Source organism: Enterobacter sp. CP102 (assembly GCF_025152625.1).
In the GTDB taxonomy this organism is placed as follows: domain Bacteria; phylum Pseudomonadota; class Gammaproteobacteria; order Enterobacterales; family Enterobacteriaceae; genus Enterobacter; species Enterobacter soli.
The window spans coordinates 630047-745389 of record NZ_CP104014.1; the positions used below are offsets into that span (position 1 = coordinate 630047).

Consider the following 115343-nt stretch of genomic DNA (forward strand, 5'->3'; position numbering starts at 1 on the left):
TAAGCTCGTTGGCGGCGCTGGTCAGTGAATCTTGCCATGATGCTGCCTGCGCAACGCCGGATACCAGCAGCGCGCCTAATACTGTGCTGAGAAGAATGTGTTTTTTCATAATTGCTTACCCGAACAAAGCCCGTTTTGGGCCGAAAGTGGAGTCAGTATATACCTCTTGTCGCGCCGGTATTTCTGGGAAATTTCCTAATACTCTTTGCCGGTAACGCGGCTGCGATAACTATCCCAGTCAAAGATGACATACAGGCTGTTACCGAGCTTCATACGATCCATCACGCGTTCACCCAGCAGACGGGTCATTTCGTCGATATTGTGGTTAGTCAGCATCCCGGTCGGGCGTTTTGACGAAGAGCGGCGGTCGACAATCTGGTTGATGATCACCTTTTCGTAGCGGGATTCAGTCTGAACGCCAATCTCATCAATGACCAGTAAATCGACGTTACTCAGGTCGTTAAGCAGCTGTTCTTCGCTGGTTTCACGGTTGCTGAAGGTGTCTTTCATGGCGGACATGATATCGGCCACGGTGATAATCAGCACCGATTTACCGCGCAGCAGCAGCTCGTTACAGATGGCGGCGGCAAGATGATTTTTCCCGGTGCCGGGCTTACCGCTGAAAATGAAGCTGGCGATATTACCGTCGAATTCGTCCACATATTGACGTGCGGCGGCCAGGGCATTCATCTGCCCCTGTGATTCCACTTTGTAGTTATCAAACGAGCAGTTCTGGTGCAGCGGGCGGATGCCGGAGCGGTTGAACGTGCGCTGCATTTTCATGGCCCGGTTTTCACGGGCGAGGGCAGCGGCGCGGATCTCACCTTGCTCTTTCTGCCAGGCCAGCAGCTCTTCGCCGGTCGTAAACGCGGGTTTGACGTTGGCAGGCATCATTTTTTGCAGACGTTTCATCAGGTCGCCGACGTTTTTCATTTAGCACCTCGGAATCCATTGGGGATCTGTTTGTCTGGCTCTGAAAAGGCGTTGATATCGCGTTTTGGCTGGCCACCGTTGCTGGCGCGGTTCATCTGAATGCTGCGCGCAAGTTTTTGCTGCCACTGGACATGGTGGAACACTTTGCCTTCAGCCTGCCAGTAAGCGGTGAATGCCGCCAGCTCTTCGGGGGTAACGGTTTGCGCGAGCGCAATTCCCCATAACGCGGCCTGGCGCTGGAAATCCGCATCTGGTTGCCATCCGGCGTACATGGCAAATTTCCCCATCGGTACGGCGACCGGGGCGCTGCCTGGCTCTTCAAAGAACTGGTTATCCAGAGCCACATCGCTCACCGGACGCGACAGACGCGCTTCGAGATCCAACAGGTGCGCCAGACGTTCAGGCGTGATCGCATAAAACGCGGGAGCGTTATCAGCGAATACCGCGAGCGTGCCGTTTTCGGCGTTGGTCAGTACACCACGGGGATCGTGCATAAACGCATCGATACCCGCAATGCTGGTGGTCAGGATTCTGGAAGACATAACACTTTCTCTACTGATTACTACGGGCGTGATATGGGCTTATGGTAGCACAGAGAGGAATAGGGGATGGAGGGGGAAAGTAGAGGTAACCCTCTCCCACCGGGGAGGGGGTTCCAATCGGTCGTGATTACGCGATGATATTCAGCGTCACGTCGATATTGCCGCGAGTGGCGTTAGAGTACGGGCAAACAATGTGTGCAGCATCAACCAGTTTTTTCGCTTCGGCTGCATCCATACCTTCAACGTGAATGTTAAGTTTTGCTTCGATACCAAAACCGGTTGGCAGCGGGCCAATACCTACTTCGCCTTCGATAAATGCATCTTTCGGCAGGGAGAATTTATCGCGGGCTGCAACAAACTTCATCGCACCCAGGAAGCAGGCTGAATAGCCGGCTGCGAAAAGCTGTTCCGGGTTAGTCACTTCACCACCCATGCCGCCCATCTCTTTTGGCACACCCAGTTTCACATCCAGTACGCCGTCGGAAGAGGTTGCACGGCCATCGCGGCCTCCGGTTGCTTTTGCTTTGGCAGTGTAGACAACTTTTTCTAAAGACATGGCAGGTTCCTCATCTTGCATTTATATGTGCTATTAAATAGCGTGCGATATATATGTGTAAATAAATACGCGTAAAGTATAGCCTTACGCGCGCTGTAGCTGTTGTCGCAAAACTTCAAGCTGTTGCTTAAGCTCTCCGAGGGTGGCGGTATCACATTGCACCGCACAACCAACCGCCTGCGGAATACCCACAGCGTGCTGTTGCAGGTTGCTTCCCGCATCGCTCAGAGTGACCACAACCTGACGTTCGTCTTTACGGGAGCGATGGCGGTTGATAAGCCCAGCGCTCTCAAGGCGTTTCAGCAAAGGGGTGAGCGTGGCGGAATCAAGAAACAGACGTTCGCCAATCTCCGACACCGTAATATCATCCTGCTCCCACAGCACCAGCATCACCAGGTATTGCGGGTAGGTCAGGTTAAGCGGTGCCAGCAGTTGCCGGTACAGCTTGTTAAGCGCCAGGTTTGCCGAGTACAGGGCAAAACAGAGCTGGTTATCCAGCAGCAGCGCGGGGGTGGTGTCGTTCGTTTTTGCGTTCATGAGATGAATATAGATAGTGCACGATATAATTGCAAGCTATTTTATGGGCAGGTATAGCGGAGCGCCACCTGAACTGCCATTTTACGATAATGCTGGCGTTGCGCCTGTTCGTCTGCGCCATCCTCAAACAGCAGCGTAAAGGTGTAGCTGTTGGCAACGTAGTGGAAGCTAAAACTGCTGATAAGACGGTGAAGATCGCGCGCGTCTACCGTCTGATTAAACAGCTGCTTTTCTTTTCCGCGTTGCAGGATCCCGGCGAGAAGTTCCAGCGCGCTGCGGTTGACCTGACGCAGGTAGCTCGACTGCTGCATAAAGCGGCCGCGCTGCATGTTTTCCATGCAGATAATACGGATGTAATCCGGGTGGTCCGCGTGATAATCAAAGGTGGACTCAACCAGGTGCACCAGCGCTTCAACAGGCGGCATTCCGGCCAGGCTCAGCGCTTTTTCACTGGCGCGGATTTGCGTATAAACGTGCTCCAGCGCCAGTAGATAGAGGTTTTCTTTGTTTTTGAAGTGGTACACCACCATGCGTTTGGTGGTGCCTGCTTTTTCCGCAATCTGCTCCATGCGGGCGCCGTTTAACCCATACTCGGCAAAGAGCTCGATGGCGCTGTGAAAAATTTTATCCTTCAGGCTGCCTTCATTGTGGTCGGGGAATTCGCTGCCAGGGTTAGCCACTTCATTTCCTTATCGTCACCAAACGGAATGCAGGGATTATCACCACGGCAGCGCGAGAACACAAATCAAACGCGCGGGCGCTTGCGATACAGCCATAATCCGGGGATAGACAGCCCGATGGAGAGCGCGCCGACAATGGATGAGGCTTTGAGGAAATTACTGAGCAGCAGGATCATTTGCGGCTCGCTGTAGCCGAAGTGGCTGATCTTTACCGCCGAAATCATCGCTGTGTAGGCTGAAATGCCCGGGAACATAGGGATAACCGCTGCCACGGTGAAGACCTTTGGATGCGCCAGATACCAGCGCGACCACTGAATGCCAATGCAGCCGACCAGCATCGAGGCCATAAAGGTCGACCATTCGATGTTAAAGCCTGTCGTCATCATGACCATACGCGAACCGTGACCGATAGCACCCAGCAGCGCACACCAGGGCAGCGCGCGGCGCGGCACGTTGAACACCATGGCAAAGCCAACGGCAGGAATGGCGGCCAGAAGCATGTCCTGGGCCAGTGCTAACAGAAAATCAATCACGCCCATCCCCGTAACCCCCACAGTGTCATTGCCATCACCACGCCGATACACGTTGCCAGGGTCAGCAAGCTGGCGATTGCCCAGCGTGCAAGGCCTGTATTGATGTGCCCTTTAAACATATCGGCAACGGAATTTATCAACGGGAACCCCGGAACCAGCAGCAATACGCTGGCTGCCATCGCAATGGTGGGTGTGCTGGCGAAAGTGGGCAGGCGCAGCAGTAAACCAGACACGGTTGTCGCGACAAAGGCCGTGATGCAGAAGTTAATTTGCGGGTGCAACTGCCGTTGTGTCAGAAGCTGACGAACATACATGGCAATGCTGCTGGCGAAAAAGGTAATGACCGCCCCGTCCCAGCCGCCATTGTTGAGTTTACAAAAACAGGCGCAGGAGAGCCCGACCATCAGCACTACCACCCAGCGAGGGTAACGTAACGGTTTGATTTGGTTAAAGCGTTTCTCTATCTCGTGCAAATCCAGCAGCTTGTGTTCAGCGAGGATAACAATGTGCTGCACTTCGGTGACGACGTGCATATTAATGCCGCGATCGTGGTTTTTGCGGGTTGAGGTTAAACATTGACCATCTTTAATGGTCGTCAGCACAATAGCGTTTGATGAGATGGAGCTTTCAACGCTGTCCATCCCTAACGCCAGCCCAAGACGAGTAGAGAGTTCTTCCACGAGGGCGCTTTCCGCCCCGTGTTGTAATAGAAAAAGCCCACACTGAATACATAGCCGCGTTACGGCACGTTGCGTTGACTGATCTGCCTGCATGTTTACCCTGAAGAGAAGAAGGATTGCTTGCCTGATGGCCCGGAATGTTTACTTTTAGCACAAAGTGCGGGATAGCTGGCTCTGGGTCAGATCAAGATTTGTGCAAAGAGTTGCAGAGGTCATGCGTCGGGACGTTGGGTGAGTAATCATTCGTGATTTAAATATTTAACTCTGGAATATAAAGAATATATATTTAGTTTTGCTAATTTTATATTTTCAATATTATAACGGCAGTGTAATTAAAATTTATTTCTAGTTGTGAGATATTATACCTGTTTGGGGCAATTCTTATACCATCAAGCTTTATCTTAATTTCTGCCAGTAAAAATCGTCTTTCATTCAGGAATGAATCAACATTTATCTGAATGCGTGTAACACTATTTAGTAAAAGAAAGGATTCGGAGGACCTATGTTGCCATTGAATGGTAAACACGGAGTAGTCATCAGCAAGATACCCGTAATGCAGTCTGGCCTTGGCGGGGTAATGGCACGTAATTTTCCTGATTATGAACTGACTTATTGTTGTTCGTTACAAGAACTCACGCTACTTCAGTTGCGCAGGGCTGACGTTATTATTGCGGATATTTCTGGCGATTACAGGAACCCGCGCGGCACCCTTGAGCAATATTATGGGTTGTTAAATCATTCCCGGGGGATCCACTGGATATTCCTGGTTTCTCGCCCGCTTTATGCGACCGCAGTGGAGCTGCTCATGCGGCCTGAAACAACGTTATTGTCCGACATGGAACCGATAGAAGGCGTGGTTAACGCGATTCGCGCCGGTAGAGAACGTGCCGAACGAATAAGCCAGACCTTACTCACGCCGGATTCGCAGGAGTTCGGTGAAAAGAGCGAATCGTTTATCGCGCTAACCCATTCTGAACGTAAGGTCCTGCGCCTGCTGGGTAAAGGTTGGGGAATTAATCAAATTGCTACATTGCTCAAGAAGAGCAACAAAACAATCAGCGCTCAAAAAAACAGTGCCATGCGGCGGCTGTCATTGCGCAGTAATGCGGATATGTACGCATGGATCAGCAGTGTACAGGGAATGAGAGAGCTGAGTCTGATGTCAGCCTATGGGGAGTTTGAGGAATGGAAAAGACCACTGCAACAAGACATATTGCCCTCATCGAAAATTGCACAATGAGTGCAATTGGGCTGATGCATCTCTTCGCTACACCGCCACTCAGTGATTATAAGCTGCACCTGTTTAAATGTGCCGACAGTTTAAAAGCTGCATTTTCCCATACTTCCTTTTTTTCGGTTATTTATTCACTCTCAGATGCACGCGAAGAACGCCGGAATTGTCTTTCCTGTATGCGGGAGCTTGCCCTGACTCATAACGGTGTACAGCGGATTGTATTGGCATCTGATGAGATGGAGGCGAAGCTGGTTAGCCATCTTTTTCCATCCCGTCTTCACGGCATCATCAACAAAGCGGTTCCGCTGATTGAGCTACTGGATGAACTGTCGGCATTGCTGAGTGAAACCCGACATGTGAATGACAATATGCTCAATCACTGGTACGTGAGCCATAACCGGCTGTTGAGTCCTACCGAGCGGGCGATTTTGCGTTTTATGTCTTTTGGGTACTCCATCCCGGAAATTGCGACCCAGCTTGAACGCAATATTAAAACGATCCGGGCACATAAGTTTAATGCCATGGTGAAGCTGGGGGTGAATTCTGATGTGGGGTTGCTGGATGCAGCCGATCTTCTTACACATCTTCCTGTTGGGGAAGGTCGCCGAACCGCATTAACTGTCCCGGCGTTTTCGTAATGCTATCCCGCGCCAGATGTGCTCTGGCGCTGCGATTAAATGCAGACATCTACCCATTTTGCCGAGGTTAGCTCAGCCATTCTTTCCGGTGAAATGCGCACTGCGCTGTGAATGGCTCCCGCAGCAGGCAGCACTTCCGGGTATTGCTTTAAGGAGATATCGCAATACACCGAGAGAGGGTTTTCCAGCCCAAATGGGCAGACGCCACCTACAGGATGGCCAGTGACGGTGACCACTTCATCACTGCTGAGCATCCGCGCTTTTGCGCCAAATGTGTCCTTCAGTTTTTTGTTGTCCAGGCGCGCATCACCCTTCGCGACAACCAGGATCACCTCGTTTTTCACTTTTAACGATAGCGTTTTGGCAATTTGCCCCGGTTCAACGTGATGAGCGGCAGCAGCCAGCGCGACGGTCGCAGTGCTTTGGCTAAGCTCAATGACTTCTATCTCGGGTGCGTTGTCGGCAAAAAACTGCTGTACAGACTGCAAACTCATTGTTTCCTCCTGACAAATATCCTGCGTAATCTGTCATAAGAAATTATGCTCTGTAAATATCTCTTAAGTAACAAATATCCCATATGGCCGATTTCTGGATCGCCTTCACATTCACGGAAACCGGTTACAGTAACCGGTTGCAGAGCGTGAGTGAGAGATTAATACTGATTACGTAACGTCCCCTGTATCCAATAATAAGAGCAAATTATGAAACCATTCCGTTTGAGCAGTACTGCTGGTAAACGACCCGGCAAGGTTGTGAAGCTGATGTATGGAACAACGTGTGGCGTGAATGCGCCCGAAACGAACGTCTGACAGGAGATCTGCTATGTCTGCCAACCATGCTGCGTTTAATCTGATTTTCCGTTTCGTTGAGAACTATGTCAGCCCGATTGCCGGGCGGATCTCCTCCCAGCGTCATGTGATGGCTATCCGTGACGGCTTTATCTCCGCCATGCCATTCATGATCGTGGGTTCATTCTTGTTAGTGTTTGCTTATCCACCATTCTCGCCAGATACCACCTGGGGCTTTGCCCGCGCCTGGCTGGATATGGCGAAGCAATTTGAAGGCCAGATCCTGACGCCGTTTGATATGACGATGGGCATTATGTCCATTTATATCTGTGCGGCCATCGCCTATAACCTGGGCAAACATTACGTTAAGTCGCATCAGCTTGACCCGTTCATGTGCGCCATGTTGTCGCTGATGGCATTTCTGCTGGTGGCTGCGCCGAAAACCAAAGGCACGTTGCCGGTAGACAGCCTGGGTGGAACGGGGATCTTTACCGCCATTCTGGTTGCTGTTTACTGTGTGGAATTGATGCGTTTCCTGAAAGCGCACAACATCGGTATCCGCCTGCCGGATCAGGTGCCGCCGATGATCAAAAACTCGTTCGACCTGCTGATCCCGGTCCTGGTTGTGGTGCTGACGCTGTACCCTCTGAGCCTGTTGATCCAGTCTCAGTTTGGGATGCTGATCCCACAGGCCATTATGTCTGTCTTTAAACCACTGGTCTCTGCGGCGGACTCGTTACCGGCGATCCTGCTGGCGGTACTGATTGGCCACCTGCTGTGGTTTGCGGGTATCCACGGGGCGGCAATTGTTTCCGGGATGCTGCAAATGTTCTGGCTGACCAACCTCGGTGCAAACCAGACGGCACTGGCAGCCAGCCAGCCGCTGCCACATATCTTTATGGAAGCATTCTGGACGTTCTTTATCGTGATCGGTGGTTCGGGCGCCACGATGGGGCTGGTTATCTGCTACCTGCGTAGCCGCTCTGCACACCTGCGTTCGATTGGCCGTCTGAGCGTGGTGCCAAGCTTCTTTAACATCAACGAACCCGTTATTTTCGGTACCCCAATTGTCATGAACCCGGTGTTCTTTATTCCGTTCCTGCTGGCACCGATGGTTAACGCCGTGCTGGCGTGGGCGGCAATGAAGCTGGATCTGATTGGACGCGTAATTTCAGTTGTTCCCTGGACGGCGCCTGCACCTGTCGGCGCGGCCTGGGCACTCGGCTGGGATTTCCGTGCTGCGGTGCTGGTGATTTTGCTGGCGCTGGTTTCCGCCATCATCTACTTCCCGTTCTTCAAAGTGTACGAGAAGCAGCTGCTGGAGCAGGAAGCAGAAGAAGCGCAGCGTAATGCAGAAGAGGACAATCAGCAGGTTGCCTGAGTCGTTTGTGCCGGGTAGCGGCTGCGCCTTACCCGGCCTACGTTTTGAGGATCTGTAGGCCCGGTAAGCGAAGCGCCACCGGGCAATAAACGGCACTACTTCAGCGTACAATCCCCACATTGCTGAACATCCGGCAAGCGATAGCGCTGACAGCAGGTACGACGAACCAGAAGCCCGTCTCGTGGTACAACGGTGCGGAACAGCGGGTTATCGCGGCCATCGGAAAGTTGTCTGGCAAAGAAGCAGGACTGGCGCAGGGCTTCGACTTTCTCATCGCCGAGCAGCGGTTTCATCTCCGTCAGATACCAGTGAATTAAATAACCGGTATTACTCCAGATAAGCTTCCCGTTAATTTCACCCGTCTCTTCCAGTGCATCAATCACCGGGATCAACGCACGAGTAACAAGGCTCTCCATGCGCTCCTGGGCAGAAAGATGTCCCGCGAGCTTATCTTCATGGAGATCAATCCAGAAGCAGGCCGCTCGCCCGGTTTCGTGGAACTCTACGTGGAAGAAGTCCGGGGAGAGATCCAGCATCGCGTCCTGGGTTAACAGGGCCAGCATCATCGGAGGAACCATCAACCCGACATACCACTGCGCCCAGAGGGAGAGCAGCGGTTTGTTTTCCCGCGCCATGGTGGGCTGGTTACGATAGATATGGTCTGAATAGGCGGCAAACAAGGATTGCCGCTCTACCGGATTACGCCACTGAGCAAGCGTCATGGCGTGGTGTGGGTGCGGTTCATCCAGCTTAATGAAATCCAGCAGATGCGCGCGCGTTTCGGCGATTTTCTCCCGAATGGCGTCCGCAAGCGTCACATTCCCCGTGGAGAGACTGGCTCGCCAGAGTAGAGGTTCAACGGCTTGTGCAGTACGAGTGGCCATAGTTTCGGATAGAAATCTAAATGATAATGATTGCCAATCCTAACTATAGATAATACCGATCGCAAGACTTTTGTCCGGGATGTGTGAGAGCGCGGTTAAGTCGTTTGCAGTTCTTCGCTGTACAGGATGTTGTTACGCCCCATATGCTTGGCTTCATACAGCGCTTTATCCGCTTTTTCCAGCGCCCCTTCGACGTCTTCCCCTTCAAAAATGGCAATACCAATACTGATGGTGACATTGGTTGCCACGCTTTCATTGAACATATGCGGGATTTTTAAATCGTACACTTTCTGGCGGATGCGCTCAGCCGTCAGGCGCGCATTCTCAAGTGAGATGTTGGTCAGCAGAACCATAAACTCTTCGCCACCAAAGCGGGCAACGATATCGCGCGAACGAACAGCGTCACGGATCGCTGCAGAGACGCGGATCAGCGCCTGATCGCCCATCATATGGCCGTAGTGGTCGTTGTAAGCTTTGAAGTGGTCGATATCCAGCAGCAGAACAAAATGCTCGCCGTTTTCCACTGTTGGCAGGTTATCGAGCCTGGTTTGCAGGCCACGCCGGTTATACAGGCCGGTGAGCGGGTCCACCATGGTGAGGTCGGTAAGGGTTTCTCGCTCTTCCAGTAAGCGGGTAAGCAACTCCTGGGCGAAGTTGTCATTACGTCGTTGTAAAACGTGATGAATGCCAATAGCCACCATCGGCAGGGCAAAGGAGTAGGCCATACGCAGCCAGCTGTCATGACTGCTTAACCACAGGCAGACGACAAAAGTGGGCAACGAGTGCAACGTAAATGCTTTGATATTACTGACAAATGCCAGCGAACCAATAAAAAGCACCGTTAATAATGCCATGACCAGATAGGTGGCCTGATCGTGCGTAAGCAGCGAAAATTTAGCGGTGATTTGCCAGGCCCATAAAAGTCCAAATATCGCTGAAACAACAGGAATATTTATTTTTCGTTTTTTGTTTTTCCAGTGCCAGATGAGCAAACCGATGCTGAGCGTAAAAATAGCGAACAAGGGGATGGATAACAGGCGGACAGAATAGAGCGGGTTTGTTACCGAGAACAGTGCAGATGCAGCATTCAGGGATAAAAACAAACGTAAAGATAATTGATATTTCTTGTTGACCAAAGAACGCCAGGATTGTGATGTCATATTAGTGCGTTTATTAATATTATTTAATTAAAACAAACAAATAGGTGTTGGTTTGGAATTGTGAGTGCAAAAAATTCGAATTGTAATTATCAGAAAACGGTAACGGCAGTTAACAGGTGAGCAATTTATCACCTTAGGCATTTCCTGTCATTATGGGAAAGGTAAAGGTCGATGAATTCTTGTTCCGTGTACTGACAAATGATAATTGTTATCATATGATATTGGTTATCATTATTGGTGCGAGAGAGCTAACCATGTTGAGTAAAGCGCTGGGAAGTGCCTGGGGTGTGTTGTTGCCTGGGGTGATCATTGGCGGTCTGATGTTTGCCGATCTCTCTGTCGACATCTGGAAACTGATTATTGTGTCAGGGTTACTGATGACATCGGCGATGATCTGGCATAAGCAATTGCGGCACTTTGTATTGTTGCCATCATGCGTTGCACTGGTCAGTGGAATACTGGTGATACTGATGAGTTTGAAATAAAGAAAAAACGGAGGGAACATCAGAGGGATAATAAGATAATTGGTGCGAGGGGGGGGACTCGAACCCCCACATCCTAAGGACACTAACACCTGAAGCTAGCGCGTCTACCAATTCCGCCACCTTCGCACAGTCATCTTACTTTTTTTGATATCGCCTCGTTGGTGCGAGGGGGGGGACTCGAACCCCCACATCCTAAGGACACTAACACCTGAAGCTAGCGCGTCTACCAATTCCGCCACCTTCGCCCAGTGCGAGCAATATCAACGTGATTTATGGTGCGAGGGGGGGGACTCGAACCCCCACATCCGTAAGGACACTAACACCTGAAGCTAGCGCGTCTACCAATTCCGCCACCTTCGCATACCATCGATACTGTAAAAGTATCGTAACCACGGAGGCGCATTCTAGATGTTTTCAGCTTTTCGTCAACTGAAAAGTGCTCACCTTTTATTGATTGCTGCAAAAATGGCCGGAACTGAGACACCTGTTTGCCGGAGGGCGCTGGCGCTTATCCGGCCTACATTGCATGGCGAATTATTTCTTTGCCTGACGCGTCATCACGGTGCGGTACACCTTAAAGCGACCGGTCTGGGCGATCACTTCATGGAAGCCAAAGGTTTCGTCCAGCACTTTCGGGTACGCCAGGAAGGCGTTCGCAACGATACGCAGCTCGCCGCCGCTGTTAAGGTGACGGGTTGCACCACGGATCAGCGTTTGTGCCGCTTCAAGGCTGGTTTCCATACCGTCGTGGAACGGCGGGTTAGAGATAATCATGTCGAAGCGACCGGTGATGTCGGAGAAGACGTTGCTGGCGATCACTTCACCTTCAAAACCGTTTGCGGCAAGCGTTGCGCGGCTGGCTTCAACCGCTGGCGCGCTAACATCACACAGCGTTAAACGTACTTTTGGCGAATGGCTGGCCAGCACCGTTGCCAGCACACCTGCGCCGCAGCCCACGTCCAGCACTTTGCCTTTGGTATGCGGCGTCAGGGTGGAGAGCAGCAGTTTGCTGCCTACGTCCAGATAGTCGCGGCTGAAAACGCCCGGCAGGGTTTTGATGGTCAAATCATCAAGCTGATATTCGCCCCAGAATTTTTCTGCATCAAACGACGGCTGTTTTTCCAGGCGACCGTGGTACAGGCCACAGCGGCGGGCGCTGTCGACTTTAGTCAGCGGCGCGTACTCTTCCAGCATCTGTTCGGCACTGCGCACGCCGCTGCGGTTTTCACCCACCACGAAGATGTCGCAACCCACTGGCAGCAGGGAAAGCAGGTTCATCAGCTGGAATTGCGCTTCAGGTTTGTTCTTCGGCCAGTAGTAGATCAGCGTGTCGCAATCGGCAACGTCGCTTTGTTCTGCCACCAGGCTAAAGCGCGCGCGCTCGCCCATCTGGCGGCTAAGCACCTGCCAGTGGTGATAATATTGGGTATGGGCACGGCTTTCAGCACAGTCGAAACGCGCAGGCAGGTCATCCTGCATATCTCCGGCAAACAGAATACGGCTTTCTTCGAAATCATCACTGTGACGCAGCAAGACTTCACTTGCCGGGGTAAATGCAGACATGAATTGTTCCTCAATAAACTCAGGCGGGGATTATAGTAGGTAGATGGCGCACTTTCGACACATTTGCTATATTTGCGCGCCTGAGAGACAGGAGCTTTCCCTATGACATCCCGACGAGACTGGCAGTTGCAGCAGCTGGGCATTACCCAGTGGGCCTTGCGTCGCCCGACGGCGTTGCAGGGTGAAATTGCCATCGCTATTCCTGCGCATGTTCGCCTGGTGATGGTGGCGGAGGCGCTGCCTGCCCTGAATGAAGCCCTTATTGGCGATGTCCTTCTTAGCCTGAAGCTCACGCCCGATCAGGTTTTACAGCTGACGCCAGAACGGGTTGCGATGCTGCCTCCTGACAGCCGCTGTAACAGCTGGCGGATGGGAGAGGTGGACGAACTCGCCCTTGAGGGAAGCCAGATTAGCTCTCCCGTGCTGGAAGAGCTAAAAGCAAACCCAAAAGCGCGCAGCGCGCTGTGGCAACAAATCTGCAAATATGAACACGATTTCTTCCCTCACGACGCCTGATCTGACGACAGCGTTCGCGATTGAAACACGCGCCCACGCGTTTCCGTGGAGTGAAAAAACATTCGCCAGTAATCAGGGCGACCGCTATCTGAACTACCGTCTGGATGTCGATGGCACGATGGCAGCATTTGCCATCACTCAGGTCGTACTGGATGAAGCAACGCTGTTTAACATCGCGGTCGACCCAGCGTTTCAGCGCCGTGGGCTGGGAAGGGAGCTGCTGGAGTATTTAATTCGCGAGCTTGAAACCCGTGACGTTTTCACCCTGTGGCTGGAAGTACGCGCATCGAATGTCGCCGCCATCGCACTCTATGAAAGCTTAGGCTTTAACGAGGCGACAATCCGCCGTAACTACTACCCCACCGCAGAGGGACGTGAAGACGCCATCATCATGGCTCTGCCGCTTGGATAACTAAAATAAGGTTGTAACGATGAAATGGGACTGGATTTTCTTTGATGCCGACGAAACGCTGTTTACGTTTGACTCGTTCGGTGGCCTACAGCGGATGTTTCTGGATTATAGCGTTACCTTCACCGCTGAAGATTTTCAGGACTATCAGGCGGTTAATAAACCGCTGTGGGTTGATTACCAGAACGGTACTATCACCGCGTTACAGCTGCAACATCAGCGCTTTGATGTGTGGGCAGAGCGCCTGAAGGTGAGCCCAGGTTCACTGAATGATGCCTTCCTGAATGCGATGGCCGATATCTGCGCGCCGCTGCCGGGTGCGGTTTCGCTGCTGGATTCCCTGAAAGGCAAGGCGAAACTGGGCATCATTACCAACGGGTTTACGGCATTACAGCAGATCCGCCTTGAACGTACTGGCCTGCGCGATCATTTCGATGCGCTGGTGATTTCCGAAGAAGTGGGCGTACCAAAACCCGATCCGCGTATTTTCGATTACGCGCTGGCGCTGGCAGGCAATCCTGACCGCGAACGCGTGCTGATGGTAGGGGACACCGCTGAGTCGGATATTCTGGGTGGCATGAACTCGGGCTTGTCGACCGTCTGGCTAAATGCGCACGGTCGCGTGCAGCCTGAAGGTATCCAGCCGACCTGGACCGTCTCGTCATTGAACGAACTGGAGCAACTCCTGTGTAAACAATGATTGCCTGCCCCCTATTGATGGGTAAAATAGCCGCAATTTTGTATTCCATGATGCGTGGCGTGCTGCCGCGCTTATAAAAGAAGATTTGATTATGACGTTGTCTCCTTATCTGCAAGAGGTGGCCAAGCGCCGCACTTTTGCCATTATCTCTCACCCGGATGCCGGTAAAACGACCATCACCGAAAAGGTACTGCTGTTCGGACAGGCTATTCAGACTGCCGGTACGGTTAAAGGCCGTGGCTCCAGCCAGCACGCTAAATCCGACTGGATGGAGATGGAAAAGCAGCGTGGTATTTCGATTACCACCTCCGTGATGCAGTTCCCGTATCATGACTGCCTGGTGAACCTGCTGGACACCCCGGGCCACGAAGACTTCTCTGAAGATACCTACCGTACGCTGACGGCAGTTGACTGCTGTCTGATGGTTATTGATGCCGCAAAAGGTGTAGAAGACCGTACCCGTAAGCTGATGGAAGTTACCCGTCTGCGCGATACGCCGATCCTCACCTTTATGAACAAACTCGACCGTGACATCCGCGATCCGATGGAAGTGATGGATGAAGTGGAAAGCGAGCTGAAGATCGCCTGTGCGCCAATTACCTGGCCAATCGGCTGCGGTAAGCTGTTTAAAGGTGTTTACCACCTTTATAAAGACGAGACTTACCTGTATCAGACCGGTAAAGGTCACACCATTCAGGAAGTGCGCGTGGTGAAAGGTCTGGACAACCCGGAGCTGGACGTAGCGGTAGGCGAAGAGCTGGCCGCGCAGCTGCGTGACGAGCTGGAGCTGGTGAAAGGTGCGTCTCACGAGTTTGACAAAGAGCTGTTCCTGAGCGGCGAAATCACTCCGGTCTTCTTCGGTACCGCGCTGGGTAACTTTGGCGTTGACCATATGCTGGACGGCCTGGTGGAGTGGGCACCGCGCCCGATGCCACGCAAAACGGACACCCGTGAAGTGGTCGCGCAGGAAGAGAAGTTCACCGGTTTCGTGTTTAAAATTCAGGCCAACATGGACCCGAAACACCGCGACCGCGTGGCCTTTATGCGCGTCGTGTCCGGTAAATATGAGAAAGGCATGAAGCTTCGCCAGGTGCGTATCGGTAAAGACGTGGTGATCTCCGACGCGCTGACCTTTATGGCGGGCGATCGTTCTCACGTTGAAGAAGCCTATCCGGGTGACATCATCGGCCTGCATAACCACGGCACGATCCAGATTGGTGATACCTTCACCCAGGGCGAAATGATGAAGTTCACCGGCATCCCGAACTTTGCGCCGGAGCTGTTCCGTCGTATTCGTCTGCGCGATCCGCTGAAGCAGAAACAGCTGCTGAAAGGCCTGGTACAGCTTTCCGAAGAGGGCGCGGTACAGGTGTTCCGCCCAATCGCGAACAACGATCTGATCGTGGGTGCGGTCGGTGTGCTGCAGTTTGACGTGGTGGTTGCGCGTCTTAAGAGCGAATACAACGTTGAAGCGATTTACGAATCCGTAAACGTGGCGACCGCGCGCTGGGTTGAGTGTTCTGACGTGAAGAAATTCGAAGAATTCAAGCGTAAAAACGAGATCCAGCTGGCGCTCGATGGCGGCGATAACCTGACGTACATCGCCCCAACCATGGTTAACCTGAACCTGACGCAGGAACGCTATCCTGACGTTCAGTTCCGCAAAACGCGCGAGCACTAATCCCTTCTACGAGCACGGTTTTCACCGTGCTCTTCTTAATTCCCTGCCTTATTAAACCCTTGCGGAATGTTCTTAAATCATCCCGTTCTTCGTTGTTTTGCCTGTTTTTTGACCGATTCTGAATGCGACACCACGAGACTGTTCTATATTTAACTCAGTGTTTAACCTTGTCGGTGGGTGAATTGACTGTTTTGTCACATGAAATTAGTTCTCCTTTCTGACTGTTGGTTTATTCACAGCATTTACAACTAACGAAAAGGAACGTTAGCCGCTCAAATAGCGAGCAAACTACAGGAACACATCGATGAATATGACAAGACCTAAGATTTCAAAATCTCTGCTGGCCATAGCCCTGGGGTGCATCGTGACAAGCGGTTCTGCTTTTGCAGAAAACACCACGATGGATAAAGCTCAGTCCGCGGCGACAAGCACGGGGGAAAAAATCGATAGCTCGATGAATAAAGTCGGTAACTTCATGGATGACAGCGCCATCACTGCCAAAGTGAAAGCCGCGCTGGTGGATGATAAAAATATCAAGAGTACCGATATCTCCGTCAAAACAGAGGGCAGCGTCGTTACGCTGAGTGGCTTTGTAGAAAGCCAGACCCAGGCTGAACAGGCTGTTGCGGTTACGAAAGGGGTAGAAGGTGTGACCTCTGTCAGCGACAAATTGCATGTCCGCGACAGTAAAAATAGCTCTATGCAGGGCTATGCCGGTGATGCTGCAACCACCAGTGAAATCAAAGCCAAACTGCTGGCTGATGACGTCGTACCGTCTCGCAAAGTGAAAGTAGAGACAACCGACGGTGTGGTTCAGTTATCCGGTACTGTTGATTCCCCGGCGCAAGTTGAGCGTGCCGAAGCCATCGCGAAAGCGGTTGATGGCGTCAAAAGCGTCAAAAACGACCTGAAATCGAAGTAACACATCGCAATTCGTTCTTCTGACTGAGGCCGGAAGACGGAATAAGAATTACACCTGGAATCATTAGCAGTGAATGCTCGCGACTTGCGGTCGACATTAACTATGGTAAAGGAGAGTCTTATGTTTCGATGGGGCATTATATTTCTGGTTATCGCGTTAATTGCCGCCGCGCTGGGCTTTGGTGGTCTGGCGGGTACAGCGGCAGGTGCAGCGAAAATTGTCTTCGTTGTCGGTATTATTCTGTTCCTGGTCAGCCTGTTTACCGGACGACGCCGTCCGTAGCGACACACACTCTGACAGCAACATTAAAGCCAGTCTCCTGACTGGCTTTTTCTGGTTTGAGCCTGGCGTAAGGTGTAGGTTACTGTCTATTCACAAAACAAATAACACAGGAAAGCAGAGGTGGGGCAACGAATTCCCGTTACGCTCGGCAATATTACGCCGCTGGCGCTTAAGCCGTTTCATCCCGGCCAGCTTGCACTGGTGTGCGAGGGCGGTGGGCAGCGCGGCATCTTCACGTCCGGCGTGCTGGACGAGTTTATGCGTGCGCAATTCAACCCATTCGACCTGTTTTTAGGCACCTCCGCGGGGGCGCAAAACCTCTCTGCCTATGTCTGTAACCAGCCGGGCTACGCCCGCAAAGTGATCATGCGTTACACCACCTCGCGGGATTTCTTTAACCCGGTGCGCTTCGTTCGCGGGGGGAATCTTATCGATCTCGACTGGTTGTTAGATTCCACCGCCAGCCAGATGCCGCTGGCGATGGACACGGCATCTCGGCTGTTCGACACCGGCAAAGAGTTCTGGATGTGCGCCAGCAGGGGTGATGACTACACACCAGGCTATTTTTCACCGCAGAAAGAGAACTGGCTCGATATCATTCGTGCCTCCAGCGCCATTCCGGGGTTCTATCGCACTGGCGCAATGCTTGATGGTGTGAGCTATCTTGACGGCGGTATCAGCGATGCGGTACCGGTGCAGGAAGCCGCGCGCAGAGGGGCAAAAACCATTGTGGTGATCCGCACGGTGCCTTCACAAATGTACTACACCCCGCAGTGGTTCAAGCGCATGGAGCGCTGGCTGGGGGAAAGCAGCCTGCAACCGCTGGTGAATATCGCCCAGCGACATGAAGCGAGCTACGGCGCAATGCAACGCTTTATCGAAAAACCGCCGGGTAAGCTGCGGATCTTTGAGATCTATCCACCGAAACCGTTGCTGAGCATGGCGCTGGGCAGCCGTTTACCTGCGCTGCGTGATGACTATAAAACGGGTCGGCTCTGCGGGCGCTATTTCCTGGCAACGGTAGGTAAACTGCTGGCCGAACACCCGCCTTTCCGTCGGCATAAACGGATCATAACGCCACCTGCCATTGTGGCCAATGACGCACTGGCTATGCCGCGAGTCGACATTCCACAGGCGAATGACACCACATTTGATAACGAGGATCTGGCGTGACGCACCGCTTTGTCGATACCCATTGCCACTTTGATTTTCCGCCCTTTACCGGTAATGAAGAACAGAGCATCGAACGCGCCGCACTGGCGGGCGTACAGGCGATCATCGTGCCTGCTATTGAAGCGGCTTACTTCGACCGTGTGCAGGATCTCGCCCGGCAGCATGATGCGCTGTACGCCGCGCTCGGCCTGCATCCGATAGTCATTGAGCACCATCTGGACGAGCACATCGACAGGCTGGACGAGATATTACGCGCGCCGGAGAAGAAACGGGTGGCCATTGGTGAGATCGGCCTGGATCTCTATCGCGAAGATCCGCATTTTGAACGCCAGCAGACGATCCTCGACGCGCAGCTCCGGCTGGCAAAGCAGCACGATCTGCCGGTGATCCTCCACTCGCGTCGTACCCACGACAAACTGGCTCTGCACCTGAAACGCATGAATTTGCCCCGAACCGGCGTGGTGCACGGGTTTTCCGGCAGTTTGCAGCAGGCGGAACGTTTTATCGGGCTGGGCTATCGCATTGGTGTTGGCGGGACGATTACCTACCCGCGAGCAAGTAAGACCCGGGATGTGATGGCACAGCTACCGCTGACGGCGTTATTGCTGGAAACCGACGCTCCCGATATGCCGCTGAACGGTTTCCAGGGGCAACCTAATCGTCCGGAACAGGCGGCGCGCGTGTTCGACACGCTGTGTGAACTGCGCAGCGAGCCTGCGGATGTGATTGCGGATGCCTTGCTGAACAACACCCGCTCGCTGTTTGGCATTGCGCTATAGATAGAGCGCCGGGCGGATCACAGCGATCTGTTCGTTTTCCAGCGCCAGTGCCAGTGGCTCAATATCGGCGGGCGTTGCGCTACGCCAGCTGGTCGCCTCGCCGTAAACCCCCTGGGCATGAAACGCGTTGATCCTCACCGGGACATTGCCCAGCGAGCGAATAAACACGATCAGCGGCTTCACATGTTCCAGATAATCGCACTTGTCAGGGATAACCAGTAACCGTAGTTCGGTCAGCCGGTTATGCTGTGCCAGCAAGCGGATGCTGTGCTTAATTTGCGGGTTTTCACGCCCGGTCAGGTAGCGGTGATGTTCGTTTCCCCAGGCTTTGAGATCCAGCATGGCGCCATCAAGAACCGGCAATAACTTCTGCCAGCCGGTTTCCCCGAGCAGGCCGTTACTGTCAACCAGACGGGTCAGATGATGAAGGGCTGGCTCTGCTTTCATTGCCGTGAACAGTGCCACCAGGAACGGTAGCTGCGTTGTGGCCTCACCGCCGCTCACAGTGATGCCATCAATAAACGGCGCGACTTTGCGAATGTGCGCGAGGATATCGTCCACGCTGAAGCGTTGCGCCATCGGTGTGGCCTGCTGCTGGCAAAGATGCAGGCAGGTATCACACTGTTTGCAGTCGCTTTCCTGCCACCAGACTCGCCCGGCCTGAATATTCAGCGCATCGTGCGGACAATGGGGAACGCAATCGCCGCAGTCGTTGCAGCGGCCGATGGTCCATGGGTTATGGCAGGTTTTACAACGCAGGTTACAGCCCTGGAGGAACAACGCCAGGCGGCTGCCTGGCCCGTCCACGCAGGAGAAGGGGATAATCTGACTAACTAAAGCGCATCTGTTGTTCATGGCTTACCACCCGTGGCTGGCGATCCAGGATACGTGTATTGCGTGCGGCTTCTTCTCCAAGCCAGGTGGTCTGGGTGCGCGACCCTTCTTCGCGGTATTTTTGCAGGTCTGATAATCGCACCATGTATCCGGTCACGCGGACCAGATCGTTGCCCGCCACGTTGGCCGTAAACTCGCGCATTCCGGCGTTAAAGGCCCCCAGACACAGTTGTACCACTGCCTGCGGGTTACGTTTTACCGTCTCCTCCAGGGTCAAAATATCGCTGATACCGGAAGGATAATGCTGGTGGTGTGGCGCAACCGCCAGCAGATGGCTAATCGGGTCGGGTTCATCGCCGTACGGCAGACGTGCGCCAGGTGTTGTCCCGATGTCTGAACTTATCCCGGACTGCGCGTGCAGCAGGGCGTGGTGATTCCAGCCATGCTTCACCGGCGTGTTTTCAACAAAGGCGGCGAGCTGCGCGCTGATGCGATAGCCCAGCGCGTTGGCCTGTTCATCTTTACCGTAACGCCCGTCGATCCCGGCTTTTTCACACAGCGTATTTACCGCCTCAGCAAGGCCATACATGCCAAACATCGGTACAAAACGATCGGCCTCTATCAGCCCCTCTTTCACCAGGAAGCTATTCTCAAAGAAGCCCGATTGTTCGTACAGGAAGTCGCAGCGCGCATTGATGATGGCGATTTGCTGCTGACAGTAGTGTGGAAGCGTGCGGGTGAAGAAATCATCAGGCGAGTCGCTCTGTTCAGCAATGGCTTTCAGATTGAGGCGTACCAGCGTGCTGCCACCACCTGCCAGCGGCAGAGAGTTGTAACAACTGACCACCCCATAACGGCCTTTTGTGAAAATTTTATCATTCATCGGACCGTTAGAAATATGAGGTTTGCTGCACTCGCAAATATTTTTCGCCACTTCAAGCAGCAGGTCATCTGATGTAATTTCAGGATCATAAATAAAGGTTAAATTCGGCGCGACCTGCTTCAGCTCAGCATCCGCGCGCAAAATTGCCCGTGTGACAGGCGTATCCACCGGGCCGATATTGGCGTGCATAAAGGCATCCGGCAGCGTTCTGTCGAGATAGCGCCAGAAACGTTTTATTCGGCTATCGATTTCTTCTTGTGTTAGAATTCTAACATAAGGTTGCAGCAACGCATCGAGCTGGCCCAGATACACGGGCATTGATGTGACTGACGGAACATGGTGGTAAAGGATGGTTAACAATGAGAGGGCATCATCAAGGTCTTTCGCGCCTTCCAGCTCCAGCCATTCTGAACCGTTCGCCAGAAATTTTGCGTAATCCGGCAGAACATAACGGGGTTTGTAAGGGGCGTGGCCTTCAAACATGTCGCAGATAAACCCCGCGTCCAGCGCCGCTCTGGCGGCCTGCGGTAACGCAGGATAGGGAAGGGCGTTTTCCGCCTCCAGCGCCAGAAAATGACGTTTTTGCTCAGGTGTGAGTACCGGGCTTGTCACAATGTGCTGGCAACGTTGTTGCAGGGCGTCATGGCTGGAGTGGGACATATTCACTTCCTTTATTGTTCTGCGATTGATGAGCGGATTGTAGGAAGTCACCCCACGGAGGCTTTTGATCCGACAGGGGTAATCGCTGCTTTAGTCAGCAGTTTGAGCAGTAAAGTTTGAAGTTGATCTCATTGCAGCAATGCAAATTTGTACGAAGTTTTCATTAACTGTGATGAATGTCGAAGTGTGAATGCGAGTGGATGTTAGAATACTAACAGAGCCGCAAGGTGAAATTTTATACGGCGATGCCGTTGGAGAATGTTATGACCGATTTAACTGCAAGCAGCCTGCGTGCGTTGAAACTGATGGACCTGACCACCCTGAACGATGACGACACCAATGAGAAAGTCATCGCTCTGTGCCATCAGGCGAAAACGCCTGTCGGTAACACCGCAGCTATCTGTATCTACCCACGCTTTATCCCGATTGCACGTAAGACTCTGAACGAGCAGGGCACCCCGGATGTGCGTATTGCAACCGTGACTAACTTCCCGCACGGCAATGACGATATCGAAATCGCCCTGGCAGAAACCCTCGCGGCGATTGCTTACGGTGCTGACGAAGTTGACGTGGTGTTCCCATACCGCGCGCTGATCGCGGGCAACGAACAGGTTGGTTTTGACCTGGTGAAAGCCTGTAAAGACGCCTGTGCGGCGGCAAACGTACTGCTTAAAGTGATCATCGAAACCGGTGAGCTGAAAGAAGAATCCCTGATCCGTAAGGCCTCTGAAATCTCCATCAAAGCCGGTGCCGATTTCATCAAAACCTCTACCGGTAAAGTGCCGGTTAACGCCACCCCGGAAAGCGCACGCATCATGATGGAAGTGATCCGCGATATGGGCGTGTCCAAAACCGTTGGTTTCAAACCAGCAGGCGGCGTGCGTACCGCAGAAGACGCGCAGACATTCCTGGCGATTGCCGACGAGTTGTTTGGCGCCGACTGGGCCGATTCCCGTCACTACCGTTTCGGTGCATCCAGCCTGCTGGCGAGCCTGCTCAAAGCTCTGGGTCACGGCGACGGTAAGAGCGCAAGCAGCTACTGATTGCCAGACAATGCCGGATGACGCTTCGCTTATCCGGCCTACAGGATCGTAGGGCGGGTAAGCATCGCGCCACCCGCCACAACTCCCCCGATTCCGCATGGAGGTTACCGTGTTTCTCGCACAAGAAATTATTCGTAAAAAACGTGATGGTCATGCATTAAGCGACGAAGAGATCCGCTTCTTTATCAACGGCATTCGCGATAACACCGTCTCTGAAGGGCAAATTGCTGCTCTGGCGATGACCATCTTCTTCCATGATATGTCGATGCCTGAGCGTGTCTCGTTGACCATGGCGATGCGAGATTCAGGGACCGTTCTGGACTGGAAAAGCCTCAACCTTAACGGCCCGATTGTTGATAAACACTCTACCGGTGGTGTGGGTGACGTTACCTCACTGATGCTTGGCCCAATGGTTGCGGCCTGCGGTGGTTATATCCCGATGATCTCCGGGCGTGGCCTGGGTCACACCGGCGGCACGCTCGACAAACTGGAAGCCATTCCGGGCTTCGACATCTTCCCGGATGACAATCGCTTCCGCGAAATTATTAAAGACGTTGGTGTGGCAATTATCGGCCAGACCAGCTCTCTTGCACCGGCAGACAAGCGTTTCTACGCCACCCGCGATATTACCGCGACCGTTGACTCCATCCCGCTGATCACCGCCTCGATCCTCGCCAAAAAACTGGCAGAAGGCCTGGATGCGCTGGTGATGGACGTGAAAGTGGGCAGCGGGGCGTTTATGCCAACCTATGAACTTTCTGCCCAGCTTGCCGAAGCGATCGTTGGCGTCTCCAACGGTGCTGGCGTGCGCACCACTGCGCTGCTGACGGACATGAATCAGGTGCTGGCATCCAGCGCAGGTAATGCCGTTGAAGTGCGTGAAGCCGTGCAGTTCCTGACAGGTGAGTACCGTAACCCACGTCTGTTCGACGTCACTATGGCGCTGTGCGTTGAGATGCTTATCTCCGGCAAGCTTGCCAAAGACGATGCCGAAGCGCGGGCGAAATTGCAGGCCGTGCTGGATAACGGCAAAGCGGCGGAGATCTTCGGTCGCATGGTGGCCGCGCAGAAAGGCCCAACTGATTTCGTGGAAAACTACGCGAAATACCTGCCGACTGCGACGCTCAGCAAAGCGGTTTATGCCGATACCGAAGGTTTTATTTCCACCATGGACACCCGTGCGCTCGGCATGGCCGTGGTGTCGATGGGCGGCGGTCGCCGTCAGGCTTCGGACACGATTGATTACAGCGTTGGCTTTACCGATATGGTTCGCCTGGGCGACAGCGTTGACGGCCAACGTCCGCTGGCGGTAATCCACGCGAAAGATGAAAACAGCTGGCAGGAAGCGGCGAAGGCGGTGAAAGCGGCCATTGTGCTTGACGATAAAGCACCAGAAAGCTCACCTTCGGTCTATCGTCGCATCACCGAATAACTGTATACTGATCTGATCGCTATTTTTTGAAGCACTACGTACGGAGAACAATTATGAAACGTGCATTTATTATGGTGCTGGACTCATTCGGCATCGGCGCAACCGAAGATGCAGAACGTTTTGGTGACGTGGGTTCCGATACCATGGGTCACATCGCTGAAGCCTGTGCCAAAGGCGAAGCGGACAACGGTCGTAAAGGCCCTCTGACTCTGCCAAACCTGACCAGCCTCGGCCTGGTGAAAGCGCATGAAGGCTCTACCGGTAAAATCGCAGCCGGTATGGACGCGAACGCGGAAGTGGTGGGCGCATACGCCTGGGCGCACGAGCTCTCTTCCGGTAAAGATACGCCGTCTGGCCACTGGGAAATCGCTGGTGTTCCGGTTCTGTTCGACTGGGGCTACTTCTCCGATCACCAGAACAGCTTCCCGCAGGAGCTGCTGGATAAACTGGTGAAACGCGCAAACCTGCCGGGTTACCTCGGTAACTGCCACTCCTCCGGTACCGTGATTCTGGATGAGCTCGGTGAAGAGCATATGAAAACCGGCAAACCGATTTTCTATACCTCTGCTGACTCCGTGTTCCAGATTGCCTGCCACGAAGAGACCTACGGCCTGGATAAGCTGTACGAGCTGTGCGAAATCGCCCGTGAAGAGCTGACCGAAGGCGGCTACAACATTGGCCGTGTTATCGCGCGTCCGTTTATCGGCGACAAAGCGGGTAACTTCCAGCGTACCGGCAACCGTCATGACCTGGCCGTTGAGCCGCCGGCACCGACGGTGCTGCAAAAACTGGTTGAAGAGAAAGACGGCCACGTGGTTTCCGTGGGTAAAATCGCGGATATCTATGCCAACTGCGGTATCACCAAAAAAGTGAAAGCCACTGGTCTGGATGCGCTGTTCGATGCCACCATCAAAGAGATGAAAGAAGCGGGCGACAAGACCATTGTCTTCACCAACTTCGTGGATTTCGACTCCTCCTGGGGACACCGTCGTGATATCGCTGGTTATGCTGCGGGTCTGGAGCTGTTCGACCGCCGTCTGCCAGAGCTGATGGAGCTGGTGGGTGAAGATGACATTCTGATCCTGACCGCTGACCACGGCTGTGACCCAAGCTGGACCGGTACTGACCACACCCGTGAGCACATTCCGGTGCTGGTGTATGGTCCAAAAGTGAAACCGGGTTCTCTGGGCCACCGTGAAACCTTCGCGGATATTGGCCAGACAATTGCAAAATACTTTGGTACGTCCGACATGGAATATGGCAAGGCCATGTTCTGATGTCATTGCCCGGTGGCGCTTCGCTTACCGGGCCTACGGTTTTGTAAGCCGGGTAAGGCGCAGCCGCCACCCGGCAAAACAACAATATAAAAGGAACTGAAGATGGCAACTCCACACATTAACGCAGAAATGGGCGATTTCGCTGACGTTGTTCTGATGCCAGGCGACCCGCTGCGTGCGAAGCACATTGCTGAAACCTTCCTGGAAGACGTGCGTGAAGTGAACAACGTGCGTGGCATGTTGGGCTTCACCGGGACTTACAAAGGCCGCAAAATCTCTGTCATGGGTCACGGTATGGGTATCCCATCCTGCTCCATCTACACTAAAGAGCTGATCACCGATTTCGGCGTGAAGAAAATCATCCGTGTAGGCTCCTGCGGCGCGGTTCGTATGGACGTTAAGCTGCGTGACGTGGTTATCGGCATGGGTGCGTGCACCGATTCTAAAGTAAACCGTATGCGTTTCAAAGATCATGACTTTGCTGCGATTGCAGACTTTGGCATGGTGCGTAACGCGGTTGACGCAGCCAAAGCGCTGGGCGTTGATGCTCGCGTGGGCAACATCTTCTCTGCCGATCTGTTCTATGCACCAGATGGCGGTGAAATGTTCGACGTGATGGAAAAATACGGCATCCTGGGCGTGGAAATGGAAGCGGCAGGTATCTACGGCGTAGCGGCTGAGTTTGGTGCAAAAGCGCTGACCATCTGCACCGTGTCTGACCACATCCGTACGCACGAGCAGACCACTGCGGCTGAGCGTCAGACCACCTTCAACGACATGATCAAAATCGCGCTGGAATCCGTTCTGCTGGGCGATAAAGAGTAATTCTGTCTCTTCCCTCCCTCTCCCTGTGGGAGAGGGCCGGGGTGAGGGCACCAGGCCGCACCTAGCGAACAGCCCGCGCAATCCACGCCGACAATTCACGCAGCTCTTTTTCCTGTTCCGGGAAATCCACCAACAACGCATCACACTCCTGTTGAAGTACGTCCGGGTGATAAAGACAGCCCTGCAAACGTGCCGCCAGCGCTTCTAACGGGGCCGGGTTCAGGCTATCGGTAAAGACCTGTGTCCGGGTGATATGACCTTTCTCAACGTCAAAATGCAGCTCCACGCCGCCCCAGGTAAAGCGCTCATCCAGCAGGTGAGAGAACGCCGGTGCCTGACCAAAGTTCCACTCCCAGCTGCTCTGACGGGCGAAAGTTTCCGCGAAGTTCGGCAGATCGGGCGTTTTGTCGGGTGAAATCACCTCTGCTTCGACGCGTTCGCCGTAATAGGCAAAGAACGCCTCGCGGATAGCATCGCAAATCTGTTCGTGCGTGACGCCAGGCAGCAGTTCAACCAGATTCGCGACGCGGCCGCGCACGGAGGTGATGCCTTTGGCCTGAAGCTTTTTCTTGTCCGGGTTGAGATAGTTGGCCAGACGGCTGAGATCGGCGTTGAGCAGCAGCGTGCCGTGATGGAAACCGCGGTCTTTGGTTTCGCGATACGCCGAGCCGGAAACCTTACGATCGCCTTCCTCAGTGCTGACCACCAGATCGTTACGCCCGGACGCTTCAGCCTGAACGCCAAGCGCATTCAGGGCGTTGAGCACAATGGCCGTGGAGATGGTTTTGTCGTACTCCGGTTTACCCGCCATAAAGGTAAAGCAGGTATTACCCAGGTCGTGAAATACCGCGCCACCCCCGCTGCTTCGGCGTGCCAGACGGACGTTATCCTCTTCCATACGCCGCGTGTTGCACTCTTTCCATGGGTTTTGCGCCCGGCCAATGACCACGGTATCGGCGTTACGCCACAGGAAAAGCACGCGTTGGGTAGCGGGCATCTGGCGGAAGATGCACTCTTCCACCGCGAGGTTAAACCAGGGATCGTACGAGTCAGAGATAAGCAGGCGTAATGTCGTCATGGCAAAGTTCCTTTTCCGAATCATTCGCCTACTTTATCACTAATCTTTCTTCTCGCTCTCTTCCTCTTCGGGAATCGATTTGCTGGCGGTCAGCAGGAAGGGCGATTGCTGCCAGCGTGTGCGTTTCCCCTGCAACAGGGTACGCGCCAGCACCACGCCAATGGCCAGCGAAAGCAGCAACATCAGGCGCAGAATATTGGTGGTGTTATCCACCTGTTTGGCTTCGGTAGGCAGCGTGTGGGTGTCGAGCGTCAGGCGCAAATAGCCCAGCGGGCCATTTTTCCCCTGAATCGGTTCGACGATTTGCTGGTTGAAGTAGCCCCCGGCTTTTTTACCGTCCAGCGCCAGCCTGTCGCGCACGTCGACGTGCTCACCGGCGCGGGCGATCAGGTCGCCCTGTTCGTCATAGACCCCGGCGTCCAGAATACGGCTATTCTCCGTCAGCAGGCGTAATACCTGGCCTATCCGCTTGTCGTCCGGCGTTTCCGTACGCATAGACGGCGCAACGTTAAGGGTCACCTGGCGCGCCAGCGTGCGGGCAAGTTCTTCAAGTTGCGGATTGCGTTGCCGTTGATGATTCTGGCTAAACCATGATGCCCCTTGCATCAGCGCCACCAGGAGCGCCAGACAGATAAGAACAATCACGGCGCGATGAAGCCGGAATTTCAGTTTTGCGCGAGCCATATTCCACCTGCTGAAAATTTACGGCTTAATGTTGCCAGAAGTGATGGTTACAGGGTAGCCTCATGCGTTATTTTCCCTCTGGAACCTTCCGGCGCGAACGAAATTACAGGAGCTTCAATGCCGAACATTACCTGGTGCGACCTGCCAACGGATGTCTCTTTATGGCCAGGATTGCCGCTCTCTTTAAGTGGTGATGAGGTGATGCCTCTGGATTACCACGCCGGTCGTAGCGGCTGGCTGCTGTACGGACGTGGCCTGGACAAGCAACGCCTGACGCAATATCAAACCAGGCTGGGTGCGGCGATGGTGATTGTCGCGGCCTGGTGCGTGGAAGATTACCAGGTTATTCGCCTGGCCGGCTCCCTGACGCAGCGCGCCACGCGCCTGGCGCACGATGCCGGGCTGGACGTCGCCCCGCTGGGCAAAATCCCGCATCTGAAAACACCTGGTTTACTGGTCATGGACATGGACTCTACCGCCATCCAGATCGAGTGCATCGACGAAATCGCCAAACTGGCCGGCAGCGGCGAGCTGGTAGCGGAAGTTACAGAACGTGCGATGCGCGGTGAACTGGACTTCACTGCAAGTCTCAGACAACGCGTGGCGACCCTGAAAGGGGCTGATGCCAACATTCTGCGTCAGGTGCGTGATGAGCTGCCGCTGATGCCAGGGCTGACGCAGCTGGTGCTGAAGCTGGAAACGCTGGGCTGGAAAGTCGCAATCGCGTCTGGAGGTTTCACCTTCTTTGCCGATTACCTGCGTGACAAGCTGCGTCTGACCACCGTGGTGGCGAACGAGCTGGAAATCATGGATGGCAAACTCACCGGTCAGGTGATTGGCGATATCGTGGACGCCCAGTACAAAGCCAATACGCTGAACCGTCTGGCAGAGAAATATGAAATTCCGGTCGTGCAGACCGTGGCGATTGGCGATGGTGCCAACGATCTGCCGATGATCAAAGCAGCGGGTCTTGGCATTGCTTACCATGCCAAGCCAAAAGTGAATGAAAAGACGGAAGTCACTATCCGTCATGCTGACCTGATGGGGGTGTTCTGCATTCTCTCTGGCAGCATCAATCAGAAATAGTTTTGCGTTTGTAGGCCGGGTCAGCGTGAGCGTCACCCGGCTCACAGGCGGCACTGAAATAACGAGGTAAACCGTGGCGAAAGCTCCAAAACGCGCATTTGTCTGTAATGAATGTGGTGCGGATTATCCACGCTGGCAGGGGCAATGCAGTGCCTGTCATGCCTGGAACACCATTACCGAAGTGCGTGGTGTGGCGGCTTCGCCGAGCGTTGCCCGCAATGAACGCCTGAGCGGCTATGCGGGAAATGCCGGTGTGGCGAAAGTTCAGAAGCTCTCGGACATCAGCCTGGAAGAGTTGCCACGTTTCTCTACCGGATTCAAAGAGTTCGACCGTGTGCTTGGCGGTGGTGTGGTGCCGGGGAGCGCCATTCTCATCGGTGGTAACCCGGGGGCGGGCAAATCGACCCTGTTGCTGCAAACCCTGTGCAAACTCGCCGAGCAGATGAAAACCCTGTACGTCACGGGGGAAGAGTCATTGCAGCAGGTGGCGATGCGTGCGCACCGTCTGGGTCTGCCGACCGGTAACCTGAACATGCTCTCGGAAACCAGCATCGAACAGATCTGTATGATCGCTGAAGAAGAGCAGCCGAAGCTGATGGTGATCGACTCCATCCAGGTGATGCACATGGCGGATATCCAGTCTTCGCCGGGCAGCGTGGCTCAGGTGCGCGAAACCGCAGCTTATCTGACGCGTTTTGCCAAAACGCGCGGCGTGGCGATTGTGATGGTCGGCCACGTGACCAAAGATGGGTCGCTTGCCGGGCCAAAAGTGCTCGAACACTGTATCGACTGTTCGGTGATGCTCGACGGCGATGCGGACTCCCGTTTCCGTACGCTGCGTAGCCATAAAAACCGCTTTGGCGCGGTAAATGAGCTGGGCGTCTTTGCCATGACCGAACAGGGGCTGCGTGAAGTCAGTAACCCGTCAGCCATCTTCCTCAGCCGTGGTGATGAAGTCACCTCCGGCAGTTCGGTGATGGTGCTCTGGGAAGGGACGCGCCCGCTGCTCGTTGAAATTCAGGCGCTGGTGGACGTGTCGATGATGGGCAACCCGCGGCGCGTGGCGGTTGGCCTGGAGCAGAACCGGTTAGCTATCCTGCTGGCCGTGTTGCACCGTCACGGTGGCCTGCAAATGGCGGATCAGGATGTCTTTGTTAACGTGGTGGGCGGTGTGAAAGTCACCGAAACCAGCGCTGACCTCGCCTTGCTGCTGGCGATGGTGTCCAGCCTGCGCGACAGGCCACTTCCTCAGGATCTGGTGGTCTTTGGCGAAGTAGGCCTTGCCGGGGAAATTCGCCCGGTGCCAAGCGGCCAGGAGCGTATCTCTGAGGCGGCCAAACATGGGTTCCGTCGGGCCATTGTGCCAGCGGCGAACGTGCCGAAAAAAATTCCGGAAGGGATGCAGGTCTTTGGCGTGAAGAAACTCGCAGATGCATTAAGTGTCTTTGACGACTTATAATTATACCCGTCACGATGTTGCAGGAGGCACCGTAATTAATGTCAGCATTTGACTATCTCAAGACCGCAATCCGCCAGAAAGGCTGCACCTTGCAGCAGGTGGCGGATGCCAGCGGTATGACCAAAGGCTATCTGAGCCAGCTGCTGAATGCCAAAATCAAAAGCCCCAGTGCGCAAAAGCTGGAAGCATTGCATCGCTTCCTGGGGCTTGAATTCCCGCGTATGCAAAAGAACATCGGCGTGGTTTTCGGCAAGTTTTACCCGCTGCATACCGGGCATATCTACCTGATCCAGCGTGCCTGTAGCCAGGTTGATGAGCTGCACATCATCATGGGTTACGACGAAAAACGTGACCGCGAATTGTTCGAAGACAGCGCCATGTCGCAACAGCCGACGGTGCCGGATCGCCTGCGCTGGCTGCTCCAGACCTTTAAATATCAGAAAAATATTCGTATTCATGCGTTCAATGAAGAAGGGATGGAGCCGTACCCGCACGGCTGGGACGTGTGGAGCAATGGCGTGAAAGCCTTTATGGAAGAGAAGGGGATCGCACCTGACTGGATCTACACCTCTGAAGAGCTTGATGCCCCGCAGTTCCGCGAGCATCTGGGTACCGAAACGGTGCTTATCGATCCAAAACGCACCTTTATGAGCATCAGCGGGGCGCAGATCCGTGAAAACCCGTTCCGCTACTGGGATTACATTCCAACCGAAGTGAAACCGTTTTTTGTGCGTACGGTAGCCATTCTGGGCGGGGAGTCGAGCGGTAAGTCGACGCTGGTCAACAAGCTGGCGAACATCTTTAACACCACCAGTGCCTGGGAGTACGGACGTGATTATGTCTTCTCCCATCTGGGTGGGGATGAGATGGCACTCCAGTATTCCGACTACGATAAGATTGCCCTTGGACACGCGCAGTACATTGATTTTGCCGTGAAATACGCCAATAAGGTGGCGTTTATCGATACCGATTTCGTCACCACGCAGGCGTTCTGTAAAAAGTACGAAGGGCGCGAGCACCCGTTCGTCCAGGCGCTGATTGATGAATACCGCTTCGACCTGGTGATCCTGCTGGAAAACAACACGCCGTGGGTGGCCGATGGGATGCGCAGCCTTGGCAGCTCGGTAGACCGAAAAGAGTTCCAGACCATGCTGGTGGAGATGCTGCGTGAGAACAACGTGGAGTTTGTCCATGTCGAAGAGTCCGACTATGACAATCGCTTCCTGCGCTGTGTGGAGCTGGTGAAGGAAATGATGGGCGAGCAGGGGTAACTTCCCCCTTACCCTAACCCTCTCCCCATTGGGGAGAGGGGACCCGGCAACTCAGTACTCAACCACCACTTTCCCGCGCATATGCCCGTCCAGCACTTTACGATGTGCCTCACTGATGCTTTCCACGCTCAACCCGTGCAGTGTTTCGCTGAGCGAGCTTTCCACCACGCCGTTATCTACCAGCTTCGCCACCTCGTTTAAGATCTCGCCCTGGCGTGCCATATCGGCGGTCTGGTACATGCTGCGGGTGTACATAAACTCCCAGTGCAGCGCGGCGGATTTGGATTTGAGTTTGCTCTGATCCAGCGGGCCTTCGTTCTCGACGATGGTGCAGATGTGCCCCTGGGGCGCGATCAGGTCGCTCACCGCATCCCAGTGGCCGTCGGTATCATTGAGGATGAAAATATAATCCACAAAGGTGATGCCCTGTTTGGCCAGTTCGCCCTTCAGATCGCGGTAGTTCACTACCATGTCTGCACCGCGATCGAGGCACCACTGAGCCGAATCTTCCCGCGAGGCGGTAGCGATCAATTTTACCTTGCTGTTGTGCTTCGCAAAGGGGATCGCAAGCGATCCCACGCCGCCCGCACCACCGATGATCAACAGCGTTTTATCCTGCCCGCCATCCTGAATGTTCAGCCGCTCAAACAGCCCTTCCCATGCCGTCAGGGCGGTCAGTGGTAATGCAGCCGCAGCGGCCCAGCCCAGATTTGCGGGCTTATGCCCGACGATACGCGCGTCAATCAGCTGATGCGTGGTGTTGCTGCCCGGGCGGGTGATGTCACCTGCGTACCACACTTCATCTCCCGGCCTGAATCCGGTCACGTTTGCGCCCACTGATTTAACGATGCCGCTGGCATCCCAGCCAAGAATACGTGGGTCTTTCAGGCCATTTCTGGCAATGCCCGCGTGCACTTTGGTATCGACCGGGTTGATAGACACGGCTTTCACCTCGACCAGCAGGTCGTGTTCGCCGGGCTGTGGCATTGGCCGGGAAATTTCGATAAAAACAGCGGGGTTTTCTGGGTTAACGGCAATGGCTTTAACTGACATGGTGAGCTCCTCAATGGAATGCGTTTTGTTGAGGCTAGTCTATTAAGTGGTCAGTTGCGTGATAAGATGGACAATCAAGAACGAAGTGTTCGTACAGGGTGAACAATCATGTTTAAGCAGCTTCAGGATATGGCGCTGTTTGCGCTGGTGGCAGAAATGGGCAGCTTTACTGCGGCAGCGCAAAAGGCCGGGCTGCCAAAATCCAGCGTGAGCCAGCGTATCAGCCAGCTTGAACAGCAGGTGGGGATCAGGCTGTTGAACCGCACTACGCGCAAGCTCAACCTGACCTTTGCGGGCGAGCATTATCTGGTGCATTGCCGCGAGATGCTGGCGGCGAGTGAAAGGGCCGAGTACGCCATTCAGCGGCTGCGGGAAAACCCCAGCGGGCGGCTGCGGATCACAAGCCCGGCAGGGATTGGCGCGACGCTGCTGGCGCATATGAATGCTGAGTTCCAGTTACGCTACCCGGATGTCTCGCTGGATGTTTCTATCTCTGACGATGTGCTCGACCTGGTGGAGTCCGGGTTCGACGTGGCGCTGCGTACCGGCAAGCCGCAGGATTCCTCGCTGATTGGCCGCATGATTGGGCACTGCCCGCGCTATATGCTGGCCTCGCCCGGCTATCTGGCACAGAGGGAGCTGCTTAGCCATCCCCGTCAGCTGGTAGAGCATCGCTGTATTACCCATAAGTCGTGGTCAGAATGGCTGTTACAAAGCGAGAGCGAGGATTACCGCTATCTGCCGGATAACGCCCATATGACGGATAACCTGGTGTACGCCCGCGAATGTGCCATTGCCGGTGCCGGCATTACGCTGCTGCCTGCTTTTTTGCTTGAAGATAAGGTGGAAAAGGGGGCGTTGGTTAAGGTGCTGCCAGAGTGGAATGTTGAGGGGAATGACCTGTGGCTGGCCTATCCGAGCCGCAAGCTGAATTCGCCTGCGCTAATGAGCTATATCGACTTTGCGATGCAGTTTGATGAGGTGAAGCGGTTTTACGTGGGGAAATAAAAAAGCCGGGTGGCGCTAACGCTTACCCGGCCTACATACTGCACAATACCGTAGGCCGGGTAAGGCGAAGCCGCCACCCGGCAGTCGGGCACTTACTTAGCAATACGCTTGTACTTAATACGCTTCGGCTCCAGCGCGTCTGCGCCCAGCGTGCGTTTCTTGTACTCTTCGTATTCGGTGAAGTTACCTTCGAAGAACTCCACTTTACCTTCATCCTGGTAATCCAGAATGTGGGTCGCGATACGGTCAAGGAACCAACGGTCGTGCGAGATAACCATTGCACAGCCCGGGAACTCCAGCAGGGCGTTTTCCAGCGCGCGCAGGGTTTCGATGTCCAGGTCGTTGGTTGGTTCATCGAGCAGCAGAACGTTGCCGCCAACCTGCAACAGTTTTGCCAGATGCAGACGACCACGCTCACCACCGGACAGCTCGCCTACGCGTTTACCCTGGTCGGTGCCTTTGAAGTTAAAGCGGCCAACATAGGCGCGGCTTGGCATCTCGGTGTTACCGATACGCATGATATCCAGACCGCCGGACACTTCTTCCCACACGGTTTTGCTGTTATCCATCGCGTCACGGAACTGGTCAACGGAGGCCAGCTTCACGGTATCACCCAGGGTGATAGAACCGCTGTCAGGCTGTTCCTGGCCAGACATCATGCGGAACAGGGTGGATTTACCCGCGCCGTTCGGACCGATAATGCCCACGATGGCGCCTTTCGGTACGGAGAAGGTCAGGTCGTCGATCAGCAGACGGTCGCCGTAGGACTTACGCAGGCTGGTAACTTCAACCACTTTATCCCCCAGACGTGCTCCAGGCGGAATAAACAGTTCGTTGGTTTCGTTACGTTTCTGGTATTCGGTGTTGTTCAGCTCTTCGAAGCGTGCCAGACGGGCTTTGCCCTTAGACTGACGGCCTTTCGCGCCCTGACGAACCCACTCCAGCTCTTTCTCGATAGACTTGCGACGCGCCGCTTCAGCCGAAGCTTCCTGCGCCAGACGCTGATCTTTCTGCTCCAGCCAGGAGGAGTAGTTACCTTCCCACGGAATACCTTCACCACGGTCCAGCTCCAGGATCCAGCCTGCTACGTTGTCGAGGAAGTAACGGTCGTGGGTAATCGCCACAACGGTGCCTTCGAAGTCGTGCAGGAAGCGTTCCAGCCATGCCACGGATTCTGCATCCAGGTGGTTGGTTGGTTCGTCGAGCAGCAGCATGTCTGGTTTTTCCAGCAGCAGGCGGCACAGCGCTACGCGGCGGCGTTCACCACCGGACAGGTTCGCGATTTTCGCATCCCAGTCTGGCAGACGCAGTGCATCCGCAGCACGTTCCAGCTGCACGTTCAGGTTGTGGCCGTCGTGCGCCTGGATAATCTCTTCAAACTTACCTTGCTGTGCGGCCAGCTTATCGAAATCTGCATCCGGTTCAGCGTATTTAGCATACACCTCGTCCAGACCTTTCAGCGCGTTAACCACTTCGGATACCGCTTCTTCAACGGATTCACGGACAGTGTGTTCCGTGTTCAGCTGAGGCTCCTGCGGCAGGTAGCCGATTTTGATGCCAGGCTGCGGACGGGCTTCACCTTCGATGTCTGTATCGATGCCGGCCATGATGCGCAGCAGGGTGGACTTACCGGCACCGTTGAGACCCAGAACACCGATTTTTGCGCCCGGGAAGAAGCTCAGCGAGATATTTTTAAGAATATGACGTTTCGGCGGGACAACTTTGCCGACACGATGCATGGTATAAACGAATTGAGCCACGTTGGACTTCGCCTCTTTTATCGTAATGAAAATAGGTTTCAGCTGCGAAGTGTAGCCTTTTTCCCGGCCTAATCACAGCCAGGAACGTCAGGAGTGTTAAAACGCGCAAGAAAGGTAAAAAAGTGTCCATGACGTGGCGCGTTGCCGGATGCCTGGTTAGCATAAGTTGATTAGACTTTGACGTGGCAAGACGCTGCAATTGATGAAAAAACAATGAGGAAGAGCTTGTGGAAAAAGCCAAACAGGTGGTCTGGCGTCTGCTGGCTGCCAGCGTATGCGTGATGGCGGTAAGCCAGGCGGTACATGCCGATTCACTGGATGAACAACGTAACCGCTACGCGCAAATCAAGCAGGCGTGGGACAACAAGCAGATGGATACCGTGCAGGCCCTGATGCCAACACTCAAAGATTATCCGCTGTATCCGTATCTGGAGTATCGCCAGATTACGGACGATCTCATGAATCAACCGACGGTTACCGTGAATAACTTTATTCAGGCGAACCCAACCTTACCCCCGGCGCGCACCTTGCAGTCTCGTTTTGTGAACGAACTGGCGCGACGTGAAGACTGGCGCGGGCTGTTAGCGTTCAGCCCGGAAAAACCGACTACTACAGAAGCGCAGTGTAATTTCTACTACGCAAAATGGGCCACCGGGCAGCAGGAAGAGGCCTGGGCAGGGGCAAAAGATCTGTGGCTGACCGGGAAAAACCAGCCTAATGCCTGTGATTCCCTCTTTGGCGCCTGGCGCGCATCCGGCAAACAAGATCCCCTGGCCTATCTTGAGCGTATTCGTCTGGCGATGAAGGCCGGTAACACACGTCTGGTCACGACGCTTGCCGGGCAAATGCCGTCGGACTACCAGACCATTTCAACCGCGGTTATCGGTCTTGCGAACGATCCTAATTCGGTCATGACCTTTGCCCGTACTACCGGTGCCACCGATTTCACCCGCGAGATGGCGGCAGAGGCCTTTACCAGCGTAGCGCGTGACGATGTGGAAAACGCGCGGCTGATGATCCCGCAGCTGGTGCAGGCACAGCAGCTTAACGAAGAGCAAACCCAGGCGCTGCGCGATATTGTGGCGTGGCGATTGATGGGGACGGATGTTACTGACGAGCAGGCACGCTGGCGCGATGACGCGGTGATGCGTTCGAACTCAACCTCGCTGGTGGAGCGCCGCGTGCGGATGGCGCTGGGCAACGGCGATCGCCGCGGGCTAAATACCTGGCTGGCGCGTCTGCCAATGGATGCGAAAGAGAAAGATGAATGGCGCTACTGGCAGGCCGACCTGCTGCTGGAGCGGGGTCGTGATGATGAAGCAAAAGAGATCCTCCACTCTCTGATGCAGCAGCGCGGCTTCTACCCGATGGTTGCGGCGCAGCGTCTGGGCGAAGAGTACACCTTCCGCATCGACAAAGCGCCAGGCAACCCCAGTGCACAGCTGATTCAGGGGCCAGAAATGGCGCGCGTTCGTGAGCTGATGTACTGGAATATGGATAACACCGCGCGCAGTGAGTGGGCGAACCTGGTCACCAGCCGCACGACGGACGAAAAAGCGCAGCTGGCCCGCTATGCCTTTGATAATCACTGGTGGGATCTGAGCGTGCAGGCGACGATCGCCGGTAAGCTGTGGGATCATCTCGAGGAGCGTTTCCCGCTGGCGTATAAAGATCTGTTCGATCGCTATACCAGCGGCAAAGATATCCCGCAAAGCTATGCCATGGCGATCGCCCGTCAGGAGAGCGCCTGGAACCCGAAAGTGCGTTCACCGGTTGGGGCCAGCGGGCTGATGCAAATTATGCCGGGCACCGCCACGCACACCGTGAAGATGTTCAATATTCCAGGTTACAGCAATCCTGTCCAGCTGCTTGACCCGGATACCAACATCAACATCGGTACCAGCTATTTGCAGTATGTTTATCAGCAGTTTGGTAACAACCGCATCTTCTCTTCGGCGGCGTATAACGCCGGGCCGGGGCGTGTTCGAACCTGGCTTGGTAATAGTGCTGGTCGTATTGATGCCGTGGCGTTTGTCGAGAGTATTCCGTTCTCTGAAACCCGCGGATATGTGAAGAACGTTCTGGCTTATGATGCCTACTATCGCTACTTCATGGGGCAGAAAGATACCCTGATGAGCGATGCCGAGTGGCAGAGACGTTACTGATCGGCATGGGTTGTGTTATGCTGTACTCGCTAATGAGTACAACAGGCGGCATAACATGACCCAGCATTCCCCTTATTCATCGGCGATGGCCGAACAACGCAACCAGGAGTGGCTTCGTTTTGTGGAGTTGCTCCGTCAGTCTTATGCAGAAGATCTGCACTTACCGCTATTACAGTTGATGCTGACGCCCGACGAGCGTGAAGCTCTGGGCACGCGCGTGCGCATTATCGAAGAGTTACTGCGGGGCGAAATGAGCCAGCGCGAGCTGAAAAACGAGCTGGGCGCAGGTATCGCGACGATCACCCGTGGATCAAACAGCCTGAAGTCTGCGCCGGTTGAACTGCGCCACTGGCTTGAAGAGATATTGCTGAAAAACGCCGGATGACGGCTTCGCATTATCCGGCCGACACATTCAACGATAAATCGCGTTATGGAACGGGCTTAACGCCAGGATCACCGCCTGGTGGTACACGCCTGAACGCGTCAATGCGCCGGCGGTGAATACGCCAATTGCCCCTTCCTTACGACCAATCTCATCGATACCGGTGTACTGCGACATCACCGGCCCGAGCGCTTCGCCCGCACGCACTTTTTCCAGAATAATGGCCGGTAAGGGCAGCGTAGCCGAGCGTGCTTCGCCACTCAGTTCCCGGTTTTCGATAACCACCCAGCTGAATGTCGCGCCTTCGTCGATACCCGCTTCAATCGCGACCCAAAAGTCAGCATCAGGGCAAGCAGCCTTTGCATTGGCAACGCGATTTCGTGCGCCAGCGCGCGTTTCCTCGCTTCCAAACGGTTGTTCAGGGACACCGCTCTCGACGGATACGGCGTCAATATGGCAGGATCCTTCGCCGAAGATCTCTTCAAATGCCCTTAGAATTGCCTGAATTTTGGCAGGATTAGTGGTAGCAGAGACAACATGGTGCATAATTAAGCTCGATTCAAAAAAACTCATCGCAGTATAACGGAAAAAAAGCATGTTACAGGTATACCTTGTTCGCCACGGTGAAACGCAGTGGAACGCCGAGCGACGTATTCAAGGCCAGTCAGACAGTCCTCTCACCGACAAGGGTGTGCAACAAGCGTGGCAGGTGGCGGAACGCGCCAAAACGCTGGGCATTACTCACGTTATCGCAAGCGACTTAGGTCGCACACAACAGACAGCGCGTATTATCGCTGATGCCTGCGGCTGTGACGTTACTCTGGAGCCGCGCCTGCGCGAGCTGGATATGGGCGTGCTGGAAAAGCGCCATATCGATTCTCTGACTGAACAAGAAGAAGGCTGGCGTCGTACGCTTGTTAACGGTACCGAAGACGGTCGAATTCCTGAAGGTGAATCGATGCAGGAGCTGAGCGTGCGTATTCATGCTGCGCTGGCGGAGTGCCTGAAGCTCCCGGCCGGAAGCCGCCCGTTGCTGGTGAGCCACGGTATCGCGCTGGGCTGCCTGGTGAGTACGATTCTGGGTTTGCCTGCTTATGCGGAGCGCCGTTTGCGCCTGCGTAATTGCTCTATTTCCCGAATCGACTATCAGGAAAGTCAGTGGCTGGCGTCTGGCTGGATTGTGGAGATGGCAGGGGACATTTCGCATCTCGATGCCCCTGCACTGGATGAATTACAGCGTTAGTGCCTGATAGGGATTAAAAATTCCATCCGCAGATTGATTGGGCGTTCTTCCGGTTTTACATCGCTTGCCGGGTAGTAACGCTCAATATCCTGGCCTTTACGACGATTCAGATTCAGCATCGGCATACAGGTGCCGTAAACGGTCAGGATAAACTCCTGAACGCCCGTCCCCAGACCTTCATATGTGAACATGACGTACTCACCACCTTCCAGCACCACGGATTTAGAGCCCTGGATGTAGCCATTGGCCATATCCGGCGTTAACGCCGTGGTGTAGAACACTTCCTGCTCGTCGTCTTTTTCAAGACTAGGGTGCGTTTCGTTCAGGCCATAAAGCAGCGGAGGAATGGCGGGCGCATGGCTCAGGAAATCGCGCCAGAACTGTACGCGCATCTGGTGACGGAATTCGGAAATCTGCTCCAGAGAACAGGAGTAGCTTTGCGTTGTCCCAATCAGATGGGTTTCTGGCAGCGTAATGATTTCATATTTCGGCATAGCGAACTCGCCCAGACGCAGCGGCGGACGCATACCAAAAGAGCTCCAGTCAGGCGAGCGGCGATAGAGCGCTGGCGTCAACGAGAACTGTTTTTTAAAGGCGCGGGTGAAGGTTTGCTGTGAATCAAAACGGTATTGCAGTGCAATATCCAGAATCGGCCGCGCGGTAAGACGCAGCGCGACAGCAGACTTTGACAGACGACGTGCGCGAATATAAGCACCGATAGCATGACCGGTGACATCCTTGAACATCCTTTGCAGATGCCACTTGGAATAGCCTGCTTTTGCCGCCACATTATCCAGTGACAAAGGCTGGTCCAGATGACCTTCCAGCCAGGTAAGCAGATCGCGAATAATTCCAGCCTGATCCATATACTATCCTCATCCTTAAAACAGCAGGTGCCTGATAACAGGTTAGCGGATAATAGCATTTTTTGATGTTTTAGCATTCAGTGTTTTTTTTGCTCATTAATGCTTTTTGCCGCACATTATGGGTGAATATATTCTAATCCTGTGATCTTGCTACATTTTTATCTAACCTGTTGAATAATCGCTCAGCGTAATTTTAAAGAATGGTAACAATATGAAATACAAGACATTGATCTTAACCGCCGCCTTGCTGATGGTTGGCCGTGTGGCCCAGGCAGAACAGATTGGTTCTGTTGATACGGTGTTCAAAATGTTCGGCCCTGACCACAAAATCGTGGTGGAAGCCTTCGATGATCCTGACGTGAAAAACGTCACCTGCTATATCAGCCGGGCGAAAACGGGCGGTATTAAAGGCGGCCTGGGGCTGGCGGAAGATACTTCTGATGCGGCTATCTCGTGCCAGCAGGTCGGCCCGGTAGAGCTGAGTGATAAAATCAAAAACGGCAAAGCGCAGGGGGATGTGGTGTTCCAGAAACGCACGTCTCTGGTGTTCAAAAAGCTGCAAGTGGTGCGTTTTTATGATGCCAAACGCAACACCCTGGCGTACCTGGCGTACTCCGACAAAGTGGTGGAAGGGTCGCCGAAAAATGCGCTGAGCGCAGTGCCGATTATGCCGTGGCATTAATTCAGGGATGAATCATGCAACTACCTGTGGTCTGGCTGGTTGAAGACGAAATCAGCATCGCCGATACGCTTATCTACATGCTCCAGCAGGAAGGATTCACGGTGAAGGCGTTTGAGCGCGGTTTGCCGGTGCTGGAAGAGGCGCGGCGGCAGGTTCCCGCGCTGGCTATACTGGACGTCGGCCTGCCGGATATCAGCGGCTTTGAACTGTGTCGCCAGCTACTGGCGCTGCATCCGTCGCTGCCGGTGCTGTTTCTGACGGCACGCAGTGATGAAGTGGACAAGCTGCTCGGCCTGGAAATGGGTGCGGATGACTACGTGGCCAAACCCTTCTCGCCGCGTGAAGTGTGCGCCCGGGTAAGGACTATCCTGCGACGGATGCAAAAATCCGCCGCGCCCTCTGAAATCGTCCGAATCGGGCAGTTCGAGCTGAACGAGCCTGCGGCCCGAATCAGCTGGTGCGGAGAGCCTCTGCTGCTGACCCGCTACGAGTTCCTGCTGCTCAAAACCCTGTTGCAGGCACCGGGGCGCGTGTTTTCGCGCCAACAGCTCATGGATAAAGTCTGGGGTGACGACGGCGACAGTTTTGATCGTACCGTAGACACCCACATCAAAACCCTGCGTGCCAAGCTGCGGGCGGTAAATGACGCGCTTTCGCCCATCAGCACCCATCGCGGAATGGGTTACAGTCTGGGACTTTATTAATGCGCATTGGAATGCGGCTGCTGCTTGGATATTTCCTGATTGTCGCCATCGCCGCGTGGTTCGTGCTGTCGATCTTCGTCCAGGAAGTGAAGCCCGGCGTGCGCAGGGCAACGGAAGGCACCTTGATCGATACCGCAACGTTGCTGGCCGAAGTCGGGCGGGATGATTTGCTTTCGGGTGATGCACAGCGGGGCAAACTGGCGCAGGCGTTTTCACAGCTTCATCAGCAGCCTTTTCGCGCCAACATCGGCGGCATTCACAAAGTCCGCAACGAATATCATGTCTACATGACCGACGCGCAGGGCAGGGTGGTGTTTGATTCCGCCGGTCTGGCCGTAGGGAAAGATTACTCCCGCTGGAACGACGTCTGGCTGACGCTTCGTGGTGAATACGGTGCGCGCAGTACCCTGAGCAACCCTGACGACCCGGAGAGTACGGTGATGTACGTTGCCGCGCCGGTCAGGGATCAGGGCAAGATTATCGGCGTGCTCTCGGTCGGGAAGCCGAATATGGCAATGGCTCCCGTGATCCACCGTAGTGAACGGCGAATACTGTGGGCTGGTGGCGCGCTGCTCGGCATTGCGTTGCTGATTGGTCTGGTGGTGGCAGGGTGGATTAACCGTTCTATCGGCACCCTGTCACGCTATGCTGACTCGGTGACCACCGATGCGCCGCTGCCGTTACCCAACCCGGGCAGCAGTGAACTGCGCAAGCTGGCGCAGGCTCTGGAAAATATGCGCATCCGTCTGGAGGGGAAAAACTACATTGAACACTATGTCCATGCGCTCACCCACGAGCTGAAAAGCCCGATTGCCGCCATTCGTGGGGCGGCAGAAATTCTCACGGAGCAACCGCCGCCGCAGGTGGCCGCGCGGTTTATTGACAATATCCTGGTGCAAAACGCGCGTATGCAGTCGCTGGTTGAAAAGCTGCTCACGCAGGCGCGGCTTGAAAACCGGGTGGAGATTGTGCCGGTAAGCGTCAGTGTCGATATGCTGTTTACGCGCCTCGCTGACACGCGCACCGCACTGCTGGCGGCGAAAAATATAACGCTTATCTGTGACAACACTTCCCTCAGTGTCGCGGGCGATCCGGACCTGCTCGAACAGGCGCTGGGCAATTTACTGGATAACGCTATCGATTTTACACCGCCGGGTGGCGTCATTAGCCTGATTGCGCGCGAAGTACAAAAGCAGGTGCAGCTTATCGTGACCGATAGCGGAAACGGGATCCCGGACTATGCGCTGGCGCGCGTTTTTGAACGCTTCTATTCACTGCCGCGGGATAACGGGCTGAAAAGTAGCGGACTGGGGCTGGCATTTGTTCAGGAGGTGGCGCGTCTGCATCAGGGCGAGATAACGTTGCACAACCGGGAAGAGGGCGGCGCTATTGCGACGCTGACACTTCACCCTCACTTCACATAACTTCAAACTGGCCGCACATAGCCTCGTTACGCTCTCTTCATCACAAAGGAGACGTAATGATGAAATCCCCCCTGTTCTGGAAAGTAAGCACCCTGCTGGGGTGCATCCTGCTGCTGTTAGTTCCATTGTTTATGGTCAGCAACCTGATTTCGGAGCGCGAGAACTACCGCAATGACGTTGAAAATACCCTTCGCCAAAGCACCAGCGGACCGCAAAAACTGGTCGGCCCGCTGATTGCCATTCCGGTCACGGAGATTTTTTTCAAGCCAGAAGATGAGAAGCAGGTTGAATACAAGAAAAGTTATCTGCATTTCATTTTGCCGGAGTCCCTGCTTATTGATGGCAATCAGCACGTTGAGTCCAGGAGCATCGGCATTTATGACGGGCAGATCTGGAATACGGACCTGAAAATTAAAGCGCAATTCTCAACAGAAAAAATGGCGCAGCTGAAAGGGGAAACCATGACCCTCGGACAGCCATTTATCATGGTCGGTGTTGGGGATTCTCGCGGAATTGGTACAGTGAACGTGTCAAAAATTAACGGAGAGACGCTGAACGTAGAGCCGGGGTCGGGCGCTTACGGGGCACTTTCCGGTATCCATATCCCGCTGACGGATAAAGCGCTGGAAGCGAAAACCTTTACGCTGGAGATGTCGCTGAATCTGGCCGGGACCGGCAGTTTTGCCGTGGTGCCGGTAGGTCGTAACAGTGAATTGACGCTCACCAGCAACTGGCCGCATCCGGGATTTATGGGTGATTACCTGCCGGTTAAGCACACGATTAGCGAAACGGGTTTCCAGGCGAACTGGCAGAGCAGCTGGTTTGCAAACAATATGGAGAACTGGTTTAGCGAACAACCGTCACCCGAATGGCGCGGCATTCCGGCTTTCAGCGTCACGGTGGCTACGCCTGCGGATCAATACCAGTTGACCGACCGCGCCGTGAAGTACGCGATTTTACTGATTGCACTGACGTTTATGGCCTTCTTTGTCTTCGAAACCTTAACCGGTCTGCGTCTGCATCCGATGCAGTACCTGCTGGTGGGGCTCTCACTGGTGCTGTTCTATCTGGTGTTGCTGGCGTTGTCTGAGCATGTCGGGTTTGGCCCCGCATGGATTATTGCAAGCCTGGTGGGTGCGGCGATGAACGGGATGTATTTGCAGGCGGTACTGAAAAGCTGGCAGAGAAGTGGGGTGTTTGTCCTGGCATTGCTGGGGCTGGATATGGTGATGTGGGTCCTGCTGCGTTCAGAAGACAGCGCGCTGCTGCTGGGGTCTGCGGTTCTGGCGCTTGCACTGTTCGCGGTGATGTATCTGACGCGCCACTTCGACTGGTACTCGCTTTCTCAACCTAAGCATCTGAAGCCGCCTGTTGAGCCGGATGATGAAGCGATGCGGATCTGGAAATAAAAAAAAACGGCGCGTTAAGCGCCGTTTTTTAATGCGTTATATACAGGATCACTCCTGTAAGTCACCGCAGAAACGATAGCCTTCACCATGGATGGTGGCGATGATTTCCGGTGTATCTGGCGTTGATTCGAAGTGTTTACGAATACGACGGATAGTCACATCGACGGTACGGTCATGAGGCTTCAGCTCGCGACCGGTCATTTTCTTCAGCAGCTCAGCACGGGACTGGATCTTGCCTGGGTTTTCGCAGAAGTGCAGCATGGCGCGGAATTCACTGCGCGGCAGCTTGTACTGCTCACCGTTCGGGCTGATCAGGGAACGGCTGTTGATATCGAGTTCCCAGCCATTAAATTTGTAGCTGTCTACGCTACGACGCTCTTCGCTGACCGTACCCAGGTTCATGGTGCGGGACAGCAGGTTGCGTGCACGAATGGTTAACTCGCGAGGATTAAACGGTTTGGTGATATAGTCATCCGCACCGATTTCCAGGCCAAGAATTTTATCAACTTCGTTGTCACGGCCTGTCAGGAACATTAACGCAACGTTCGCCTGTTCACGCAGTTCGCGCGCCAGAAGAAGGCCGTTTTTGCCCGGCAGGTTGATATCCATAATGACCAGGTTGATATCATTTTCAGAAAGGATCTGATGCATCTCTGCGCCATCGGTCGCTTCAAAGACATCGTAGCCTTCTGCTTCGAAAATGCTCTTTAACGTGTTGCGTGTTACCAACTCGTCTTCAACGATAAGAATGTGCGGGGTCTGCATGTTTGCTACCTAAATTGCCAACTAAATCGAAACAGGAAGTACAAAAGTCCCTGACCTGCCTGATGCATGTCGCAAATTAACATGACCGGCCTAACGTGACTAAAGTACGTAATTGCGTTCTTGATGCACTTTCCATCAACGTCAACAACATCATTAGCTTGGTCGTGGGTGCTTTCCCTTTGGACCCGACAGTGTCAAAAACGGCTGTCATCCTAACCATTTTAACAGCAACATAACAGGCTAAGTGACACCGGACACCCAATAAAACTACGCTTCGTTGACATATATCAAGTTCAATTGTAGCACGTTAACAGTTTGATGAAATCATCGTATCTGAATGCTAGCCTTTGTCACAATTTTTCAATAAACCAACTAGTTGCGGACATTGATTGATAAACAACACGAATCCAATCATTAAAGGGTATTCACACGGCCATTATCATTACAAAACATAAGGATAAGTGGGTTCTGTTAACATTCTAACTGATTGTTCAGTCACAAAATAGTTTAGCGATTTTAATTTGTTAAGAAACGCTATTTCGGTGATTTGTGTTGCAAATTTGTAAATTCGTGCTGCGTAATATGTTGAAGTGCATCACATTTTTACCCGCTAACTGATTAAAAAGAGAGCATAAATGCATCTGTCGATTGTGCTGGTCGCCCCAGCAAGAGCAGAAAATATAGGCGCTGCGGCGCGTGCCATGAAGACCATGGGTTTTACCGATTTGCGTATTGTGGACAGCACGGCGCACCTGGAACCCGCAACCCGTTGGGTTGCACATGGATCAGGCGATATTATCGATAATATAACGACTTACGACACGCTGGCGGATGCGCTGCACGACATTTCCTTCACCGTTGCGACCACCGCGCGCAGTCGGGCGAAGTTCCATTACTACGCGACACCTGCCGAACTGGTGCCATTGCTGGCTGAAAAAAGCGAATGGCTGACGAAAGCGGCACTGGTGTTTGGCCGCGAGGATTCGGGTTTAACCAACGAAGAGCTGGAGCTGGCCGATGTACTGACCGGGGTGCCGATGGTTGCTGATTATCCGTCGCTGAATTTAGGGCAGGCGGTGATGGTCTACTGCTATCAATTAGCATCCTTAATGCAAACCATTCCGGCTCAGATAACGGGCACCGATGAAAATCAGCTGGTGGCGTTACGCGCCCGTTTGCAGAATTTGTTAACGGCGCTGGACGTGGCCGACGATCAAAAAATGGCTGACTGGTTACACCAGCGTCTGGGGCGTCTTGAGCAGCGAGACACGGCAATGTTGCACCGTTTACTGCACGACATTGAAAAAAAATTGACCGAGTAAAATGCTGTCATACGTTTTTAGTATGGCTAAACTGACTGATATCATGGGTTGTGTCTGGGTGATTCGGATGAAAATAAATCTGCAAGCAGCGGGAGATGAGAGTGTCCCGAATTGTGATCAAATTAAAAATTCATTGACTTAAGGGGCCCGATCCTTTAACCCTAAAAGAATACAGCACAGACAGATAATAATTACAGAGTACACAACATCCATGAAACGCATCAGCATCACTACCATTACCACAACCATCATCATTACCACAGGTAACGATGCGGGCTGACGCGTACAGGAAAAACAAAAAAAAGCCCGCACCTGAACAGTGCGGGCTTTTTTTTCGGCTATAGGAAACGAGGTAATCCCATGCGAGTGTTGAAGTTCGGCGGTACATCAGTGGCAAATGCAGAACGTTTTCTGCGTGTTGCCGATATCCTGGAAAGCAACGCCAGGCAGGGGCAGGTTGCAACCGTGCTCTCTGCCCCGGCGAAAATCACGAATCACCTGGTGGCGATGATTGAAAAAACCATCGGTGGCCAGGATGCACTCCCGAACATTAGTGACGCAGAGCGGATCTTCGCCGAGCTGCTTCAGGGGCTGGCCGATGCACAGCCTGGCTTCCCGCTCGCGCAGCTGAAAGCCTTCGTCGAACATGAATTTGCCCAGATCAAACACGTCCTGCACGGTATCAGCCTGCTGGGCCAGTGCCCGGATGGCATCAATGCGGCATTGATCTGCCGCGGCGAGAAGCTCTCCATCGCCATCATGGCGGGCCTGCTGGAAGCGCGCGGTCATAACGTAACGGTTATCGACCCGGTCGAAAAACTGCTGGCAGTAGGTCATTACCTCGAATCTACTGTTGATATTGCCGAATCTACCCGCCGTATTGCCGCGAGCAAAATTCCGTCCGACCACATGATCCTGATGGCCGGTTTCACCGCCGGGAACGAGAAGGGCGAGCTGGTGGTATTGGGGCGTAACGGCTCTGACTACTCTGCTGCCGTGCTGGCGGCCTGTTTACGCGCCGACTGTTGCGAAATCTGGACTGACGTCGACGGCGTTTATACCTGCGACCCGCGCCAGGTTCCCGATGCCAGACTGCTTAAATCGATGTCGTATCAGGAAGCCATGGAGCTGTCCTACTTCGGCGCCAAAGTGCTTCACCCGCGTACCATCTCTCCGATTGCCCAGTTCCAGATCCCTTGCCTGATTAAAAATACCGGTAACCCGCAAGCGCCAGGTACGCTGATTGGTGCCAGCACCGATGAAGACGGCCTGCCGGTGAAAGGCATTTCTAATCTGAACAACATGGCGATGTTCAGCGTGTCCGGCCCGGGCATGAAAGGCATGGTTGGCATGGCGGCCCGTGTGTTCGCTGCTATGTCGCGCAATGGCATTTCCGTTGTGCTAATTACCCAATCCTCTTCCGAGTACAGCATCAGCTTCTGTGTGCCTCAGGGCGACTGCCTGCGCGCTCGTCGTGCGCTGGAAGACGAATTCTATCTGGAGCTGAAAGAAGAGTTGCTGGAGCCGCTGTCCATTCAGGAGCGTCTGGCGATCATCTCCGTGGTGGGTGATGGGATGCGAACCCTGCGCGGTATTTCTGCCAAATTCTTTGCGGCGCTGGCGCGCGCCAATATCAACATCGTGGCGATTGCTCAGGGCTCGTCTGAGCGCTCCATCTCCGTGGTGGTTGATAATGATGATGCCACCACCGGCGTTCGCGTTGTCCACCAGATGCTGTTCAACACCGACCAGGTGATTGAGCTGTTCCTGATTGGCGTGGGCGGTGTTGGCGGCGCGCTGCTGGAGCAGGTAAAGCGTCAGCAGGCCTGGCTAAAGAAGAAACATATTGATTTGCGCGTGTGCGGTATCGCGAACTCGAAAGCTCTGCTGACCAACGTCCACGGCCTGAATCTGGAAAACTGGCAGGGTGAGCTGAGTGATGCAAAAGAGCCTTTCAACCTGGGGCGTCTGATCCGCCTGGTGAAAGAGTATCACCTGCTAAACCCGGTGATTGTTGACTGTACCTCGAACCAGGCCGTAGCGGACCAATACGCTGACTTCCTGCGTGAAGGGTTCCATGTGGTCACGCCGAACAAAAAGGCCAACACCTCGTCGATGAATTACTACCATCAGCTGCGTCTGGCGGCGAGCAAGTCACGCCGTAAGTTCCTCTACGACACCAACGTGGGCGCAGGGCTGCCGGTTATCGAGAACCTGCAAAACCTGCTGAACGCCGGTGATGAGCTGCAACGTTTCTCTGGCATTCTCTCTGGCTCGTTGTCGTTTATCTTCGGTAAGCTGGATGAAGGCATGAGCCTGTCGGAAGCGACGCGTGCGGCGCGTGAGCTGGGCTACACCGAGCCGGATCCGCGCGATGATCTTTCCGGGATGGACGTGGCGCGTAAGCTGCTGATACTGGTGCGTGAAACCGGACGCGAGCTGGAACTTTCAGATATCGTGATTGAACCGGTGTTGCCGGCAGAGTTTGATGACAGCGGCGATGTCAGCACCTTTATGGCCCGTCTGCCGCAGCTTGATGACGCATTTGCTGCGCGTGTTGCGAAAGCCCGTGATGAAGGTAAGGTATTGCGCTATGTTGGCAACATCGAAGATGACGGCGTTTGCCGCGTGAAGATTGCTGAAGTGGATGGCAACGATCCGCTATTCAAAGTCAAAAACGGCGAGAACGCCCTGGCGTTTTACAGCCACTATTATCAGCCATTACCGTTGGTGCTTCGCGGTTATGGCGCGGGGAACGATGTTACAGCTGCGGGCGTGTTTGCCGACCTGCTTCGTACCCTGTCATGGAAGTTAGGAGTTTAACATGGTGAAAGTTTATGCCCCGGCTTCCAGCGCCAATATGAGCGTCGGATTTGATGTGCTGGGTGCGGCGGTAACGCCAGTTGATGGCTCGCTGCTGGGCGATACGGTGACGGTTGAGACGGCTGGCAGTTTCAGTCTGAATAACGTGGGCCGCTTTGCCAGCAAGCTTCCGGCCGACCCGCGCGAAAACATCGTTTATCAGTGCTGGGAAAGATTCTGTCAGGAGATCGGCAAAAACGTGCCGGTCACCATGACGCTGGAAAAAAGTATGCCGATTGGCTCCGGGCTGGGCTCGAGCGCGTGTTCGGTGGTGGCTGCGCTGGTGGCCATGAATGAACACTGCGGCAAACCGCTGAACAATAACCGCCTGCTGGGGTTAATGGGCGAGCTGGAAGGGCGTATTTCCGGCAGCATCCATTATGACAACGTCGCGCCGTGTTTCCTTGGCGGAATGCAGCTGATGATTGAAGAAAATGGCATCATCAGCCAGCAGGTGCCAGGGTTTGATGAATGGCTGTGGGTGCTGGCGTATCCTGGCATTAAAGTCTCGACGGCTGAAGCGCGCGCGATCCTGCCGGCACAGTATCGCCGCCAGGACTGTATCGCTCACGGGCGTCATCTGGCGGGCTTTATTCATGCCTGCTACACCCGTCAGCCGCAGCTTGCAGCAAAACTGATGAAAGATGTGATCGCCGAACCGTATCGCACCAAACTGCTGCCTGGCTTTAACGAAGCGCGCCAGGCATCGCTGGATATCGGCGCACAGGCGTGCGGGATCTCCGGCTCTGGCCCGACGCTGTTCGCATTATGCGATAACCCGGACACCGCGCAGCGCGTGGCGGACTGGCTCTCTAAACACTACCTGCAAAATCAGGAAGGCTTTGTTCATATTTGCCGTCTGGACACGGCTGGCGCACGAGTACTGGGATAAATAATGAAACTCTACAACCTTAAAGATCATAACGAGCAGGTCAGCTTCGCGCAGGCGGTAACGCAGGGCCTGGGCAAAAACCAGGGGCTGTTTTTCCCCCACGACCTGCCGGAATTCCCGCTGACCGATATCGATGAACTGCTGAAACAAGATTTTGTTACGCGCAGCGCTAAAATTCTGTCTGCGTTTATCGGCGATGAAATCCCGCAAGAATTGCTGGAAGAGCGCGTGCGTGCGGCGTTCGCCTTCCCGGCGCCGGTCAATCACGTCGAGCCTGACGTGGGCTGCCTTGAGCTGTTCCACGGCCCGACCCTGGCCTTTAAAGACTTCGGCGGCCGCTTTATGGCGCAGATGCTGACTCACATCAGCGGCGACAAACCGGTGACCATTCTGACCGCAACCTCTGGCGATACGGGCGCCGCCGTGGCCCATGCGTTTTATGGTCTGAAAAATGTCCGCGTCGTTATCCTGTATCCGAAGGGCAAAATCAGCCCGCTTCAGGAAAAACTGTTCTGTACCCTTGGCGGTAACATTGAAACGGTAGCGATTGACGGCGATTTTGATGCCTGTCAGGCGCTGGTTAAACAAGCATTTGATGATGAAGAGCTGAAAGTGGCGCTGGGTCTGAACTCGGCGAACTCCATCAACATCAGCCGCCTGCTGGCGCAGATTTGCTACTACTTTGAAGCCGTCGCGCAACTGCCGCAGGAAGCCCGTAACCAGCTGGTGATCTCTGTCCCAAGCGGTAACTTCGGCGACCTGACGGCTGGCCTGCTGGCGAAATCTCTGGGCCTGCCGGTGAAGCGCTTCATCGCTGCAACCAACGCGAACGACACCGTGCCGCGCTTCCTGAAAGACGGCAAATGGGCGCCAAACGCGACCCAGGCAACGCTTTCTAACGCCATGGACGTTAGCCAGCCAAACAACTGGCCGCGTGTGGAAGAGCTGTTCCGCCGTAAAGTGTGGCGTCTTGGCGATCTCGGTTATGCCGCGGTGACGGATGAAACCACCAAAGCCACCATGCGTGAGCTGAAAGCGTTGGGGTATACCTCTGAGCCGCACGCCGCTATCGCTTACCGCGCGCTGCGCGACCAGCTGAACCCGGGCGAATATGGTTTGTTCCTGGGGACCGCGCATCCGGCGAAGTTCAAAGAGAGCGTGGAAGAGATTCTGGGTGAAACCCTGCCGCTGCCAAAAGAGCTGGCGGATCGCGCCGACCTGCCGCTGCTGTCTCACGAGCTGCCAGCGGACTTTGCCGCGCTGCGTAAGCTAATGATGACCCGCGCGTGATTGTGTTGCCCGGTGGCGGCTACGCCTTGCCGGGCCTACAACCGCTCTGAACGTAGGCCGGGTAAGCGCAGTGCCACCCGGCTTTTTTGTGAAGAAATTAAGGAGAAAATAAGCAGTAAAAATGCAGGAATTCCCACTAAATGCGGTCGCTCAGAGATTAGGATTGCAGAGAATAACAACCCCGGTTCCCCTCACGTAATCTCCTTACATCGGCCCACGTTGGGCAAGAATAATAAGGAGTCACCTATGTCTAAACTGAAACCTGCACTCATCGCGCTTTCACTGATGCTGGTCGCTCCCATGGCGGTACAGGCAGCTGAAATCACACTCGTGCCTGCAGTAAAACTGCAAATTGGCGACCAGGATAATAACGGACACTACTGGGATGGCGGCCGCTGGCGTGACCATGACTGGTGGAAGGCTCACTACGACTGGCGTGATAACCACTGGCGCCCGCATGATGAGCATCGCGATCATGATGATCACCGCGACCGTCACGATGATCGTCATGATGACCGCCACGATGACCGTGGCCCAGGGCCAGAGTGGAAGCACCACTAATTAAAAACCCCCGCCATCTGGCGGGGGTTTGCTTTACTGCTCGTGGCGTTTAAACACCATCTCGCCTTTCCCCGACGCTTCTTCGTCAAAGAAATAACCTTCGCTGTTAAACCCGGTGAGCTGCTCAGGTTTCGTCAGACGGTTTTGAATGATAAAGCGGCTCATCAGCCCGCGCGCTTTTTTGGCGTAGAAGCTGATCACTTTAAACTTACCGTTTTTCTCATCCAGGAAGACAGGCTTGATGATTTGGGCATCCAGCTTTTTCGGCTTCACCGATTTGTAGTACTCATCGGAGGCCAGGTTGATCACGATGTTATCGCCCTGTGCGTGTAACGCCGCATTCAGTTTGTCGGTAATGATATCGCCCCAGAAATGGTACAGGTCTTTACCTTTGGCATTTTCCAGGCGGATACCCATCTCCAGGCGATACGGCTGCATCAGATCCAGCGGGCGCAGTACGCCATACAGGCCAGAGAGCATACGCAGGTGCTGCTGGGCAAAATCGAAATCGGCTTCGCTAAACTCTTCCGCCTGTAAACCGGTATAGACATCACCTTTGAAGGCCAGAAGCGCCTGGCGCGCATTGGTCGGGGTGAAATCCGGGTGCCATTCGTGAAAACGCGTGGCGTTCAGATCGGCGAGCTTGTCACTGATGCTCATCAGCGTGGCAATTTGTGGCGCAGAGAGCTTACGCGCCTCATGAATCAGCTGTTGCGAATAGTCCAGCAGTTCAGGCTGGGTATAACGCTCAGTGGCAAGAGGGCTCTGGTAATCGAGCGTTTTTGCAGGTGAAATCAGAATCAGCATATCCAGTCCTTGCAGGAAATTTAGAGCGACTTTAGCAAAAAATCGCCCTGAATTGATCGATAGCTGTTATCGCCGGGGCAAATCATCCCAGCTGCCCGGGGCGATCTGCGCTTCAATTTCGGGGTAGCGCGAAGCATCAAATACCGGCTGAATGCCAAGCTTGCGCTGGCGAAGGTAATCGCGGGCGATAAGCGTAACCACCGGAGAGAGCAGTAAGATAGCCGTCAGGTTAGTGATCGCCATCAGCGCCATAATGACATCGGCCAGCTGCCAGACCAGCGGCAGGCTGAGTAAAGAACCTGCAATCACCATCAGCACCACCCCGATACGCAACAGCCACAGAGTCCCTCGCGAGTCACGCCTGAGGAAAATGAGGTTGTTCTCGGCATAGAGGTAATTGACGACTATCGAGCTGAAGGCAAACAGGATAACAATCACCGAGACAAAACTCGCTCCCCAACTGCCAGAAAGATTCACCAGCGCCTGCTGAACCAGCTGAATGCCTGCCGTCTCAGGCGTGTGCGATATTGGGCCTGCCAGCAGCACAATCATGGCGCTGGCAGAACAAATCATAATGGTATCCGTGAACACGCCAATCATCTGCACGATGCCTTGCGCCGCGGGGTGAGGGGGCCAGGACGCGGCGGTGGCAGCGGCATTTGGCGTTGACCCCATACCGGCTTCGTTCGAGAACATTCCCCGCTGAAAGCCTGCCGTCAGCGCCTGACTAATGGTGTAACCCAGGGCGCCAGAGGCCGCTTCCCGCCAGCCGAAGGCACTCTGGAAAATGGTCGTGATCACTTTTGGCATCATGCTGAGGTGCGTAACCATCACGAACAGGCTCGCTGCGATCCACAGTAGCGCCATTATCGGCACCAGCCATTGCATCAGACGTGCAACCCCCTTCAGACCGGTGACGATGGCCAGCAAAGTGAAAATCGCCAGCGTCGCGCCGGTTAGCCACTCCGGGCACTGGAAGGCGTAACGCAGCGCATGGGCCACGGAGTTGGCCTGCACGGTGTTGAAAATCAGCCCGTAAGCGATGAGCAAAAAAACAGAAAACAGCACGCCCATCCAGCGCATTCCCAGCCCCCGGGCCATATACCATGCCGGGCCGCCGCGAAACTGGCCGCTTTTGTCTTTCTCTTTGTAGAGCTGGGCGAGGGAGCATTCGGCAAAAGAGGTCGCCATTCCGATAATCGCCGTGACCCACATCCAGAACACCGCGCCGGGGCCGCCGGCGCTAATCGCCAGCGCCACGCCCGCCAGGTTGCCACTGCCAACCCGAGCCGCAAGGCTGGTACACAGCGCCTGGAACGAGGTTAATCCTCCCGGTTGCGGGGTAATACTGTTTTTCAGACTTTTGCCAAACTTGCGAATATAGCGAAACTGGATAAAACCGCTGCGCAGCGTGAACCATATACCTGCTCCCAGTAGCAGATATATCATTATCGAACCCCAGAGGACTTCGTTGATAAATGAGAGGAAATCAGGCATTAACGTCCCTCTTGTTGATGCCAATGTGAATATGTAAGCGCTACCACTGATTGACCATGCTGTTACTTAGCACGCTGTTAATATTCAGAGTTTATCATACTATGGCTAAGCGCACTGTCTGCGGTTGCGCTACCTTTCCACCGTGTTATCATCAGAGGCAGACCGGTTACATCCCCCTAACAAGTAAACCTGTCATTTTTCCGCTGCTGGCAAGCTGTCGGTAGCGTGAATTATCCAGGGCACGTTAAAAGAGAAACACTATCATGACGGATAAATTAACCTCCCTTCGTCAGTTCACCACTGTAGTAGCTGACACCGGAGATATCGCGGCAATGAAGTTGTACCAGCCGCAGGATGCCACAACTAACCCTTCTCTGATCCTTAACGCCGCGCAGATCCCTGAGTATCGCAAACTGATCGACGACGCTGTGACCTGGGCGAAAGGCCAGAGCAACGATCGTGCGCAGCAGGTTGTGGATGCAACTGACAAACTGGCTGTAAACATCGGTCTGGAAATCCTGAAACTGGTTCCGGGTCGTATCTCTACTGAAGTTGATGCGCGTCTGTCCTACGACACCGAAGCGTCAATCGCGAAAGCAAAACGCCTGATCAAAATGTACAACGATGCTGGCATCAGCAACGACCGTATCCTGATCAAACTGGCTTCTACCTGGCAGGGCATCCGTGCTGCTGAGCAGCTGGAAAAAGACGGCATCAACTGTAACCTGACGCTGCTGTTCTCCTTCGCGCAGGCACGTGCATGTGCGGAAGCAGGCGTATATCTGATTTCTCCGTTCGTGGGCCGTATTCTGGACTGGTACAAAGCCAACACCGACAAGAAAGAGTACGCACCTGCTGAAGATCCAGGCGTGATTTCTGTGACTGAAATCTACGAATACTACAAACAGCACGGCTACGAGACTGTGGTTATGGGCGCAAGCTTCCGTAACGTCGGTGAAATCATCGAGCTGGCTGGCTGTGACCGCCTGACTATCGCACCTGCTCTGCTGAAAGAGCTGGCAGAAAGCGAAGGCGCGCTGGAGCGTAAACTGTCCTACACCGGTGAAGTGAAAGCACGCCCGGAGCGCATCACTGAGTCCGAGTTCCTGTGGCAGCACAACCAGGATCCAATGGCTGTAGACAAACTGGCGGACGGTATCCGTAAGTTTGCTGTTGACCAGGGTAAACTGGAAAAAATGATCGGCGACCTGCTGTAATCATTGCGCGTGGCCGGGCTCCCGGTCACGCTACTTCTTTTGTACCCTGTCTGAATCCCCCCTCTGCGTGTATCATTCCCTTTAATCAGTACTTTTTGAATGGAATGGATATGAATACCTTACGCATCGGCTTAGTGTCGATTTCTGACCGCGCCTCCAGCGGTGTTTATCAGGACAAAGGCATCCCTGCTCTGGAAGAGTGGCTGGGCAGTGTGCTGACCACCCCGTTTGAAATCCAGACCCGTTTAATCCCGGACGAGCAGGGGATCATTGAGCAGACGTTGTGCGAGCTGGTGGATGAAATGAGCTGCCACCTGGTGCTGACCACGGGCGGTACTGGCCCTGCGCGCCGCGACGTTACCCCGGATGCTACTCTGGCGATTGCCGACCGTGAAATGCCGGGCTTCGGTGAACAGATGCGCCAGATAAGCCTGCACTATGTGCCAACGGCGATCCTTTCGCGCCAGGTGGGCGTGATCCGCAAGCAGGCGTTGATCCTGAACCTGCCGGGCCAGCCGAAGTCGATCAAAGAGACGCTGGAAGGGGTAAAAGCAGAAGATGGCAGCGTGGTCGTGCATGGGATCTTCGCAAGTGTACCGTATTGTATACAGCTGCTGGATGGCCCTTATGTGGAAACGGATGCCAAAGTTGTAGCAGCATTTCGCCCTAAAAGTGCACGCCGCGAAACAATCTCCTGAAATTAACAAATATGTGACATTAGCTACAGCCAGGATAGCGTGCAAATAGATTTACGGTATAGTAATTTTTTCTTTACGATCGCCGTAAATCTAATTCCACTACTCTGAACACATGGCGCGCTATGTCACATAACACCCGACCTCTGAATCGACAGGATTATAAAACGCTCACCCTTGCTGCTCTTGGCGGGGCGCTGGAGTTTTATGATTTCATCATCTTTGTCTTCTTCGCCGCCGTGGTGGGGGAGCTGTTCTTCCCGGCTGATATCCCTGAGTGGCTGCGCCAGGTGCAAACCTTTGGCATTTTTGCGGCCGGGTATCTTGCGCGCCCGCTGGGCGGCATTGTGATGGCGCACTTTGGCGATCTGGTCGGGCGTAAGAAGATGTTTACGCTCAGCATTCTGCTGATGGCCGTACCGACGCTTGCCATTGGCCTGCTGCCAACCTATGCCTCGATGGGCCTCGTTGCTCCTCTGCTGCTGTTGTTGATGCGAATTCTTCAGGGAGCAGCAATTGGCGGCGAAGTGCCTGGCGCATGGGTGTTTGTGGCAGAACATGTTCCGGCGCGTCGTATCGGTATTGCCTGCGGGACCTTAACCGCAGGCCTGACCGTAGGGATACTGCTGGGTTCGGTTGTTGCGACGATTATCAACACCAGCATGACGCAGCAGGCCGTTCACGAATGGGGCTGGCGTATTCCGTTCCTGCTGGGCGGGGCCTTTGGTCTGGTGGCGATGTATCTGCGCCGCTGGTTACAGGAAACACCTATCTTCCTCGAAATGCAGCAGCGTAAAGCGCTGGCGCAGGAGCTGCCGGTGAAAGCGGTAGTGGTGCGTCATAAGAAAGCGGTTGTGGTGTCGATGCTGCTGACCTGGCTGCTGTCGGCGGGCATTGTGGTGGTGATTTTGATGTCCCCGGTCTGGCTGCAAAAACAGTACGGCTTTGCACCTGCGGTAACGCTTCAGGCGAACAGTATCGCCACTATTATGCTCTGCTTTGGCTGTCTCGCAGCCGGGCTTGCCGTTGACCGGATTGGCGCCAGCCTGACCTTTATCGTTGGCAGCCTGCTGCTGGCCGCCTCGAGCTGGGCGTTCTACCATCTTGCGGGAAGCCACCCTGAGCAGCTGTTCCTGCTGTACGGTGTGGTGGGCTTATGCGTTGGCGTCGTGGGTGCCGTGCCCTATGTGATGGTGCGTGCCTTCCCGCCGGAAGTGCGCTTCACCGGCATTTCATTCTCGTATAACGTTTCGTATGCCATCTTCGGCGGGTTAACGCCCATTGCCGTGACGGTGCTGATGGGCGTCTCGCCGATGGCACCTGCCTGGTATGTGCTGGCGCTCTCGGTGATGGGGCTGGTGTTAGGTTTCTGGCTGCGTCAGAAACCGGTTGAAGCACCGGTTCTGGCTCGCTAAGCCTGCTTTCGCTCCCTTGCCGCCCGTTTGCCCAGCACAAAGCAGACCATCGGCAGGGGAAGCGTCACGATAAGCAGCATCCACAGCAGGGTATACACGGCGTCCACACCGTCGTTTTGCAGGTTGGTGTAGAGTTTCACCGGTATTCCCTGCGGGAAGTACGCAAAAATCATCACGATGCCAAACTCGCCCACCGCACGTACCCAGGCAAGCGTGGTTGCTGACGCAAGGCCGGGCCTAAGCCCTGAACCATAACTTTGTCCATTGACCGACGTAGGTCACGCGGATGTCTTTCGCCAGCGCCACGGACGACATTTGCAGCAGCGCAACCGCTGCCAGGGCGTACTGGCGGATGCCCGGCTTTTGGTTAGTGCGAAGGGGTATAGCTCAGGACGATATTGTCATCCGGGATGTGGGTGAAGCTTGTGATGATCGCGTGGTAATCCGCCAGCGGATCAACATCCTTAAACAGCGTTGGATAGAAGATTTTGCTCAGCGTCTCAATCGCCACGATGTTGTACGGATTGTTATAGAAATGATGGTACAGCGCTCCGGTATGGCCTGCTGCTACCGCCGGAATGCTGGCAACACCCTGGCGCCCCACTAAGGCATTAAACGCCGTTGCTACGTCGCCTGCCGGTACGTTATAGCCAAACGGGATAATCGCCGTGCCTTTACCCGGGCGTTTAGAGCCGGTCATCAGGTAGTAATCCGGGTTCAGGGAGATAATTTTTTCCACGGAGATATTACCGGTAGCCCCTGGCAGCAGCTGCGAACCAATGTTCGTGCCGCCTGCGGCTTCAACAAGGCCACCCCAGCCGTTGCGTGCATGAGTGAAGCAGCAGCCGTTATCCAGCCCACCGACACCCGCGATAGGTTCGATAAAGACCAGCGGCTTTTTGCTGACGGTTGCCAGACGCTGGTGGATCTTATCCAGGCGCTGTTGATAGAAATCGATATACGCCTGCGCGCGGTCGGTCTGGCCCATGACCTTGCCCAGTAAGGCAATGCTCGGCAGGGTGTTCTGCACCGGATGCAGTTCATAGTCGACGAAGACCACCGGAATATGCAGCGCCTCAAGCTTCGCCAGAACGCCGGTCTGCACCAGCGACGGTTTAGCACGAAGCTGGGCGATCATCAGGTCAGGCTGACGGGAGATCACAGTTTCCAGATCCACATTTCCCTGGTCGGAAAACTTCATGTCGAGGATCTTTTCTGCTTCCGGCCATTTACGCTTCAGTACGTTCCAGGTTTCGGTGTCCTGTTTTTTCGGCAGGTTGTTCCACGCCACCACTTTGGCGAACGGGTTGTCGCGCTCCAGCAGGGCAAGGGTGAAGATATCGCGGCCATCCTGCAAAATGATGCGCTGCGGCTCGTGCTCAATGGTGACTGAGCGGTTATCAAGATCCTTTACCGTCACCGGCCAGTTCTGCGCCTGGGCGAGCAGTGGCGACAGCAGCAGTGCCAGACCACCTGCGGCAGCGATGATTTTTTTTAGCGTCATGTTTTCCCCGTCTTCTTTTTTCTTATGGTGTTAATCCGTCGACCACCACATGCGGTAGCCCACGGGAACAGTATTCAACCCGGCCATCCACGCCATACACGCGTGCCAGGCTGGCAGGCGTGACCACTTCGCCAGGCACGCCACTGGCAATCAGCTCGCCGCTTTTGAGCATCAGGGCGTATTCGGCGTGGCGCAGCGCAATATTGATGTCGTGGATCACCACAACGGTGACGATATTGCGTTGCCGCGTTTCCCGGGCAACGATATCCATCACATGAAACTGGTAGTTAAGATCCAGCGCGCTTAAGGGTTCATCCAGCAACAGTAAGTCCGGTTCGCGGATCAGCGACTGAGCCAGGCCTATCAGCTGTTTCTGCCCGCCAGAAAGCTGATCAAGAAAGCTCATTGCCAGATGCGCAACGCCCAGCTTGTCGAGAATGGAATAGGCTTCCTGCTCAACGTTATGGCCAGCGCTATTACTGCTCGCCCGTTTCGCCACTATCACCGACTCCAGAGCGTGAAGATGCACGCCCTGAGGTAAAGACTGCGGCAGGTAAACCACCTTTTGCGCCCGCTTTGCCGATGACTGCGTCATCAGATCTTCGCCGTTAAGCAGCAGTTTTCCCTCGGCGGGGTTTAAGTCAGCCAGTGCACGCAGCAGCGTTGATTTACCTGAGCCGTTTGGCCCCAGTAGCGCGGTGATTTTTCCGCGAGGCAGTAGTGGCGTCGTTAACCCATCAATGATTTTTTTCTTGCGATAACCCGTGTGCAGGTCGAATACGCGAAGGCCGTCGGTCATACGTTCCCCCGGTTACGAATAATGATGCTAAGGAAGAACGGCACGCCAACCAGTGAGGTCACAATGCCTACGGGGATGATGACGCCGGGAACGATGTTCTTGGAAAATACTGACGCCAGAGAGAGTACCAGCGCGCCAATCAGCATACTGCCGGGCAGGTAAAACCGGTGATCTTCACCGAACATCATGCGCGAGATATGCGGCGCGACCAGGCCAATAAAACCGACCGGCCCCACGAAGGCCACCGTTAAGGCAGAGATAATGCTGATGCGTAACAACGTCGTCATGCGCAGCTTTTTCACGTTGATACCAAAGCTGACGGCGCGATCTTCACCCAGACGCAGGGCGGTAAGCTTCCAGGCGTTTTTTAGCGACAACGGCACAATAATCACCAGCGCCACGCCCAGAATTGCGAGCTTATCCCAGGAGGCGCGGGCCAGACTGCCCATCGTCCAGAAGACCAGCCCTTGCAGGGTATCTTCGCTGGCCACAAATTGCAGGATCGAAATCAGGGCGTTAAACGTAAACACCAGCGCGATGCCAAATAACACCACGCCGGAGGTTGCCACCCGCGTCCAGCGGCTGATGCCATCGAGAATAAAACAGGCAAGCAGCGCAAAGACAAAGGCATTGGCGGGAATAAACCACTTATCGGCAATACCGGGAATACCCAGACCCAGCACAATCGCCAGCGCGGCACCAAACGACGCGGCAGACGAGACGCCAAGCGTAAACGGGCTGGCGAGCGGGTTATTCAGGATGGTTTGCATTTCTGCCCCCGCAAGCCCGAGCGCCATGCCCACCGCGATAGCCATCAGGGCAAACGGCAGGCGAATGTCCCAGACGATGACGCGTGTGCCGGCATCGGCGGCGGCGGAATTGACCAGCGTGTGCCAGAGCGTAGAAACGGAAATACCAGACGGCCCGATGGTGAAATCAAGGAGCAGTGAGCAAACAATGAGAGCGGACAGAACACCTGCCAGCGCGAAGCGTCTGACGAGAATTTTACGGTAATGTAACGCGACAGTAGTTTCGCCAGATTGATTGCTGGCGGCAAGGCTGGAATTCATCAGATAACCTTATGCAACACAACAGAATCGTTTTATCCCTCTAACGTTCCTTTACGGGTGCTGCCTGATATCCAATATCCGGGATCTGCCAGGCAACACTAATCGCAATGATAATGCTTATCAATTAAATTGGGTGATTATTCGAATTCCGTTTAATAATCGTTTCTTTTGTGATTAAGAAATCAACTTTTTTGCCAGCGTTCAAGCTGCCTGCTGGTCATGTACGCACCCGTGACAGACAGCGCGAGCGGGACTAAAAAACTATGATCCATCCTGGTAAACTCCATCATCAGCGTAATGGCCGTCACGGGCATTTGCATGGAGGCAGACAGGAACCCTGCTGCGCCGGTGAGCGCAAAACCGGCCATATCACTGCCCGGAAACAGCCTGCCCGCCACAATAAATAACAGCGAACCGAGTAGGGCGCCAATCGTCAGGCCAGGCGTCAGTAACCCCCCTTCGGCACCGCCACGTAATACCGCCCAGATAACAAAGATTTTGATGCACACAATCGCCAGCGCCAGTTGCAGCGTCACACTCCCGTCGAGGGTTAACTGCGTCGGGCCTTTGCCGTTACCGGGCAACTGTGGGAACCACATTGATAATGCGCCCAGTGCGGCAAAGGCGACCAGGCTGAAAACGGGCATTTGCCAGTTGCTGCGCACTTTACTGCGCGCCCGCTGCGTGAGGCGGCGGAAAAGAAAGGCCGCAGCCCCCATGACCGGGCCGGACAGTGCGCCCCAGAAAACCAGTGAGGTCGCGGCAAGTTCAGTGGTAAAGCGATACTGGTGTTCATCGCCAAGCCCGAGGGTGGCAATCCAGGCCGCCAGGGCTGATGTGACTAGTGCCGCAATCGCGGTGTCCCAGCTAAAGCTCACCAGCAGGACTTCAAGGGTAAATACGGCGCCCGCCAGCGGAACATTATACACCGCTGCAAGCCCGGCTCCGGCACCGCAGGCAATCATCAGCTGAATATCGGTAGGGGTAAGTCGCAGATAACGTGCCACACCGCCCGCAAAGAGTGACCCTACTTCCCGTGGCGCAACTTCTCGTCCGAGCGGGGAGCCCATCGCCACGGTGATGATTTGCAGCAGGGCGTGAATTAAGGTGGTGATGCCAGGCATGGGGTTGCCGGGATCTTTTACTGCGGCACTGATGCTCACGCGTTTTTTGCCATAGCGGCCGAGCAACCACCACCCGCACCCGGCAACGATACCCGCGCTCAGAATCACAAAAAACCGGCGCCGGGCGCTGGCATCGGTCACGCCCTGTAAAAAGGTCTGTGGGCCAGTCAGGCTGTCACGGCTGTAGCCGTAGGCCAGGTGTTGAATTTCGTGAAGCAGCAGAGCGAGGAGCATCCCGCCAAGACCTGCCAGAACTCCAGTAAGAAGAAGGGCAGCCCAGCGTTGCAGCCAGTAAGTTCGGGTTGGAAGGGTTGTCATGATGCGTTGTCTTTATGAAAGGCGGTAAGCCCATCATTTCACAACGTACTTTAACGGAAAATCAATCGGAGCGGGGATTTCGTGCCCGCGAGCGGGCACGAAAGGGGATCAGTGTTTTTCACCAATCGGCAGAACGGTACGACCAAACTGTTCGTTCAGTACTTCGCCCATTGCCAGGTAGATAGCGCTTGCGCCACACACCAGGCCAATCCAGCCCGCAACGTGAACGATGCCTTCGTTATCCACCAGGTGACCAATCGCCAGCAGGGCGAACAGCACGGTCAGGCTCAGGAAGACGAACTGGAGTGCGCGGTTAGCCTTCAGGGTGCCGAAGAACATGAACAGGGTGAATACGCCCCACAGGCCCAGATAGACGCCCAGGAAGTGCGCGTTAGCGGCATCTGCCAGGCCCATTTTAGGCATCAGCAGAATGGCGACCAGGGTCAGCCAGAAAGAACCGTAAGAGGTAAAGGCGGTTAAACCGAAGGTATTGCCTTTTTTATATTCCAGCAGGCCCGCGAAGATTTGTGCGATACCGCCGTAAAAAATGCCCATCGCCAGGATAATGCCATCCATCGGGAACATCCCGATGTTGTGCAGGTTCAGCAGGATGGTGGTCATGCCAAAACCCATCAGGCCCAGCGGAGCCGGATTAGCCAACTTAGTGTTGCCCATAAGTCCTCAAAAAAATCATCATTAATATGGTGAAATGGTTAAACCCGCGTCAATTCTCCCTGACGGGGCGCGGCATCATAATGGGCGCAATCGATGCCGTCTATGATCTAATCAGGGTGAAATTAAAAATTTTTTTATCCTTCCCCCTTGATGGATGCCGTTGCGACCCCATCTTGTAAGCAACCGCAGTGTGTGGACCTGAAAAAAATCAAATCTGGGCAGTTGAAAAAGCACGTTCTGCCCTTATTACAGGTACACAACCACATGTTGACTGAATTTTTAGTGGAGACGTTTAGATGGGTAAAATTATTGGTATCGACCTGGGTACTACCAACTCTTGTGTAGCGATTATGGATGGCACTACTGCACGCGTGCTGGAGAACGCCGAGGGCGATCGCACCACGCCTTCTATTATTGCTTATACCCAGGATGGTGAAACTCTGGTTGGTCAGCCGGCTAAACGTCAGGCAGTGACAAACCCGCAAAACACCCTGTTTGCGATTAAACGCCTGATTGGCCGCCGCTTCCAGGACGAAGAAGTACAGCGTGATGAAGCCATCATGCCGTACAAAATCATCGGTGCTGACAACGGTGATGCATGGATTGATGTTAAAGGTCAGAAAATGGCACCGCCGCAGATCTCTGCTGAAGTGCTGAAAAAAATGAAGAAAACTGCGGAAGATTACCTGGGTGAGCCAGTAACTGAAGCGGTTATCACCGTTCCTGCATACTTCAACGATGCTCAGCGTCAGGCAACCAAAGATGCTGGCCGTATCGCAGGTCTGGAAGTAAAACGTATTATCAACGAACCAACCGCAGCGGCACTGGCCTACGGTCTGGATAAAGAAGTTGGCAACCGTACTATCGCGGTTTACGACCTGGGTGGTGGTACCTTCGATATCTCTATTATCGAAATCGACGAAGTTGACGGCGAAAAAACCTTTGAAGTTCTGGCAACCAATGGTGATACCCACCTGGGTGGTGAAGACTTCGATAGCCGTATGATCAACTACCTCGTTGACGAGTTTAAGAAAGATCAGGGCATTGACCTGCGTAACGACCCGCTGGCAATGCAGCGCCTGAAAGAAGCCGCTGAGAAAGCGAAGATCGAACTGTCTTCCGCTCAGCAGACCGACGTGAACCTGCCGTACATCACCGCAGACGCGACCGGTCCAAAACACATGAACATCAAAGTGACTCGTGCGAAACTGGAAAGCCTGGTAGAAGACCTGGTGAACCGTTCTATCGATCCACTGAAAGTTGCACTGCAAGATGCTGGCCTGTCTGTGTCCGACATCCAGGACGTTATCCTGGTCGGTGGCCAGACGCGTATGCCAATGGTTCAGAAGAAAGTGGCTGAGTTCTTTGGTAAAGAGCCACGTAAAGACGTTAACCCGGACGAAGCTGTTGCTATCGGTGCAGCGGTTCAGGGCGGCGTGCTGACCGGTGAAGTTAAAGACGTACTGCTGCTGGACGTTACCCCGCTGTCTCTGGGTATCGAAACCATGGGCGGTGTGATGACTGCGCTCATCAACAAAAACACCACCATCCCAACGAAACACAGCCAGGTGTTCTCTACCGCTGAAGACAACCAGTCTGCGGTAACCATCCATGTGATTCAGGGTGAGCGTAAGCGTGCGTCTGATAACAAGTCTCTGGGTCAGTTCAACCTGGACGGTATCAGCCCGGCACCACGCGGAATGCCGCAGATCGAAGTGACCTTCGATATCGATGCTGACGGTATCCTGCACGTGTCTGCCAAAGACAAAAACAGCGGTAAAGAGCAGAAGATCACCATCAAGGCATCTTCTGGCCTGAACGAAGCAGAAATCGAAAAAATGGTTCGCGATGCTGAAGCTAACGCTGAATCCGACCGTAAGTTCGAAGAGCTGGTTCAGACCCGTAACCAGGGTGACCATCTGCTGCACAGCACCCGTAAGCAGGTTGAAGAAGCAGGCGATAAACTGCCAGCGGAAGACAAAACTGCTATCGACGCTGCACTGAGCGCGCTGGAAACTTCCCTGAAAGGTGAAGACAAAGCGGACATCGAAGCGAAGATGCAGGAGCTGGCACAGGCTTCTCAGAAGCTGATGGAAATCGCACAGCAGCAGCACGCGCAACAGCAGGCAGGTGCTGATGCTTCTGCGAACAACGCGAAAGACGACGACGTTGTCGATGCTGAGTTCGAAGAAGTGAAAGACAAAAAATAATCGCCCTTTGAACGGGTAATTACTGGCACGGGCGAAGAGGTTTCCTCTCCGCCCGTGCACGCATGTTAGGGGCAGATAAATAAAGATGGCAAAGCAAGACTATTACGAGATTTTAGGCGTTTCCAAAACAGCGGAAGAGCGTGAAATCAAAAAGGCGTATAAGCGTCTGGCCATGAAATATCACCCGGATCGCAATCAGGGTGATAAAGAGGCTGAAGCCAAATTTAAAGAGATCAAAGAAGCCTACGAAATCCTGACCGATGCACAAAAACGTGCGGCCTACGATCAGTACGGTCACGCAGCCTTTGAACAGGGCGGCATGGGCGGCGGTGGATTCGGTGGCGGCGGCTTTGGCGGCGGCGCTGATTTCAGCGATATCTTCGGCGACGTATTCGGCGACATCTTTGGTGGCGGTCGTGGTCGTCAACGCGCGGCCCGCGGTGCGGATCTGCGCTACAACATGGATCTGACGCTGGAAGAAGCGGTCCGTGGTGTCACCAAAGAGATCCGTATCCCGACGCTGGAAGAGTGTGACATTTGCCACGGTAGCGGCGCGAAGGCGGGAACTCAGCCACAGACCTGTCCAACCTGTCACGGCTCCGGCCAGGTACAGATGCGTCAGGGCTTCTTCGCGGTACAGCAGGCCTGTCCACACTGTCATGGTCGCGGTACGCTGATTAAAGATCCGTGCAACAAGTGTCATGGCCACGGTCGCGTAGAGAAAACCAAAACCCTGTCCGTTAAAATCCCTGCCGGTGTTGATACGGGCGACCGTATTCGTCTGACCGGTGAAGGTGAAGCGGGCGAGCACGGTGCACCAGCAGGCGATCTGTACGTTCAGGTCCAGGTGAAACAGCACGCCATCTTTGAGCGTGAAGGGAACAACCTGTACTGTGAAGTGCCGATCAACTTTGCGATGGCAGCACTCGGTGGTGAAATCGAAGTGCCTACGCTTGATGGTCGTGTGAACCTGAAAGTGCCTGGTGAGACGCAGACCGGCAAATTGTTCCGGATGCGCGGCAAAGGTGTGAAATCGGTTCGCGGTGGGGCTCAGGGCGACCTGCTGTGCCGCGTGGTGGTAGAAACACCGGTCGGGCTGAACGACAAGCAGAAACAGTTGCTGAAAGAGTTGCAGGAAAGCTTTGGCGGCCCAACGGGTGAGAAAAACAGCCCACGCTCCAAAAGCTTCTTCGATGGCGTCAAAAAGTTCTTCGATGATTTGACCCGCTAACACTCGACAGTAGCGCGACATTCTAAAAAGCCCGGAAGCGATTCCGGGCTTTTTTTATTTGTGGGTATATTTCGGTAAAAGCGAATATATACTCAATATTAATCTGTTTTTGCCGAGTTGTTGGGCTTGGTATTATGGTTTTATCGAGGTATTGTTGTAAAAGAGAGAACTTAAGTGAAATTACTGCACCGTTTCTTTAGCAATGAGGCGTCTGGCGGCATCATTTTGATTATTGCCGCTGTGGCGGCCATGGTGTTGGCCAACCTGGGGGCAACACGCGAGCTCTATCATGCATTTCTGGAGACGCCGGTCGAGTTACGGGTCGGCGTTCTGGAAATTAATAAAAACATGCTGCTGTGGATCAACGATGCACTGATGGCGGTGTTTTTCCTGCTGGTTGGGTTAGAGGTTAAACGTGAGCTGGTACTCGGCTCGCTGGCCAGCCGTCAGCGCGCGGCGTTCCCGGTGATTGCAGCGCTGGGCGGGATGGTTATTCCTGCGCTGCTGTTCCTGGCGTTTACCTGGCAAGATCCAGTGGCGCGCCACGGATGGGCGATCCCGGCCGCAACGGATATCGCCTTTGCGCTTGGCGTGCTGGCGCTACTGGGCAGCCGCGTTCCCGTGGCACTGAAAATATTCCTGATGGCGCTGGCGATTATAGATGATCTCGGTGCCATCGTGATTATCGCGCTGTTCTATACCAGCGAACTGTCGATTCTGTCGCTGAGTGTGGCCGCAGGGGCCATTGCGGTACTGGCGTTGCTGAATATCTGCAACGTGCGCCGTATCGGCATCTATGTGCTGGTGGGAATGGTGCTATGGACGGCGGTTCTGAAATCCGGCGTGCACGCCACACTGGCGGGGGTGATTGTCGGCTTCCTGGTGCCGCTGAAGGCGCAGGATGGCAAGTCACCGGCAAAGCAGCTGGAGCATGTGCTTCACCCGTGGGTCGCCTTTATGATCCTGCCGCTGTTTGCGTTTGCTAACGCCGGCGTTTCTCTGGAAGGGGTCACGCTGGATGGATTGACCTCTATGCTTCCACTCGGGGTGATTGCCGGGCTGTTTATCGGTAAGCCGCTGGGGATCAGCCTGTTCTGCTGGCTGGCACTGAAGCTGAAGCTGGCGTCATTGCCGCAAGGTACGACGTTTAAGCAGATCATGGCGGTGGGCGTCTTGTGTGGGATTGGCTTTACGATGTCTATCTTTATCTCGACGCTGGCCTTCGGGGCACATGCGCCTGAGCTCATCATCTGGGCAAAACTGGGCATCCTGATTGGATCATTACTGGCTGCGGTTATCGGTTATACCTTGTTGAAGGTGAAATTGCCCGGACAGGTTGTTCAGGCATAACAGGAAACCGGGAGAAGGGGAGCCTTCTCCCGATACACTATCAGGGAGAGAAGACGCGATGTCTCATATCAACTACAACCATCTTTACTATTTCTGGCACGTCTACAAAGAGGGCTCGGTGGTCGGCGCGGCAGAGGCGCTGTATCTGACGCCACAGACCATTACCGGGCAGATCAAAGCGCTGGAAGAGCGTTTACAGGGCAAGCTGTTTAAGCGGAAAGGTCGCGGTATCGAGCCAAGTGAACTGGGCGAGCTGGTTTTTCGCTACGCCGACAAGATGTTCACCTTAAGCCAGGAGATGCTGGATATCGTCAACTACCGCAAAGAGTCGAATCTGCTCTTTGATGTCGGTGTGGCGGATGCCCTGTCAAAACGGCTGGTGAGCGGCGTGCTGGATGCCGTGGTGGTGGAAGATGAACAGATCCACCTGCGCTGCTTTGAGTCCACCCACGAGATGCTGCTGGAGCAGTTGAGCCAGCATAAGCTGGATATGATTATTTCGGATTGCCCGATCGATTCAACCCAGCAGGAAGGGTTGTTCTCGGTGAAGATTGGCGAATGCGGCGTGAGCTTCTGGTGCATCAACCCACCACCGGAAAAGCCGTTCCCGGCCTGTCTGGAAGAGCGTCGTTTGCTGGTGCCAGGCAGACGTTCCATGCTCGGACGTAAGCTGCAAAACTGGTTTAACTCCCAGGGTCTGAACGTGGAGATCCTCGGTGAGTTCGATGATGCCGCACTGATGAAAGCCTTTGGCGAAGCGCATAACGCCATCTTCGTTGCGCCAACGCTTTATGCGCACGATCTCTATTCGGATAACAAGATTACGGAGATTGGCAGGGTGGATAACGTGATGGAAGAGTATCACGCAATCTTTGCTGAAAGGATGATCCAGCACCCGGCGGTGCAGCGTATCTGTAACCGGGACTACTCGGCGCTGTTTACGCCACCGGCAATCTGAAGATATAAAAAAACCCGCGTTAAGCGGGTTCTTTAAACAAGCAACAACAAGCGGCGATTAAGCCAGTTTGTTGATCTGCGCGGTCAGGTTTGCTTTATGACGCGCTGCTTTGTTTTTGTGGATCAGACCTTTAGCAGCCTGACGATCCACGATTGGTTGCATTTCGTTAAATGCGTTCTGCGCTGCAGCTTTGTCGCCAGCTTCGATTGCTGCGTATACTTTCTTGATGAAAGTACGCATCATAGAGCGACGGCTTGCGTTGTGCTTACGAGCCTTTTCAGACTGTACAGCACGTTTCTTAGCTGATTTGATATTAGCCAAGTCCAACTCCCAAATATGATCTATGTGGACAATTCAAAGGCCGAGGAATATGCCCTCTTTGCCTTCTTTTGTCAATGGATTTGTGCAAATAAGCGCCGTTAATGAGCGACGCTACGTTACGTAGTGATGGCGCAGGATTCTACCAGCTTGTCTGTCGTGAATACAGCTTTTCGGCACAAAAATCGCAGTTCGCGGGCAGATTTTTTCACTCCGAAAGGTCAGCCTGATGAAATCATTACGGCTTTCTGTTTTGTGTGAACAATCGTCGGTTAACCTTAACCGCTGTACAAGGTATACTTTGGCGATTTTCACTGTTTTGAGCCAGTCATGAAGCTGATACGCGGCATACATAATCTCAGTAAAGCCCCGCACGGGTGCGTTCTGACCATTGGTAATTTCGACGGCGTGCATCGTGGGCATCAGGCGCTGTTACAAGGATTGCGTAAAGAGGGGGAGGCGCGTGGCCTGCCCGTTGTGGTGATGATTTTTGAGCCACAACCGCTGGAGCTGTTTGCGGGCGAGAAGTCGCCTGCGCGCCTGACCCGGCTACGCGAGAAATTGCGCTACCTTGCCGAGTGCGGCGTGGACTACGTGCTGTGTGTACGATTCGATCGTCGCTTTGCAGCGCTGACAGCACAAAATTTTGTCGGCGAGCTGTTAGTCAAGCGTCTTGGCGTGCAGTTTCTCGCAGTCGGTGATGATTTCCGCTTTGGCGCTGGCCGTCAGGGCGATTTCTTGTTATTACAGAAGGCTGGCCTGGAGTACGGTTTTGACGTCACCAGCGCCATGACCTTCTGCGAAGGTGGGGTTCGCGTCAGCAGCACGGCGGTGCGCCAGGCGCTGGCGGATGATGAACTGGAGACGGCAGAAAACCTGCTTGGGCACCCCTTCACCATTTCCGGGCGCGTGGTACATGGCGATGCTCTGGGCCGCACTATTGGTTTCCCGACGGCGAATATCCCGCTACGTCGTCAGGTTTCCCCGGTAAAAGGGGTCTATGCGGTGGAAGTGACCGGACTGGGCGAAAAGCCTTATTTCGGTGTGGCCAACATTGGCACACGTCCAACGGTTGCCGGCGTGCGACAGCAGCTTGAAGTGCACCTGCTGGACGTTGTAATGGACCTCTACGGTCGCCATATAGATGTAATACTGCGTAAAAAGATACGCAACGAGCAGCGATTTGGTTCGCTGGATGAACTTAAGGCGCAAATCGCGCGAGATGAATTAACGGCCCGCGAGTTTTTTGGGCTTTGAACCCGGCTTAAATGCCTACGTGATAAATACGGAACCGAGAATCTGATGAGTGACTATAAATCAACCCTGAATTTGCCGGAAACAGGGTTCCCGATGCGCGGCGATCTCGCCAAGCGTGAACCGGGAATGCTGGCGCGTTGGACCGATGATGACCTGTACGGCATCATTCGTGCAGCCAAAAAAGGCAAAAAAACCTTCATTCTGCATGATGGCCCTCCATATGCGAATGGCAGCATTCATATTGGTCACTCTGTAAACAAGATTCTGAAAGACATTATCGTGAAGTCCAAAGGACTCGCGGGATATGACTCGCCTTACGTTCCGGGCTGGGACTGCCACGGTCTGCCAATCGAGCTGAAAGTGGAGCAGGAATTCGGTAAGCCGGGCGAGAAGTTTACCGCCGCAGAATTCCGCGCGAAATGCCGCGAATACGCCGCCACTCAGGTTGACGGTCAGCGTGCTGACTTCATCCGTCTGGGCGTGCTGGGCGACTGGTCGCATCCGTATCTGACTATGGACTTCAAAACTGAAGCCAACATCATCCGTGCGCTGGGTAAAATCATCGGCAACGGTCACCTGCACAAAGGCGCGAAGCCGGTGCACTGGTGCGTTGACTGCCGCTCTGCGCTGGCAGAAGCGGAAGTTGAGTATTACGACAAAACGTCTCCGTCTATCGACGTGGCGTTCCATGCGGTCGATCAGGATGCGGTGAAAGCCAAATTTGGCGTGACCTCCGTTAACGGCCCTGTATCACTGGTTATCTGGACCACCACGCCGTGGACCCTGCCAGCCAACCGTGCGATCTCCCTGTCTGGCGAGTTTGAATACGCGCTGGTGCAGGTTGAAGGTCAGGCGCTTATCCTGGCGAAAGATCTGGTTGAAAGCGTGCTGAAACGCGCGCACATCACCGACTACACCGTGCTGGGCACCGTGAAAGGCGATGCGCTTGAACTGATGCGTTTCAAACACCCGTTCCTGGACTTCGACGTTCCGGCGATCCTGGGCGACCACGTGACGCTGGAAGCCGGTACCGGTGCGGTACATACCGCCGGTGGCCACGGCCCGGACGACTACAACATCAGCCTGAAATACGGTCTGGAAATTGCTAACCCGGTTGGCCCGGACGGCTCATACCTGCCTGGCACTTACCCGTCGCTGGACGGTATCAACGTCTTTAAAGCGAACGACATCATCGTCGACATGCTGCGCACCAGCGGCGCGCTGCTGCACGTTGAAAAAATGCAGCACAGCTATCCGTGCTGCTGGCGTCACAAGTCACCAATCATCTTCCGTGCGACCCCGCAGTGGTTCGTCAGCATGGATCAGAAAGGCCTGCGTGCGCAGTCTCTGAAAGAGATCAAAGGCGTGCAGTGGATCCCGGACTGGGGCCAGGCGCGTATCGAATCCATGGTGGCTAACCGTCCTGACTGGTGTATCTCCCGTCAGCGTACCTGGGGCGTGCCAATGTCTCTGTTCGTGCATAAAGAGACGCAAGAGCTGCACCCGAACACCCTGGAACTGATGGAAGAAGTGGCGAAGCGTGTTGAAGCTGACGGCATTCAGGCGTGGTGGGATCTCGACTCCCGCGACATCCTGGGCGCAGATGCAGACAACTACGAGAAAGTGCCAGATACCCTGGACGTGTGGTTCGACTCTGGTTCAACCCACTCTTCCGTCGTTGACGTGCGCCCGGAATTTGCCGGTCACGCTGCCGATATGTATCTGGAAGGTTCTGACCAACACCGTGGCTGGTTCATGTCATCCCTGATGATCTCCACCGCCATGAAGGGTAAAGCACCTTACCGCCAGGTACTGACTCACGGCTTCACCGTTGATGGTCAGGGCCGTAAGATGTCCAAATCCATCGGTAACACCGTTTCTCCGCAGGATGTGATGAATAAACTGGGCGCAGACATTCTGCGTCTGTGGGTGGCATCCACCGATTACACCGGCGAAATGGCGGTGTCTGACGAGATCCTGAAACGTGCTGCCGACAGCTATCGTCGTATCCGTAACACCGCGCGCTTCCTGCTGGCGAACCTGAACGGTTTTGATCCTGTGAAAGACATGGTGAAACCGGAAGAGATGGTGGTTCTGGATCGCTGGGCGGTAGGCTGTGCGAAAGCAGCACAGGAAGATATCGTCAAAGCGTACGAATCTTACGACTTCCATGAAGTGGTACAGCGCCTGATGCGTTTCTGCTCCATCGAAATGGGCTCGTTCTACCTCGACATCATCAAAGACCGCCAGTACACCGCGAAAGCGGACAGCGTGGCGCGTCGTAGCTGCCAGACTGCGCTGTATCACATCGCAGAAGCGCTGGTGCGCTGGATGGCGCCGATCATGTCCTTCACCGCAGATGAAATCTGGGGCTACCTGCCAGGCGACCGCGAGAAGTATGTCTTCACCGGCGAGTGGTACGAAGGTCTGTTCGATCTTTCTGCCACCGAAGCGATGAACGATGCCTTCTGGGACGAGCTGCTGAAAGTGCGTGGCGAAGTGAACAAGGTTATCGAGCAGGCGCGTGCTGACAAGAAAGTCGGTGGCTCTCTGGAAGCGGCAGTGACCCTGTACGCAGAACCTGAGCTGGCGGCGAAACTGACGGCACTGGGCGATGAATTGCGATTTGTCCTGTTGACCTCGGGTGCGAAAGTTGCGGATTATGCCGGGGCGTCTGCTGATGCTCAGCAGAGCGAACTGCTCAAAGGGCTTAAAGTCGCACTGAGCAAAGCCGAAGGTGATAAATGCCCGCGTTGCTGGCATTACACCACTGATGTCGGCCAGGTGGCGGAACACGCAGACATCTGCGGACGCTGTGTAAGCAACGTCGCCGGTGACGGCGAGAAACGTAAGTTTGCCTGATGAGTAAATCTCTCTGTTCAACAGGACTGCGCTGGCTGTGGCTGGTTGTGGTCGTGCTGATTATCGATCTGGGCAGCAAGTACCTGATCCTCCAGAACTTTGCTCTGGGGGATACGGTGTCGCTGTTCCCGTCCCTTAATCTGCATTACGCACGTAACTACGGCGCGGCGTTTAGTTTCCTTGCTGACAGCGGTGGCTGGCAGCGCTGGTTCTTCGCGGGTATCGCTATCGGTATCTGCGTGATTCTGGCGGTGCTGATGTACCGTTCGAAGGCAACGCAAAAACTGAATAACATCGCCTACGCGCTGATCATTGGCGGTGCGTTAGGTAACCTGTTTGATCGCCTGTGGCACGGCTTTGTGGTCGATATGATCGACTTCTACGTCGGCGACTGGCACTTCGCAACCTTTAACCTGGCCGATAGCGCAATTTGTATCGGTGCGGCGTTAATCGTGCTGGAAGGCTTCCTGCCTAAACCCGCCGCGAAAGAGCAGGCGTAACAAAACCAGCCGGGTGACGCGTAGCGATCCCGGCCTACGGTTAATGTAGGCCCGGTAAGCGCAGCGCCACCGGGCAAAACAAGCGAGCAATTTGCATGTCTAAATCCGTACAGAGCAACAGCGCAGTCCTCGTTCACTTCACGCTGAAACTGGATGATGGCTCCACGGCTGAATCCACCCGCAACAATGGTAAACCTGCCCTGTTCCGTCTGGGTGATACCACTCTCTCCGAAGGTCTTGAACAACAGCTTCTGGGTCTGAAAGAGGGCGAGAAAAAGGCGTTTGCGCTGGAACCCGATGCGGCGTTTGGTGTGCCAAGCCCGGACCTGATTCAGTATTTCTCGCGCCGTGAATTCATGGATGCGGGTGAGCCTGAAATCGGGGCGATTATGCTCTTTACCGCTATGGACGGCAGCGAAATGCCTGGCGTGATCCGCGAAATCAACGGCGACTCCATCACCGTAGATTTCAACCATCCGCTTGCCGGGCGTACCGTCCATTTTGATATTGAAGTGCTGGAGATTGATCCGGCACTGGAGGCCTGAAATGCAGATCCTGTTGGCTAACCCGCGCGGCTTTTGCGCCGGTGTAGACCGCGCTATCAGCATTGTTGAAAACGCGCTGGAAATCTACGGCGCGCCAATTTATGTGCGTCATGAAGTGGTGCACAACCGTTACGTGGTTGATAGCCTGCGCGAGCGTGGCGCTATCTTTATTGAGCAGATCAGTGAAGTGCCGGACGGCGCGATCCTGATTTTCTCTGCGCACGGGGTTTCTCAGGCGGTACGTAACGAAGCGAAAAGCCGTGATTTGACCGTGTTCGACGCCACCTGTCCGTTAGTGACCAAAGTGCATATGGAAGTGGCGCGCGCCAGCCGTCGCGGTGAAGAGTCGATTCTGATTGGCCATGCGGGCCACCCGGAAGTCGAAGGCACCATGGGGCAGTACAGCAACCCGGAAGGGGGCATGTACCTGGTCGAATCACCGGAAGATGTGTTTACCCTGGACGTGAAAAACGAAGCCCGTCTGTCGTTTATGACCCAGACCACGCTCTCTGTGGATGACACCTCTGACGTGATTGATGCGCTTCGCCAGCGTTTCCCGAAAATCGTTGGGCCGCGTAAAGACGACATCTGCTACGCCACCACCAACCGTCAGGAAGCAGTACGCGCCCTGGCAGAACAGGCTGATGTGGTGCTGGTTGTTGGTTCGAAGAACTCCTCTAACTCCAACCGCCTGGCCGAGCTTGCGCAGCGTATGGGGAAAGCGGCATTCCTGATTGATGATGCAACAGACATTCAGGAAGCGTGGGTTAAAAACGCCACCTGCGTCGGCGTCACCGCCGGGGCATCTGCACCGGATATCCTGGTTCAGAACGTGATTGCCCGCTTGCAGGAGCTGGGTGGTAGTGAAGCGATACCGCTGGAAGGACGCGAAGAGAACATCGTTTTCGAAGTCCCGAAAGAACTGCGTATCGATGCTCGCGAAGTGGAATAATCCCTTTTCAGATAAAAGGCCAGCACCTCCTGTGCTGGCCTTTTTTTTTGCCAATCTTTTATCGTGATGACTAAATCATGTCTTTTACTGATATTTAAGTCGGTTTCACGTTAAATTCTAATTATCGGTGTTTTCAGTTGGCAGCCTTCACTCAGGCTGGTTAATCTGAAAACGGTTTACATCATTTTAACGTAAGAGAATAACTATGCATGATGCACAGATCCGTGTCGCTATTGCGGGCGCGGGTGGACGTATGGGTCGCCAGCTGATTCAGGCGGCACTACAGATGGATGGCGTGGCACTTGGCGCGGCGCTGGAGCGTGAAGGTTCATCGCTTCTGGGAACCGATGCCGGTGAACTGGCAGGCGCAGGCAAGACCGGCGTTAGCGTACAGAGCAGCCTGGATGCCGTAAAAGATGACTTTGATGTGTTCATCGATTTCACGCGACCGGAAGGGACGCTGAACCACCTGGCGTTTTGCCGAAAGCACGGTAAAGGCATGGTGATCGGCACCACCGGTTTTGATGATGCCGGTAAACAGGCCATCCAGGATGCGTCAAACGAGATTGCGATTGTCTTCGCCGCTAACTTCAGCGTGGGCGTAAACGTCATGCTGAAGCTGCTGGAGAAGGCAGCGAAAGTGATGGGTGACTACACCGACATTGAGATTGTCGAAGCTCACCACCGCTATAAAGTCGATGCGCCATCGGGCACGGCACTGGCGATGGGTGAAGCGATTGCTCATGCACTGGATAAAGATTTGAAAGACTGCGCGGTGTATACCCGCGAAGGGCACACCGGCGAACGTGTTCCGGGCACGATTGGTTTTGCAACCGTTCGTGCAGGTGACATCGTCGGTGAACATACAGCGATGTTCGCCGATATTGGCGAACGTGTGGAGATCACGCATAAAGCCTCCAGCCGTATGACCTTTGCAAATGGTGCTGTACGTTCGGCCTTGTGGCTGAAAGGTAAAAATAATGGTCTTTTTGATATGCGAGATGTGCTGGATCTCAACAATTTGTAAGATTTATTACCCATCGTGATGTGGTTATTGCAGTCGTAATGTGTTGATTGCATAGGGCAATAATTTATTGCCCTTTTATTTTATCTGTTTTTCCTTATTTTCTTGTTAAAGCGTTCAAATTTTACAGTCTTCGTCTTGTTTTGTGTTGCGGTAATGTAAATTTTGACCATCTGGTCTACTTTTTGTTGTGTCAGGACTCAGGTTTCCATTAAACTTGCCGCGCAAGCGTTTTCTGATGTGATTTACTTGATCTTTTTGTCGCTTAAACCGCATTCCCGCCACCAGGCTTGCAAAAGAATAAACAAAATATCCGTTTTAAGTTGACTTTTACCCTCTGAATACCCAGAATGCCGCCGTTTGCCAAAAATCCGCTGGCAACACATTTGCATTGCTTCATGACGTGGTTATGAATTAATATGCAAATAAAGTGAGTGAATATTCTCTGGAGGGTGTTTTGATTAAGTCAGCGCTATTGGTTCTGGAAGACGGAACCCAGTTTATCGGTCGGGCCATAGGGGCAACGGGTTCGGCGGTTGGGGAAGTCGTTTTCAATACTTCAATGACCGGTTATCAAGAAATCCTCACTGATCCTTCCTATTCTCGCCAAATCGTTACTCTTACTTATCCTCATATCGGCAATGTCGGCACCAATGCTGCTGACGAAGAATCCTCTCAGGTACATGCGCAAGGTCTGGTCATTCGCGACCTGCCGCTGATTGCCAGCAACTTCCGCAATACCGAAGACCTCTCTTCTTACCTGAAACGCCATAACATCGTGGCGATTGCCGATATCGATACCCGTAAGTTAACGCGTCTGCTGCGCGAGAAGGGTGCACAGAATGGCTGCATCATCGCGGGTGATAACCTGGACGCGGCACTGGCGCTTGAAAAAGCGAAAGCCTTCCCGGGCCTGAACGGTATGGACCTGGCGAAAGAAGTGACGACAGCTGAAGCCTACAGCTGGACGCAGGGGAGCTGGACGCTGGAAGGCGACCTGCCGGAAGCGAAACCAGAAAGCGAGCTGCCGTTCCATGTTGTTGCCTACGATTTCGGTGCTAAGCGCAACATCCTGCGCATGTTGGTTGACCGTGGCTGCCGCCTGACCGTGGTTCCGGCGAAAACCTCTGCCGAAGACGTGCTGAAGATGAACCCGGACGGCATCTTCCTCTCAAACGGCCCAGGTGACCCGGCGCCGTGCGACTACGCTATCGACGCGATTAAGTCCTTCCTGGAAACCGATATCCCGGTCTTCGGTATCTGCCTCGGCCATCAGCTGCTGGCGCTGGCGAGCGGTGCGAACACCGTGAAGATGAAGTTCGGTCACCACGGTGGTAACCACCCGGTGAAAGATATCGACAACAACACCGTAATGATTACGGCGCAGAACCACGGCTTTGCGGTGGATGAGGCTTCCATGCCTGCCAACCTTCGCGTAACGCACAAATCGCTGTTCGATGGCACCCTGCAAGGTATCCACCGTACCGATAAGCCTGCGTTTAGCTTCCAGGGTCACCCTGAAGCCAGCCCTGGCCCGCACGATGCTGCGCCGCTGTTCGATCACTTCATCGAACTTATTGAGCTTTACCGTAAGACCGCTAAATAATCAGGAGCCGAGAAGACAATGCCAAAACGTACAGACATAAAAAGCATCCTGATCCTTGGCGCTGGCCCGATCGTTATCGGCCAGGCCTGTGAATTTGACTACTCCGGTGCGCAGGCGTGTAAAGCGCTGCGTGAAGAGGGCTACCGCGTCATTCTGGTGAACTCTAACCCGGCAACCATCATGACCGACCCGGAAATGGCTGATGCAACTTACATCGAGCCGATTCACTGGGAAGTGGTTCGCAAAATCATCGAAAAAGAGCGCCCGGATGCGGTGCTGCCAACGATGGGCGGCCAGACTGCACTGAACTGTGCGCTGGAGCTTGAGCGTCAGGGCGTGCTGGCAGAGTTTGGTGTGACCATGATTGGTGCCACCGCCGATGCGATTGATAAAGCAGAAGACCGTCGTCGCTTCGACGTGGCGATGAAAAAAATCGGCCTCGACACCGCGCGTTCCGGTATCGCGCACAACATGGAAGAAGCGCTGGCTGTTGCGGCTGACGTGGGTTATCCGTGTATCATCCGTCCTTCCTTCACCATGGGCGGCACCGGCGGCGGTATCGCTTACAACCGCGAAGAGTTCGAAGAGATTTGCGAACGCGGTCTGGACCTTTCCCCAACCAAAGAGCTGCTGATTGATGAATCGCTGATTGGCTGGAAAGAGTATGAGATGGAAGTGGTGCGTGATAAAAACGACAACTGCATCATCGTCTGCTCCATCGAAAACTTCGATGCGATGGGTATCCATACCGGTGACTCCATCACCGTTGCGCCAGCCCAGACCCTGACCGACAAAGAGTATCAAATCATGCGTAACGCCTCGATGGCGGTACTGCGTGAAATCGGCGTTGAAACCGGCGGTTCTAACGTGCAGTTCTCGGTGAACCCGAAAACCGGTCGTCTGATTGTTATCGAAATGAACCCGCGTGTATCCCGTTCCTCTGCGCTGGCCTCGAAAGCAACCGGCTTCCCGATAGCTAAAGTCGCCGCGAAACTGGCGGTGGGTTACACCCTCGACGAGCTGATGAACGACATCACCGGCGGCCGTACCCCTGCGTCCTTCGAACCGTCTATCGACTACGTTGTGACAAAAATTCCTCGCTTCAACTTCGAAAAATTCGCGGGTGCGAACGACCGTCTGACCACCCAGATGAAATCTGTTGGTGAAGTGATGGCAATTGGCCGCACCCAGCAGGAATCCCTGCAGAAAGCGCTGCGTGGCCTGGAAGTAGGCGCGACCGGCTTTGACCCGAAAGTGAGCCTGGATGACCCGGAAGCGCTGACCAAAATTCGCCGCGAGCTGAAAGACGCAGGCGCAGAGCGTATCTGGTACATCGCCGATGCCTTCCGTGCTGGCCTGTCTGTCGACGGCGTGTTCAACCTGACCAACATCGACCGCTGGTTCCTGGTGCAGATTGAAGAGCTGGTTCGTCTGGAAGAGCAAGTGGCGGAGCTGGGCATCACCGGCCTTGACGCTGATTTCCTGCGCGTACTGAAGCGTAAAGGCTTTGCCGATGCGCGTCTGGCAAAACTGGCGGGCGTCCGCGAAGCGGAAATCCGCAAGCTGCGTGACCAGTACAACCTGCACCCGGTTTACAAACGCGTAGATACCTGTGCGGCAGAATTTGCGACCGACACCGCGTACATGTACTCCACGTATGAAGATGAGTGCGAGGCGAACCCGTCAGTCGACCGCGACAAGATTATGGTACTGGGCGGCGGGCCAAACCGTATCGGCCAGGGCATTGAGTTCGATTACTGCTGCGTACATGCCTCTCTGGCGCTGCGTGAAGACGGTTACGAAACCATCATGGTTAACTGTAACCCGGAAACCGTATCGACAGACTACGACACCTCTGACCGTCTGTACTTCGAGCCGGTAACGCTGGAAGACGTGCTGGAAATCGTGCGCATCGAGAAGCCAAAAGGCGTTATCGTGCAGTACGGCGGCCAGACCCCGCTGAAACTGGCACGCGCGCTGGAAGCCGCCGGTGTACCGGTTATCGGCACCAGCCCGGATGCGATTGACCGTGCAGAAGACCGTGAGCGTTTCCAGCAGGCGGTTGACCGTCTGAAGCTGAAACAGCCTGCAAACGCCACCGTGACCGCGATTGAGATGGCTGTAGAGAAGGCAAAAGACATTGGCTACCCGCTGGTGGTGCGTCCTTCTTACGTGCTGGGCGGCCGCGCAATGGAAATCGTCTACGACGAAGCCGACCTGCGTCGCTACTTCCAGACTGCGGTAAGCGTCTCTAACGATGCGCCAGTGCTGCTCGACCGCTTCCTGGACGATGCGGTAGAAGTGGACGTTGACGCCATCTGCGACGGCGAAATGGTGCTGATTGGCGGCATCATGGAGCACATTGAGCAGGCGGGCGTGCACTCCGGTGACTCTGCATGTTCTCTGCCAGCGTATACGCTGAGCCAGGAAATTCAGGACGTGATGCGCCAGCAGGTGCAGAAACTGGCCTTCGAGTTGCAGGTTCGTGGTCTGATGAACGTCCAGTTCGCCGTAAAAGACAACGAAGTCTACCTGATTGAAGTGAACCCGCGTGCTGCACGTACCGTACCGTTCGTCTCCAAAGCGACCGGCGTTCCGCTGGCGAAAGTGGCGGCGCGCGTGATGGCTGGCCAGACGCTGGCTCAGCAGGGCGTGACGAAAGAAATCATCCCACCGTACTACTCGGTGAAGGAGGTTGTACTGCCGTTCAACAAATTCCCGGGCGTTGACCCGCTGTTAGGGCCAGAAATGCGCTCTACCGGGGAAGTGATGGGCGTGGGCCGCACCTTCGCTGAAGCGTTCGCAAAAGCACAGTTGGGCAGTAGCTCCACCATGAGAAAATCAGGCCGTGCGCTGCTCTCTGTTCGTGAAGGCGATAAAGAGCGCGTGGTTGACCTGGCTGCCAAGCTGCTGAAACAGGGCTTCGAGCTGGATGCAACCCACGGTACAGCGATTGTGCTGGGTGAAGCCGGTATCAACCCGCGTCTGGTGAACAAGGTGCATGAAGGTCGTCCGCACATTCAGGACCGTATCAAGAATGGCGAATATACCTACATCATCAACACCACGGCGGGCCGTCAGGCGATTGAAGATTCCAAGCTGATTCGCCGCAGCGCACTGCAGTACAAAGTGCACTACGACACCACCCTGAACGGCGGTTTCGCAACAGCCATGGCGCTGAACGCGGACGCGACCGAGAAGGTGATTTCAGTGCAGGAAATGCACGCGCAGATTAACAAGTAAGTAAAAATGCCCGGCGGTCTTCCGTCGCCGGGCATTATCCCCACCTTCAGAACCTTCTGGTTTTCCATCCTCTTTCAGTCAGTTAGCCTAAAATGGTTAGGTCGATAACGAAATCCAACTGAATGCAGGGGAAAACACCATGCAAAATAAATTACTTATCACTTCTGTCTTTGCTGCCGCAGCGCTGTTCACCGTCGCGGGCTGCTCCTCTAACCAGGCAGTAAAAACCACCGATGGCAAAACCATCGTCACCGACGGGAAACCGCAGGTTGATGAAGATACCGGCCTGGTGTCTTACAAAAATGCTGAAACCGGTAAAACGGAGCAGATTAATCGTGACCAGGTGAAATCGATGGGTGAGCTGGATAACTGATTAATGACGCTGGCCCGTGCGGGCCAGCGTTGTGCTCTAGAGCAGGTCGTTATTGATTTTGACGACAATCTTGCGCAGCGGAGCGCCGGCATCAAGCGCACTCATCGGACGGTGTAATTCACCCGGGAACAGGATAGCCAGCTCAAAGGGATGAAGATGGATCAGCGATTCACTGCTGATATGTTCGCAAAAACCAATGTCGTGAGCCGCATTAAACGGGCCATCAGGTGTGATGGTCAGCCCCTTATTGCCTGCGCCAATAATCTCTTTCCCCGCCAGAACGATATGAATATCTATGTACTGACGATGGTACTCCGGGCGCTGTTCGGCCAGCGGGCGCGTTTCGCCTTCGGCGACGGTAAAAAAGAGATTATCGCCATCAACGGTATATTTACCCGCAGGCAGGCTGAGCGGATCCTGGGCGATAACCGCCTGTAACGCGTTGCGGATAACCGGCGGATAGAGTGCATTTTTAGCCGCTGCGGCTAAGGTATCGATAATCATGCCAGCACCTCCCTGGAGTGCGTTTGTTCGAGTAACGTTAAGGCGTTCGCCACGATCTGCGCCACCGTCGGGGCAATATCAATGGCGACAATATCGGTTTCGCTGCTGTCGGGGGCTTCCAGCGCCGCAAACTGGCTGCGCAGTAATGCTTCCGGCATAAAATGGCCTTTGCGTTGCTGCATTCGGGCCAGAATGCAGTCGTAATCGCCCGTCAACCAGAGGAAGCGGACCTTGTTGCTGCCTTTGCGCAGCTGGTCGCGATAGCGTTTTTTGAGCGCCGAACAGACCAGCACGCCGGATTCATTCTTCTGCTCAAGGCTAAAAATAACGTCGGCGATGCGCTCCAGCCATGGCTGGCGATCGTTATCATCAAGCGGCTGGCTGGCCGCCATTTTGACAATATTCTGCCGGGGGTGAAGGTCATCGCCATCGATGAATTTAGCCCCCATCTGCTGCGCGATAGCGTGTCCGACCGTTGTTTTCCCGGTGCCTGATACGCCCATCAGGATGATACATTGCCCTGTCATAGCGCCTCCGGATTCACACTGCCACCAACATGCCGCCATCCACGAACAACAGATGCCCGTTGACGAAGTTAGAGGCGCTGGAAGAGAGAAACACCGCCGCGCCAACCAGCTCCTGTGGATTGCCCCAGCGCGCTGCCGGAGTGCGTTTGCACAGCCAGTCGGTAAAGGCTTTATCATCGACCAGCGTCTGCGTCATCGCCGTTTTGAAGTAGCCTGGCGCGATGCCATTAACCTGAATGTTATGGCGCGCCAGCTCAACGCACATACCGCGCGTCAGCATTTTGACCGCCCCTTTCGCGGCGGCGTAAGGGGTGATGGTGTCGCGGCCCAGTTCACTTTGCATAGAGCAGATGTTGACGATTTTGCCCTGCTGGCGGGTGATCATCCGTTTGGCAACGGCCTGCGATACTAAAAATACCGCCGTCTGATTCACGGAAATAACGTCATTCCATTCCTGAACCGGGAATTCAGTAAAAGGATGGCGGCGCTGAATACCGGCGTTATTAAATAATACGTCGATGGTGCCTATTTCTTTTTCAATCTGGCTAATCGCATTTTCTACGCAATCCGCATCCGTGACATTAAATACGGCAGGATATGCCGTCGCACCTTCATCGCGTAATTTCATGACCGCATCGTTCGCCCGGGTTTCAGAAATATCATTAATGATAATTTCCGCGCCATATTGCGCCAGGCCCTGAGCCATGACAAAACCAATTCCCTGACCTGCGCCTGTAATTAAAATGCGTTTACCTTGTAAGCTGAAAAGATCTTTCATCTTGATATCCTGATTAACGGCTGAAAACGGAAAACGTTGTGGGTTCTATCTCACGGATTTTCGGCCAGTGAAACTGTGATGAGGATCACTTCAAATCGTGTTACGAAAAGGGGTTACATTAAACGTGAGGCGGGGCGGTAAATCCCGCGCCAGGAGAGGGTGTTAGCGGCCTCGCGCGATTCTCTTTTCCTGCGCTGGCAGGCATAATGGCCTGATGTGGTAGCGGTTATTGACGGGTTAACTGATGAAGGCACAACGAATTACGCTTAATGATATCGCTGAGCTGGCTGGCGTAACGAAGATGACCGTTAGCCGCTATTTACGCACGCCGGATAAAGTGAAACCCGAAACCGCCGGGCGTATTGCCAGCGTAATTGCGGAAATTGGTTACGAGCCTGACCCGGATAACCCCGCCATGAGCAGTACCGTGGTGCCGCGTATTGGCGTACTCATCCCTTCTTTTCATAATCAAATATTTGCCGATCTGTTAGCCGGTATTGAGTCGGTCACGGCGGCGCACGGCTATCAGACGCTGGTGGTGAACTACGATTACGACCGCCAGCGGGAAGAGGAGCAGATTGCAGCAGTACTGGCATTTAATGTCAAAGGCCTGTTATTGACCGAGTCAGTGCATACCTTACGGGCAGAAAAGTACCTCAACGCCGCGAAAATCCCGGTTGCGGAAGTGATGGGGCTGTCGGATAACCCTGGGCGCATTAACGTGGGTTTTGACAATTTTAAAGCGGGTATGGATATGACTAACATGCTGCTGGCAAGCGGAAAGCGGCATATCGTCTATTTTGGCTCGATGTCGGACGTTCGTGATGAGCAGCGTTACGCGGGGTATTGTCAGGCGATGGAGGCGGCAGGCCTGAAGGTAGGGCGCATTGCGCCCAACAAAGTTTCGTCCGTTTCCATCGGGACGGGCATGATGACGCTGGCGCGCCAGATGTACGCGGATATGGACGGAATTCTGTGTACCAACGACGACCTTGCCGTTGGCGTGTTACAGGAGTGCCTGGCATCGGGTATTCGTGTCCCGCAGACGCTGGCAATCGCCGGTTTTCACGGGCTGGAGATAGGCCAGGTGGTCTCCCCGCGTCTGGCAAGCGTACTGACGCCGCGCGCGGAAATGGGCAAAGTCGCCACGGAAATCCTGATCAAGAAAATTAAAGGGCTACCGACTATTGAGAAGGTCGACCTGCACTACCGCCTGTCGATGGGCGAAACCATCTAATTTGTCTTACCGATCACGGAGGCTGTAACAGCGCTTTTTAACACGATTCAGCGTGACGAAGATCGCAAAAAACCCTACAAAAAACCCGTTTGATAGTGACCACAGTCGTTATGAACTTCAAACAGGTGATCCCATGAATACTCTTTCTCGCGCCGTCCTTCTGGTGGCTCCCGTTATTGATACCCTGCAAGCCCAGCTTGCCGCTGAGTTCCCGCTGTTTCGCCTGTATGAACAAGATGATCCCATCACGTTTCTGCGTGAACAGGGGGAGAACATTGCCGCCGTGGTCACGCGGGGTGATGTCGGTGTGCAAAACAGCGTGCTGGAGCTGCTGCCGCACGTGGGGCTGGTGGCTATCTTTGGCGTGGGGACCGATGCGGTGGATCTGGACTATGTGCGCTCCCGCCAGATTGCCGTCTCGATAACGTCTGGCGTGTTAACCAATGATGTCGCCGATCTGGCAATGGGGCTGTTGCTCAGTGGCGCACGCCAGCTGTGTCAGGGCGACCGTTTTGTCCGGGAAGGACGCTGGCTTAACGGTGGTCTGCCGCTGGCAACCCAGGTAAGTGGCAAACGGATTGGCCTGCTGGGGATGGGAAATATCGGCCAGGCCATTGCCCGCCGTGCCGCGGGTTTTGATATGCAGGTGCTGTACCACGACCGTAAACCTGTTGAGGGGCTTGGGTATCAGTGGTGCGCGGACCTGCACACCCTTGCGCACGAGAGCGATTTTCTGGTGATTGCCGCATCCGGTGGCGAGGCCAACCGGGGGATCATCGATGCTTCGGTACTGAATGTGATGCCGACACACGCATGGTTGATCAACATCGCCCGTGGTTCGCTGGTGGATGAGCAGGCGCTGATTAAGGCGTTACAAAACGGTGTTATCGCCGGAGCCGCCCTGGATGTTTTTGAAGATGAGCCACATGTTCCGGCCGAACTGATCGCACTGGAGAATGTGGTTTTGCAGCCGCACGTCGCCAGTGCCACCCATGAAACCCGCAAAAGAATGAGTGACGTGGTATATGCCAACGTGGCGGCTTATTTTGCGGGTGCAAAATTACCTAACGCGATTAATTAATACTTCACGTTTTATCTCTGTATCTGGTTCTCATGTAATGACAACAATAACCTCTGCATAGAGAGTATGAAATATGAACGATAACATTCCCAGCACCCGTTGGTTGCGTATTATTACGCCGGTATTAATTGCCTGCATTATTTCGTTTATGGATCGGGTTAATATTAGTTTCGCCCTGCCCGGAGGAATGGAAGCTGATTTAGGTATTACCAGCCAGATGGCGGGTATTGCCAGCGGTATATTTTTTATTGGTTATTTATTCCTGCAAATACCGGGGGGGCGGATTGCCGTAAATGGCAGCGGTAAACGCTTTATTGCCTGGTCGCTGGTGGCATGGGCGATAGTGTCGGTCGCAACGGGGTTTGTCACCCATGAATATCAGCTGCTGGTACTGCGCTTTATTCTGGGGGTGTCGGAGGGTGGGATGCTGCCCGTGGTGCTGACGATGGTCAGTAACTGGTTCCCTGAGAAAGAGCTTGGGCGCGCCAATGCGTTTGTGATGATGTTTGCCCCGCTGGGCGGGATGCTGACCGCCCCCGTTTCGGGTGCGATCATTGCCGCGCTCGACTGGCGCTGGCTGTTTATCATCGAAGGCCTGCTGTCGTTGGTGGTACTGGCAGTGTGGTGGTTTATGATTAGCGATCGCCCGGAAGAAGCGCGCTGGTTGCCGCAGGCTGAACGGGAGTATCTGGTGAAAACCCTCGCGGCGGAGCGGGCGGCAAAACTGGCCGAAGCACCTGTGAGCAAGGCGCCGGTGAAGGATGTCTTCCGTAACCCGGGTTTAATGAAACTGGTGATCCTTAACTTCTTCTACCAGACCGGTGATTACGGCTACACCCTCTGGCTACCGACCATCCTTAAAGGGCTGACGGGCGGCAATATGGCGAGCGTGGGGTTCCTGGCGGTTCTGCCGTTCGTGGCAACGCTTGCCGGGATCTATGTGATTTCACTCTTCAGCGATCGCAGCGGAAAACGCCGCCTGTGGGTACGCTTCTCACTGTACTGTTTCGCCGCTGCGCTGATTGCGTCGGTGGTGTTGCGTGAGCATGTGGTGGCCGCCTATATCGCGCTGGTTATCTGCGGATTCTTCCTGAAAGCGGCGACCAGCCCGTTCTGGTCAATGCCGGGTCGGATTGCCGCACCTGAAGTGGCAGGTAGTGCCCGTGGGGTCATCAACGGCCTGGGGAATCTCGGGGGATTCTGTGGTCCGTATCTGGTTGGGGTGATGATTTATCTTTATGGCCAAAACGTTGCCGTGTGCGCGCTGGCAGGATCGCTGCTGATTGCCGGAACCATGACCTTCCTGCTGCCGAAAAAATGCGATCTTGTCACAGAGGTAGCGGATGACGCCGTTGGCAAAGAGCCGCGCAGTGCCTGAGCGCTGGATACATAAATAACAGTTATCATTGTAACCCGATCAATTAACTGTCTACACTCTTGCTGAAAGGCAATATGCGTAAAGACAGGCAAAACAATGATTCTGATAATTTATGCGCATCCTTATCCGCAGCACTCTCATGCGAATAAACGGATGCTTGAACAGGCAGGGACGCTCGACGGAGTGGAAATCCGCTCTCTTTATCAACTTTACCCCGACTTCAATATCGACATCGCCGCCGAACAGGCGGCGCTCTCTCGTGCTGACCTGATTATCTGGCAGCACCCGATGCAGTGGTACAGCACCCCTCCGCTACTTAAGCTGTGGATCGACAAGGTCTTTTCACACGGCTGGGCGTATGGTCACAACGGCAAGGCACTGAAGGGCAAAAGCCTGATGTGGGCTGTGACCACCGGCGGCGGTGAAAGCCACTTTGATATCGGCTCCTTCCCGGGATTTGACGTGCTGGCCCAGCCCTTACAGGCAACCGCGCTCTATTGTGGGCTCAACTGGGTACCTCCTTTTGCGATGCACTGCACCTTTGTATGTGACGATGAAACATTGCAGGCGCAGGCGCGTCACTATAAACAACGCTTAATTGAGTGGCAGGAGACGCACAATGGATAGTCATACGCTCATACAGGCGCTAATTTACCTTGGCGCGGCGGCGCTGATTGTGCCGGTTGCGGTGCGTCTGGGGCTGGGCTCCGTGCTCGGTTATCTGATTGCCGGGTGTGTCATCGGGCCGTGGGGCTTCCGCCTGGTGACGGACGCCGAATCCATTCTGCATTTCGCGGAAATTGGCGTGGTGCTGATGCTGTTTGTGATTGGCCTTGAGCTTGATCCGCAGCGGCTATGGAAGCTTCGCGCCTCGGTCTTTGGCGGCGGTGCGTTACAGATGGTGGCCTGCGGGGTGCTGCTGGGCGGCTTCTGTATTTTGCTGGGCATGGACTGGAAAGTGGCGGAGCTTATCGGCATGACGCTGGCGCTTTCTTCGACCGCGATTGCCATGCAGGCGATGAACGAACGTAACCTGACCGTCTCGCAGATGGGGCGCAGCGCCTTCTCGGTGCTGCTGTTTCAGGATATCGCCGCCATTCCACTGGTCGCGATGATCCCGCTGCTGGCGGCAAGCGGCTCTTCAACAACGATCGGCGCTTTTGCGCTGTCGGCGTTAAAAGTAGCCGGTGCGCTGGCGCTGGTGATTTTGTTAGGCCGTTATGTTACGCGTCCACTGCTGCGGTTTGTTGCCCGTTCAGGCCTGCGTGAAGTTTTCAGTGCCGTGGCGTTGTTCCTGGTGTTTGGTTTCGGTTTACTGCTGGAAGAGGCCGGGCTGTCGATGGCGATGGGGGCATTCCTGGCAGGCGTACTGCTGGCGAGCTCTGAATACCGTCATGCGCTGGAAAGCGATATCGAGCCGTTTAAGGGGCTGCTGCTGGGGCTCTTTTTCATCGGCGTGGGGATGTCTATCGACTTTGGCACGTTGGCCACGCACCCGCTGCGGATCATCATTCTGCTGGTAGGCTTCCTTGTTATCAAAATGGGGATGCTGTGGCTGATTGCCCGCCCGCTGAAGGTGCCGAATAAACAGCGTCGCTGGTTTGCCGTGCTGCTGGGGCAGGGAAGTGAATTCGCCTTCGTGGTCTTTGGCGCCGCGCAGATGGCAAATGTGCTCGACCCGGAGTGGGCGAAAGCGTTAACCCTTGCGGTGGCACTGTCGATGGCGGCGACGCCGGTTCTGCTGGTCGTGCTGACGCGTCTGGAAAAATCGGGCAGTGAGCAAGAGCGCGAAGCCGATGAAATAGATGAAGAACAGCCGCGCGTCATCATCGCCGGATTCGGGCGTTTCGGGCAGATCACCGGTCGTTTGCTGCTTTCCAGCGGGGTGAAAATGGTGATCCTCGACCACGATCCTGATCACGTGGATACCCTGCGTAAATTCGACATGAAAGTGTTCTACGGCGATGCGACCCGTGTCGATCTGCTGGAATCCGCAGGTGCGGCAAAAGCCGAAGTGCTGATTAACGCCATTGACGATCCGCAGGCCAGCATGGAAATGGTCGAGCTGGTGAAAGAACACTTCCCGAACCTGACTATTATCGCGCGCGCGCGCGATGTGGATCATTACATCCAGCTGCGCCAGGCAGGGGTTGAAGCGCCGGAGCGTGAAACATTCGAAGGGGCGCTTAAGTCTGGCCGCATGGCGCTGGAAAGCCTGGGGCTGGGGGCGTATGAGGCCCGCGAGCGTGCTGACCTGTTCCGCCGTTTTAACACCGACATGGTGGAAGAGATGGTGGAAATGGCGGGCAGCACGGCATCCGAGCGGGCGGCAGTCTTTAAACGCACCAGTGCGATGCTGACGGAAATCATCAATGAAGACCGTAATCATCTGTCACTGGTGCAGCGCCACGGCTGGCAGGGGACGGAAGAGGGTAAGCATACCGGTAACCCGGAAGACGAACCGGAGAGTAAACCTTCAGCGTGAAGTGGTGTTGCCAGCAATATTAAAAAATTTCTGTTTCTTTACCATGCCGCCAGTCGACGAAAGATTAAGCTTTCCGTATAGTGGCGGCAATTTTTTGCATCCGGGAAATTTTCAATGATCAGTCTGATTGCAGCGCTGGCGGTAGACCGCGTTATCGGTATGGAAAACGCCATGCCGTGGAACCTGCCTGCCGATCTCGCATGGTTTAAACGTACTACGTTAAACAAGCCGGTAGTGATGGGCCGCCTGACCTGGGAGTCGATTGGTCGTCCATTACCTGGCCGTAAGAATATCGTTATCAGTAGCCAGCCGGGCACTGATGATCGTGTTGAATGGGTGAAATCCGTAGACGAGGCCATTACTGCCTGCGGTAACGCCGAAGAGATCATGGTTATCGGTGGCGGTCGTGTGTATGAGCAGTTCCTGCCAAAAGCACAGAAACTGTATCTGACGCACATTGATGCGGAAGTGGAAGGGGATACGCATTTCCCGGATTACGATCCTGACGAGTGGGAATCTGTGTTCAGTGAATTCCACGACGCGGATGCGCAGAATTCACACAGCTACTGCTTCGAAATTCTGGAACGTCGTTAAGTGTTTTTCCCTCTCCCGCCGGGAGAGGGAATTATCCTCAGGAGGCGACGGCCTCGTCTGCCCCTAAGTCACGCTGTCGGTTAGATGGCTGCACAAAGTAAGCTTTATCTTCCCAGCGCAAGCAGGTCAACACCCCGCCCCAGCAACATCCCGTGTCCAGACCGTAGATGCCTTCAGGCGTGCCTTTACCCTCAAGTGAAGCCCAATGCCCGAATACCACGCTGTACTCGTTGGTTACCGGCCCGGGAATGGCAAACCAGGGTTTGAGCGGCGCAGGTGCACTCTCCGGTGTCTCTTTCGAGTACATATCCAGCTGCCCGTTCGGGAAGCAGAAGCGCATCCGCGTGAAAGCGTTAGTAATAAAGCGCAAGCGCGCCAGTCCGCTGAGATCTTCACTCCAGTGGTTCGGCATATCGCCGTACATGGCATCGAGGAAGAACGGATACGAGTCGCTTGCCAGCACTGCTTCAACGTCCCGCGCACAGGCTTTCGCCGTTTCGAGATCCCATTGCGGGGTGATCCCGGCGTGCGCCATGAGCAGTTTTTTCTCTTCATCGATTTGCAACAGCGGCTGGCGGCGAAGCCAGTTGATCAGGTCATCGGCATCCGGTGCCTCGAGCAGAGGGGAAATCCTGTCTTTCGGCTTATTACGGCTGATCCCGGCATAGACTGCCAGAAGATGCAGATCGTGGTTGCCCAGCACCATCCGTACATTGTCGCCCAGCGATTTTACAAAGCGCAGAACGTCCAGTGAGCCAGGACCGCGAGCCACTAAGTCACCCGTCAGCCATAGCGTGTCCTGGCCAGGTGTAAAGTCGACCTGTTTTAACAATGCGATCAGTTCATCGTAGCAACCGTGAACGTCGCCAATCAGATATGTAGACATTGGATTAGTGAATGAGTGTTGTAACGGCAAGACGGAACACAGGAATAGCAATGCGGAAGGCATTGCCGTCGGCGTCGACCATTTCGTAATGGCCTTGCATGGTACCCAGCGGTGTTTCAATAACCGCACCGCTGGTGTACTGATACTCTTCGCCAGGATCAATGTGTGGCTGTTCACCCACCACACCTTCACCCTGAACTTCTATTTCGCGGCCATTGCCGTTAGTGATAAGCCAGTAGCGCCCAAGCAGTTGCACAGGCATCCGCCCCAGATTGCGAATGGTTACAGTGTAGGCAAAGACAAAACGCTCTTCATCCGGTGTGGACTGGGACTCGATATAGACGCTTTGTACATGAACACAGACGCGGGGCGAATCAATCATGGCTTAGCTCTCCTTCGGCGGGGCATTTTCGCTGATGTAATTAGCCAGCTTGCAATACTGCTCTACGGAGATGTTCTCCGCACGCATTGCCGGGTCGATCCCTAATTCAGCTAACACCTCAACGCTAAACGAGTTGCTCAGGCTGTTACGGATCGTTTTACGGCGCTGGTTAAAAGCTTCAGTGGTAATACGGCTCAGCACGCGCAACTCTTTGACCGGATACGGTTTCACTTTATGTGGGACAAGGCGCACAACGGCTGAATCCACTTTTGGCGGTGGCGTAAAGGCGGATGGCGGTACTTCAAGTACCGGGATCACGTTGCAGAAATATTGTGCCATTACGCTTAAACGACCATACGCTTTACTGTTAGGCCCTGCAACCAGACGATTCACCACCTCTTTTTGCAGCATGAAGTGCATGTCGGCAATGGCATCAGTATAGCTAAACAGGTGGAACATCAACGGCGTGGAGATGTTGTACGGCAGGTTACCAAACACGCGCAGCGGCTGACCCATTTTTTCTGACAGCTCGCCAAAGTTCATGGTCATGGCATCTTGCTGATAAATGGTCAGCTTTGGCCCCAGGAATGGGTGCGTTTGCAGACGTGCCGCCAGGTCGCGGTCAAGTTCGATAACGGTCAGTTCGTCAAGGCGCTCGCCTACTGGCTCTGTCAGCGCGGCAAGGCCGGGGCCGATTTCGACCATAGCCTGGCCTTTCTGCGGATTAATGGCAGAAACGATACTGTCGATCACAAACTGATCGTTGAGAAAGTTTTGCCCGAAGCGTTTACGGGCTAAGTGGCCCTGATGGACTCGATTAGTCATTGAGTATTAACAATCATTTTGATGGCGAGATTAAGCGCCGTAATAAAACTGCCGACATCCGCTTTTCCCTGGCCTGCCAGATCCAGCGCAGTACCGTGGTCAACGGAAGTTCGAATAAAGGGTAAACCGAGGGTGATATTCACGCCACGGCCAAAGCCCTGGTATTTTAGCACGGGCAAGCCCTGATCGTGGTACATCGCGAGCACGGCATCGGCATTATCCAGGTATTTGGGCTGGAAAAGGGTATCCGCAGGCAACGGCCCGCTAAGATTCATCCCTTTCGCACGCATTTCATCGAGCACCGGAATGATCGTATCTATCTCTTCCGTACCCATATGCCCACCTTCTCCGGCATGGGGATTTAATCCGCATACCAGCACGTGTGGCTGTTTGATGCCAAATTTCGTTTGCAGGTCATGATGCAAAATCCCGATGATCTCGCGCAGGAGCTCAGGGGTAATGGCATCAGGGATCGCCTTGATGGGCAGATGCGTTGTCACCAGTGCAACCCGCATCTCTTCGGTGGCCAGCATCATCACCACTTTCGGGCTGTGCGAGCGCTCTTCGAAGAACTCGGTATGCCCGGTAAAGGGAATACCGGCTTCGTTGATCACACCCTTGTGCACCGGGCCGGTGATTAATGCGGCAAATTCGCCCTTCATGCAGCCATCGCAGGCACGTGCCAGCGTCTCGACAACGTAGTGGCCGTTTTCAGTGCTGAGCTGACCTGGGGTAACCGGTGTACGAAGGGGAACAGAAAGAAGGGTTAATGTACCGGCTTGTTGCGGTGCTGGCTGTTGGCCTTCAACGTAGGGGATCAGAGTTAAAGGCAGACCGAGCAATGCTGCCCGGTCTTGTAACAGTGTTGCATCAGCACAGACGACCAGTTCCACCGGCCAGCTGTGTTGAGCCAGCTGGACGACAAGGTCGGGACCAATCCCGGCAGGTTCGCCGGGAGTGATAACAACACGATGTTGTTTCATTAGTTGCTCAGTATTTTCACGTAAGCGCTGGCGCGTTGTTCCTGCATCCAGGTTGCCGCTTCTTCAGAGAATTTACGGTTAAACAGCATACGGTAGGCTCTGTCTTTCTGCGCCGCATCGGTTTTATCGACGTTGCGGGAATCCAGCAGTTCAATCAGGTGCCAGCCAAAGGATGAATGCACAGGGGTGCTCATCTGGCCTTTGCTGAGCTTCATCAGCGCATCACGGAACGCAGGATCGTAGATATCCGCAGCCGCCCAGCCAAGATCGCCGCCCTGGTTAGCAGAGCCTGGATCCTGGGAGAACTCTTTCGCCGCGTTAGCAAACGAGGTTTTACCGCTCTTAATATCTGCTGCAATTTGTTCCAGTTTTGCACGAGCCTGATCGTCAGTCATGATTGGTGACGGTTTCAGGAGAATGTGACGCGCGTGCACTTCCGTGACGGAAAGGCTCTGGCTCTGGCCACGCAGATCGTTCACCTTAAGGATGTGGAAACCCACACCAGAACGGATTGGACCGATGATATCGCCTTTCTTCGCCGTGCTCAGCGCCTGAGCAAAGATGGATGGCAGTTCCTGAATACGCCCCCAACCCATCTGGCCGCCTTTCAGCGCCTGCTGGTCGGCAGAGTATGTGATCGCCAGTTTACCGAAGTCACCACCGTTACGCGCCTGTTCAACGATTGAACGCGCCTGGCTTTCCGCTTCAGCTGCCTGATCGGAGGTCGGGTTTTCTGGCAGTGGGATCAGGATGTGGCTCAGGTTCAGCTCGGTGCTGGCGTCGTTCTGATTGCCAACCTGCTTCGCCAGGGCATCCACTTCCTGAGGCAGGATGGTGACGCGACGACGAACTTCGTTGTTACGCACTTCCGAAATCAGCATCTCTTTACGGATCTGGTTACGGTAAGTCGGGTAGTTGATTCCATCGTAGGCCAGACGGCTGCGCATCTGATCCATGGACATGTTGTTCTGCTTAGCAATGTTCGCAATCGCCTGATCGAGCTGCTCGTCAGTGATCTTCACGCCCATTTTCTGACCCATCTGCACGATAATCTGATCCATGATCAGACGTTCGAGGATCTGGTGGCGCAGCGTGGTGTCATCAGGAAGCTGCTGACCTGCTTCACCCGAGTTGAGCTTCACAGATTTCATCAAACCGTCAACGTCACTTTCAAGCACGACGCCGTTGTTAACCACAGCAGCGACTTTATCAACAACCTGGGGGGCTGCGAAGCTGGTATTCGCAACCATAGCGATACCGAGCAGCAGCGTTTTCCAGTTCTTCATACTTTTTCCATTTCAATTAACCGCAAAGCGGATTACGTGGTAAATCAAGCACATTACAAAGAAGTACGGTATGGCAGAATGTTCGAGCGCAGCATCTGCTGTGTGCCCAGACCATAGTTGGAGCTCAGGCCGCGCAACTCGATATTGAAGCCAATCACGTTATCGTATTTGCTCTGATTGTTGTCAGTATCCCAGCCGTTAAGTTTACGTTCGTAACCGACACGCAGCGCGTAACAGCAGGAGTTGTATTGCAGACCTAACATCTGGTCAGCAGGTTTACTGGTATTAGTGTCAAAGTAATACGCACCTACAATTGACCAGCGGTCGGCGATTGGCCAACTTGCAGCGCCCCCTACCTGCGAGATGCCGTCTTTATACTGTTCCGCAGTGGAATAGTTAGGCAGTGTAGCCTGGATATATTCCGGGCTGGCATAACGATACGTCAACTGAACCATACGATCTTCATCACGACGATACTCAATAGCAGCACTGCTTGTTGCAATATTGTCGAGACGGGTATCGTATTGCAGACCACCGCGTAAGCCCCAACGGTCAGTCATACGCCAGTAAGTATCACCCGCCCACACCAGTGAACCTGTTTTGTTGTCTTTCTCCCAGTTAATGTCATCATCGCCGGTACGAGACTCGGTGAAATAGTAGATTTGACCAACAGAAACATTAAAACGTTCAACGGCAGCGTCATCATAAACACGCGTTGTGACGCCTGTTGTTAACTGGTTAGCGGAAGCAATACGGTCGAGACCGCCATAGGTACGGTCACGGAACAGGCCGCTGTAGTCAGACTGCAGGAAAGAGGAGTCGTAGTTCTGAATTTTGCTCTGATCGCGATAAGGCACGTAAAGATACTGCATACGTGGCTCAAGGGTCTGGGTATATCCATCCGCAAGAAGACCCATATCACGTTCGAAAATCAGTTTGCCGTCCATTTTGAATTGTGGCAGGACGCGGTTTACTGACTCTTCAAGATCGGTGCCATAACGGTTGTTGTACCAGTCCAGATTTTTCTGCTGGTAGTGAGTGGCCATCATTTTGGCTTCAGTATTCAGGCTTGCCCAGGAATTAGAGACTGGCAAGCTGATTGTTGGCTCAAGATGAACACGCGTTGCTTCTGGCATATCGGAACTGGTATTCACGAAATGCACTGCCTGGGCGTAAACGCGGGTATCGAAAGGCCCAACATCGTTCTGGTACCAGTTAACATCAAGCTGCGGCTCTGCGCCGTAGGTGCTTTTTGTCTGGTTCGAGAAGACCTGGAACTGTTTGGTCGATACGGTGGCGTTGAAGTTCTGAATGGCATAACCCACACTGAATTTCTGTGTTGCGTAGCCATCGGTACTTGAACCGTACTTGGAATCGAAGTCGTTGAAATAATAAGAGTCGCTGACCTTGGTATAGTCGACGTTGAAACGCCAGACCTGGTCCATCACCCCGGCATGACGCCAGTAGAACAACCAGCGGTGGCGATCGTCACCCGACGGGTTCTTGACGCTGTCGTCTTTGTAGACGTTATCTGACGGCAGGTAATCAAACTCCATCAGGCCTGTGCCTGCCTGGGTCAGATAGCGGAACTCGTTTTCCCACATGACGTTGCCGCGCTTGTGGATATAGTGCGGGGTGATCGTGGCGTCCATGTTGGGCGCAATGTTCCAGTAATACGGCAGGTAGAACTCAAAGTAGTTCGTGGTGCTGTATTTGGCATTCGGGATCAGGAAGCCTGAACGGCGTTTGTCGCCAACCGGTAATTGCAGATACGGGCTATAGAAAACGGGAACCGGGCCGAGTTTGAAACGTGCGTTCCAGATCTCTGCAACCTGCTCTTCGCGGTCGTGGATAACTTCACTGCCCACCACGCTCCAGGTGTTTGAACCAGGCAGACACGAGGTAAACGACCCGTTTTCCAGAATGGTATAGCGGTTTTCGCCGCGCTGTTTCATCAGGTCTGCATCACCACGTCCCTGACGTCCTACCATCTGGTAGTCACCTTCCCAGACGTTGGTATCTTTGGTGTTCAGATTTGACCAGGCTTTCGGACCTTTCAGGATGACCTGATTATCGTCGTAGTGCACATTACCCAGTGCATCCACCGTACGTACGGGCTCGGCCGCACCTTCTGGCTGCTTCTGATGCAATTGCACTTCATCTGCCTGCAAACGGCTGTTACCCTGGTTAATATCCACATTGCCCGTAAACGTGGCATTGTCGGGGTAAGTACCTTTTGAGCTGTCGGCAGTAATGGTTACCGGCAAGCTATTTGTATCGCCCTTCACCAGTGGGCGATTATAACTTGGGACGCCAAGCATACACTGCGAGGCGAGATCGGCGGCCAGCCCCTGGTGGCTATACAGGGCGGTGCCAATCATTGTGGCCAGGAGGGTGGGGATACGTTTTTTCATACGTTGTATTTATTGTTCCGTCATCAGTGGCTACGGCTTACAAACGCTCAGAGACTATCTTACTCATCAGCGCAGTACCAGCGTTAATCCTGCCCGTTTGCGTGCCAGAGTGTTAGGCTCGCTATCGAATGACGAGTATGATAATGCAAATTATAGGCGATGTCCCTCAATTGACCGTGGCTCGACCACTGTAATGATGGAGTTACGTCGAACCAGGAACATGACTATTCGGGGAGTATATGCAGTATTGGGGTAAAATAATCGGCGTTGCGTTCGCAATAATGATGGGAGCAGGGTTCTGGGGAATCGTTCTCGGCCTCATTATTGGCCATATGTTTGATAAGGCGCGCAGCCGCAAAATGGCCTGGTTTGCTAACCAGCGCGAGCGCCAGTCACTCTTTTTCTCCACCACGTTTGAGGTTATGGGGCACTTAACCAAATCAAAAGGGCGTGTGACAGAAGCGGATATTCAGATTGCCAGCGTGTTTATGGATCGCATGAATCTGCACGGTGAGTCTCGCCTGGCGGCGCAAAACGCGTTTCGCATCGGCAAGGCGGACAACTATCCGCTGCGCGAAAAAATGCGTCAGTTCCGCAGCATCTGCTTCGGGCGTTTTGATTTAATTCGGATGTTTCTGGAGATTCAAATCCAGGCGGCGTTTGCTGACGGCTCCCTGCACCCTAACGAACGCGATGTTCTTTATGTCATTGCAGAAGAGTTGGGGATTTCCCGCATTCAGTTTGACCAGTTCCTGCGCATGATGCAGGGTGGCGCGCAGTTTGGCGGTGGATATCAGCAGCAACAGTCCGCGGGTGGCGGTGGCTGGCAACAGGCCCAGCGTGGCCCAACGCTTGAAGATGCCTGCAACGTGCTGGGCGTGAAGCCTACGGATGACGCGACGACCATTAAACGCGCGTATCGCAAGCTGATGAGTGAGCACCACCCGGATAAACTGGTCGCCAAAGGCCTGCCGCCAGAGATGATGGAGATGGCCAAGCAAAAAGCACAGGAAATCCAGAAGGCGTACGAGCTCATTAAAGAGCAGAAAGGATTTAAATAAAAAATGGCCCGACACTGTCGGGCCATTTTTTTAGAAGTCTACCGGAGCCTTAAACGTCATGGCATTACCGAAAACCGGATGGGTAATGGTCAGCGTCTGGGCATGGAGTTGCAGACGCGGAGCCATCGCCAGCGCTTCTGGCGGTGCGTAGAAACGGTCACCCAGAATCGGATGCCCCATGGCGAGCATATGCACGCGCAGCTGGTGAGAGCGCCCGGTAATCGGCTTTAACAAGACGCGCGCGGTGTTATCCGGCGCGTATTCCAGCACTTCATACTCGGTTTGCGCGGCTTTGCCGGTTTCATAACACACTTTCTGTTTTGGCCGGTTCGGCCAGTCGCAGATCAGCGGTAAATCAACCAGACCTTCTTCCTGCGCCGGGTGACCCCAGACGCGCGCCACGTATTGCTTTTTCGGCTCGCGCTCGCGGAACTGCCGTTTTAACTCACGCTCCGCTTCTTTGTTAAGCGCCACCACAATCACGCCGCTGGTTGCCATGTCCAGACGATGCACGGACTCCGCCTGCGGATAATCACGCTGTATACGCGTCATCACGCTGTCTTTGTGCTCATCAAGGCGTCCCGGCACGGACAACAAGCCGCTTGGCTTGTTGACCACCATAATGTGTTCATCCTGATACAGAATGACCAGCCAGGGCTCCGTCGGTGGATTGTAGGGCTCCATTACCATTTTGCGCTCCGTTTACTGATGCGTCACAACGATGAGACGCAGGGCATCCAGTCGCCAGCTTGCCTGATCCAGGCTTTCCATGACCTGCTGGCGGTTGCTTTCAATCGCTGCAAGTTCATCGTCACGGATGTTTGGGTTCACCGCTTTCAGTGCTTCCAGACGGGAAAGTTCAGCAGACAGTTTTTCGTCAGCTTCGCTGCGCGCCGCATCAATCAGCGCTCTGGCCGCTTTTTCTATCTGGCTTTCACCCAGTTGCAGAATGCTGTGCACGTCCTGCTGCACTGCATTCACCAGCTTGCTACCGGTATGGCGGTTCACCGCGCTCAGCTGGCGGTTAAAGCTCTCGAACTCGACCTGGGCTGCCAGATTGGTGCCGTTTTTGTCCAGCAGCAGACGCACAGGCGTTGGCGGCAGGAAGCGGGTGAGCTGAAGCTGTTTTGGCGCCTGCGCTTCAACAACGTAAATCAGCTCTACCAGCAGCGTACCCACTGGCAGCGCCTTGTTTTTCAGCAAGGAAATGGTGCTGCTGCCCGTATCGCCAGAGAGGATCAGATCCAGGCCGTTGCGAATAAGCGGGTGTTCCCAGGTAATGAACTGCGCATCTTCGCGGGACAGTGCAATATCACGCTCAAAGGTAATGGTGCAGCCATCTTCCGGCAGACCCGGGAAATCCGGGACCAGCATATGATCGGACGGCGTCAGGACGATCATGTTCTCGCCGCGATCGTCCTGGTTGATCCCAACGATGTCGAACAGGTTCATGGAGAAGCTGATCAGGCTGGTGTCGTCATCCTGCTCTTCGATGCTCTCAGCGAGCGCCTGTGCTTTCTCGCCGCCGTTGGAGTGGATCTCCAGCAGACGGTCGCGGCCCTGTTCCAGCTGGGCTTTCAGCGCGTCATGTTTTTCGCGGCAGGATTTGATCAGGTCGTCAAAACCTTCCGTCTCTTCCGGCGCGGCCAGATAACCGATCAAATCGCTGTGAACCTGATCGTAAATGGTACGACCCGTCGGGCAGGTATGTTCGAAAGCATCCAGACCTTCGTGGAACCACTGCACCAGTACGGACTGGGCGGTTTTTTCCAGGTAAGGCACGTGGATCTGAATGTCGTGCGCCTGGCCGATACGATCCAGACGGCCGATACGCTGTTCCAGCAGATCCGGGTTAAACGGCAGATCGAACATCACCAGGTTGCTGGCGAACTGGAAGTTACGGCCTTCAGAACCGATTTCGGAACACAGCAGAACCTGCGCGCCGCTGTCCTCTTCGCCAAACCATGCTGCTGCACGGTCACGCTCAACGATGGACATGCCTTCGTGGAATACCGCTGCGCGGATCCCTTCACGCTCGCGCAGCACTTGCTCCAGCTGGAGCGCGGTTGCCGCTTTGGCGCAAATAACCAGAACCTTCTGGGAACGGTGCGCAGTCAGATACCCCATCAGCCACTCAACGCGCGGATCGAAGTTCCACCATGTGCCGGTATCGCCTTCGAATTCCTGGTAGATCTGTTCCGGGTAGAGCATGTCGCGTGCGCGCTCTTCCGCAGTTTTGCGCGCGCCCATAATCCCGGATACTTTGATCGCCGTCTGGTACTGGGTTGGCAGCGGCAGCTTGATGGTGTGCAGTTCGCGTTTCGGGAAGCCTTTCACACCGTTACGGGTGTTACGGAACAGTACGCGGCTGGTGCCGTGGCGGTCCATCAGCATGTCGATCAATTCCTGACGCGCTGACCCGGCATTGTCGCTGTCGCTATTCGCAGCCTGCAACAGCGGCTCGATATCCTGCTCGCCAATCAGATCGCTCAGCGTATTAAGCTCGTCGTTAGAAAGGTGTTTACCAGCCAGCAGCAGCGCAACGGCATCGGCAACCGGGCGGTAGTTTTTCTGTTCTTCAACGAACTGCTCAAAATCATGGAAGCGGTTTGGATCGAGCAGACGCAGACGGGCAAAGTGGCTTTCCAGGCCCAGCTGTTCCGGCGTTGCGGTCAGCAGCAGCACGCCAGGCACGCGCTCGGCGAGCTGTTCAATAGCCATGTACTCACGGCTTGGCGCATTTTCGCTCCAGACCAGGTGGTGCGCTTCATCGACCACCATCAGATCCCATTCGGCATCACACAGGTGTTCAAGGCGCTGTTTGCTGCGACGCACGAAGTCCAGCGAGCAAATCACCAGCTGTTCCGTTTCGAACGGGTTATCCGCATCATGCTGGGCTTCGGCATAGCGCTCGTCGTCGAACAGCGAGAAACGCAGGTTAAAGCGGCGCAGCATCTCAACCAGCCACTGATGCTGCAGTGTTTCAGGAACGACGATCAGCACACGTTCGGCAGCGCCGGAAAGCAGCTGTTGATGCAGGATCATGCCCGCTTCAATAGTTTTTCCGAGGCCCACTTCATCAGCCAGCAGCACGCGCGGGGCGTGACGACGGCCCACGTCGTGGGCGATGTTCAGCTGGTGCGGGATAAGGCTGGTACGCTGGCCGCGCAGGCCGCTCCACGGCATCCGGTACTGTTCACTCTGGAACTTGCGTGCGCGATAGCGCAGGGAGAAGCGATCCATACGGTCGATTTGCCCGGCGAACAGGCGGTCTTGCGGTTTGCTGAAGACCAGTTTGCTGTCGAGCAGCACTTCGCGCAGGATGACATTGGCTTCGTCAGTGTCCAGACGAGTCCCAATGTAGGCGAGCAGTCCATTCTCTTCTTTTACGTCTTCAACCTTCAGCTGCCAGCCATCGTGGCTGGTAACGGTGTCGCCCGGGTTAAACATCACACGGGTAACAGGGGAGTCATTGCGAGCGTACAGGCGGTTTTCACCGGTTGCAGGGAAGAGGAGGGTGACCATGCGCGGATCTATCGCAACCACGGTTCCCAATCCAAGTTCGCTTTCTGTATCGCTGATCCAGCGTTGACCAAGTGTAAAAGGCATAGTTGTTCGGCTCTAATCTTTAATTGCAGGCAATAGTTCGACCACCGTCAAAAAGACAGTCATCGAAAAATGGGTCCGGGAATGGAAAGGGCGCTATGGTACTGGATGGCAGCGATTTCGTCACGCGTCAAAATAGGCCAAGTTGCCCTGTCACTAGTGTAGCAAAATCGTCGTCGATGAAGGGCAAAATTCCTTCCGCCACGGGTTGAAGCTGGCGGGTCAGGTAATGCTCGTAGTCAAGCGGCGATTGCTGATAATCCACAGGTTCCGGGCCGCTGGTGGTCCAGACGTATTTGATGGTTCCCCGGTTTTGATACTGCTGAGCGCGCCCGCGGCGGACGTTCTCTTCGTCGGCCAGACGCGCGGCACGCACGTGTGGCGGCACGTTACGCTGGTACTCCGCCAGCGGGCGGCGCAGGCGCTTGCGATACACCAGCTGGTCATCCAGCTCGCCAGCCATCAGGCGGGCTATTGTGTCCCGTATGTAGTCCTGATAAGGCTCGTTGCGAAACACCCGCAGATAGAGCGTTTGCTGGAACTGCTGCGCCAGCGGTGTCCAGTCGGTGCGGACTGTCTCCAGCCCTTTAAACACCATGCGCTGTTTTTCGCCCTCCTGGATTAACCCTGCATAACGTTTCTTACTGCCCTGTTCGGTACCGCGAATGGTCGGCATTAAAAAACGGCTGAAATGGGTTTCAAACTCCAGTTCTAAGGCGCTGGTTAACCGCTCTTTTTGCAAATGGGTTTGCCACCAGTCGTTCACGAAAGCGACCAGTGCGTTGCCAATCTGCGCGGCGTCGTCCTCTGAGTGTGCTCCTTTTAGCCACACAAAGGTGGAGTCTGTATCACCATAGATGACGTCATACCCCCGGGATTCAATCAGCGCTTTGGTCTGGCGCATAATTTCGTGTCCGCGCATGGTGATAGACGATGCCAGGCGTGGATCGAAGAAGCGGCAGGCGCTGGTGCCCAGCACCCCGTAAAAGGCGTTCATGATGATTTTCAGCGCCTGGGAAAGCGGTTTGTTGCCGTGGCGTTTGGCCTCGTCGCGCCCGTGCCAGATTTGCCCCACAATTTCCGGCAGGCAGTGTTTCTCGCGTGAGAAATGCGCCCCGAGGAAGCCTTCGGTGCTGTGCGCATCATCCGGTTGCGCCATACCCTCGACCAGCCCTACCGGATCGATAAGAAAGGTGCGGATAATCGACGGGTACAGGCTTTTATAGTCCAGCACCAGCACCGAGTCGTACAGCCCCGGCCGGGAATCCATCACATAGCCACCAGGACTTGCCTGTGGGGGGATCTCGCCGAGGTTTGGCGCAACATAGCCCGCCCGGTGCATCCGGGGAAAATAGAGGTGACCAAACGCCGCAACCGAACCGCCGTGCCGGTCGACGGCCAGACCGTTCACTGTGGCGCGCTCCAGCAGGAAAGGCATGATCTCCGTTTTGTGGAAAATCTGCGTCACCAGCTCGCAATCTTTCAGGTTGTAGGTGGCGAGCGCCGGTTTGTTTTCGTTAAAGCGCCGGTCAATTTCGTCCATCCTGTCCCACGGGTTGTCGATGGATTTACCTTCCCCGAGCAGTTCCTGCGCCACCGCTTCCAGTGAGAAAGAGGAGAAATTCCAGAACGCGGATTTCAGGGCTTCGATGCCGTCGATAATCAGGCGGCCGTTAGCCTGGGCGAAGAATACGCCGTTCTTAAAACCATGTTCGCGCCATTCGATTTCCGTGTTGCCACGCCCCAGCATCAGCGGAATTCGGTAACGTTCGGCGTGTTTTTGCAGTACCCGCAGGTCGAACTGCACCACGTTCCAGCCGATCAGCACATCGGGGTCGTGCTCAGCGAACCACTGATTCAGTTTTTCCAGCAACTGGGGGCGGCTATTGACGTACTCAAGCTGAAAATCCAGCCCGGAGGCATCGCCATTTGGCGGCCCGAGCATATAGACAACCCGCTGCCCGCAGCCTTCAAGACCAATGCAGTACAACTCGCCGTGGCGGGTGGTTTCGATATCCAGCGATACCCATTTGAGCGGTGGGCGATAGTGCGGGTTCGGTTTCAGGCGCGCATTCGTAAGCCTGGCGCCTTGTTCAGTGCCATCGACCCAGACGGGCGCGGTAATAAAGCGTTCCATCAGAAAACGTTCGGGCGGGCGTACATCGGCTTCGTACAGCGTAACGCCGGCCTCGCGCAGCAATTTTTCATAGCGCATCAGTTGACGGTGGGCACGACAGTAAAGGCCGTAAACCGGCTGACGGTGGAAATCTTTCAGTTCAAGCGGGGTGATACGCCAGCCGTTTTCGCCTCGCAGCAGCTGCCTGGCTTTTTCAACCTGAGGTTCGGGGATAAAGGCCACGGACTCTTGCGGCGGCAGCGTAACGTTCAGCGGGCCGTTATCCGTCGCCAGCCAGAACTCAACTTCCGTACCCTGAGGTGTATCCCGCCAGTGTCGGGTCAGTAAAAAGCCTTCTTGCGCCTGCGCCACGCCGATATCCCAGAAAACAAAACCAGGCCTGATTATAGCCTGGTTGAGGTGGGCTTGCTGGGGTTTTATACAGTATCTGTTTCGCCGGATGACGCTGCGCTTATCCGGCCTACAAGCTACTGCCCGTAATACGCTTTCGCGCCGTGTTTGCGCAGATAATGCTTATCGAGCAGGGTCTGCTGCATATCCGGTAACTGCGGTGCCAGCTGGCGGCAGAAGATCCCCATATACGCCACCTCTTCGAGCACGATAGCGTTATGCACGGCATCTTCGGCGTTTTTGCCCCAGGCAAACGGGCCGTGGGAGTGCACCAGCACGCCGGGCATCTGTGCTGCATCGATTCCCTGTTTTTCAAAGGTTTCAACGATAACGTTGCCGGTTTCCCATTCGTACTCACCGTTAATTTCTGCATCGGTCATTAACCGGGTGCAGGGAATCGTGCCGTAAAAGTAATCTGCGTGGGTGGTGCCGGTTGCCGGAATGGACTGACCCGCCTGCGCCCAGATAGTGGCGTGGCGTGAATGGGTGTGAACAATGCCGCCAATAGTCGGGAATGACTGGTACAGCAGGCGGTGGGTTGGCGTGTCGGAAGAGGGCTTTTTCTTCCCTTCAACCACTTCACCAGTGGCGATACTGACCACCACCATATCTTCTGCGGTCATTACTGCGTAATCCACGCCGGAAGGCTTGATCACGAACACGCCTTTTTCCCGGTCAACGGCGCTGACGTTGCCCCAGGTCAGGGTCACCAGGTTATGTTTCGGCAGCGCCAGGTTAGCTTCGAGCACCTGACGTTTGAGATCGTCTAACATTTATTGTCTCCTGCCGGATGGCGCTTCGCTTATCCGGCCTACGGAACCGTAGGCCCGGTAAACGCAGTGCCACCGGGCATTCAGGGCTTAGCGTTTTGAACCGTAATAGACTTCGTTCCAGCGCAGCGCGTCTTTGAACGCTGGCAGACGGGTGTCGTTATCAATAACGGTCAGTTCGATGTCGTGCAGTTCGGCGAACTGGCGCATGTCATTCAGATCCAGCGCGTGGCTGAACACGGTATGGTGCGCACCACCGGCAACGATCCAGGCTTCAGACGCCGTTGGCAGATCCGGCTGAGCTTTCCACAGCGCGTTGGCGACCGGGAGTTTTGGCAGTGAGTGCGGTGTTTCGACGGCATCCACGCAGTTCACCAGCAGGCGGAAACGATCGCCCAGATCGATCAGGCTGGCGTTAATGGCCGGGCCGGTACGGGTGTTGAAGATCAGGCGCGCCGGATCGGCTTTGCCGCCGATACCGAGATACTGAACATCGAGGATCGGTTTCTCGTCGACAGCGATCGAAGGACACACTTCCAGCATGTGAGAGCCGAGCACCAGATCGTTGCCGTTCTCGAAGTGGTAGGTGTAGTCCTCCATAAAGGAGGTGCCGCCCTGTAGACCGGTTGACATCACTTTCATGATGCGAAGCAGGGCGGCGGTTTTCCAGTCGCCTTCACCCGCAAAACCGTAGCCCTGCTGCATCAGACGTTGTACGGCCAGGCCCGGGAGTTGTTTCAGGCCGTGAAGATCTTCAAAGGTAGTGGTGAAAGCATGGAAGCCACCCTGCTCCAGGAAGCGTTTCATCCCCAGTTCAATACGCGCCGCATCCAGCACATTCTGGCGTTTGTCACCGTGGATTTGCGCTGCTGCCGTCAGGCGATAGCTGCTTTCGTATTCATCAACCAGCGCGCTCACGTCACCATCGCTGATGTCGTTCACAACCTGCACCAGGTCGCCCACCGCCCAGGTATTCACGGAGAAGCCAAATTTGATCTGCGCGGCGACTTTATCGCCATCAGTGACGGCCACTTCACGCATGTTGTCGCCAAAACGCACCACTTTCAGGTGACGGGTATCTTGTTTAGAGACCGCCTGGCGCATCCAGGAGCCGATACGTTTTTGTGCGTGCTGATCCTGCCAGTGGCCGGTGACCACCGCGTGTTGCTGGCGCATACGCGCGCCGATGAAGCCGAACTCGCGGCCGCCGTGCGCGGTCTGGTTCAGGTTCATAAAGTCCATATCAATGCTGTCCCACGGCAGGGAGGCGTTGTACTGGGTATGGAACTGCAACAGCGGTTTGTTGAGGATAGCCAGACCGTTGATCCACATTTTGGCTGGCGAGAAAGTATGCAGCCACACCACCATACCGGCACATTTGTCGTCGTAGTTCGCGTCGCGGCAGATGTTGGTAATTTCATCTGGCGTGGTGCCCAGCGGTTTCAGCACCAGTTTACAGGGCAGTTTGGCCTCTGCGTTCATCGCGTTAACCACGTGTTCTGCGTGTTTCGTTACCTGTTGCAGCGCTTCCGGCCCATACAGATGCTGGCTGCCAATGACAAACCACACTTCATAATTATTAAAAATGGTCATTATCGTGTCCTTAATGTGTCAGGGTTGCCGTAGTGTCCGCGGTGTGTTTGGCCGAGGCGGCGACAGGGAGATAGTGGAGTTCGGCGCTTTTCGACCATTGCTGGTAGCGCTGATAAAGTTGCTCAAAGCGTTGGGCCTGCTGGGTGCGCGGCTGAAGGGTGTTTTCGACGGCGCTGGCCATGTGTTGCTGCGCAGTCGGGATATCGGTGTGAACCCCTGCGGCCACGGCGGCGAAAATCGCCGCGCCCAGGGCGCAGCACTGATCGGAGGCCACAATTTGCAGCGGACGGTTTAACACATCGCAGCAGGCCTGCATGATCACCGGGTTTTTACGGGCAATACCGCCCAGTGCCATCACGTTGTTAACGTCGATACCTTGTTCGGTGAAGCACTCCATAATGGCGCGCGCACCAAATGCGGTTGCCGCAATCAGGCCGCCGAACAGCGCAGGAGCATCAGTGGCCAGGTTGAGGTCGGTAATCACCCCTTTCAGGCGCTGGTTGGCAAACGGCGTACGGCGGCCGTTAAACCAGTCGAGCACGACCGGCAGGTGATCAAGGGACGGATTTTTTGCCCAGGCCTCGGTGAGCTGTGGCAGCAGTTGTTTTTTGCTTTCGGCAATCTGCGCTTTCAGTTCCGGGTGTGCCGCAGCCAGCTGATCCAGCGGCCAGCCGAGCACGCGGCCAAACCAGGCGTAGATATCACCAAACGCAGACTGACCGGCCTCCAGGCCGATGAAATCAGGCACTACACTGCCGTCAACCTGGCCGCAGATGCCTTTCACTGCGCGCTCGCCGACGCTGGTTTTATCCGCCGTCAGGATGTCGCAGGTCGATGTGCCGATGACTTTCACCAGCGTGTTCGGCTGCGCACCTGCACCCACGGCGCCCATATGACAGTCAAATGCGCCGCCGGAAATCGCCACGTTTTGCGGCAGACCCAGGCGCTTCGCCCACTCTTCACAGAGCGTGCCCACCGGGATATCGGCGGTAAAGGTGTCGGTAAACAGCGGGTATTTCAGGTTCTGGTTGATGACCGGGTCGAGCTCATCGAAGAACGCCGCCGGCGGCAGGCCACCCCAGCTTTCGTGCCACAGTGATTTATGCCCGGCGCTACAGCGGCCGCGGCGAATATCCTGCGGGCGCGTTGTACCGGAAAGCAGCGCCGGAACCCAGTCGCAGAGTTCAATCCATGACACGGCAGCCTGTGCGACAGCGCGGTCAGCACGCGTCACGTGCAAAATCTTCGCCCAGAACCATTCGCTCGAATAAATGCCGCCGATATAGCGCGAATAGTCGGTTTTACCTGACTGATGGCACAGACGAGTGATGGCTTCGGCTTCTTCAACGGCGGTATGGTCTTTCCACAGCACAAACATGGCGTTCGGGTTGTCGGCAAATTCAGGACGCAGTGCCAGCACGCGGCCTTCAGCATCCACTGGTGCAGGCGTTGAGCCGGTGCTGTCGACGCCAATACCGACGATTTGCTCCCGCTGGGCGTCGTTCAGTTCGGCCAGCACGGTTTTGATCGCCGCTTCCATTGATTCGATGTAGTCACGGGGATGGTGACGGAACTGGTTGTTTGGCGCATCGCAGTAGCGCCCCTCTTGCCAGCGCGGGTACCACTCAACGCTGGTTGCTATTTCCTGGCCGGTCGTACAGTCCACTGCCAGTGCGCGAACCGAGTCGCTGCCAAAATCGAGGCCAATCGCAATTGCCATGGTGTTGCTCCATCAAAAAACAGGTATGAAAGAACATTAGAGATTGAGGGGAAAAATCGTCAGGCAGGATCCGCTAATCTTATGGATTAAATTGCTGTTGCGATTGAAAGTGTGACGCCGTGCAAATATTCAATGTGGACATTTCTGCCGCACTTATAGACACTTTTGTTACTGCTTATCCGCACGTGTCGACGGAGAAATCAGGGGCAAAAGCTGAAATTGGGCGGACGTAAAAGAAGCGTGATGCTTTTTGGATCTTTTCACGGGCCGTTTTTATACTGCTTTTATCGATATGGACAATTGGTTTCCTTAAAGACCGTTGGGAGTACTGAATCTATGGCCGAAACGCAAAGCGATCCCTTACTGCCGGGCTACTCGTTTAACGCCCATCTGGTAGCAGGACTGACCCCTATCGAGGCCGAGGGCTATCTCGATTTTTACGTTGACCGACCGCTGGGGATGAAAGGATTTATTTTGAATCTCACCGTGCGGGGTGAGGGGGTGATTAAAAATAACGATCAGCAGTTTATCTGCCGCCCTGGCGATATGCTGTTGTTCCCACCGGGAGAGATCCACCACTACGGGCGTCACCCCGATGCGAAAGAGTGGTATCACCAGTGGGTTTACTTCCGCCCGCGCGCCTACTGGCAGGAGTGGCTCTCATGGCCTGCCATTTTTGCCCATACCGGTTTCTATCGCCCGGATGATGTTCATCAGTCCTTATTTCGGGAGCTGTTTGCGCAGATTATTGAAGCGGGGCAGGCAGGTGGGCGCTACGCCGAACACCTGGCCATTAACCTGCTGGAACAGCTGTTGTTACGACGCATGGAAGCGATTAATGAATCGCTTAACCCACCGCTTGATAACCGCGTGCGCGATGCCTGCCAGTACATCAGCGACCACCTGGCGGACAGCCAGTTTGATATTGCCAGCGTCGCGCAACACGTGTGCCTGTCGCCGTCCCGGTTATCGCACCTGTTCCGCCAGCAGCTGGGAGTGAGCGTTCTGAGCTGGCGCGAGGATCAACGTATCAGTCAGGCTAAACTGTTGCTCAGCACCACCCGGATGCCAATTGCCAGCGTAGGGCGTAATGTGGGCTTTGAAGATCAGCTTTATTTCTCGCGCGTCTTTAAAAAATGTACCGGGGCCAGCCCGAGTGAATTCCGCGCCGGATGTGAATGAAACGTAAAATAAGATAAACGTTCAGGTGAAGTTTGATGACTGCCAGTAAACTATTCAGACAATTGTTGTCTTGACGTGATGAGGGGCTCTTTGCAGAATCCCTGCTTCGTTTTCTGACCGGAATAGTTATGCAGGCATTGCTGGAACATTTTATTACCCAGTCCGTTATGTATTCGCTCATCGCCGTTGCGCTGGTGGCGTTCCTGGAATCGCTGGCGCTTGTCGGGCTGATTTTACCTGGCACCGTGATGATGGCGGGGCTTGGCGCGTTAATCGGCAGCGGAGAGGTCAACTTCTGGCAGGCGTGGCTGGCCGGGATTGTGGGGTGCTTGCTCGGGGACTGGATCTCTTTCTGGCTGGGCTGGCGCTTTAAGAAGCCGCTGCATCGCTGGTCGTTCATGAAAAAGAATAAAGCGCTGCTGGATAAGACCGAACACGCGCTGCATCAGCACAGTATGTTCACCATTCTGGTCGGGCGCTTTGTCGGGCCAACCCGTCCGATCGTGCCGATGGTAGCCGGGATGCTGGATCTTCCCGTGACCAAATTCGTGGTGCCGAATATTATCGGCTGCGTGTTCTGGCCGCCGTTCTACTTCCTGCCGGGGATCCTGGCCGGCGCGGCGATTGATATTCCTGCCGATATGCAAAGCGGGCAATTCAAATGGCTGTTGCTGGCAACGGCGCTGCTGCTGTGGCTGGCGGTTTGGCTGTGCTGGCGCCTGTGGCGTAGCGCTAAAGCGGGAGTGGATCGTCTGACGCACTACCTTCCTCGCCAGCGGCTAATCTGGCTGTCTCCTCTGATGCTCGGCATCGCGGTTGTGGCGCTGGTCGCGCTGATTCGCCATCCGCTGATGCCGGTCTATGCAGAGATTCTGCTGAAAGTGGTGAGCCGCTAACTGCCGGGCGGCACTGCGTTTGCCCGGCCTACGGTTTTATTCCCAGTAGTTCAGAAGCGGTGACTTTTCCGTTTACCAGTTCTTCTGTTTCACCATCCCACATAATACGTCCCTCCGCGATCACCACCGATCGCGGCGCAATACGCGCGGCATCTTCAATGCTGTGGGAAACCATCAGCATGGTGAGCTGCTGGTGCTTGCAGACGTCCTGCACCAGGGCGAGCATCTCCTGGCGCAGCGCCGGGTCGAGTGCGGAAAATGGTTCATCAAGCAGCAGCACCGGCTGCTCGCGTACCAGGCAGCGGGCCAGGGCAACGCGCTGGCGCTGGCCGCCAGACAGTTCACCCGGCAGCCTGTCAATAAACGCTGTTAGCCCCATCTGCACGGCGATGGAGTCCAGTTTCTGCCGCTGCGCGGCGTTGAGTTTTAGCCCCGGGTTCATTCCCAGCGCGATGTTTTGCCACACCGTCAGGTGGGTAAACAGGTTATTTTCCTGAAACAGCATCGACACCGGGCGTCGTGCCGGTGGCGTGTGGGTATGATCCTGACCTTCAATGAGAATCGACCCGCTTGCCGGTTGCAGAAAACCGGCAACCAGATTAAGCAACGTGCTCTTTCCGGCTCCGCTTGGGCCAAGAACGGCAATCATCTCACCCTGTTGTGCGGAAAGGGTGAAACGCATTGGCAGATGCTGGTAAAGCCAGGTGACATCAATCAGTTTTAACATCTCGCCCCGGGAGTTTTTCGATAACGGTAAATAAGGCAAAGCACAGCAGCAGAAGTAACAGTGCCGTCACGGCGCCATCCTGACTGCGATAAGAGCCAATTTGCTGGTACAGCCAGAATGGCAGCGTGCGGAAATCATCATTACCAAATAACGCTACAACGCCAAAATCACCAATCGATAATACGCTGGCGAAGGCTAACGCCTGTGCCAGCGGGCGCTTCAGCGCGCGGAGTTCTACAACCTTCAGGCGCTGCCAGCCCTGCATTCCCAGCGACTGACACAACAAACTGTAGCGGCTGTTGATATCGCGCATGGGGTTTTCCAGCACTTTGAGTGCGTAGGGAATAGCCATCAGCGCGTTGGTGAAAATCACAATGCCGTCTGCGCTTTCGGGCAGGCCCACGGTGGTGTTGAAGAGTAAAAAGAAACCTGTAGCCAGCACAATACCTGGCATTGCCAGAATCAGCATTCCTGTCAGTTCCAGGGCTTGTCCGGCTTTGCGTGCCTGTCGGGCATAAAGTTCGCGGCTACTCCAGAGCAACATCATGGTCAGGATAACGCACAACAGCCCCGCCGCCAGCGCGATTCGTAATGAGGTAAATGTCGCCTGCCAGAGCACCGGCTGTTGTAATACGGCCAGAATATTCAGGTTCAGGCCATCCACCACCACCGCCAGAAGTGGCGGCAGCAGAAGCAAAAGCGCCAGCGCAATCAGCGTGAAATCGGTGAGGCGGCTGCGCAGGCTATCCTGCGGATCGCGCCAGCCTGGAATCTGATTCGCCCCAGGCGGGATGGCTTTGCTCAGACGCTGGCTCAGTAATACCAGTACCAGGCAGCAGAGCATCTGTACGATCGCCAGTAGCGCCGCGCGCCCGGGATCGTAGTCGTAGCTCAGGGCCTGATAGATAGCCAGCTCAATCGTGGTGGCCTGTGGGCCGCCGCCAAGCGAGAGCACGGTCGCGAAGCTGGCAAAACAGAGCATAAAGATCAGGGCAGCTACCGGGGGAATTTGCCGACGCAGCCAGGGCCATTCAACGAAACGGAAGAACGACCACCCGCGCATATCCAACTGGGCGGCAAGCTGGCGTTGCTCACCGGGGATGCTTTCCAGCGCCTGTAAAAAGAGTCGCGTGGCCATCGGCATATTGAAAAAGATGTGCGCCAGCAGAATGCCTTTCAGCCCATATGGGGAGAAGGTCCACTCCAGGCCCAGCAGGGTAAAGAGCGAGGCCAGCCAGCCCTGACGGCCATAGACGCTGAGAATACCGAAAACGGCGACCAGCACGGGCAGGATCAGCGTCATGGCGCACAGTCGCAGCAATGCCTGTCTGCCGGGAAATCGTCTTCGGTAAAGTGCTCGTGCCAGAAAAATGGCGGGAATAACCGATAATAACGCCGAGAGAAACGCCTGCCAGAAAGAGAAACGAATGATGTGCCAGAGATAGCTATCGTGCCAGAGAGAGAGCAGATCGCTCTCTGGCGCGTTTAACCATAACGCAAGAAATGCCCCCAGACTTACCGCAACCATCAGGATGGCGGCGAGCAGCCCGGGGAGTAACCAGCCTGCAATTAACGGCTGACGGCGCGTTGCCATTCACTTACCCATGCTGCACGCTGTGCAGCAACCTGCTGCGGCGTAAACTCCAGTGAGGTTTGCGGTTTAGAAAGCTGATCAAAACCTGCCGGTAGCGCAACGCTGGTGACCGGATACATCCAGTTGCCTGTCGGGATAGCATTCTGGAACGCAGGAGAAACCATAAATTTCAGGAACTTCTCTGCCAGTTCTGGCTGCTTGCTGGCGGCGGTACGTGCTGCCACTTCCACCTGCAAGTAGTGGCCTTCAGCAAAGTTTGCTGCCGCGTAATTGTCTTTCTTCTCGGCAATAATGTGGTAAGCCGGAGAGGTGGTATAGCTCAGCACCAGGTCGCTTTCCCCTTTCAGGAACAGACCATAGGCTTCACTCCAGCCCTTCGTGACGGTGACGGTTTTCGCGGCCAGTTTCTGCCAGGCTTCCGGTGCTTTATCGCCATAGACTTTTTGCATCCACAGCAGCAGGCCAAGACCCGGGGTACTGGTGCGCGGATCTTCGTAAATCACGCGCCATTTCTGATCGCTTTCAACCAGCTCTTTCAGGCTTTTTGGCGGGTTCTTCAGCTTGTTTTTGTCATAAACAAAGGCAAAGTAGCCGTAATCAAAGGGAACGAAGGTGTCGTTTTTCCAGCCGCCAGGGACGCTGACGGCATCGGTTGCTACGCCGCTTTTGGCAAACAGCTTCGTTTGCGTGGCGGCGTCCAGCAGGTTGTTATCAAGGCCAAGCACCACGTCGGCTTTGCTGTTTTTCCCTTCCATACGCAGACGGTTAAGCAGCGAAACGCCATCTTCCAGCGCGACAAATTTCAGCTCGCAGTTACAGTCGGCTTCAAAGGCTTTTTTTACCACTGGGCCCGGGCCCCAGTCGGCCGAGAAAGAGTCGTAGGTGTAGACTGTCAGAACAGGCTTAGCAGCAGCAGGCAGTGCAAACAGCACCAGCAGAGGAAGAACTTTTTTTACCACTTTGCACCTCATAGTTGAGTGGCAAAGGATTTTGAGCGACAGCCTCAAATCCCTTCGCCGGCGTTATCCGGATCAGGTTCGACGGGTATTATCTCAGCGCACATCAGTGATGCAGCACCCCGTTGAGAACGGCGGTATTGTAATGATTTGGTGAATATTACGAAAGTGTTATGGCTCAGGGGGCGCAAACCACGCTGATTTAAAGTCAAACCAGCCCAGCGTGTTCATGCGTAAGCCGCGCATACTGCGCTGCCCCTGAATCATCAGCCAGTGGTGGATCAACGGCACGATGTTCTGCTGCGCCAGTAATTGCTGGCACCACGAGGCCAGATTCATCTCACCTGCGCGCCACTGGGCGGCGTCTTGCTGCCAGTCCCGGTCGATACAGTGCTGGATCAACGGCACCTCATACAGGTGCGAAAAGAGCGAGAAATCGAGCGGCAGGGTGAAGTTTGCGCTGTTCAGCCAGATGTCGCTCACCGCATCGCCGCGGTGCCACTCATCATAATCAACTTCCTGGATCTCCAGCGTCACCCCTACGGCTGCCAGCAGTTTCGTCATGATTCGGGCAATAAAGCGATGCTCTACGTGTTCGCGATAGAAGGTCAGGGTGATGGACTCCAGCCCGGCGGGTTTTTCGCATTGCACCGGGCGCGCATGGTGCCAGCGTGGCAACAGCCCATACGCCGGGAACCAGTAGGTCTGATACTGCTCTTCCGCGTGGTAAATCAGGTTGGAAGGGGCAAGCACATGGCTTATCCACTGACGAACTTCCTGATTGGCTCCGCGATGGGTGCGGCTATCAAACAGCAGATAGTAGCAGCCCTCTTCAAGACGGCTTTCGACCGCTTTCTCACCTGTGGTGGGGCCTTCGAGCGTCAGGCCGACGCTGAGCTCTTCGCTGATATCTGGCAATACCCAGACGTTCACTTCGTCGATCAGCGCCCGGTAACCAAAATAGTCATCAAAAGCGCGGATCTTAAGCTGGTTATTATTATTGCGTGAAACGGCGTAAGGCCCGGTACCAATCGGCTGGCTGGCAAAATTATTCAGGGAACTCCATTCGCCAGGCAAGATCATCGACGGCACATAGCCCAGAAGCCAGGGAAGCCATTTGTCTGGCTGCGACAGCTCAATATCCAGCGTCCAGGCGGTCGGCGAATGGATGTGGATGATGTGTGAGTAGAGCGGAAGCTTACGGGCGCGTTCCAGCGACGCGATGACATCGGCCATTTCCAGCTCACGACCGTGGTGGAAATGGATGCCGGGGCGTAAAAAAAAGCGCCAGTGGAGGGGGGAGAGTTGCTGCCAGTGGTGAGCGATATCCGCTTCCAGTTCCCCGTTTTCCTCATTTATGCGCGTCAGGCCGCTGAAGATTTGTCGCGCCATGTGGGTTTCTGAACGCCGTAACGCCGTACCGGGTAACAGATTTTTCATTGGCCGATAGTAGAGTACCCGCAGAATATGCCGCCCCTGGCGAAAGCTCCGCCCGAGATGTGACACCAGCATCTGACGTACGGCTGCCTTGTCGCCCACCAGTTGCACCAGCTGATCGATTCGGTCCTGCTCCAGCAGGTCTTCCGCGCGTTGTTGTTGCAGCGCAAGGCCGGTGTAGAGGAAGGTCAGACGTGAACGTTTACCGCGCCCGGCCTCTGCTTCCCAGTTTAGCCAGCCCTGCTGCTGCATGGTGTTGAGCAGGGTACGCATATGGCGGCGAGAGCAGTTCAGTAAATCGGCCAGCTCATTCAGCGTGGTGTCCTGGGATTGCCCTTCGCAGCATTGCCAGAGGCGGATAAATTGTTGTTGCAGACGACCAGAAGGC

Annotated in this window: 107 protein-coding genes, 3 tRNA genes, 2 pseudogenes, 1 riboswitch and 1 other annotated feature (2 of these 114 running past the window's edge); of the genes and pseudogenes, 60 read left to right on the forward strand and 52 right to left on the reverse strand. The window is 54.7% G+C overall.

The features are described 5' to 3' along the window. From N1249_RS02975 to N1249_RS03010, 8 genes are all read right to left on the reverse strand, one after another. Positions 1–109 carry the start of a DUF2501 domain-containing protein gene (locus N1249_RS02975; RefSeq protein ID WP_259834436.1) on the reverse strand. 374 nt of this gene lie to the left of the window's left edge, so only the first 109 of its 483 coding nucleotides appear in the window; it begins with the start codon at positions 107–109; its stop codon lies beyond the left edge, outside the window. A gap of 86 nt (positions 110–195) precedes the next feature. Then, a complete protein-coding gene (gene dnaC, locus N1249_RS02980) occupies positions 196–933 on the reverse strand; it encodes a DNA replication protein DnaC (RefSeq protein WP_014068778.1) in 738 nt (245 codons plus the stop codon). Continuing rightward, positions 930–1475 carry a primosomal protein DnaT gene (gene dnaT / locus N1249_RS02985; RefSeq protein WP_259834439.1) on the reverse strand — a complete coding sequence of 182 codons (546 nt, stop codon included), beginning with the start codon at positions 1473–1475 and terminating at the stop codon, positions 930–932. Before dnaT ends, dnaC begins: the two co-directional genes overlap by 4 nt. Positions 1476–1602: 127 nt before the next feature. Then, complete coding sequence (locus N1249_RS02990; protein ID WP_014068780.1) at positions 1603–2031, reverse strand: organic hydroperoxide resistance protein; 429 nt, start codon at positions 2029–2031, stop codon at positions 1603–1605. 84 nt (positions 2032–2115) lie between these two features. After that, positions 2116–2568 carry a MarR family winged helix-turn-helix transcriptional regulator gene (locus N1249_RS02995; RefSeq protein ID WP_259834444.1) on the reverse strand — a complete coding sequence of 151 codons (453 nt, stop codon included), beginning with the start codon at positions 2566–2568 and terminating at the stop codon, positions 2116–2118. Between the two features lie 41 nt (positions 2569–2609). Beyond that, positions 2610–3248: a TetR family transcriptional regulator gene (locus tag N1249_RS03000; protein WP_259834446.1), complete on the reverse strand. Its 639-nt coding sequence runs from the start codon at positions 3246–3248 to the stop codon at positions 2610–2612. Between the two features lie 65 nt (positions 3249–3313). After that, on the reverse strand, positions 3314–3787 hold the full coding sequence (locus N1249_RS03005; RefSeq protein WP_259834449.1) for a threonine/serine exporter: 474 nt from the start codon (positions 3785–3787) through the stop codon (positions 3314–3316). After that, a complete protein-coding gene (locus tag N1249_RS03010; protein WP_259834452.1) occupies positions 3778–4554 on the reverse strand; it encodes a threonine/serine exporter ThrE family protein in 777 nt (258 codons plus the stop codon). The genes N1249_RS03005 and N1249_RS03010 overlap by 10 nt, the downstream gene beginning before the upstream one ends. A 409-nt stretch (positions 4555–4963) precedes the next feature. On the opposite strand from N1249_RS03010, the gene N1249_RS03015 reads away from it, so the two are divergent. Next, positions 4964–5701, forward strand: a complete 738-nt coding sequence (locus N1249_RS03015) for a LuxR C-terminal-related transcriptional regulator (RefSeq protein ID WP_259834454.1) — start codon at positions 4964–4966, stop codon at positions 5699–5701. Further along, positions 5698–6333 carry a DNA-binding transcriptional activator BglJ gene (gene bglJ, locus N1249_RS03020; protein ID WP_259837978.1) on the forward strand — a complete coding sequence of 212 codons (636 nt, stop codon included), beginning with the start codon at positions 5698–5700 and terminating at the stop codon, positions 6331–6333. The genes N1249_RS03015 and bglJ overlap by 4 nt, the downstream gene beginning before the upstream one ends. A 35-nt stretch (positions 6334–6368) precedes the next feature. Here bglJ and N1249_RS03025 read toward each other — a convergent pair whose 3' ends face one another. Beyond that, entirely contained in the window at positions 6369–6827 is a 459-nt protein-coding gene (locus tag N1249_RS03025) for a YbaK/EbsC family protein (protein ID WP_182059482.1), read from the reverse strand. Positions 6828–7155: 328 nt separating this feature from the next. On the opposite strand from N1249_RS03025, the gene N1249_RS03030 reads away from it, so the two are divergent. After that, a complete protein-coding gene (locus N1249_RS03030) occupies positions 7156–8502 on the forward strand; it encodes a PTS sugar transporter subunit IIC (RefSeq protein ID WP_259834458.1) in 1347 nt (448 codons plus the stop codon). Positions 8503–8597: 95 nt separating this feature from the next. On the opposite strand, the gene fhuF is transcribed toward N1249_RS03030, so the two are convergent. After that, positions 8598–9386, reverse strand: coding sequence for a siderophore-iron reductase FhuF (fhuF, locus tag N1249_RS03035; RefSeq protein WP_259834461.1), 789 nt, complete (start codon positions 9384–9386; stop codon positions 8598–8600). Between the two features lie 95 nt (positions 9387–9481). Further along, positions 9482–10546: a diguanylate cyclase gene (locus N1249_RS03040; protein ID WP_259834463.1), complete on the reverse strand. Its 1065-nt coding sequence runs from the start codon at positions 10544–10546 to the stop codon at positions 9482–9484. A gap of 215 nt (positions 10547–10761) precedes the next feature. On the opposite strand from N1249_RS03040, the gene N1249_RS03045 reads away from it, so the two are divergent. Beyond that, positions 10762–11031 (forward strand): DUF1435 domain-containing protein, encoded by a 270-nt coding sequence (locus tag N1249_RS03045; RefSeq protein ID WP_259834466.1) that lies wholly within the window; start codon positions 10762–10764, stop codon positions 11029–11031. Positions 11032–11071: 40 nt separating this feature from the next. Here N1249_RS03045 and N1249_RS03050 read toward each other — a convergent pair. The 4 genes from N1249_RS03050 to rsmC all read right to left on the reverse strand — a co-directional run bounded on the left by N1249_RS03050 (position 11072) and on the right by rsmC (position 12594). Next, positions 11072–11157 (reverse strand) — tRNA-Leu (locus N1249_RS03050). Positions 11158–11190: 33 nt separating this feature from the next. After that, positions 11191–11276 (reverse strand) — tRNA-Leu (locus N1249_RS03055). A gap of 28 nt (positions 11277–11304) precedes the next feature. Then, positions 11305–11391: transfer RNA gene (locus N1249_RS03060), tRNA-Leu, on the reverse strand. A 174-nt stretch (positions 11392–11565) separates the two neighbouring features. Then, positions 11566–12594, reverse strand: a complete 1029-nt coding sequence (rsmC, locus tag N1249_RS03065) for a 16S rRNA (guanine(1207)-N(2))-methyltransferase RsmC (RefSeq protein WP_259834468.1) — start codon at positions 12592–12594, stop codon at positions 11566–11568. A gap of 102 nt (positions 12595–12696) precedes the next feature. Between rsmC and N1249_RS03070 the strand changes: the two genes are divergently transcribed. The 8 genes from N1249_RS03070 to N1249_RS03105 all read left to right on the forward strand — a co-directional run bounded on the left by N1249_RS03070 (position 12697) and on the right by N1249_RS03105 (position 19056). Beyond that, on the forward strand, positions 12697–13110 hold the full coding sequence (locus tag N1249_RS03070; protein WP_014068793.1) for a DNA polymerase III subunit psi: 414 nt from the start codon (positions 12697–12699) through the stop codon (positions 13108–13110). Then, on the forward strand, positions 13079–13522 hold the full coding sequence (gene rimI, locus N1249_RS03075) for a ribosomal protein S18-alanine N-acetyltransferase (RefSeq protein WP_014068794.1): 444 nt from the start codon (positions 13079–13081) through the stop codon (positions 13520–13522). The genes N1249_RS03070 and rimI overlap by 32 nt, the downstream gene beginning before the upstream one ends. 19 nt (positions 13523–13541) lie before the next feature. Then, positions 13542–14219 (forward strand): pyrimidine 5'-nucleotidase, encoded by a 678-nt coding sequence (gene yjjG / locus N1249_RS03080; RefSeq protein ID WP_259834469.1) that lies wholly within the window; start codon positions 13542–13544, stop codon positions 14217–14219. Positions 14220–14310: 91 nt separating this feature from the next. Beyond that, complete coding sequence (prfC, locus tag N1249_RS03085; protein ID WP_259834472.1) at positions 14311–15900, forward strand: peptide chain release factor 3; 1590 nt, start codon at positions 14311–14313, stop codon at positions 15898–15900. Between the two features lie 304 nt (positions 15901–16204). Then, a complete protein-coding gene (osmY, locus tag N1249_RS03090) occupies positions 16205–16822 on the forward strand; it encodes a molecular chaperone OsmY (protein WP_259834474.1) in 618 nt (205 codons plus the stop codon). Between the two features lie 120 nt (positions 16823–16942). Next, complete coding sequence (locus N1249_RS03095; RefSeq protein WP_002887716.1) at positions 16943–17104, forward strand: DUF1328 domain-containing protein; 162 nt, start codon at positions 16943–16945, stop codon at positions 17102–17104. A 120-nt stretch (positions 17105–17224) separates the two neighbouring features. After that, complete coding sequence (locus tag N1249_RS03100; protein WP_259834480.1) at positions 17225–18277, forward strand: patatin family protein; 1053 nt, start codon at positions 17225–17227, stop codon at positions 18275–18277. Further along, positions 18274–19056 carry a TatD family hydrolase gene (locus N1249_RS03105; RefSeq protein WP_259834482.1) on the forward strand — a complete coding sequence of 261 codons (783 nt, stop codon included), beginning with the start codon at positions 18274–18276 and terminating at the stop codon, positions 19054–19056. Before N1249_RS03100 ends, N1249_RS03105 begins: the two co-directional genes overlap by 4 nt. On the opposite strand, the gene N1249_RS03110 is transcribed toward N1249_RS03105, so the two are convergent. Then, entirely contained in the window at positions 19051–19911 is an 861-nt protein-coding gene (locus N1249_RS03110; RefSeq protein ID WP_259834485.1) for a YjjW family glycine radical enzyme activase, read from the reverse strand. The two genes, N1249_RS03105 and N1249_RS03110, sit on opposite strands and share 6 nt — an antisense overlap. Beyond that, a complete protein-coding gene (locus N1249_RS03115; protein WP_259834487.1) occupies positions 19886–21433 on the reverse strand; it encodes a YjjI family glycine radical enzyme in 1548 nt (515 codons plus the stop codon). The genes N1249_RS03110 and N1249_RS03115 overlap by 26 nt, the downstream gene beginning before the upstream one ends. Before the next feature lie 263 nt (positions 21434–21696). Here N1249_RS03115 and deoC point away from each other — a divergent pair, with 263 nt between their 5' ends. The 4 genes from deoC (at position 21697) to deoD (ending at position 26010) form a co-directional block, all read left to right on the forward strand. Then, positions 21697–22476: a deoxyribose-phosphate aldolase gene (deoC, locus tag N1249_RS03120; RefSeq protein ID WP_259834489.1), complete on the forward strand. Its 780-nt coding sequence runs from the start codon at positions 21697–21699 to the stop codon at positions 22474–22476. Positions 22477–22585: 109 nt separating this feature from the next. Next, positions 22586–23908, forward strand: a complete 1323-nt coding sequence (gene deoA / locus N1249_RS03125; RefSeq protein ID WP_259834491.1) for a thymidine phosphorylase — start codon at positions 22586–22588, stop codon at positions 23906–23908. Positions 23909–23961: 53 nt separating this feature from the next. Continuing rightward, positions 23962–25185 (forward strand): phosphopentomutase, encoded by a 1224-nt coding sequence (gene deoB, locus N1249_RS03130; RefSeq protein ID WP_259834492.1) that lies wholly within the window; start codon positions 23962–23964, stop codon positions 25183–25185. Between the two features lie 102 nt (positions 25186–25287). Beyond that, the gene (gene deoD / locus N1249_RS03135) at positions 25288–26010 is read left to right on the forward strand and encodes a purine-nucleoside phosphorylase (protein WP_100777730.1); all 723 of its coding nucleotides are present in this window, start codon (positions 25288–25290) and stop codon (positions 26008–26010) included. A gap of 61 nt (positions 26011–26071) precedes the next feature. On the opposite strand, the gene lplA is transcribed toward deoD, so the two are convergent. Together lplA and N1249_RS03145 are read right to left on the reverse strand one after the other, a co-directional pair. Continuing rightward, a complete protein-coding gene (lplA, locus tag N1249_RS03140; RefSeq protein WP_259834495.1) occupies positions 26072–27088 on the reverse strand; it encodes a lipoate--protein ligase LplA in 1017 nt (338 codons plus the stop codon). Between the two features lie 39 nt (positions 27089–27127). Continuing rightward, positions 27128–27772 (reverse strand): YtjB family periplasmic protein, encoded by a 645-nt coding sequence (locus N1249_RS03145; protein WP_014068808.1) that lies wholly within the window; start codon positions 27770–27772, stop codon positions 27128–27130. A gap of 117 nt (positions 27773–27889) precedes the next feature. Here N1249_RS03145 and serB point away from each other — a divergent pair, with 117 nt between their 5' ends. From serB to nadR, 3 genes are all read left to right on the forward strand, one after another. Next, complete coding sequence (serB, locus tag N1249_RS03150; protein WP_259834498.1) at positions 27890–28858, forward strand: phosphoserine phosphatase; 969 nt, start codon at positions 27890–27892, stop codon at positions 28856–28858. A 73-nt stretch (positions 28859–28931) separates the two neighbouring features. After that, on the forward strand, positions 28932–30317 hold the full coding sequence (radA, locus tag N1249_RS03155) for a DNA repair protein RadA (protein WP_217187665.1): 1386 nt from the start codon (positions 28932–28934) through the stop codon (positions 30315–30317). A 38-nt stretch (positions 30318–30355) separates the two neighbouring features. Beyond that, entirely contained in the window at positions 30356–31588 is a 1233-nt protein-coding gene (gene nadR / locus N1249_RS03160) for a multifunctional transcriptional regulator/nicotinamide-nucleotide adenylyltransferase/ribosylnicotinamide kinase NadR (protein ID WP_259834502.1), read from the forward strand. Positions 31589–31639: 51 nt separating this feature from the next. Here nadR and N1249_RS03165 read toward each other — a convergent pair whose 3' ends face one another. Then, positions 31640–32641: a zinc-binding alcohol dehydrogenase family protein gene (locus N1249_RS03165; RefSeq protein WP_259834504.1), complete on the reverse strand. Its 1002-nt coding sequence runs from the start codon at positions 32639–32641 to the stop codon at positions 31640–31642. A 108-nt stretch (positions 32642–32749) separates the two neighbouring features. On the opposite strand from N1249_RS03165, the gene N1249_RS03170 reads away from it, so the two are divergent. Beyond that, positions 32750–33649, forward strand: coding sequence for a LysR family transcriptional regulator (locus tag N1249_RS03170; RefSeq protein WP_259834507.1), 900 nt, complete (start codon positions 32750–32752; stop codon positions 33647–33649). Between the two features lie 92 nt (positions 33650–33741). On the opposite strand, the gene ettA is transcribed toward N1249_RS03170, so the two are convergent. Then, on the reverse strand, positions 33742–35409 hold the full coding sequence (gene ettA / locus N1249_RS03175; RefSeq protein WP_259834510.1) for an energy-dependent translational throttle protein EttA: 1668 nt from the start codon (positions 35407–35409) through the stop codon (positions 33742–33744). 227 nt (positions 35410–35636) lie between these two features. Between ettA and sltY the strand changes: the two genes are divergently transcribed. Together sltY and trpR are read left to right on the forward strand one after the other, a co-directional pair. Beyond that, positions 35637–37574, forward strand: a complete 1938-nt coding sequence (sltY, locus tag N1249_RS03180; protein WP_259834512.1) for a murein transglycosylase — start codon at positions 35637–35639, stop codon at positions 37572–37574. A gap of 55 nt (positions 37575–37629) precedes the next feature. Then, a complete protein-coding gene (gene trpR, locus N1249_RS03185; RefSeq protein ID WP_259834514.1) occupies positions 37630–37959 on the forward strand; it encodes a trp operon repressor in 330 nt (109 codons plus the stop codon). A gap of 27 nt (positions 37960–37986) precedes the next feature. Here trpR and yjjX read toward each other — a convergent pair whose 3' ends face one another. After that, a complete protein-coding gene (gene yjjX, locus N1249_RS03190) occupies positions 37987–38502 on the reverse strand; it encodes an inosine/xanthosine triphosphatase (RefSeq protein WP_259834516.1) in 516 nt (171 codons plus the stop codon). Positions 38503–38551: 49 nt separating this feature from the next. Between yjjX and gpmB the strand changes: the two genes are divergently transcribed. Then, complete coding sequence (gpmB, locus tag N1249_RS03195) at positions 38552–39199, forward strand: 2,3-diphosphoglycerate-dependent phosphoglycerate mutase GpmB (RefSeq protein WP_259834519.1); 648 nt, start codon at positions 38552–38554, stop codon at positions 39197–39199. On the opposite strand, the gene robA is transcribed toward gpmB, so the two are convergent. Beyond that, the gene (robA, locus tag N1249_RS03200; protein ID WP_217187659.1) at positions 39196–40065 is read right to left on the reverse strand and encodes an MDR efflux pump AcrAB transcriptional activator RobA; all 870 of its coding nucleotides are present in this window, start codon (positions 40063–40065) and stop codon (positions 39196–39198) included. The genes gpmB and robA overlap by 4 nt on opposite strands. Before the next feature lie 211 nt (positions 40066–40276). Here robA and creA point away from each other — a divergent pair, with 211 nt between their 5' ends. The 4 genes from creA to creD are packed head-to-tail and all read left to right on the forward strand — an operon-like array spanning position 40277 to position 44284. Further along, positions 40277–40747, forward strand: a complete 471-nt coding sequence (gene creA / locus N1249_RS03205) for a protein CreA (protein ID WP_014068820.1) — start codon at positions 40277–40279, stop codon at positions 40745–40747. 14 nt (positions 40748–40761) lie between these two features. Next, complete coding sequence (gene creB / locus N1249_RS03210) at positions 40762–41451, forward strand: two-component system response regulator CreB (RefSeq protein ID WP_259834523.1); 690 nt, start codon at positions 40762–40764, stop codon at positions 41449–41451. After that, the gene (gene creC, locus N1249_RS03215) at positions 41451–42875 is read left to right on the forward strand and encodes a two-component system sensor histidine kinase CreC (RefSeq protein ID WP_259834526.1); all 1425 of its coding nucleotides are present in this window, start codon (positions 41451–41453) and stop codon (positions 42873–42875) included. The genes creB and creC overlap by 1 nt, the downstream gene beginning before the upstream one ends. 56 nt (positions 42876–42931) lie before the next feature. Continuing rightward, on the forward strand, positions 42932–44284 hold the full coding sequence (gene creD / locus N1249_RS03220) for a cell envelope integrity protein CreD (protein WP_259834529.1): 1353 nt from the start codon (positions 42932–42934) through the stop codon (positions 44282–44284). A gap of 48 nt (positions 44285–44332) precedes the next feature. Here the strand turns inward: creD and arcA are convergent, their stop codons facing one another. Next, positions 44333–45049, reverse strand: a complete 717-nt coding sequence (gene arcA / locus N1249_RS03225) for a two-component system response regulator ArcA (RefSeq protein WP_003856501.1) — start codon at positions 45047–45049, stop codon at positions 44333–44335. A gap of 95 nt (positions 45050–45144) precedes the next feature. Between arcA and yjjY the strand changes: the two genes are divergently transcribed. The 7 genes from yjjY (at position 45145) to N1249_RS03260 (ending at position 51976) form a co-directional block, all read left to right on the forward strand. Continuing rightward, positions 45145–45285 (forward strand): protein YjjY, encoded by a 141-nt coding sequence (gene yjjY, locus N1249_RS03230; protein WP_085938930.1) that lies wholly within the window; start codon positions 45145–45147, stop codon positions 45283–45285. 399 nt (positions 45286–45684) lie between these two features. Next, positions 45685–46371 (forward strand): tRNA/rRNA methyltransferase, encoded by a 687-nt coding sequence (locus N1249_RS03235; RefSeq protein WP_259834532.1) that lies wholly within the window; start codon positions 45685–45687, stop codon positions 46369–46371. A gap of 211 nt (positions 46372–46582) precedes the next feature. Continuing rightward, a complete protein-coding gene (gene thrL, locus N1249_RS03240; protein ID WP_015572623.1) occupies positions 46583–46651 on the forward strand; it encodes a thr operon leader peptide in 69 nt (22 codons plus the stop codon). Further along, positions 46590–46707 (forward strand) — a sequence feature (Thr leader region). (Overlaps the previous gene by 62 nt.) Positions 46708–46731: 24 nt before the next feature. Then, complete coding sequence (thrA, locus tag N1249_RS03245) at positions 46732–49194, forward strand: bifunctional aspartate kinase/homoserine dehydrogenase I (protein ID WP_259834534.1); 2463 nt, start codon at positions 46732–46734, stop codon at positions 49192–49194. A gap of 1 nt (position 49195) precedes the next feature. Then, the gene (thrB, locus tag N1249_RS03250; protein ID WP_259834536.1) at positions 49196–50125 is read left to right on the forward strand and encodes a homoserine kinase; all 930 of its coding nucleotides are present in this window, start codon (positions 49196–49198) and stop codon (positions 50123–50125) included. A gap of 3 nt (positions 50126–50128) precedes the next feature. Beyond that, complete coding sequence (thrC, locus tag N1249_RS03255) at positions 50129–51415, forward strand: threonine synthase (protein ID WP_259834538.1); 1287 nt, start codon at positions 50129–50131, stop codon at positions 51413–51415. 246 nt (positions 51416–51661) lie between these two features. Beyond that, a complete protein-coding gene (locus N1249_RS03260; RefSeq protein WP_014068828.1) occupies positions 51662–51976 on the forward strand; it encodes a DUF2502 domain-containing protein in 315 nt (104 codons plus the stop codon). A gap of 33 nt (positions 51977–52009) precedes the next feature. Here N1249_RS03260 and yaaA read toward each other — a convergent pair whose 3' ends face one another. Continuing rightward, positions 52010–52783, reverse strand: coding sequence for a peroxide stress protein YaaA (gene yaaA / locus N1249_RS03265; protein ID WP_014068829.1), 774 nt, complete (start codon positions 52781–52783; stop codon positions 52010–52012). Positions 52784–52849: 66 nt separating this feature from the next. Next, positions 52850–54280 (reverse strand): sodium:alanine symporter family protein, encoded by a 1431-nt coding sequence (locus N1249_RS03270; protein WP_259834540.1) that lies wholly within the window; start codon positions 54278–54280, stop codon positions 52850–52852. A 263-nt stretch (positions 54281–54543) separates the two neighbouring features. Between N1249_RS03270 and tal the strand changes: the two genes are divergently transcribed. The 3 genes from tal to N1249_RS03285 all read left to right on the forward strand — a co-directional run bounded on the left by tal (position 54544) and on the right by N1249_RS03285 (position 57607). Beyond that, complete coding sequence (gene tal / locus N1249_RS03275) at positions 54544–55497, forward strand: transaldolase (protein ID WP_259834543.1); 954 nt, start codon at positions 54544–54546, stop codon at positions 55495–55497. 110 nt (positions 55498–55607) lie between these two features. Beyond that, entirely contained in the window at positions 55608–56195 is a 588-nt protein-coding gene (gene mog, locus N1249_RS03280) for a molybdopterin adenylyltransferase (RefSeq protein ID WP_259834547.1), read from the forward strand. A 122-nt stretch (positions 56196–56317) separates the two neighbouring features. Beyond that, the gene (locus N1249_RS03285) at positions 56318–57607 is read left to right on the forward strand and encodes an MFS transporter (RefSeq protein ID WP_259834549.1); all 1290 of its coding nucleotides are present in this window, start codon (positions 56318–56320) and stop codon (positions 57605–57607) included. On the opposite strand, the pseudogene N1249_RS03290 reads toward N1249_RS03285, so the two are convergent. The 6 genes and pseudogenes from N1249_RS03290 to satP form a co-directional block, all read right to left on the reverse strand. Next, positions 57604–57843, reverse strand: a pseudogene (locus N1249_RS03290) (sulfate ABC transporter permease); the annotation flags it as partial. The gene N1249_RS03285 and the pseudogene N1249_RS03290 overlap by 4 nt on opposite strands. A gap of 131 nt (positions 57844–57974) precedes the next feature. Continuing rightward, the gene (locus tag N1249_RS03295; protein WP_259834550.1) at positions 57975–59111 is read right to left on the reverse strand and encodes an ABC transporter substrate-binding protein; all 1137 of its coding nucleotides are present in this window, start codon (positions 59109–59111) and stop codon (positions 57975–57977) included. A 22-nt stretch (positions 59112–59133) separates the two neighbouring features. Then, positions 59134–59910 carry an ABC transporter ATP-binding protein gene (locus N1249_RS03300; protein ID WP_259834552.1) on the reverse strand — a complete coding sequence of 259 codons (777 nt, stop codon included), beginning with the start codon at positions 59908–59910 and terminating at the stop codon, positions 59134–59136. Beyond that, on the reverse strand, positions 59907–60980 hold the full coding sequence (locus N1249_RS03305; RefSeq protein ID WP_259834554.1) for an iron ABC transporter permease: 1074 nt from the start codon (positions 60978–60980) through the stop codon (positions 59907–59909). Before N1249_RS03305 ends, N1249_RS03300 begins: the two co-directional genes overlap by 4 nt. A gap of 182 nt (positions 60981–61162) precedes the next feature. After that, on the reverse strand, positions 61163–62422 hold the full coding sequence (locus N1249_RS03310; protein ID WP_259834556.1) for a chloride channel protein: 1260 nt from the start codon (positions 62420–62422) through the stop codon (positions 61163–61165). Positions 62423–62530: 108 nt separating this feature from the next. Continuing rightward, positions 62531–63097, reverse strand: a complete 567-nt coding sequence (gene satP, locus N1249_RS03315) for an acetate uptake transporter (RefSeq protein WP_166717845.1) — start codon at positions 63095–63097, stop codon at positions 62531–62533. A gap of 296 nt (positions 63098–63393) precedes the next feature. Between satP and dnaK the strand changes: the two genes are divergently transcribed. From dnaK to nhaR, 4 genes are all read left to right on the forward strand, one after another. Beyond that, positions 63394–65307, forward strand: a complete 1914-nt coding sequence (dnaK, locus tag N1249_RS03320) for a molecular chaperone DnaK (protein WP_014068841.1) — start codon at positions 63394–63396, stop codon at positions 65305–65307. An 85-nt stretch (positions 65308–65392) separates the two neighbouring features. Then, positions 65393–66538 (forward strand): molecular chaperone DnaJ, encoded by a 1146-nt coding sequence (gene dnaJ, locus N1249_RS03325; protein ID WP_014068842.1) that lies wholly within the window; start codon positions 65393–65395, stop codon positions 66536–66538. Positions 66539–66712: 174 nt separating this feature from the next. Further along, entirely contained in the window at positions 66713–67888 is a 1176-nt protein-coding gene (gene nhaA / locus N1249_RS03330; protein WP_259834560.1) for a Na+/H+ antiporter NhaA, read from the forward strand. Between the two features lie 58 nt (positions 67889–67946). Then, positions 67947–68846 carry a transcriptional activator NhaR gene (gene nhaR, locus N1249_RS03335; RefSeq protein WP_259834562.1) on the forward strand — a complete coding sequence of 300 codons (900 nt, stop codon included), beginning with the start codon at positions 67947–67949 and terminating at the stop codon, positions 68844–68846. A gap of 57 nt (positions 68847–68903) precedes the next feature. Here the strand turns inward: nhaR and rpsT are convergent, their stop codons facing one another. Further along, on the reverse strand, positions 68904–69167 hold the full coding sequence (gene rpsT / locus N1249_RS03340) for a 30S ribosomal protein S20 (RefSeq protein ID WP_003856458.1): 264 nt from the start codon (positions 69165–69167) through the stop codon (positions 68904–68906). A gap of 101 nt (positions 69168–69268) precedes the next feature. Between rpsT and N1249_RS03345 the strand changes: the two are divergent. The 10 genes and pseudogenes from N1249_RS03345 to N1249_RS03390 all read left to right on the forward strand — a co-directional run bounded on the left by N1249_RS03345 (position 69269) and on the right by N1249_RS03390 (position 81526). Next, positions 69269–69487 (forward strand): annotated as a pseudogene (locus tag N1249_RS03345) (DUF2575 domain-containing protein). A gap of 7 nt (positions 69488–69494) precedes the next feature. Next, entirely contained in the window at positions 69495–70421 is a 927-nt protein-coding gene (ribF, locus tag N1249_RS03350) for a bifunctional riboflavin kinase/FAD synthetase (protein ID WP_259834564.1), read from the forward strand. 45 nt (positions 70422–70466) lie between these two features. Beyond that, a complete protein-coding gene (gene ileS, locus N1249_RS03355; RefSeq protein WP_259834566.1) occupies positions 70467–73283 on the forward strand; it encodes an isoleucine--tRNA ligase in 2817 nt (938 codons plus the stop codon). Then, complete coding sequence (gene lspA, locus N1249_RS03360; RefSeq protein ID WP_259834568.1) at positions 73283–73783, forward strand: signal peptidase II; 501 nt, start codon at positions 73283–73285, stop codon at positions 73781–73783. Before ileS ends, lspA begins: the two co-directional genes overlap by 1 nt. Positions 73784–73878: 95 nt before the next feature. Further along, a complete protein-coding gene (gene fkpB / locus N1249_RS03365) occupies positions 73879–74328 on the forward strand; it encodes an FKBP-type peptidyl-prolyl cis-trans isomerase (protein WP_014068848.1) in 450 nt (149 codons plus the stop codon). 1 nt (position 74329) lies between these two features. Then, positions 74330–75280: a 4-hydroxy-3-methylbut-2-enyl diphosphate reductase gene (gene ispH, locus N1249_RS03370; RefSeq protein WP_259834570.1), complete on the forward strand. Its 951-nt coding sequence runs from the start codon at positions 74330–74332 to the stop codon at positions 75278–75280. A gap of 205 nt (positions 75281–75485) precedes the next feature. Beyond that, positions 75486–76307, forward strand: a complete 822-nt coding sequence (gene dapB / locus N1249_RS03375) for a 4-hydroxy-tetrahydrodipicolinate reductase (RefSeq protein ID WP_259834573.1) — start codon at positions 75486–75488, stop codon at positions 76305–76307. 454 nt (positions 76308–76761) lie between these two features. Beyond that, positions 76762–77910: a glutamine-hydrolyzing carbamoyl-phosphate synthase small subunit gene (gene carA, locus N1249_RS03380; RefSeq protein ID WP_014068851.1), complete on the forward strand. Its 1149-nt coding sequence runs from the start codon at positions 76762–76764 to the stop codon at positions 77908–77910. An 18-nt stretch (positions 77911–77928) separates the two neighbouring features. Beyond that, a complete protein-coding gene (gene carB, locus N1249_RS03385; RefSeq protein WP_259834577.1) occupies positions 77929–81153 on the forward strand; it encodes a carbamoyl-phosphate synthase large subunit in 3225 nt (1074 codons plus the stop codon). A gap of 139 nt (positions 81154–81292) precedes the next feature. Beyond that, a complete protein-coding gene (locus N1249_RS03390; RefSeq protein ID WP_014068853.1) occupies positions 81293–81526 on the forward strand; it encodes a YgdI/YgdR family lipoprotein in 234 nt (77 codons plus the stop codon). 36 nt (positions 81527–81562) lie between these two features. Here N1249_RS03390 and N1249_RS03395 read toward each other — a convergent pair whose 3' ends face one another. The 3 genes from N1249_RS03395 to idnO are packed head-to-tail and all read right to left on the reverse strand — an operon-like array spanning position 81563 to position 83335. After that, complete coding sequence (locus N1249_RS03395; protein ID WP_259834581.1) at positions 81563–82030, reverse strand: YhcH/YjgK/YiaL family protein; 468 nt, start codon at positions 82028–82030, stop codon at positions 81563–81565. Beyond that, positions 82027–82557: a gluconokinase gene (locus tag N1249_RS03400; protein ID WP_259834585.1), complete on the reverse strand. Its 531-nt coding sequence runs from the start codon at positions 82555–82557 to the stop codon at positions 82027–82029. The genes N1249_RS03395 and N1249_RS03400 overlap by 4 nt, the downstream gene beginning before the upstream one ends. Positions 82558–82570: 13 nt before the next feature. Next, on the reverse strand, positions 82571–83335 hold the full coding sequence (idnO, locus tag N1249_RS03405; RefSeq protein WP_259834587.1) for a gluconate 5-dehydrogenase: 765 nt from the start codon (positions 83333–83335) through the stop codon (positions 82571–82573). Positions 83336–83579: 244 nt separating this feature from the next. Between idnO and N1249_RS03410 the strand changes: the two genes are divergently transcribed. From N1249_RS03410 to folA, 6 genes are all read left to right on the forward strand, one after another. Continuing rightward, positions 83580–84572: a LacI family DNA-binding transcriptional regulator gene (locus N1249_RS03410; RefSeq protein ID WP_259834589.1), complete on the forward strand. Its 993-nt coding sequence runs from the start codon at positions 83580–83582 to the stop codon at positions 84570–84572. Between the two features lie 133 nt (positions 84573–84705). Continuing rightward, positions 84706–85653, forward strand: coding sequence for a 2-hydroxyacid dehydrogenase (locus N1249_RS03415; RefSeq protein WP_259834591.1), 948 nt, complete (start codon positions 84706–84708; stop codon positions 85651–85653). 73 nt (positions 85654–85726) lie between these two features. Continuing rightward, positions 85727–87031, forward strand: a complete 1305-nt coding sequence (locus tag N1249_RS03420; RefSeq protein WP_259834594.1) for an MFS transporter — start codon at positions 85727–85729, stop codon at positions 87029–87031. 96 nt (positions 87032–87127) lie between these two features. After that, positions 87128–87658, forward strand: a complete 531-nt coding sequence (gene kefF / locus N1249_RS03425) for a glutathione-regulated potassium-efflux system oxidoreductase KefF (protein WP_014068860.1) — start codon at positions 87128–87130, stop codon at positions 87656–87658. Next, the gene (gene kefC / locus N1249_RS03430; RefSeq protein ID WP_259834597.1) at positions 87651–89516 is read left to right on the forward strand and encodes a glutathione-regulated potassium-efflux system protein KefC; all 1866 of its coding nucleotides are present in this window, start codon (positions 87651–87653) and stop codon (positions 89514–89516) included. Before kefF ends, kefC begins: the two co-directional genes overlap by 8 nt. Positions 89517–89630: 114 nt before the next feature. Then, the gene (folA, locus tag N1249_RS03435) at positions 89631–90110 is read left to right on the forward strand and encodes a type 3 dihydrofolate reductase (protein ID WP_259834600.1); all 480 of its coding nucleotides are present in this window, start codon (positions 89631–89633) and stop codon (positions 90108–90110) included. Positions 90111–90147: 37 nt separating this feature from the next. On the opposite strand, the gene apaH is transcribed toward folA, so the two are convergent. From apaH to lptD, 6 genes are read right to left on the reverse strand one after another with little or no spacing between them, the layout of a single operon-like run. After that, on the reverse strand, positions 90148–90996 hold the full coding sequence (gene apaH / locus N1249_RS03440; protein ID WP_014068862.1) for a bis(5'-nucleosyl)-tetraphosphatase (symmetrical) ApaH: 849 nt from the start codon (positions 90994–90996) through the stop codon (positions 90148–90150). 4 nt (positions 90997–91000) lie between these two features. After that, a complete protein-coding gene (apaG, locus tag N1249_RS03445) occupies positions 91001–91378 on the reverse strand; it encodes a Co2+/Mg2+ efflux protein ApaG (RefSeq protein ID WP_014068863.1) in 378 nt (125 codons plus the stop codon). A 3-nt stretch (positions 91379–91381) separates the two neighbouring features. Next, on the reverse strand, positions 91382–92203 hold the full coding sequence (gene rsmA, locus N1249_RS03450; protein WP_259834603.1) for a 16S rRNA (adenine(1518)-N(6)/adenine(1519)-N(6))-dimethyltransferase RsmA: 822 nt from the start codon (positions 92201–92203) through the stop codon (positions 91382–91384). Then, positions 92200–93186 carry a 4-hydroxythreonine-4-phosphate dehydrogenase PdxA gene (pdxA, locus tag N1249_RS03455; protein WP_259834606.1) on the reverse strand — a complete coding sequence of 329 codons (987 nt, stop codon included), beginning with the start codon at positions 93184–93186 and terminating at the stop codon, positions 92200–92202. The genes rsmA and pdxA overlap by 4 nt, the downstream gene beginning before the upstream one ends. Then, positions 93186–94472, reverse strand: a complete 1287-nt coding sequence (gene surA / locus N1249_RS03460; RefSeq protein ID WP_014068866.1) for a peptidylprolyl isomerase SurA — start codon at positions 94470–94472, stop codon at positions 93186–93188. Before surA ends, pdxA begins: the two co-directional genes overlap by 1 nt. Positions 94473–94525: 53 nt before the next feature. Continuing rightward, positions 94526–96886, reverse strand: coding sequence for an LPS assembly protein LptD (lptD, locus tag N1249_RS03465; RefSeq protein ID WP_259834608.1), 2361 nt, complete (start codon positions 96884–96886; stop codon positions 94526–94528). A gap of 239 nt (positions 96887–97125) precedes the next feature. On the opposite strand from lptD, the gene djlA reads away from it, so the two are divergent. After that, positions 97126–97947 (forward strand): co-chaperone DjlA, encoded by an 822-nt coding sequence (gene djlA, locus N1249_RS03470; protein ID WP_259834610.1) that lies wholly within the window; start codon positions 97126–97128, stop codon positions 97945–97947. 30 nt (positions 97948–97977) lie between these two features. Here djlA and rluA read toward each other — a convergent pair whose 3' ends face one another. The 6 genes from rluA to araB all read right to left on the reverse strand — a co-directional run bounded on the left by rluA (position 97978) and on the right by araB (position 108163). After that, positions 97978–98637, reverse strand: a complete 660-nt coding sequence (rluA, locus tag N1249_RS03475) for a bifunctional tRNA pseudouridine(32) synthase/23S rRNA pseudouridine(746) synthase RluA (protein WP_014068869.1) — start codon at positions 98635–98637, stop codon at positions 97978–97980. A 12-nt stretch (positions 98638–98649) separates the two neighbouring features. Then, entirely contained in the window at positions 98650–101556 is a 2907-nt protein-coding gene (rapA, locus tag N1249_RS03480; protein WP_259834612.1) for an RNA polymerase-associated protein RapA, read from the reverse strand. A gap of 127 nt (positions 101557–101683) precedes the next feature. Next, positions 101684–104041 carry a DNA polymerase II gene (polB, locus tag N1249_RS03485; protein WP_259834614.1) on the reverse strand — a complete coding sequence of 786 codons (2358 nt, stop codon included), beginning with the start codon at positions 104039–104041 and terminating at the stop codon, positions 101684–101686. A gap of 116 nt (positions 104042–104157) precedes the next feature. Further along, a complete protein-coding gene (gene araD / locus N1249_RS03490; protein WP_259834617.1) occupies positions 104158–104853 on the reverse strand; it encodes an L-ribulose-5-phosphate 4-epimerase in 696 nt (231 codons plus the stop codon). Between the two features lie 87 nt (positions 104854–104940). Further along, on the reverse strand, positions 104941–106443 hold the full coding sequence (araA, locus tag N1249_RS03495; protein ID WP_259834619.1) for an L-arabinose isomerase: 1503 nt from the start codon (positions 106441–106443) through the stop codon (positions 104941–104943). Between the two features lie 10 nt (positions 106444–106453). Beyond that, entirely contained in the window at positions 106454–108163 is a 1710-nt protein-coding gene (araB, locus tag N1249_RS03500) for a ribulokinase (RefSeq protein WP_259834622.1), read from the reverse strand. Positions 108164–108499: 336 nt separating this feature from the next. Between araB and araC the strand changes: the two genes are divergently transcribed. Beyond that, a complete protein-coding gene (gene araC / locus N1249_RS03505) occupies positions 108500–109345 on the forward strand; it encodes an arabinose operon transcriptional regulator AraC (RefSeq protein WP_259834626.1) in 846 nt (281 codons plus the stop codon). 128 nt (positions 109346–109473) lie between these two features. Further along, positions 109474–110241, forward strand: a complete 768-nt coding sequence (locus N1249_RS03510) for a DedA family protein (protein WP_259834629.1) — start codon at positions 109474–109476, stop codon at positions 110239–110241. Positions 110242–110269: 28 nt separating this feature from the next. Here the strand turns inward: N1249_RS03510 and thiQ are convergent, their stop codons facing one another. From thiQ to sgrR, 4 genes are all read right to left on the reverse strand, one after another. Beyond that, complete coding sequence (gene thiQ / locus N1249_RS03515; protein WP_259834632.1) at positions 110270–110968, reverse strand: thiamine ABC transporter ATP-binding protein ThiQ; 699 nt, start codon at positions 110966–110968, stop codon at positions 110270–110272. After that, positions 110952–112562, reverse strand: coding sequence for a thiamine/thiamine pyrophosphate ABC transporter permease ThiP (thiP, locus tag N1249_RS03520; RefSeq protein ID WP_259834634.1), 1611 nt, complete (start codon positions 112560–112562; stop codon positions 110952–110954). The genes thiQ and thiP overlap by 17 nt, the downstream gene beginning before the upstream one ends. Then, positions 112538–113521 carry a thiamine ABC transporter substrate binding subunit gene (gene thiB, locus N1249_RS03525; RefSeq protein WP_259834637.1) on the reverse strand — a complete coding sequence of 328 codons (984 nt, stop codon included), beginning with the start codon at positions 113519–113521 and terminating at the stop codon, positions 112538–112540. Before thiB ends, thiP begins: the two co-directional genes overlap by 25 nt. Positions 113522–113552: 31 nt before the next feature. Continuing rightward, positions 113553–113653, reverse strand: a riboswitch (TPP riboswitch). A gap of 36 nt (positions 113654–113689) precedes the next feature. Continuing rightward, a protein-coding gene (sgrR, locus tag N1249_RS03530) for an HTH-type transcriptional regulator SgrR (protein WP_259834639.1) crosses the window boundary here: on the reverse strand, positions 113690–115343 show its 3' portion. 2 nt of this gene lie beyond the right edge of the window; only the last 1654 of its 1656 coding nucleotides appear in the window; its start codon straddles the right edge of the window (only 1 of its three bases is visible, at position 115343); it ends in the stop codon at positions 113690–113692.

Bases quoted from the DNA above. Each gene is read 5' to 3' on its own strand.
- dnaC (WP_014068778.1), bottom strand. From the start codon at position 933: ATGAAAAACGTCGGCGACCTGATGAAACGTCTGCAAAAAATGATGCCT.
- dnaT (WP_259834439.1), bottom strand. From the start codon at position 1,475: ATGTCTTCCAGAATCCTGACCACCAGCATTGCGGGTATCGATGCGTTT.
- N1249_RS02990 (WP_014068780.1), bottom strand. From the start codon at position 2,031: ATGTCTTTAGAAAAAGTTGTCTACACTGCCAAAGCAAAAGCAACCGGA.
- N1249_RS02995 (WP_259834444.1), bottom strand. From the start codon at position 2,568: ATGAACGCAAAAACGAACGACACCACCCCCGCGCTGCTGCTGGATAAC.
- N1249_RS03005 (WP_259834449.1), bottom strand. From the start codon at position 3,787: ATGGGCGTGATTGATTTTCTGTTAGCACTGGCCCAGGACATGCTTCTG.
- N1249_RS03010 (WP_259834452.1), bottom strand. From the start codon at position 4,554: ATGCAGGCAGATCAGTCAACGCAACGTGCCGTAACGCGGCTATGTATT.
- N1249_RS03015 (WP_259834454.1), top strand. From the start codon at position 4,964: ATGTTGCCATTGAATGGTAAACACGGAGTAGTCATCAGCAAGATACCC.
- bglJ (WP_259837978.1), top strand. From the start codon at position 5,698: ATGAGTGCAATTGGGCTGATGCATCTCTTCGCTACACCGCCACTCAGT.
- N1249_RS03025 (WP_182059482.1), bottom strand. From the start codon at position 6,827: ATGAGTTTGCAGTCTGTACAGCAGTTTTTTGCCGACAACGCACCCGAG.
- N1249_RS03030 (WP_259834458.1), top strand. From the start codon at position 7,156: ATGTCTGCCAACCATGCTGCGTTTAATCTGATTTTCCGTTTCGTTGAG.
- fhuF (WP_259834461.1), bottom strand. From the start codon at position 9,386: ATGGCCACTCGTACTGCACAAGCCGTTGAACCTCTACTCTGGCGAGCC.
- N1249_RS03040 (WP_259834463.1), bottom strand. From the start codon at position 10,546: ATGACATCACAATCCTGGCGTTCTTTGGTCAACAAGAAATATCAATTA.
- N1249_RS03045 (WP_259834466.1), top strand. From the start codon at position 10,762: ATGATATTGGTTATCATTATTGGTGCGAGAGAGCTAACCATGTTGAGT.
- rsmC (WP_259834468.1), bottom strand. From the start codon at position 12,594: ATGTCTGCATTTACCCCGGCAAGTGAAGTCTTGCTGCGTCACAGTGAT.
- N1249_RS03070 (WP_014068793.1), top strand. From the start codon at position 12,697: ATGACATCCCGACGAGACTGGCAGTTGCAGCAGCTGGGCATTACCCAG.
- rimI (WP_014068794.1), top strand. From the start codon at position 13,079: ATGAACACGATTTCTTCCCTCACGACGCCTGATCTGACGACAGCGTTC.
- yjjG (WP_259834469.1), top strand. From the start codon at position 13,542: ATGAAATGGGACTGGATTTTCTTTGATGCCGACGAAACGCTGTTTACG.
- prfC (WP_259834472.1), top strand. From the start codon at position 14,311: ATGACGTTGTCTCCTTATCTGCAAGAGGTGGCCAAGCGCCGCACTTTT.
- osmY (WP_259834474.1), top strand. From the start codon at position 16,205: ATGAATATGACAAGACCTAAGATTTCAAAATCTCTGCTGGCCATAGCC.
- N1249_RS03095 (WP_002887716.1), top strand. From the start codon at position 16,943: ATGTTTCGATGGGGCATTATATTTCTGGTTATCGCGTTAATTGCCGCC.
- N1249_RS03110 (WP_259834485.1), bottom strand. From the start codon at position 19,911: ATGAACAACAGATGCGCTTTAGTTAGTCAGATTATCCCCTTCTCCTGC.
- N1249_RS03115 (WP_259834487.1), bottom strand. From the start codon at position 21,433: ATGTCCCACTCCAGCCATGACGCCCTGCAACAACGTTGCCAGCACATT.
- deoC (WP_259834489.1), top strand. From the start codon at position 21,697: ATGACCGATTTAACTGCAAGCAGCCTGCGTGCGTTGAAACTGATGGAC.
- deoB (WP_259834492.1), top strand. From the start codon at position 23,962: ATGAAACGTGCATTTATTATGGTGCTGGACTCATTCGGCATCGGCGCA.
- deoD (WP_100777730.1), top strand. From the start codon at position 25,288: ATGGCAACTCCACACATTAACGCAGAAATGGGCGATTTCGCTGACGTT.
- lplA (WP_259834495.1), bottom strand. From the start codon at position 27,088: ATGACGACATTACGCCTGCTTATCTCTGACTCGTACGATCCCTGGTTT.
- N1249_RS03145 (WP_014068808.1), bottom strand. From the start codon at position 27,772: ATGGCTCGCGCAAAACTGAAATTCCGGCTTCATCGCGCCGTGATTGTT.
- serB (WP_259834498.1), top strand. From the start codon at position 27,890: ATGCCGAACATTACCTGGTGCGACCTGCCAACGGATGTCTCTTTATGG.
- nadR (WP_259834502.1), top strand. From the start codon at position 30,356: ATGTCAGCATTTGACTATCTCAAGACCGCAATCCGCCAGAAAGGCTGC.
- N1249_RS03165 (WP_259834504.1), bottom strand. From the start codon at position 32,641: ATGTCAGTTAAAGCCATTGCCGTTAACCCAGAAAACCCCGCTGTTTTT.
- N1249_RS03170 (WP_259834507.1), top strand. From the start codon at position 32,750: ATGTTTAAGCAGCTTCAGGATATGGCGCTGTTTGCGCTGGTGGCAGAA.
- trpR (WP_259834514.1), top strand. From the start codon at position 37,630: ATGACCCAGCATTCCCCTTATTCATCGGCGATGGCCGAACAACGCAAC.
- yjjX (WP_259834516.1), bottom strand. From the start codon at position 38,502: ATGCACCATGTTGTCTCTGCTACCACTAATCCTGCCAAAATTCAGGCA.
- gpmB (WP_259834519.1), top strand. From the start codon at position 38,552: ATGTTACAGGTATACCTTGTTCGCCACGGTGAAACGCAGTGGAACGCC.
- robA (WP_217187659.1), bottom strand. From the start codon at position 40,065: ATGGATCAGGCTGGAATTATTCGCGATCTGCTTACCTGGCTGGAAGGT.
- creA (WP_014068820.1), top strand. From the start codon at position 40,277: ATGAAATACAAGACATTGATCTTAACCGCCGCCTTGCTGATGGTTGGC.
- creB (WP_259834523.1), top strand. From the start codon at position 40,762: ATGCAACTACCTGTGGTCTGGCTGGTTGAAGACGAAATCAGCATCGCC.
- creC (WP_259834526.1), top strand. From the start codon at position 41,451: ATGCGCATTGGAATGCGGCTGCTGCTTGGATATTTCCTGATTGTCGCC.
- creD (WP_259834529.1), top strand. From the start codon at position 42,932: ATGATGAAATCCCCCCTGTTCTGGAAAGTAAGCACCCTGCTGGGGTGC.
- arcA (WP_003856501.1), bottom strand. From the start codon at position 45,049: ATGCAGACCCCGCACATTCTTATCGTTGAAGACGAGTTGGTAACACGC.
- N1249_RS03235 (WP_259834532.1), top strand. From the start codon at position 45,685: ATGCATCTGTCGATTGTGCTGGTCGCCCCAGCAAGAGCAGAAAATATA.
- thrA (WP_259834534.1), top strand. From the start codon at position 46,732: ATGCGAGTGTTGAAGTTCGGCGGTACATCAGTGGCAAATGCAGAACGT.
- thrB (WP_259834536.1), top strand. From the start codon at position 49,196: ATGGTGAAAGTTTATGCCCCGGCTTCCAGCGCCAATATGAGCGTCGGA.
- thrC (WP_259834538.1), top strand. From the start codon at position 50,129: ATGAAACTCTACAACCTTAAAGATCATAACGAGCAGGTCAGCTTCGCG.
- N1249_RS03260 (WP_014068828.1), top strand. From the start codon at position 51,662: ATGTCTAAACTGAAACCTGCACTCATCGCGCTTTCACTGATGCTGGTC.
- yaaA (WP_014068829.1), bottom strand. From the start codon at position 52,783: ATGCTGATTCTGATTTCACCTGCAAAAACGCTCGATTACCAGAGCCCT.
- N1249_RS03270 (WP_259834540.1), bottom strand. From the start codon at position 54,280: ATGCCTGATTTCCTCTCATTTATCAACGAAGTCCTCTGGGGTTCGATA.
- tal (WP_259834543.1), top strand. From the start codon at position 54,544: ATGACGGATAAATTAACCTCCCTTCGTCAGTTCACCACTGTAGTAGCT.
- mog (WP_259834547.1), top strand. From the start codon at position 55,608: ATGAATACCTTACGCATCGGCTTAGTGTCGATTTCTGACCGCGCCTCC.
- N1249_RS03285 (WP_259834549.1), top strand. From the start codon at position 56,318: ATGTCACATAACACCCGACCTCTGAATCGACAGGATTATAAAACGCTC.
- N1249_RS03295 (WP_259834550.1), bottom strand. From the start codon at position 59,111: ATGACGCTAAAAAAAATCATCGCTGCCGCAGGTGGTCTGGCACTGCTG.
- N1249_RS03300 (WP_259834552.1), bottom strand. From the start codon at position 59,910: ATGACCGACGGCCTTCGCGTATTCGACCTGCACACGGGTTATCGCAAG.
- N1249_RS03305 (WP_259834554.1), bottom strand. From the start codon at position 60,980: ATGAATTCCAGCCTTGCCGCCAGCAATCAATCTGGCGAAACTACTGTC.
- N1249_RS03310 (WP_259834556.1), bottom strand. From the start codon at position 62,422: ATGACAACCCTTCCAACCCGAACTTACTGGCTGCAACGCTGGGCTGCC.
- satP (WP_166717845.1), bottom strand. From the start codon at position 63,097: ATGGGCAACACTAAGTTGGCTAATCCGGCTCCGCTGGGCCTGATGGGT.
- dnaK (WP_014068841.1), top strand. From the start codon at position 63,394: ATGGGTAAAATTATTGGTATCGACCTGGGTACTACCAACTCTTGTGTA.
- dnaJ (WP_014068842.1), top strand. From the start codon at position 65,393: ATGGCAAAGCAAGACTATTACGAGATTTTAGGCGTTTCCAAAACAGCG.
- nhaR (WP_259834562.1), top strand. From the start codon at position 67,947: ATGTCTCATATCAACTACAACCATCTTTACTATTTCTGGCACGTCTAC.
- ribF (WP_259834564.1), top strand. From the start codon at position 69,495: ATGAAGCTGATACGCGGCATACATAATCTCAGTAAAGCCCCGCACGGG.
- ileS (WP_259834566.1), top strand. From the start codon at position 70,467: ATGAGTGACTATAAATCAACCCTGAATTTGCCGGAAACAGGGTTCCCG.
- lspA (WP_259834568.1), top strand. From the start codon at position 73,283: ATGAGTAAATCTCTCTGTTCAACAGGACTGCGCTGGCTGTGGCTGGTT.
- fkpB (WP_014068848.1), top strand. From the start codon at position 73,879: ATGTCTAAATCCGTACAGAGCAACAGCGCAGTCCTCGTTCACTTCACG.
- ispH (WP_259834570.1), top strand. From the start codon at position 74,330: ATGCAGATCCTGTTGGCTAACCCGCGCGGCTTTTGCGCCGGTGTAGAC.
- dapB (WP_259834573.1), top strand. From the start codon at position 75,486: ATGCATGATGCACAGATCCGTGTCGCTATTGCGGGCGCGGGTGGACGT.
- carB (WP_259834577.1), top strand. From the start codon at position 77,929: ATGCCAAAACGTACAGACATAAAAAGCATCCTGATCCTTGGCGCTGGC.
- N1249_RS03390 (WP_014068853.1), top strand. From the start codon at position 81,293: ATGCAAAATAAATTACTTATCACTTCTGTCTTTGCTGCCGCAGCGCTG.
- N1249_RS03395 (WP_259834581.1), bottom strand. From the start codon at position 82,030: ATGATTATCGATACCTTAGCCGCAGCGGCTAAAAATGCACTCTATCCG.
- N1249_RS03400 (WP_259834585.1), bottom strand. From the start codon at position 82,557: ATGACAGGGCAATGTATCATCCTGATGGGCGTATCAGGCACCGGGAAA.
- idnO (WP_259834587.1), bottom strand. From the start codon at position 83,335: ATGAAAGATCTTTTCAGCTTACAAGGTAAACGCATTTTAATTACAGGC.
- N1249_RS03410 (WP_259834589.1), top strand. From the start codon at position 83,580: ATGAAGGCACAACGAATTACGCTTAATGATATCGCTGAGCTGGCTGGC.
- N1249_RS03415 (WP_259834591.1), top strand. From the start codon at position 84,706: ATGAATACTCTTTCTCGCGCCGTCCTTCTGGTGGCTCCCGTTATTGAT.
- N1249_RS03420 (WP_259834594.1), top strand. From the start codon at position 85,727: ATGAACGATAACATTCCCAGCACCCGTTGGTTGCGTATTATTACGCCG.
- kefF (WP_014068860.1), top strand. From the start codon at position 87,128: ATGATTCTGATAATTTATGCGCATCCTTATCCGCAGCACTCTCATGCG.
- kefC (WP_259834597.1), top strand. From the start codon at position 87,651: ATGGATAGTCATACGCTCATACAGGCGCTAATTTACCTTGGCGCGGCG.
- folA (WP_259834600.1), top strand. From the start codon at position 89,631: ATGATCAGTCTGATTGCAGCGCTGGCGGTAGACCGCGTTATCGGTATG.
- apaH (WP_014068862.1), bottom strand. From the start codon at position 90,996: ATGTCTACATATCTGATTGGCGACGTTCACGGTTGCTACGATGAACTG.
- apaG (WP_014068863.1), bottom strand. From the start codon at position 91,378: ATGATTGATTCGCCCCGCGTCTGTGTTCATGTACAAAGCGTCTATATC.
- rsmA (WP_259834603.1), bottom strand. From the start codon at position 92,203: ATGACTAATCGAGTCCATCAGGGCCACTTAGCCCGTAAACGCTTCGGG.
- pdxA (WP_259834606.1), bottom strand. From the start codon at position 93,186: ATGAAACAACATCGTGTTGTTATCACTCCCGGCGAACCTGCCGGGATT.
- surA (WP_014068866.1), bottom strand. From the start codon at position 94,472: ATGAAGAACTGGAAAACGCTGCTGCTCGGTATCGCTATGGTTGCGAAT.
- lptD (WP_259834608.1), bottom strand. From the start codon at position 96,886: ATGAAAAAACGTATCCCCACCCTCCTGGCCACAATGATTGGCACCGCC.
- djlA (WP_259834610.1), top strand. From the start codon at position 97,126: ATGCAGTATTGGGGTAAAATAATCGGCGTTGCGTTCGCAATAATGATG.
- rluA (WP_014068869.1), bottom strand. From the start codon at position 98,637: ATGGTAATGGAGCCCTACAATCCACCGACGGAGCCCTGGCTGGTCATT.
- rapA (WP_259834612.1), bottom strand. From the start codon at position 101,556: ATGCCTTTTACACTTGGTCAACGCTGGATCAGCGATACAGAAAGCGAA.
- araD (WP_259834617.1), bottom strand. From the start codon at position 104,853: ATGTTAGACGATCTCAAACGTCAGGTGCTCGAAGCTAACCTGGCGCTG.
- araA (WP_259834619.1), bottom strand. From the start codon at position 106,443: ATGACCATTTTTAATAATTATGAAGTGTGGTTTGTCATTGGCAGCCAG.
- araB (WP_259834622.1), bottom strand. From the start codon at position 108,163: ATGGCAATTGCGATTGGCCTCGATTTTGGCAGCGACTCGGTTCGCGCA.
- araC (WP_259834626.1), top strand. From the start codon at position 108,500: ATGGCCGAAACGCAAAGCGATCCCTTACTGCCGGGCTACTCGTTTAAC.
- N1249_RS03510 (WP_259834629.1), top strand. From the start codon at position 109,474: ATGCAGGCATTGCTGGAACATTTTATTACCCAGTCCGTTATGTATTCG.
- thiQ (WP_259834632.1), bottom strand. From the start codon at position 110,968: ATGTTAAAACTGATTGATGTCACCTGGCTTTACCAGCATCTGCCAATG.
- thiP (WP_259834634.1), bottom strand. From the start codon at position 112,562: ATGGCAACGCGCCGTCAGCCGTTAATTGCAGGCTGGTTACTCCCCGGG.